Source organism: Enterobacter cloacae complex sp. FDA-CDC-AR_0164, from assembly GCF_003071645.1.
GTDB classification, from domain to species: Bacteria; Pseudomonadota; Gammaproteobacteria; order Enterobacterales; family Enterobacteriaceae; genus Enterobacter; species Enterobacter ludwigii.
In genome coordinates this window covers 2,016,970-2,128,855 of sequence record NZ_CP028950.1, presented here as the reverse complement: position 1 = coordinate 2,128,855, position 111,886 = coordinate 2,016,970, and the positions used below count along the sequence as shown (strand labels likewise).

The window sequence follows — 111,886 nt, the reverse complement described above, 5'->3', positions numbered from 1 at the left end:
TAAGGATTTCCGTCCTGATTTCCTTCGGTCTGCCACTTTCCAGCGCCTCCAGCTTCTCTTCCAGTCCCCTGGCGGACTCGCTGGCAATCTCCATCATTGCCTTGCGGGACTTGTTACCCGCAACCTGTGCGGCGGAGTTGATCGCCAGCTCCAGACTGTCACGCCGCCAGTCAGCGGTCAGCCAGCCCCAGACAAACGCCAGCGCAACCACTACCAGCCACTGGCCGTTTGTCATCAGCGCACCCCGTTATGCTCCAGACTGAAGTGATTACCGTCCGGACGGGATTTAAAGCGGCCGCCCCACGTTCCGCCCAGCGATTCCCAGTATTCACCCAGCGGCAGATAATCAGCCGTGTCCGTTTTGTACTGGCCATTCACGAACAGGTTAAAATCCACGGCCAGACGCTGTGTGTGCAGACTGTTGGTGATACCGCTGCCTTTTTTAGCGTTCAGCGCCGCCTGTTCCGGCGTGCGGTACGCCTCGCCAAAAGTCAGGCGATAGCCATGCTCTTCAGCCCAGTTGATCAGACTGGCCACCATCACGGTAAACAGCTGCTGTTTTTCACTTAATGTCATAATTTACCCGCCCCTGCGTTAATCCCTTTACGTTTGAGCCAAAGCTCAACCCCCTGAAGTCCGGCCAGCCCCAGCGCTGAACCAATCCCCAGCAGCGCCAGAGGGTGCAACTCCGGAACCAGATACAGCGCCGAACCCGCAGCCACAGAAAGCGCACTCCCGACAATCACGCGCCCGATGGCCAGCCGCGCCGTAACAGGCTCATTGCTGGACAGTAACTTACCCAGCGCGATAAGCGCCCCCATAACCGCCAGCGTCAGTGCGCCTTTTTCGTACTCCTGCATCCCTGCCCCTTAACCGATCAGGTTTTCCGTGGCTTCCGCTTCCAGATACGGAACGCCGTTGATGTTTACGAACTTCGGACTGGTCACGAAATATTTGATTTTGTGCGTGGCCACGCTGCCGCCCTTCGGATCGATATCCAGCAGGTTACTCAGCTGAAGCTTGCAGCCGAATGTCTCCACCTTGACTTCCTCATTCCCCGCTTTCGCATAGAAGAGGAAATCCACAGGCTCAATACCGCGCCATGAACCCGCAGAGCGGGCTTTTGCTGTCAGTACACCCAGCACTTTGGAACTGACTTCAATTTCTCCCTCTGCGGCAACATCACCATCAACGTGGCCATCCGGCACACCACGGGTTTGCGCGGCGGCGCTGTTATCCGTGATATCGAGAGAAATTTTTTCAATGTGGATCAGATCGCCGTCAACATAAGCATCAAACGACATCCCCGAAATACGTTTGGTCATGCGGTGGCCTCCAGGCTGGCATCCAGTAACAGACTAATGGTGATTTGCAGCGGCACTTCCCAGGTGCGCACCACAATGTAAATCTCCACCGCCTTTTTGTTTTTCCAGACAATGGTGACATCACCATCCTGCGGCGGCTTCACCTCGCCGGGGAATGAAACCCCGTTGATGTTTGCTGCCGTGGACATTTCGCGCAGCGGCTTTGCAAACAGCGTCTGGTGTGCGGCAATGCTGCCCGGCGTGCTGTTCAGTGAACGGTCTGCAATTTTGCCGATGGCCAGCAGACGCACCCGGCGTGCGGCTTTATCGGCCACGCGCAGTGTTTCAATGGACTGATAATCGCCCCCTTCAACGTCCAGCGTGCGGCCGTCTGACCAGTAGAACCCGTCATAGTCCGGATACCACATCGGCACGCTGAAGCGCTGCGCCTCAAGCGCCTGAAGCGTGGCAAGCTCCAGCACCGCACCTGTGCCATCCAGCGGCAGTTCATCACTGCCCAGGCTGACAAGCGCTCCTGTTTTTACTCGCGCCGGGCTGTCAGCCACGGTAACGGCGCGGCTGCACAGACGGCCAGCCAGCACACCCGGCTCATTCCCCCAGAGGCGGGGAACCAGCTGCACCGCTTTTTCCGCAATGCCGTCCTGAAGGATGGACATACGCGCAAGGTAATCCGCCTGTCCCTCTTCATCCTGCATTCCCTGCGTGGCCAGAATGAACCACACCCAGCGGCCGTATTTGGCGATCAGATCCGCACGCAGCGTAATGGCCTGGTTAACTTCCGCCTTTGTGGAAATGTCATTGCACAGCACCACGCCTTCAACAGAACACGAGACCTGCGCGGCCAGCACCGCTTTAACCCATGCGTCCGGCTCGCTGTCAGCGGCCAGCACATGGACGAACCCCCACCAGTTCTGGCCAGCATTCGACATTGCCGTCAGCACATCCCGTTTTAACTGGCTGTCAGCCTCACCCAGAAGCGCGTCAAAATCGCTCTGGGTGTTTACTGCCAGCGTCTTGCCTGTGTTTTTGGTTCCCGTACCGATAAACAGCACCGTGCGTTCCACCTCATTGGTTTCACCCAGTAGCTGGTTTACCTGGTTAACGGTCACATTTGGCCAGGTCATGTTCTCCCCCTGATATCCTGCGCATTTACATCCCAGCCAAAGCCAATGGCCTGAAGCTGGCGTGCCAGCGCCTTGTTAAAGTCTTCATCACCCATTCCCAGAAATACGCGGGAAGGGAGATCGATAGTCCAGCTCGTTTTTACTGCCTTGCCGCTTAACTTCCGGATAAGCAACCCCGCCTGTGCGTATGGCATTTCGCTGGTTATTTCCCGGATAGTGGGCTTCTTCCAGCGCTTACCCCGGCGCACCCGGTAGCCCAGCGTACGCAGTTTTTTTCCCTGCGCAGCGGTGGCCATCTTGCCTGGCTGTGCCTTCCCTGGCTGGCTGGCGCGACTTACCCGGACGCGCATGCCGTTTTGCTGTGAATAGCCCACTGTGCCAGCGGGTACAGGTGTTTCCCCGTTCCGGTAGCCGCCACCTTGCAGATAGATCCGCACGGCCTGAATTTCAGGCATTTCCCGGATATGCAGCAGTTTCGGCATGTTGCGCAGCATCTTCCCTTTGCGCTTTGTTTTGCGTCCTGCCCAGGCTTCCCCTTCCGGCGTTTCCTGGTTCCGCACGTTGCGTTTAGCTGCGGCAATCACGCCGTATTTCGCCATTCGCCACAGCAGCCGCTGCCGTTTTTTGGGCGGCAGCTCCATGCTGGCCAGCGCCTTTTTCAGCTCCGCCAGCTGGCGCTTGTTAAGCTCCCCTCCGGCAATCACGACGCATCGCCCACAGGCGCGCCGGATTCATCCACGCCGTAAATCGTTGCGGTCAGCGCCGTCCAGATTTCCGGCTCAACCAGTGACCACCGCTTGCCCTGCCAGGGGATTAATCCCTTTTCGTCCTCACGGATCACCAGCTCTTCCGCCATGGGAACCGTCAGGACAATATCGGCGGTTTCTTCATCGGCCACCGACACATCCCACTGCGGATCCGCCTCAGTTACCCCGATTTCGTCCAGTAACTCCCGGTCTGCCTCATCGAGCCAGGCAGCCATCAGCGACATAAGCAGCTGCGGCGGACACAGGCGATACGGGAAACGCTCCCAGCTCAGTACCGCGTCATAACGAATTACCGCCTGGCGGTACTGCCCCAGCCCCATATCCTTTGCAGCCGGTACGAACTCCATTTCATCCACCACGCTGTCAAACGACTGCATCGCACGGGCTGGCACGTTGTCGGTAAAGAATGCCGTCAGGTTTTCAAGCTGTGTCTGATTCATACCTTTTTCACCGTTGCCCGTTTCAGTCCCTTAATGCGTCGGATCACCACCGAGGCTTCAGTCAGCAACCCGGCGCGGGTTTCCGTGCTTTCCTGGCCGGGGTGAGTATCGCGCCGCCCAACCGTGGCGAATTCCCCCAACAAGTCCGCTTTTGCTCTGGCGAAAACCGCCTTTATGTATTGCGCACAAAGGGCATTTAATTCCCCCATCCGTGCCCCCGGCGCGTCCTCTGCGCTCAGAATCCCCCTTGCCTTCCAGCTGGCTTCTACTTTTTCCAGCTCCGCATTCACCTCCGCCACGGCCGCCAGCAGAGCCTGGGCAACAGTGTCCGCGTCAACATCAGCCGGGATAGCTCGCTGTGCCTGAAAGTCCTTCAGGTTCAGGTCTGGCCAGAATCCTTCGTTTTTTAGCGGCTCGTCCTGATAATCAAGCGGCTTTCCACTAAACATGGCTCCCCCGAAAAAATAGGCGGGCTGTCCGGTTTCCACGGCGCAGCTTCACATCGTGTTTCTGCCCTCCACCGCGCCCGCCTGGCTTGCGGTAGTCTTTAAGACTGAACGGGTGTCAGCTCGTTTTCATCAAACCAGGAATCCACTGCGCGGCCATCTGCGGCCAGATAATGGATCAGGTACTGATTGCTGCAATTGACGTATTCAGCACGGGCTTTTACATGCCCTTTTTCACCACTGATCGTGACTCTCACCAACTGCCCCAACTCATGTTTAAACTTGATTACTGTTGCCATCTTTAAGCTCCTTTTCGAGACGTCGAATACGTGCGGCAATGGTCTGCCGCTGTGTCTTGACGCTGATTTTCAAATAATATTTTTCAGCTGTGGCCAACAATTCATCGGCTTTTTTTAGCGTGTCGATATCATCAACACCCGCCGCTGTTTTCTGGCCATCCTCACCGCGCAGCAGCTGCAACCCGGCGAACTTGTACCATTTCGCCGTCACCTGCTCATGCAGCCGCCACCTGGTGGCCACGTTCTCAAACGTGCGTGAAAAATATGGCTCAATGCTTTCCCCGCGCCCCGCAGACTCCTCCGCCCAGGCCAGCATCGTATCGGCCACGAACGTTGGGAAATTGCTGCGCAACCGTTCCGGCGTGGCCTGTTGCTGGGTAATAGCGATATCCGCCCATTCCAGCGCCTTATCCAGATCCCCCACGTCAAACAGCCAGATCACGCACCAGGCCAGAACCGGATTTGCATACACCTGACCGCTGGCCAGATACGCTTCCACAGTCGGAACCCATTTCGGCAGCAGCACGTTGCGCTTGTGCTCAACGCGATCAGCAATCAGCGGCAGGCTTCGTACCTGTTCCACGTCTGTTTCCAGTGCCTTAATCAACAGGTGCATGCTTTCCGTGGTACCAACGGCCAGGCTTTGCTTTAGCTTTTGTTCCATCGCAATGCGCTGGTTATGACGCTGCGCGGGTGAAAGAGACATTGATTAACCCTCCACTGGCTCTGACGGCTTGCCGATTGTCACGGCATCTTCATCAATCGCCGCGTACAGCTCCGGCTCTTCAATCGCATAGCCTTCATTACGCAGATAGCTGTTTTCGAACTGTTTGCGATCATCTTCAAAGCGTGCTTTACGCTGGCGCGTATTGCGCTGGGTGTAGATGTGCAGGTTAGAAAGCGGCGTAACCACCATGCGTTTGCCAGGCATAAACGGCGGGATAATCGCCTTACGACCAGCAATCGTGTTGCCCAGCATCTGCGCAGCGATTTTCTCCGTTGGGCGGTCAGCAGCCTGGAATAGTCGGTACTGTTCAGCAGCCACCAGGTCAGCACCTACCAGCACCACCAGGCGCGGGTCATTGCGGAACTGTGCCGGGATTTTGGCGTTAATCAGATCGGAGGCCATTGCATCCAGCGATTTGTAATCCCCCGCCTGATCGAGCACCACCGGATCGGTCATGATTTGCTTGCCGTCCAGCATCGTTTTCATGATTTCATGCCAGCCAATGTTGACATCTTCGCCATTTGGGTTGGCTTTAGGGTCTGTGGTTTTGGCGCGGTGTGTACCGTTAAAGCCGATACGCAGCATGTCCATGGCAAATGCCTGGGTGCTGAAGGTCTGCACCAGGTTGTAAAACTCGTTTTCTTCCTTCCCGGCGTTCGCCCAGACGGAAAGCAGATCCCAGCGCAGCGCCGCGCAGCTGTCTGTCTCAACCAGTGAATAAGTATTGCCGTCAACCCCTACCTGGCGGACAAAACGGCCTGTTTCGCTGCGCCCGGTATGGAGAACAGACGCGCCCACGTTGACGACCTGGCCACTCAACTGGTCAACATCCAGCGTGGTGATCCAGTTCAGGAATTCAACAGACTCCAGCATGGCCAGACGCAGCGCTGTTTCCTGCGGGTCATTTAGCGAAAAATAACGGCCAGGGTTTTGCGTGCCAAAATGCTGCGCCATACCCGCCGTATAATTGTCCAGTAAATCCCGCGCACGGTTATTCAGTAACATAAGACTCCCTCGCAATTAAGCGATAATTAAAATGTTTTGCTTATTCGCGTTGCGGCTAATTACAGGTAACTAAATTTACCGGATTTGGCTGGCACCTGACGCTGTTTACGCTGACCGCCTTTATTACCCAAATCATTAAATCGGGTAACAATCTCTTTTGCATTGTCACGAATAACGGCAAACTCTTCCGTGTCTACGACTTCGGTAATAGTGTCAACATCGTCCTGCACGGAATTAAGCTGGGTTTCAATTGCACCCACACGCGCTTCCAGATCGTTCAGGGCACTCGCGAGCGCCTGCAATTTATCATCAGCAGGTGGATCGTCCTGCGAATTTTCATCTTCAAATTTCGGCTTAATACCAAACAATTTCTGCCAGTTTTTCATCTTCCCTTCCTGCGTAATTTTACCGTTACGGGAAATCACACAACTGTAATATCCCTGTTTGTTTAATTTGCGCCGACTAAAGCGCAGTCGTGTTGTACCGACACTGGCCGGATGGTCTGTGACTGCCAGCCCCATCAGATAGGTACGCTCCCCTCCGCGCCAGTTCAGCTCCGGCTCTACGGAGAAATACAGCAGCTGGCCTTCGTCGTTTGCGTAAATCAGGCGTTTATTCGGGCACAGACTGACATACAGCCGCGCCAGCCCGTCATCACCGTCCTGCCACATCGCCTCCAGCACTTCACCGAAGTTTCCACATGAATCATCATGCTCTGGCCATATCAACGCAGCGTAATGGTTTGGATCATAGGTTTCCGCCATGTCGATAATCCATTGCCGCTCCATCACTCGTCCATCAACCGTATCGCCTTCAGTCGCAACACACAGCCAGCCAGTTTTTAAATGCGACACATATTTCCCCCTCTGTCGATTAACTGTTTCCCTTGCTGTGGATTTGATTATTGCTAATTAAATACATCCCCGCATTACGCTTTATTCTGAACAGTTCGGTTATAAGCTTTTACCGAACAACCCCGAATTAACCCCGCCGTTTTTTCATCATTAGCACGGCATAATTAAATCTATGGCTAAATACTCAGAAGAATTAAAAGGCGTTGTCCGCGCTCTTTACCTGCGCCGCTATACGCCTAAAGAAATTGCATCAGAATTAAATCTGCCGAATGCGCGGATCGTTTACTACTGGGCGGAAAAATATAAATGGGCTGACCTGCTCAGTTTCGAAAGTACAGAGGAGGCAATTGAACGCCGTTACCAGTTGTTAGCCGGGCGCGACAATAAAACGGATCTGGATTTAAAAGAAATGGATTTGCTTATTGCTCACGCCACAAAGCTGCGTGCCCAGAGCAATAAACATAAAGAAAAGCTGGCCAGCAGCCAGGGAGAACGGCAAGCAGCTGCGCGAGGGGATAACGAGGATGAACCCCGCGGTAAACGCAAGTACAAGAAAAACGATATCTCGTCACTTACCCAGGAGGATTTTGACACCTGGGCTGAAGAGCATCTTTTTGAATATCAGAAACACCTGCGCCGCAACATTGGGCAGCTTGTCAGGAACATCCTGAAGAGCCGCCAGATCGGTGCAACCTGGTATTTTGCGTTTGAAGCATTCGAAAACGCGGTAATGACGGGTGATCCGCAAATCTTCCTGTCCGCGTCCAAAGCACAGGCTGAGGTGTTCCGGTCTTACATCGTGAACATTGCTGAACAGTATTTCGGTATCACACTGACCGGGAACCCGATCCGTTTAAGCAACGGCGCAGAGCTGCGTTTTCTGTCTACCAACAAAAACACCGCACAGTCATACAGTGGCCATCTTTACTGCGATGAATATTTTTGGGTGCCCAACTTCGCAAAACTCAATGAAGTGGCCAGCGCGATGGCCACCCATGACAAATGGCGAACCACCTACTTTTCCACACCATCGGCCAAAACGCACCAGGCGTACCCGTTCTGGACGGGTGAAGAGTGGAAACAGGGCAGTAGGAAACGTGCGGCCATCAAATTTCCGCTGTTCGATGAAATGCGGGACGGCGGCCGGCTCTGTCCGGATGGCCAGTGGCGCTATGTCATCACTATGGAAGATGCCATTGCGGGCGGCTTCAATCTGGCCAACATTGAGAAGCTGCGCAACCGCTACAACACCGCCACATTCGACATGCTTTACATGTGCGTGTTCGTGGACAGCAAGGATTCCGTTTTCAGCTTTTCCGACCTGGAAGCGTGCGGCGTTGAGGTTGATACCTGGCAGGATCACGACCCGGACGCAAAACGGCCGTTTGGTGACAGGCCAGTATGGGGCGGTTTTGACCCGGCACGCAGCGGCGATTTGTCGTGTTTCGTGATTGTCGCCCCGCCTATGTTCGCCGTAGAAAAATTCCGTGTGCTAAAAGTGATTTACTGGAAGGGCATGAACTTCCGCTACCAGGCAAAGCAGATAGAAAAGCTGTTCGACCAGTACAACTTCACTTATCTGGGCGTGGATGTAACCGGGATCGGCCAGGGTGTGTTTGAAAACATACAGCACTTTGCCATGAAGGTTGTTGTCCCGATCCGCTACGACATGAACACCAAAAACCAGTTGGTTGTAAAAGCCGCAGACGTGGTGGAAAGCCAGCGTATCGAATGGGACAAAAACCTGAAAGAAATCCCCGCCAGTTTTATGTCAGTCAGGCGTGCCAGCACTAAAAGCGGCAATGGAGTCACCTTTATTGCAGACCGCAGCCAGGACACTGGCCACGCAGAGGCATTCTGGGCAATCACCCACGCCCTGCATAACGAACCACTGAACTATGAAAACAAACCAAAATCCCACTGGGGTGTAAGGAAACAGGCAGCATGAGCAAAAAGAAACGTTTTGTGAAGCGCGAGCAGCGCGGTGATAAGTCCAAAAAAATGAGCATTATCAGCTTTGGCAAACCAGAACCGGTACTGACCACCGGAACCGATTACCGGGAAATCTGGTACGACAACGCCGCCGACCACTACACCCAGCCGATTGACCGTCTGGCGCTGGCGCAGCTTATCAACCTGAACGGCCAGCACGGCGGGATTATCCACGCCCGTAAAAACATGGTCACGGCGGACTATCAGGGCGGCGGGCTGACGTTCGACGAGCTGGAAGCCGCTGTGTTTGATTATCTGACTTTCGGGGATATCGCCGTGGCCAAAGTCCGTAATGGCTGGGGCGATGTGATCGGGCTTCAGCCACTGCCGGGACTTTACCTGCGCCGCCGTAAGGAGAAAGAAAACGCGGAGACTGTGCCAGGGGATTACGTGGTTTTACAGGAAGGCGAACCGCTGGCGTTCCCGCCTGACGATATCATTTTCATCAAGATGTATGACCCGCAGCAGCACATCTATGGTCTGCCGGACTACATCGGCGGCGTTCATTCTGCCCTGCTGAACAGTGAGGCGGTCATTTTCCGCCGTCGCTACTACCACAACGGCGCACACACTGGCGGCATTCTGTATACCCGTGACCCCAGCATGACGGACGAAATGGAGGAAGAGATTGAACAGCAGCTGCGGGACAGCAAGGGGATCGGCAACTTCTCCACCATCCTGGTGAATATCCCTGGCGGCGACGGGGACGCGATCAAGTTTATTGAGATGGGGGATATTTCAGCCAAAGATGAGTTTGCGAGCGTGAAGAACATCAGCGCCCAGGACATTCTGAACGCGCACCGCTTCCCGGCCGGGCTCGCGGGTATCGTTCCGCAGAACACTGCCGGACTGGGCGACCCGGAAAAGGTTGAACGCACCTACAAAAAAAATGAAGTCTTGCCCATTCAGCGCCGCCTGGCGATGGCCATCAACAGCGATCCGGAAATCCCGCGCCACCTGCATCTGAATTTTGCAACGGAAACAACGGAGAAGGGTGCAGCATGAGACAAAAAAGGCTAAAATCCAGGCATTATTTAACAGCTGGAGAGCGGAATATGAGAGTCCTGAAAATTGAATGCCCTGAATGTGGCTCAAAGGCTGTGATTCGCAAGACTAACCGGAAGCACCGCCAGATTGCGGATATCTACTGCGCATGCGCAGATGTGGAGTGTGGGCACACTTTTGTTATGAATTTGACGTTTTCCCACACTCTCAGCCCCAGCGCTAAAACGGGTGATTCTTTGGTGCAAACATTGCTCAAAAACCTGTCACCCGATCAGAAACAAATGGCTCTGGATTTATTGAAGGCTGCACCCGCTGCCTGAAACGCCCCCGCTACGGGGGTTTTTTATTTCCCCCCTGACCACGCAACGCATTTCCTCAGCAATTTCACCGATCCACGTTAAGGCAATAGTTTTTTCCTTCGAACTCATCTCACTTGCATGGGCTATTTTTGCCAGTAGTTCGATGCGCTCCAGCTTTACTGATGCCTCTAAGATATCCATGCAGCCTCCACAAATAACAAAATACTGTATAAGCATACAGCACACCTAAAAGCACAATATGTGAAATAATTATTGGTGCAACTAATAATTTAGCTATTAGATATCACACACTTACAAGCTATCACTGCCAGCCTGGCCATTGTTCATCTTCCGGATTGTTCCGCTTCTCCTGCAACCGTCCCTCCCTGTAAATCAGGGCAGAACGGCCAAATTTAAGACCGCCTCCCCGCTTCAGAATGTCGATTTCTTCATCCGTTCCGGCAAACCCTCGCTGGTTCAGTTCCAGTTTTAACCGTCTCCGGGTTCCCCCCTCCGTACAGTTATTGACAGAACTCCAAGGGGCGGCGCTGCCGCCAGAAAAACCCGCCTCCGCTGGCGCTTCGGCCAACTTCGCAACCTTCTGCCACTTGACCAGACGGGTGCAAACTTCGGAATCAGGAATTAAAGGCGAATAGATCCCCTGCACGCGCTGAACATCTTCAGCGTACTCGTTACCCTGCTCAGTAATTTCATAGGCCAGGCGAACAACCAGATCACGACGCGCAACCAGTGCGCCGCCCTGCAACTGGGTATAGGCAGCCCAGTCCCCAACATCTGCCGCTGCCAGCACCGCATCCATGCGGCTATCAGTTAAGCGCTGATCGCCCAGGCGGCGCAGCTCCCGCCAGACAGTCACTGGCGCACCACCAATTTGCTGAAACTGACGAATCCGCCAGCGGGATGCCCAGGCCGATACGGATTTGGCCATATCGCGCAGGTTTTCCCCGGTTTCTTCATCCTGCTCGCCATCGAGCGCAAAGCCGTCAATATTTTTTGAGATGTATTTAGCGATATAGCCCGTTGCCGACCCTTTCGCGGGATCGATAGGCTCAACGTGAAAACGCGCTTTAAGCGCGTTGGGTGTCTGAAGCTCTTCTGAATCGGCAATCCTGGCGTGATAGCAAAGGATATCGCGTACCGCCTCAACGTCATGCGGTTGCATAAACAGCAGCATATGCCAGTGTGGCGTCCCGTCGTGGTGTGGCTCCACCACGCGAAAACCAAAAACATGAATACCGGCACGGGAGATCGCCGCGCGTGCTTTTGCCCAGACGTTGCATAAATAACGCTGCGTGTCCCGTGGGCTTAATCCGTTCCACTGAGACACAAAGCCGCCCTTACTGTGTACAGCGTGATAACGTGAAGGCGCAGTGATTGTGTAAAACTCGCCAGCCAGCCCCTGTTCATTGGCGATATCTTCAAACCCGCGCATACGCACCATCAGTTCACAGCGACGTATTGCCGGGTTAGCAACGCTGCGGTGTACCATGCTGTCCAGCGCAATACGGTTGCCCTCTTCGTCCATCAGATCAAACTTTTTGAAGAACTCCAGATTGCGTTTCTTCTGGTCTATCCATTCGCCCAGGGTTTTACGTGATACGTAGGCGCTGGCAGATTTCTGCACCTGGCCAACGGCAATGGCCAGATGTTCACGTTGCAGGTCACGGGCACGCTTCAGGCGCTGATACCACCATTCCGGTGCCATGAGACGCAAAATGCCGGACTCCGCTTTTCGGGTTTCCAGGTGGCCATCATTGGCTTCGTGCTCTGCCCAGTACGGCGGCTGATTGTTCAGCATGAGGGAAAGCGAACAAAGGTTGCGGTAAGCCTCCAGCGTGCGCTGGCGCATTTCCCTTTCGTCTTTTGGTTTGTCCTTCAGCGTGTCGGTGAAGTCATAAAACATCTGAGCTATCCAGCCAGATATCTGGCCAGACAGCTTTTTGAGATCGGTACGGTCAAGCGACGGCAAGCGCTGCAATGACTTTCCGAATGAGAGATCGCTTACATCAGCGGCCAGCTGGTAACGCGCAGCCACTTTCCGCAGACGTGGCAATACATTCTCACCGATTGTTTTGCGCAGGAATGTATTGGCACGGCGGCGGCCGTCACGGCCAGCAAACAGCTTTTCGTAACGGTTGCCAAAATACCCGGCTAACCAGTCGGGTATCTCATGAAGGAACTGTGAACGCCATTCGTAATCCTGTGAGTTAACTGCCCACAAACGGCGCTCTGTGATCGTCGCGTTTGCTGGCGTTCCGGGCGCAAAGGTATCACGCCGCCAGATATCTACGGCGTGATGTTGGCCATTAGCAACGAGCGTCATGCGCGAGCCTTTACAACGGATGGCGATTTCAGGATCAGCTCTGCGGCAGATTTCTGGCTTGCAGCTGCGGCACCAACACTGCGGGGCGCGTTGACCTTCACTGCCTCAAATCCGGCGTAAAGGTAATGCACCATTTCCAGATCGCTGTTTGACGCGACAACACTCACGCCCTTTTCAGCAAGACGGCGTAATTTACGCGCCAACCTTCCCTGATCCATATGGTTAAAACCAGTTGAGTGGTAAGCGGTGAAGTTTGCTGACTCAGTGAGATAAGGAGGATCACAATAAATCACATCATAGCCATCTCTAACCATATCAAGCGTTGCTGAGTAACTGGCACAGACGAAGGTTGCACGTTTAGCTTTTTCAGCAAACGCTTTAATCTCAACCTCTGGGAAGTAAGGTTTTTTGTATTTGCCATAAGGGACATTAAAGCGCCCCTCTTTGTTATAGCGGCAAAGGCCGTTAAAACCGTGACGGTTCAAAAAAAGAAATAGCGCTGGCCGCCATTCCGGATCAGCGTCATGGTTGAAAGAATCACGGCTATCGTAATAGCCATGCTCTGTGTTGAAGGTGGCGAAAAGATGTTTAGCACGTTCGATAAGCGCTGAAGTATCAGCTGCCGCTGCGCGATAGAACCCGATAAGATCAGGGTTCACATCTGCAATCAAGTATTCGTCATAATCCGTATTCATCATGACGGCGCACGAACCAGCGAAAGGCTCCACCAGGCGTTTTCCTTCCGGCAAATGGCCACGCAGCTGCGGCATAAGGCGGACTTTGCTACCCACCCATTTGAGAGGGGTTTTTATTGCCATGCTGCGCCGCCTTTGCTGCAAATGGCCGCAGCCTCTTCACGGATCAGCTCTACAATTTCGGCTGCGCTCAAACCTTCATTGGCGGCAAAAGTGGCCAGCTTATCCAGACGTGTAGAACACAGATCGGCGGACGCTGCTTTACCTTCCTCGGTAGCTTTGGCCAGCATGGCCAGTAGGTCACGACCAGAGTGATTGACGGGTAAAACCATATTTGTTTTTTGCATTTTGGTTTCCTCAAGGCAAAAGAATCCCCGGCCACCACAGGGATGGCCAAAAATTCAGGCAGTGAATTAGTGGAAAGAGACGGTAACGGGCGCGGCTGAGTAGCTTGGCGCTGGCACTTTGTGCAGCTCGTAGGTATTGCGCCACCATTCCTGGATCAGCGCTTTGATTTCGCCAGCACCCAATGAACCCGCGACGTAATACATGGAACGAATACCGGCCAGCGCTTCAACCTGCTGAAATGGGCTTTCCGCTTCGCGATATACACAGCACCAGTACGCAACATTTACGGCCAGCCAGTGGCGCTTGTTTGTCATGTGCTCGGTGTCGTTAAAGAAAAACGGATGTAAGGCCACACGGCCATTTTTAACGGTGCTTTTCTCCAGAAAGAGAATGGCGTAATTATGCGGAACACCCCACGCAGCAAGCTCCTGCCCCAGTTCTTTGGCGTTTACAGAGATAATGGACATTAATGATTCTCCTGCTGTTGCATCTTATGAACGATATGTGGCGCGATAATCATCTGTACGCCATTACTGCTGTGGATCGGATGTGCCTTTTTCACCTGGCGGTTGGCGCTGCGCTTAGAAAAATCGCTGTCACTCAAACTCCCGAACCCTTCAAACGTCAGACGCGCCCTGGATATGCCCTGGCGCAGCTGAATCATTGCCCGATAGTCCAGGCGTTCGAATAACTCTGACCAGTAGCATTTGCTCAGATGGGCTTTGAAAACGTCCATCCCGGAAGCAACTGCAGCCGCATGCAAAACAACCCCGCGCCATTCTGGTGTTAATTTGTCCCACCATTCGGCGGCTTCGCTTTTCTCACTCCAGTATTTGCGGCGGATATTCCCAAGCCACTTAAGCCCGATTTCCTGTTGCTTAGAGCTAATCGCCATAACGCCCCCTGATAATCCCGAACAAACGAAACCACCACGGACGACGAGATGAATGGGTATTGAATTTGTACTGGTGGCCAGGGTTCCAGCGCTGGCCGCTTGGCAGTTCAAGCCAACCAGTTGACCCGCTGGCCAGCTGCATGGCCGGAGATTCTTTTTTCAGGTAGGTAACGAAAGCTTTCATGGTTATCCCTCACATCATGCTGCTGGCGCTGGTAGTCACAATATCGACGGCAGCAGCAAGAACCGGCGCAGACTGGAGGCGGCTTTCAACGGTGTAAGCCAGAACGGAAAGGGAACGGATTGCATCACGGGCACGATCAAGAATTTGTGTGCGGCGTGCGGCGGTCATGTGCTCAGTTGAAACGGCTTCCCCAGCGATCGCACCCACGTTTGCAGTGGCGCTTAATGCGCAAAACTGCATGTTCGCTTCAGTCGCGTTATTGACGGGTACGGACGGGAGGCAGTTAATCTGCCCCAGCATCCCATCCAGTAAACGCGCATCTTCGGTGTAATCGGTGATAGCCAAAAGCTCATCGCAGGTCAGGCGGTGCGGTTGAACTGGATTCAGCTTATTGCGGAGAATCTGCGGACGCATACCAACGGCAGCGGCTAAATCTTCCAGATTGTGCGCCAGCGCAAACGCTCGGCAAGCTGCATCAAAATGAGCATGTTTAGAAGTCTGATAATCAAACATTGTTAGCTCCTCCCTAATCCGTACGATGAATTACGCGTTAAGCGAAACATCACATTCGCTTAACGCCATTACGGTTAAGGCGGCCATGTTCACTTCAACCAGCCCTTTTTTCTGTGCACCTTTAGGCTTGATCGGCAGTTTTCCGTATGAAATCAGGTTCTCCGCTGTACTTCTAGACATGCCTGTACGGCGACAATACTCATCAAGCGGGATGTATGGATCAGGGATCACGATTGTAATGTTGGGACGCATAATGCAAACTTCTCCGGTTAGGGATACGCCAATATCCACTGTTATCAACCAATATTCGACTTAACCTACAACACGGAGACTCTACTTCGACTTAATCGATAAATCAATATCAATTTCGACTTAATCGAAAGAGTGAGCTAATGAGCAAATTTTCCTTTAAACAGATAGGCCACAGTAGTGATGTCTTGGATCGGGTTATGGATGTCTACGGATTTACTTCAAAACTACAATTAGCTGATCATTTTGATATGGCTTCCAGCAGCCTGTCTGCGAGGTTTAAGAGGGGGGTATTTCCGGCTGATATGGTTGTGAGATGCGTTGCTGAAACAGGGGCATCGCTGGAGTGGCTCGCTACTGGTCAAGGTAGAAAGTTTGACGATGAAGAGTTGGATATTCTGAAAATGCCCCGTCGCAAAATCGTTGACGGACTGATTTATGAAGCAGGGATGTACATGCTGGATAAGGTCTCTTTCTTACCTGGAGTCCCTTTGCCTTCCTCCCCCATTTGTGTACTGGAGGGTAACAACCAGTTTATCGTCGATACCACATTCACAGAGGTTTATGACGATCAGTGGCTTGTGGAGATTGAAGGTAAAACTAGTATTCGCACCCTTACGCGCATCCCGATCAAAAAAGTAAGAGTAAGCGGCGTCGGTATGGCCTTTGATTGTGGTATCGACGACATAACCGTAATTGGGCGCGTTGTTCTGACGATTCAGTGATATGACCGTAAGAAAACTAAGTAATGGCCAATGGGTTGCGGACTTCTACCCCGTCAACCGTAGCGATGGCAAGCAAGGGAAGAGAATCCGCAAAAAGTTCGCGACTAAAGGCGAGGCGTTAGCATTCGAAAACTACACCCTGCAAAAAGTTGAGGATACGCCCTGGCTTGGGCAAGGAAAAGATAAACGTCGCCTTTCAGACCTGATACATCTCTGGTTTGAGCGCCACGGGATAACCCTGCGAGATGGTGAAAAGCGTAAAAGCGCCATGCTATGGGCTGATGAATGTATGGGTTCTCCTATGGCTACTGAGTTCACCGCGCAGCTGTTCACCGCTTATAGGGCTAAAAGGCTTGATGGCCATTTTGCCAGGACTAAACGAGTCACTCAGGTTTCGCCGCGCACCATGAACCTGGAGCACGCGTATTTCCTGGCCGTTTTTAACGAATTAAAACGACTCGGGGAATGGGAAGCTCCAAACCCGTTAGAAAATGTTCGTCAGTTCAGAACAGAAGAAAGTGAGATGGCCTATCTTACTGGAGAGCAGATTGACAAGCTTTTAGAAGAAAGCCGCCACAGTTCTGCTAAAGATTTGGAGATGATTATAAGGATTTGCCTGTCTACTGGCGCCCGCTGGGGAGAGGCTGAGAAATTGAAGCGCAGCCAAATCGGCGCTGGGAAGGTCACATTTATAAAAACGAAAGGTAAGCGCAACCGCACAATACCATTAAATCCAGCAATCATAGCTGAACTGCCAAAAAAGAACGGTGCGCTTTTCAGTCCGTGCTATTACGCTTTTAGATCTGCTCTGGAAAGAGCAGGAATTGAATTACCGGCAGGGCAGCTGACGCACGTTCTCAGACATACGTTTGCATCCCATTTCATGATGAACGGCGGCAATATCTTAGTCCTTCAAAAAATCCTAGGACACACTGATATCAAAATGACTATGCGTTATGCTCATTTTGCCCCAAATCATTTAGAGGAAGCTCTATTACTTAACCCCTTGGTAAGAAGAAAATGAATATTGAGCTTAAAATAACTTTATGGGCGTTGGCTTGTGCGTATGCAATCGGTAATTCTTTTATTTACTCTTGGGCTTTTTGGTCAGCGTTCGAAATAAATATATTACAGTTCGCATCTTTCACTGAAATTCTACCATCTATATTATACACAATAGCAATACCTTGCATTGTAGTCAGCATTGGTATTGTCGCGGCAGACTATTGGGAGAAATTAAAAACCCAAGCATATTCTATGATTGAAAATGAGTTTGCTGCAAGAATCAAGTATTATCATGACATAAAATATATCTTCCTTATTTCTGTTAGCGCAATTGGAGCAATAGTGGGGATAATTGCGGCTGTAGCCCTGTACAAATCTGATAAGGAGGGAGCATCTATTGAAAATTATCCATGGGGTGACATTCTTCAAGTTGCCATACCTTTTGCTATTTCAGTCTTTGCCTTCTGGTTGATTACAAAGAAAACCACTTTCTTAAATGAGCTTAAATTAGCACGTAGGTTAGCCATAATAATAATATGCATCCTTCCGGTGGTTTCCTATCTTTGGGGTTACATTAACTCGACCAAAATAATAAATGGTAGAGACACATTTTTGATTCAATCGGATGGTCAATGTAAAACTCCTTCCAATACCAAATATCGGTATATTTCATCAATTTCTGATAAAGTTTTTGCATTATCCTTATCAGATGGCTCTGTTTGTGTTTTCAAATATAACTCACTTCAACTCACCCCGGAGCAAGCCGTAAACAACATGAAGGCCATACCCAGCACGAACATATAAAGTGTCGCAAAAGTGTCGCACCAACTTAAGATTATTGGCTTTTATTGGGGGATATTGGTTTTTTAAGTCCCTGATTTTTATCTAAGTTATTGTTTTTTCTTTGGCTGTTATGGTTCTCATAATCGCTTGGTCGCTGGTTCAAGTCCAGCAGGGGCCACCAAATTTAGCTGTAGAATCAAATCATTAAGCCACTCGATTGAGTGGCTTTTTTATTGATTTTTTTTGAGCCGGTGGCGCAGTCGCTAACCGTGGGTCTGCGAAGCCGTTCGGACACGCTCAGCGGCGCCTGGTGTCGCAATCAGACGCTCCACGGACTCCATCGTCACGAACGTACAGCCGCAGTCCACATTGGTGCACTGGTGATAGCGCTCTTTGGTATTTTCACTTAAATAGCGACTGGTACGCGCATGCGCGGAATGCTTGCACTTAGGACAATGAAACATGTACCCCTCCACATAATTCACAATTTGTGAATCAATAATACCCAAAAAGACATCAATAGCAAATAAATTACTCATTTGAGATAGAAAATTTTTCATCAGCGACGTTCAGCTCAAGCTTAAGTTGCGTGGTAAATCCACTCTCGCTGAGAGTATGAACCACCTCGTTGATAATCCACGCCTGCTCGTCAATGACCCGTTTAAAGCCGTTGACCAGCACCGGTGTTTCGGGATACAGATCGGCGCGTCCCAGCGCCAGCTGGATGGAAAAATTCACGGTACCCCGCTGAAGCGCGCGCCACTTCGCCTCCGCAGCCCTGAGCGCCTGCTCTTCAGAGGCATAAACCGTGGCGAGCTCAAAAACGTTTTCCGCCGACCCCACCAGCCTCTCTTGCGGCTTCTCTGCCTTGCCTCCTGCTCCCGCTACCGGTGCAGCGGCATCCGGGTGCTGTAGTCCTTCTGTCGGCTGCCCCCCGGGTTGACGATTAATACTCAATTGAGTATTTTGTTGTTTTGGGTCACGCGTTTGCAGCCATTTGGCCGTCACGCCGGAATAATTTTCACGGTCAGCGACGGAAAAAAGGTGCCGATCGCCATCCCCACGCTCAATCATCATTAAGGGAAGCGGTGTGCCACTGGCCGTCACGGCATGGCCCGCTTTCATAAAAATAACCTTCCCGGCTTTGATTGAAACAAATGCACCATTACGTTCGGCCAGGCGGGAGAGAAACGCCGCGTCAGTCTCCTGAGACTGATCGATATGAGAAATGGCGATGGATGCAAGTCCCGCTCCGACGCTGGCGGTAAACTGGTTACGCTGAGCAATGGTGTTGACTATCGCGCCGATCGTCGTGTCATGCCACGACTGTTCGCGCCGCACGTTGAGCTTCCCACGAAAATCTGCGCTGCATCCCCGGATGGTCAGCGTGTCCGGCGAGCCCCGGAATTCAATCGCATCTATCGTAAAGTCCCCTTTCGGCTGGAGCGGTGTTCCCTCCCATCCCAGCCATAAGGACAGTCTTGCCCCCCGGGCAGGCAGGTCTAACAACCCGTCGGAATCATCCAGTAGAATATCCAGCTGATCGGCTTCCAGCCCACGTTTGTCGGTCATGGTCAAACTGATAAGGCGATGGCTGAAATTTTGCGTGATATCGCGCTCGTCAAGCTTAAGCATAAAATCAGGGGCGATTTTCCCACCCGCCCGGATATTCATTTCGGTGATCATCCCACCAGCCCTCCAATGCTATTACGTGCGCTTTCCACCAGCTCTGAGGCCTGCGTTCTCAGGTCGCCAAACGTCGTCATCAGCGATTCATCCACGCGTTTCAGTACCAGGGTAAAATCAATTTTCCGGGCAGTGCCATCGCTGTAAAAATCCGAATGCGTATGCGTGACTTTCTCAATGATAAACATGCCGTGAATGATGCCGGTACCGTCTATCAACGGCCATGCCCGCCCTTCATTCGCCATCAGCTCAACTGCCTTGAGAGAAAGCCGCCCTCCCGTGAGCTCCGGGTAAAGTAATCCGGAAAGGTTAAAGGATGTCTCACCTTCGCCAAGGTACTGCCAGGCTTTGGGTTTCCCGATGCGTTCGTTGGATGCCCAGCGGTAGTCTTTTGTAAATACCATTGACTGATACGGTAAGGTTCGTCGTTCAAAGACAAACAGACCCAGCACCATTAACATTTTCTCTCTCCTTAACCATACATAAAGCTGGATTGCTGCCGTCTCGCTTTTACCTGCTCACTGCTCTCTATAGCCTCCCGGATTTGACGAGTCAGATCCGTTCCGGAGACTGCGCTTCCCTGCAGCGTGAAGTTGTATTCACTTTTACTCTGATCGATGTAAGAACGCCCTCCCGCTGCTGCCATCGGCTGGTATCCCATGAAGCCGCTGTAAACAGGTGACGCCGGGTCCCAGGCACTGCCGGCGTCAGCAGAGGAGGTGTCTTCTTTCGGTACAGCCGAGTCGATATTGCCCGACTCTTTTTTTATGACGCCGAGTTTCTCCAGCAGCCAGCTGGCCTTGCCGCGCAGGCTGTTAAAGAGATTTAGCGGCGCCATTAGCGCATCTCCCAGCGCCTGACCGAATGCCACGCCGACATTTTTGCAGCTGTCGAGCGTTTCCTGCGTCGCCTTAATCGGCGCAATCAGATCGATGAACCACTGCCAGATCCCGCCCAGTTTTTCTGAAATGAAACCAAAGGCCTGTAACAGCGGAGAGAACAGCTCGCCCAGCGGCGCGAAGGCCGCAGAAAGCCCCTCAATCACCCCACCAAAGAAGGCGCTAATGGGCTCCCAGTATTTAAGAATCAGTAAAGCGCCGGCGGCAATTGCCGCTCCGAGAGCAATAACGGGCCAGCTCAGGGCGCCCAGCACCGTCATGATGCTCCCCCCCACTACGCTGAATACCGTGCCCAGCATCCCGGCAGCGGTTATCACCAGATTCAGGCCTGACACAATGGGGGCGACCACCATACCTAGCGTGCCCAGGACACCGGCAAAGGCTTGTGCGCCCATAACCACGCTGACCAGGGCTTGCGTCAGTGCAGGGTTAGCGTTGACCCAGAGAGAGAGCGTACTAAGCCATCCGGTCGCGGTTGAGATCAGCGTGCGCAGGGCACCCTCGGCCTTATCGAAGACATCAATCTTCAGGCCGTTTAATGCAGCCTGGAACTTGCTGATATCACCCTCGAGGTTATCGCCCTGAACCGAGGCTGTCAGCGCGGTGCTCCCCCTCGCGCCCTGGAGTGTCTGGCGCTTGTTATCCAGTGTTCCATTCCCAGCCGCTGAAACCAGTACGCCTGCGCCTTGCATCGCATCCGCACCGAAAATGGCCTTCAGGTATTCCGTTTGTTGAGCCGCACCGATTTTGCTGTTTTCGAATGAGGCAGAGATCGCCTTGAGGATATTCTCTGTCGGCAGTGGATTACCCTCACCATCCCGGGTTTGCACCTTCAGTTCATTCAGCGCTGCAGAACGCTGCCCATCCGGCGTCTGCAGGCGGCTCAACATGGTGCTAACCTCTGCGCCGGCATCGGCCCCTTTCATCCCCTTTTCCATCAGAATACCAAGCAGCGCGGTGGTCTCCTCAAGGCTGGCGCCGGCTTCTCCGGCGGCAGGTGCGGCGGATGCAATGGCGGTACTCAGTTCGGTGAGACTGGTATTGGACGCAGTGAAACCGCGGGTAAGGACATCTGCAACGCGTTCAACATCCGTATTCGCCAGGTTAAACGAGGCCTGCGTGCTGCGGATGATGTCGACCGCTTTCGCGGCATCAATATTCCCTGCGAGGCTGAGGTTGACCGTCGGCACAGTGGCGGCCACCACCCCGTCGGCGTCATAGCCTGATCGGGCCAACTCGCCCTGCGCCCGGGTGACAACATCTGTAGAGGTTCCTGTACTGACGCTGACATCCCGTGCCTGCTGACGAATGGCCTCCAGCCTGGTATCCCCCTTCTGCAGACCCAGGCTTGCCTGTATGGCAGACATCTGCTTTTCAAAACGGATGCCTGGGGCAATAAAGCGGGACGTCTGATTAAAGCCCGCCTTTGCCATTCCTGCGCTCGCATTAGCAAACTGCTGCACACCCGCGGCAACACGTTTGCCAGACTCGTAGCGGTTCTGGACGGTATTAAGCCGCTCCTGTTGCTGATTGACCCTGGCAAGCGCCTCTTTATGTCGATTTAGTTGTAGCGTTTTTTCGCTGATACCCTGTCTTAAACGACGCTCATCTGACGACAGCGTGCGCGTATTAATCCCTGCCTGCGCCAGCTCACCGCGCTGGCGCTGCACTGACTGGCGTAAATTGTTGTACTCAAGCTTAAGCGCGGCGGCAGATTGGCGGGCTGCCGCCAGCGCATCCGCCTGGTCACGGGTTGGGTTCTGGGTGTTTTTGAGCTGGAGCGCCAGCTCCGCGGTCTGCTGTTTCGCCCGGGCAAGAGATTGCCCCGTCACGGCGAGCTGTTCGTTGGCTTTTCTGAAGCCGTTAATGCGGCCCGCCTGTTCATCAAGCGCGCGCAACGCCGCCTCTGAATCGCGGATACTGGCCGCGAGAGAGAGACTGGCGTTCTGAATAGCGTTAAGCGGTCGGCTTGCCCGGTCGACTGCCTTAAGCAACTCCTGAAGTCTGACATTATTACTCATGGTAGTTTCCGCTTCGCTGCAGCGCCTTTTCGCGCCATATAAGGAGTTCGGTCATGCTCAGCGAGTACAGCTCTGACGGCGGCCAGTGAAAGATCACCGCGATATCCGCCATCAGATCATCGACCGACAGGTTTTCGGGAAATGTTAGCGAGCCGAAGCCGGTGACAAAAAACCGATCACCTTGCCCGCAAAAGAGAGCAGATCGGAAGCATCCAGACGCGCAATCTCATGCTCGGTCAGGGCCGGCGAGGTCATTCGCGGCAGCACTTTAATCAGCGCATCGACGTCAGATTGTGCCAGCGACGCCAGCGATACCCCACGCAGGGTCCCCGCGTTGGGTTTTGCGACGGTCACCTTTTCGATTTTTTGCTCGCCGCGCAGAACGGGGGTGTCGAGCGTAATGGTGTTCGGGTTTTCGCTTTCGTTAATGACGGTCTCGTTGATATTTTCCATTTCGTTACTCTTCAGAAAGTTAACTTACCGGCCGGCAGTCCCGGCCGGTTAAAGGTTTACAGGCCAATCGCCTTACGGTGTTCCGCCAGACGATCGACGCCGTCGACTTTCAGCACCATGTTGATGATGTCAATTTCGATGATCTCTTTGCCATCGATGGTCAGCTGGTAGTAAGCGCACTCGGTGGACATCTTGGTGGTGCCGCTCTCGCCCTGCTTGTTTTCACCACCATCAAACTCTTTATGACGGCCTCGCATGACGATTTCGACGGCGGAGATTTCGCCCGTGTCGTCACGCTGGAAGGAGCCGGTAAAGCGCAGAGGCACGCTGTCCGCGCCCGGAGAGGCATACTGTGCCCACAGCGCGACGTCCGGCAGACCGCCAATGGTCCACTCAAGCGCCAGGGCATCATCGTCCAGGCCGAGGTCGACAGAGACCGAGCCCGGCATACCGCCGCCGCGATACTTCTCCAGTTTGCGGGTGAGCTTCGGTAAGGTGACAGACTCAACAACGCCCATATAACTCAGGCCATCGTTGAACATGTTCAGATATTTAAGTTTGCGTGGTAACGCCATGCTTCAGCTCCTTAGCTGTTAACCGAATCGGACAGGTCTGCCAGATAGGTATCGGTGATGCGCTGGCGCAGGGTCAGGTTCTCCAGCGGCGGGACAGGGGTGTAGTCGTAATCGATGTACAATTTCCCCGCTTTCAGGGTCGATGCATCATTTGATTCCGGGTCATACCAGCAAGCGCCATCAACGATATAGCCGTTGGTTTTCAGCTCACGGAATTTGGCATTGATACCGGAAACGATGTCGCGGATGAGCGTTGGCGTAATGGGTTTATCCATTGCCCATGCGTGTGCTTCGGCCATGGTATCGGCCAACACCTGCGCGGTACGGGTGTAGTTTTCAAAGACGAAGAGCGGATCGTCTGAACAGGTACGGTTGCCCCAGAATTTGAAGCCGTCGTTACGAATAAGCGTGGTGACGCCGGCCTGGTTAAGCAGGTTCGCATCGGTCGCTTGTTCCTGCAGATCCCAGGACACGGAGGCGCTTACACCTGTGACACCGTTAACGCCGATGTTGGACAGGGTTTTGTGCCAGCCAATCGTCTGGTCGATTTTGGCGCGCAGGCCGAGAGCACGTGCAGTGGCCCAGGCGTGGGTCGTCGTGTTGGTGGTGGTATCCCACGCCAGAAAATCAGGGTGAATCACCATCAACTCGCGCTGACTGAAGTTTTTGCGGTAATCGATAGCGGCTGAAATGGTTTTACAACCCCATGCACTGACATAGCCAAACGCGCGCAGGCTCTGGCACATGGCGGCCAGCGCGGTCGCCACTTCCTGCGAATCCAGCCCCGGAACACCGAGAATACGTGGCTTAACGCCAGTGACCGTTTTCGCGGTAAGGAGCGCTTTCAGACCGGTATATTTACCGTTTTCATCGGTTGTACCGATGATATTAGAGATAGTCTCTTTCTGTGCTTCCTCAGCGGTATCAGCGGTGCCTTCAGCGACACGCACGACAACAACAACCGGTTTACACTGATCGGCAATCGCCTGCAGGGAAGCGGACAACGTCCCCATTTTCCCGGCTTTCGCAATCGCAGTTTGCACGTTGGTAATGAGCACAGGCTCGTTTAAAGGAAATGTCTTGTCGTCCGCATCGCTGGCCGTACAGACCATGCCGATGATTGCCGTCGAGACGGTGGAAATGGTGCGGGTGCCATCGTTGATTTCGATGACTTCCACGCCGTGATGATAGTCGCCCATCCGTTTAACTCCGTGGTGTAGTGGAGTCATCATTTTGTGGTGAGTTCGAAATATTAGAAATGAAATGCCGTTGGTGAAGTTACAGCACAACGCATAATGGCAGGACGTAGGTTTGCCAGAAAAAAATATTGACGGTAGCGTTTAAAAAAAGGCGAAATGCTTACTCAAAGCAATCATGAAGGTTTTTTATCTTATCTCGCGAAAAATGTAGATATGACAATGCCGGTTGCTGTCGGGGAAGGATAGAGTGTAATGATGGGTTAGTGTTTAGAAGAAAGAAAAAATGAAGCCCGCGACATACGCGGGCTTTGTGTTAATTGTTAGACGGAGCGTCAGGCCAGATAATATCTGGTGCGTTGTTGGTATCAATACGATTAAGCAATACCCGGTATTTCTTCCACTGCTGTAAAGAGAGAATTTCCGCTTCAGTCGCCATAGATAAATCAACGGCATCCTGAAGAGGTGAGATAGCTTGTGTCGCCAGAGACAATAACCTCGACTTCATTGACTGGGCATTATAAATATACTCTTCATGTGATGGCGGGGCAATTTCAACCCATTCCATGCAACTTTTATTAACATTGTAATGAGGAGTCATCCTGTCAGGTGATACCATGAAAGATTCGTATTCCTGTTCTGAGATCTCCTTCAAATCTGGAGGAACAGCAATACCTTGAGCTTCGTAAACCTGAATAGTGTCTTCAAGATAAAAGCTGCTATCTGAGTTACTAAAATATTTTTTCATCTCAATAGCCTGCCACAATTAATGAAAATGTACCGTTACAGTTATGCGTTTCTATTTTGACCTGATTTTTCCCAACAGGTGTGCAAAGATAAAATGAATCGGAATTATTACCACCGCTTCCAAAATAACTGACGCCAGTACCTAAAATACCATTAGGGAATGACGTTGGCAGGGTGACAGTCACAGCAGTGTTATTGCCGACTGCAATACTTCTAACTGCCTGCATAAAAACAGTGCCATTGCCATGGGTGTAATAAGCGCTATTGTTACCCGTCGTGGTTCTTCCCGTTCCATAACGAGCATCCGATTCAGCTTTGGTATAAGCCTGGCCAGCAGGTGTGTAGCTGCCTTTCGCCTGAAAACGTCCATCACTTTCGGTTTTTGTAAACGCACTGGTTTTAGGCATATAACCGGCATCTGACTGCGCTTTCGTGTAATAGCGGGCGTCAAAATTGGCATAATCACCAGGCACAAATTGACCAATTGTTCTTAGTTGCTTGCTTGCCCCGGCATAAGAAATAACAAAATTACCGCCAGTTGAATCTTCATTAATACGAAACCCACTCCCATCAGCAACTATAAAATACTTTTTCCCAGTATCGGATTCAGAAAAAGTAATGATGGGCGCGTTATTATTAATCTCCAGATTCCCGCTAAGCCTCCCCCCAGCTAACTTGAGATATCGTTCATCGAAGTTGGCATAATCGCCTGGAATGATTCGCTCCTTCATCTCAAGGCGACCGTTGCGGGTATTGATGTACCCTGTAATACCCGCTTCTGGACCACCTGCTGAGGTTAAGGTGCAATAAAATCCAATCCCATACCACGATTTCAATAGCATATTGTTATCAGAAAAACTTGCTGCATCGCCCCCAGAAAAAATCCCGGTAGCACTTCGCACGTTCAGACCGCCATTAAAATTTACAGTTCTCTGAAATGCTCCGCCTTGTGATGCTGAAACAGCATCAACTTCACCAGCGGTTGGTTTATTTACAGCATCATACTGTTTAGTCCAGGCTGACCACGTTCCACTGTAGAGCGTGCGGATGTAAGCGCGAGAGTTGTTGTATATCCGATAAACCTGCGTAATACCCGCGTGTTTATAAACCTCAAGTGAACCGGCATTCGACTCTGGGTAATTCTTACCCGTTTGGGCCTGTGCATTCGCTGGCTGATAATATAGTCCCGGCATGGTGTAGGCATTCAAATCTTCAGCATTGCCAATCCCCACTGCCTGACCGTTAAAAATATCCTGTGCCGTAATATTGATATCGCTAGTCAATGCCCGCCCATTTACTTTACGCCCTGACGGCACGCGTCCATTAGCATTGTCATACGCAGCCTTCACCGCTTTCGGTGTCGCGGCCAGTGTCTCAGATACATTGTCAATGGCGCTGCTGAGCTGGACGATACCTTTTTGTGCCGTGCTGGCATCCTGAGCCGTATATTTCCCTTTGGCCAGGTCATAGGTGGCCTTTACCGCTTTAGGCGTTGCGGCCAGCACCTCAGACACGCTGTCGATCGCACTACTGAGCTGGACGATACCCTTTTGTGCCGTGCTGGCATCCTGAGCTGTATATTTCCCTTTAGCCAGGTCATACGCGACCTTCACCGCTTTTGGCGTCGCGGCAACGACTTCAGAGACACTGTCGATCGCACTATTGAGCTGAGTAAAACCTTTTGCCGTCAGAGAGGCATCAGGATGGCGTCGGGACTGCTCGTGCTCGGTAAGTTTGTCGTCGACGTAATCCTGCGTCGCCATCACCGTTGAGGTGTCAATCGTCAACTCGACGGAGGCGATATCACTCACCATGATGACCATACGCACAGTCTGCGCACGTCCAGATCCTTCAGCGAGTGCAGGTTTGTAACTTTCAGCCATATTGCCGACAGCAATCAGCGTCCCGGTATCATCATAGAGCCCCATTTCACGCATCCAGAACCCGCCGATCTCCGGAGGGATCAGCAGCTCCGCCACGACATAATTTTTATTCTTTTTGTCCTGGCTGATTTTGTTCAGCGCATGACGCCAGACCTCATTGATGAGTTTCGTCTGGCTGGCATTTGGCGTCGGGAGTTGCCCGCCGCCATCACCCACCGCCATCGCCGTAAAATTCACTTTCTTCCCGTTCGGGACGGTTGCGGCAGCCAGTTTTTCGGCGCCGGCTTTGGTGATAACCGTTTTATACTTCACTGTCATTGTGCTCTCACTTATCCGGGGTAAACCGTGATGATGTCGCCGTCATAGCTCAGGGCACCGGTATAGAGATAGCCCGGAACATCCTGAATGATATTGAGGCCGATAAGATGTCGGCTGGCAGGCTTTGCATCAGCAATAAGCCGCTCCATTTCGTAATACATTTCTTCTGAGATGCCGGTTTCCAGCACGCCAATGTCCAGGCGAAACGTGCCTGCCGGGTCGTTGGTTTGCCACCACTCCGTCACGTTGATCAGATAGCCAAGTGGCTCCACCACGCGGCGTACTGCGCCGATCGTTCCTTTGTGTGCATGGATAAACCATGCATTGCGGATAACATCGCGCTTGGTGGCCTCAGGCCAGTTTTCATCCCAGCGATCAACCGAAAACGCCCACGCCAGCCAGGGCAACAGATTTGCCGGACAGCTGTCGGCATTCCAGAGGTGACGAAGCGGGACGGGGGTATTCTCAATGTCGGCACAGGCGCGCGCCGCCGCGACCTCAAGCGGCGACGACCCCACCGGTAACAATCGGGCATTACTCATCGTTTCCCCCAACGGTTACGCTGTACTGGCTGCACCATGAGGCCTGGGTTTCATCAAGCACAATATCGGCCGCAGGCGCGGTCAGTTCGACGCGTTGTACACCCTCAACATGCAGTGCAGCGTAAATGGCGGACTTACGAATATCCCGCCCGAGCCGGTGCTGTGCCGTTATATAGGCCTGCAGCCGGGCCCTTGCCGCGTTGAGTACTGGCTCGCTTTCGGGACCTGGGAAGAGAAAAAGAGAAGCCGCAATGTTGTAGTCGACAATGCTGGCGGACTGGACGGTCACACGATCGGCAACGGGCCTGACGTCCTCATCGTTCAGCGCGTTGCGCACAATGGCCAGCAGCTCTTCAGACGCCACGCCGTTATTCTCCCGGGACAGCACGGAGACGGTAACGTTCGCAGGCTGAGGACTGATGACAGAGATGTCCGCTACCCGGCCATCCGCGCTGCGGCCATGGAACTGATAAGCCCCCGTCGATCCCGCCACGCTCAGCCCTTCCGGGGCTTGCTGGATACGCAAACGAAAGTCGGTGTCAGACTCCATCACAGCCGGCGTGGGCGGAAACGTCGTGTCGTCGGCAGGCGTTATCACCAGACGCGCAAGGTTAGCGTTAGCTCCAAGCTGGTCGAGATCGCTACCGGTGGCGTAGGCCAGCATGACCGCACGCGCGGCCTCGTTAACGCGCTGGCGCCAGATAACTTCCCGATACGCATTCTCCTGCAGCAGTTTCACAATCGGCTCTGACTCAAGCGTCAGCGTTCGTGCAATTGCCTCCTGCTCTTCTTCGGGATAGAGCGAGACAAAAGTGGCCTTTCGTTCTGCCAGCAGCGTTTCGTAATCCACCTCCTCCACGACATCCGGCGCGGCGAGCTGGCTCAGATCAACAATAGCCATAGCGTTTAACTCAATGAAATAGTGATTGAAAAGGAATGTCCGGAGGTCTGGCGGGTGCCGGTGAGATCGACATACAGCGTCCCGTCATTCTCCGAACGTTCGAAAGTGATGGCCGTCAGGCTGATCCGCGGCTCCCATTTCTGGATAGCGGAGTAACATGCGGCCATGATTTGCAGGCGCAGCGCCGGATTCTGCGACCTGTCGATCATTGCCGCCAGCAGTGAACCGTACTCGCGGCGCATCACCCGCGAGCCAATCGGCGTGACCAGAATGTCCCGCACGCTTTGTCTGATATGTTCAGCCTCTGAAATGCTGAGCCCGGTCTGACTGTTCATTCCCCTGTAGCGCACCGTCATTGCGTCCCCTTAGTCCAGCTTCCGCCGCTTTGCACACTGCCGTGAGCATGGTTGTCCACCTGCACCCCATTGGAGGTGAATTTACCGCCGGAATGCTCAATATTGCCGGCCATTACCCCGCCCTTCTGCACTTCAAGAGAGGCGGTAATTAGCTTGTTGGTACACACCACCTCAGGTGTATCCAGGGTGATGCGCGTCTCAGACTTCACCAGGACCACCGGTACGGTGGCGGTGAGTGATTCAGAGGCTGTGATGTCAGCCGTTTTAATGCCTGTGGCCGTGAGTGCTCCGCTCCCGGGCTCGTACTCGATAACCGCCCCATCAGGGAACGAGACGTGGAGTGCGTCAGGGGAACCTGACGGCGCCGGGTGGTCATCGGAAAAGATACCTGGCAGCACGAAGGCGGTATCAAGCTCACCGCCGATGGCCAGCAGCAGCACTTGTTCTCCCTCGGACGGCGCCCACCACACGCGCGAACGGCCGGCGCGACAGGTCAGCCAGTTCAGCCAGGTGGTTTTCATCCCTCCGGACTGGACGCGGCAGAGCCCTCTGTTGAGGTCAACATCGGTGACAACACCGATACGAATCAGGTTACGGATCGCGCGAGCGATACCGTGCATGGAAGTGAGTGTATTCATGAGAAGAGAATGCCCTTCAGGGGGATCGGCAGCAACGAGACGGGGTTTTATGCGGGATGAAACAACAATCGTTCACGCTGATGGCTGGACAGCCATCAGCGCGGTGAACTTACGCTTTCCACTGGCTGACCAGTTCACCGTTGATGTACAGCTCCAGCGGACGTGTGACGGGCTCTGGCAACGGCGGCTCCGGGGAATAGGTGGCATGCAACGTTCCCTGCTCCTGCGAAACAAGAATGCGCTCGGTGAGCTGCAGGCTAAAGCTGATATTCACCGTACCATCGTCGTTGAAAGTGACGCCAAAGAGAAACCCGTTTTTTCGCCCGTCATCGAGGGTAAAAATATCTGGCTGGTTTTCACGCAGCCAGGCCAGTACCGGGACGAAGACCCCCTCGCTGTCGCCGGCGAAGCTACTGATATTCGCTTTCAGTTCATACTTTTTTTCAAAGGAGAGCGAGGACGCGAGGCGGGCGTCAATATTTCCGCTCCCCACCGACATCTGCAGATGATCAGGGTGATCGTTCAGTTGGGGAACGGCGTCAATTAATGCCTGACGCAGGCTGTTGAGTTTGTGCATCGAGTTTATCCTGACAGTCTTTTATGGTTTCGACCTGCAGCGCGCAGGCGATAAGGGCATGCTCTAGCCGACGAATATCAGCACTGAGATCGCCGTTGGTGATGGGCTCACTTCCCGGCATCGGACAGGCGCTCACCTTCGGGCAGGCGTTGTAAACAATGTGCTGCGGAGGCGCAGGCGGCGCGGGTGTGCAACCTGCGCACAGCATCAGGCAGCTGAGCGTTATACCAGCGGCGTAACTCTTCATTTTCATTTACCCATTTCCCGATAGCCGCTTCGCGTCGTGCCATCTCCTCGCCGACGGCAGCAAGGTCCTCGCGGAGCCTGACCTGCGCATCCTCGTTCGACCTGGCAATCCGCTGTGCTTCGGATAACTGCTGAAGCAGCGTGTTGATAGTGTTTTTTTGATCGCGGGCGATCTGGTTGGCTTTAGCAAGAGAGCGGGACAGGTTCACGTTGTCATGACGAAACCACAGCGTGATGGCCAGCAGAACGGCCAGTACCAGCAGAAGAGGTTTCATGGCTTCCCCTTCAGGCACCAGGCCTTCTCACGAGCTCGACGGTTTTCCAGTCCGGCATTTTTGACCCCATTGACGTACACCCAGCGGGTAAGCTGATTGCACGCCTGCGGCCACTGTTTACGCTTAATGAATGACACCAGCGTGGAACGGCAGGCAGCCCCTGTTCCAACGTTAAAGGCAAAACTCACCAGCGCATCATAGACACGGGGCGGCATCTCCACCGGTGCGCATACCGCCAGCCGTCTTTCAACGTTCATCACGTCGGCAACAAGGTTCGCTGCCGCCTCACGCTCTGTAATTTCCCGTCCCGGCACGACACCTGACGTATGGCCAATGCCTGATGTCCATACGCCCGCACTGCAACGATAAGGCGACAGGCGACACCCTTCGAGATCAGCAATGAGCGCCAACCCCTCCGGTGAGGTGTTCAGTAACCGGAAGTCAGGCATCAGCACCGCCAGGGCAAGTACGCCCGCGGCGCTGCAACGCTTAATGATTGAGTTCACGAATACTCTTCTTATCGAGTCCAAGAGAGGTCAGATAGCGATAGGTTTTCCGCTTAAACCAGTAATTCGTCAGCGCGGTAAAAATGGCGCAGAGGCTTCCCACGTATAGCGCGACTTTTTCAGGAGACATCGCCCCGAACCAGGCCAGCGCTACGGCCAGCCAGTAGGCGATAAACGTGGTGATTTTCTCAAGACTCAGTCCCATAGGTTCACTGATTCTTTAGTCGGTGCGCTATCAACCTCTGGCATGTCTATCGGCGTGCCATGAGGTAAGATGACCCCCAACTCCGCGAGGCCAGAATTGGCGTTCAGAACGGTTTCGACCACCCCTGCCGTGCGTCCATAATAACGGGCACAGATGGCATCAAGCGTGTCCCCCTGCATTGCATAGATTTTCATCAGACGCTCCCAACATCCGGATTTCCAGGTACCGTTGAGTTTCCAGCGCTGGCGCCCTTTTTGCTATCGCTGCAGGATGGACAATCGCGGACACAACAGACTGCCCGCGAGATGGCAGAGGGCCTAGCGCCAGCTCTCGTCTTCCCAGACTTCCCGGAGGATATTGTCCAGCGCTTCGCGATCGGCCTCTCTTTCAATCCCCTGCAACTCCACGCCGGTCATGGATCCTTTTTTGACGGTAACCAGCGTTGACGGAAACACGGATCTTATCCTGCGGGTTAATTCATCCTGAAACGCCTCCACGACGGACGGACCAATAAGCTGATCCTTATCCAGGGTAATGTTCACCCGCACGCTGGCCTCTTTTTTGATTCTGTCCGGAACGGGTGATGCCGAGAAAACCACGGTAAACGCGTTGTTCCTGATTAAATTTCCTCTCGCAATCTCAGCGATCAAATTCAGGGCAATTTCACGATCTCTTTCCTGACACGTTCCTTCTGTCGTCAGCCGCGCAATCATCTCGACGCGTTCAATCATGACTTGCTCGTTCAACTCTCTGTCCACACAACCTCCACCACGAGATACTGTATAAACATACAGTAGCATGTATTCATAAAAAGAGTGAAGCAAAAAATCAGAACCATGCGAGGTATGTACATGATATCGATGAAGATTAGCGAATCCCTTTGCTTATCAGATGCGTTAAATACCTTATACGTTCAAGGATTTTCCGGGCCTTTTGCTGATAAGACGGTGCCGCAGGAAATAGCGATCCGTCTGCAGATCCCCGGCACCATTTGTCGTTAAAACGGCTAATGCCCCCCGCCATAAGATGCAGGGCTTCCCCCCGGCTGATCGTTATTCCGGTGGCGAGCCGTATCTCATCAATCACTCTCTCTGCCACTCCGTTCTGCGGATCCTTGTCATAGACAAAGGGAGTCTTTGCAACCGGTCTGGGGAGGGTTATGCGTGCGGCTAACGCGCGTCTCGCACGCCGGCTGAGGGGTTGAGAGACGTCGCTCACCGTACAGTTATTGACAGAACTCCAAGAACGCGCAGCGGTGCCGTTAAGGTCAACGGCCAAATCAACGGCACGCTTCGGCACAATTTTCCACTGCGTGAGCCGGGTCAAAATCGGCGAGCCCGGGCCGAGTGCGGTGTCGTAAACGCCGCGAATACAGACTCGTTCTTCGCCGTACTGATTGTATTCGGCACGGGGCTCATACAGCGTGCGCACCTGCAACGCATCCCGACGAACAAACGGTCCTCCCTGTGCATTGACGTATCCTGCCCAGTCTCCGGCGTCCGCGGCGTCATGCGCTGCCGCAAATTCTACGCTCAGACCGTGTGCGGCCTGCGTATCAGTCAAACGGCGCAGCTCACGGTAGACGGTCACCGGTGCACCGCCGATAAACTGAAACTGACGGATATGCCAGCGCGCCGCCCAGGCCGAAACAGCAGATGCAGTCACTTTAAGCAACTCGCCGCTTTCGTGATCTGTCTCGCCATCAAGGGCATAGCCGTCGATATTCTTGGAGATGTATTTAGCGATATAACCGGTGGCACTGCCCTTTTGCGGGTCTATAGCTTCAGCGTGAAAGCGAGCTTTTCTGGCGTTATCGCTTTGCAGTTCAAAAGCGTCTTCCTCCTGTGTGTATTCCTCCATAATGCGGCGAACGCGCTCAACGTTTTCGGGCAGCATGAACATCAGCATGTGCCAGTGAGGCGTACCGTCATGGTGGGGTTCAGCAACGCGGATGCCAAACAGACGAATCGCCTGCCGGTGGAGTTTTGCCCGGATCCGCGCCCACAGTTTTGTCAGGTAGTTTTGTGTATCCGCAGGGCTCGCCCCGTTCCATTTACCGTTACGATAGCCGGTGTTCAGGGTGGCGTGATATTTCGACGGCGCGGTTAAGGTATAAAACTCGCCCACATAGCCAAGCTCATGGCAGATATTTTCAAACCCGCGGATGCGGGTCATCAGTTCGCAGCGACGTATCGCGGGATTGGCCACCGAGCCATCGTGCCTGGCAATCAGGCTTATACGGTTGCCCTCTTCATCCTCCAGTTCCAGACCTTTAAGAAATTCACGCGTGCGCCGCTTCTGTTCACGCCAGTCAGTGATGCAGCGTTTACTCGCATAGGCAGACTTCTTTTTGCTGACGTTTCCAAGTGCAATCTGCACATGCTCACGCCAGGCGGCCGCCATGCGACGCAGTCGTCCACGCCACCAGTCTTCGGAAAACATGCGGATCACCGCTGGCGCAATGTCCTCTTTGTTAAAGAGTATCTTCGACACGCGCTCCCAGTGAGGAGGCAGTACATTGAACTGGCGGGTGATTAATCCAGCGCGCTGATACCAGACATGAAGGGTTTGAAATTCGCCGAGGTCAGCGTCATTGATATTCGCCAGCTCGGAACGAATAAAGCCAGCGATGTCAGCGGCCAGCAAATCAATATCGGCGCGGGACATATCCGGGAGACGGTTGAAGCGGGCAATCAGCGTAACCATCCGCGATGCGAGATATTGCGAAAGCGGCGTGTCGAAGTGTCCACCAAAAACGGCGGTGGAGACGTTACGGTCAACACCTGAACAGGCATACCGTGCCGAGACCTGCTGCAGACGCGGTAATACCCTGTTGCAGAACCGAATCAAAAAGGCATTGGCTCGCAGGCTGCCCTGATGGAGTTCAAGAGCATCAACCGTGCGCCAGACGTCAAAACGCACGCAGTCAGGCTGCAGAGCGAGCGCTTTTCTGGCTTGCTGCAGCGCCGCGAACAGACGGTCGCGACGCTGTAATTGGGGGTGAGTCAGGTAGGGGCTGGCAATAGCCGATCGGGGTTCATTCCACGGATAAGCAAATGACATCACCAACTTATCCTCCCCGGAAATGTTTGTTTTTCAGCTCCGTGATCTCCTGGCAAGTGACGCATAAGGCCACTCCAGGTAACGCCTTTCGCCGCGCCTCGGGGATGGGGATGTCGCACTCCTCGCAGGTAAAACGCGAGGGCGATGCGCATCGCTGGCGAGCGCTATTAATATGACGTTCGCGCTCTTCAAGCTCACGCTCCTGCGCCTGATCGATAAAATCGGCCATCAGTGCAGCTCCTGGGATTCGCGTTCGTAACGGGCAGCCTCGTGACACAGCAGTTCCGCTGCGTCTTCGCCACACATTCCGGTTTTATAGATGTGACTGGCTAATGCCTCCAGACGCAGGGAGACGGCGAGTGCGCGCGCCCTGCGCTCCTCCATCTTCGCCTGCACCAGCAGGCGCTGGAGTTCCTCGCGCCCGTTCAGAAAAGTGCGGTTTTCGCTATTTCGCATCACTCATTCTCCTTAATTCAGGCAATAAAATGCCCGGCGGGTTTACGCCATTACGTTTTGGGGTGGATTAAAGCGGCATGGTCAGCCGTTCAGGAAATAAACTCACGACTGCACGGAAATGATTCATGGCTCCGATAAGCGCTCTTTTCTCCTCAGTCGTCAGCTCATTGATACCGCATTCGTGACGGGCGGCGGGTAATTTAGCCAGGAAAAAGATGGCGGCCAGCGCCCTGTTATTCTCTTCAAAACAGGGATCGCGCTTATCGCGCATCTCGGCCAAAAACCACGCCAGCGCTTTCTCGTTATCGCCCCAGTACCTGGCACGCAGTTCGGCCACGTGATTAAGCCCGGAAAGACGTGCCCCCACCTTGAGTGGGACCGTTGCACGTGTCGCTTCTATTGCCATAACGTCCCTCGCGTTGATTCACACTGTGTGAATTACTCACCCGTAACGGGTTGAAAACGGGATTGGCCTACGCGTTACGCCGCTTTCCAGCGCAGCGAACTGCGCCAGCCTAACGACAGGGCTGGCACTTTGATGATTGCGATTTCAGAAGCCATGTTGCATGATTCCCATTTTGATAATGTCTGCAATCATTAGCCTCTGTTTGCCAACGTCTGCCGCTGATTGCCCGAATTCGCATTGATACTAATACTCAATTGAGCATTAGTAAATACCCAAAGGAATATATTTTGATTTTAGATTCTCAAGTGAATAATGAAGAGTTACTCGATAGAATCTGTCAGGTATATGGTTTTACCCAAAAAATCCAGCTGGCCCGGCACTTCAATATTGCCGCCAGTTCCCTTCAGAACCGCTACGCGCGCGGCACCATCTCCTACGACTTCGCGGTACAATGTGCACTGGACACAGGGGCCAGCCTGCGCTGGTTGATGACCGGACAAGGTGCTCAGTTTGAAGGTAACCCTGCACCTGGCGATCCCGTTGCTGTTGTTACATTCACTCTCAGTGATGGTCAGCTGGAAGAAAATTCCACTTTGAGTATCGATTCACATCTCTTTAGCAAACCGCTCACTCGCGGTATCGCAGTCCGGTCTGAGGCAAAGCTCCACTTTGTTGAAAAAGGGGCGTCATTAACCGACGGGCTATGGCTGGTTGAGATTGAAGGCACTATCAGTCTTCGTGATTTAACCCTGCTGCCGGGGAAAAAACTCCACGTCGCGGGCGGCAAAGTCCCCTTTGAATGCGGTATCGATGAGATAAAAACACTGGGCCGTGTGGTGGGCATCTACAGCGAGGTGAACTGATGGCGGGTCGTATGGTACGTATGGCATCATTCGATTTCGCTATGCAGGGCATTCAGCCTTAGGTATTCCTTCAGGACTGGCAGAACAAGAACCGGGGCCTAAGCTACCCCGCCAGCCTTTCGGCTTCCTGTTCGTGCCACTCTTCTTCACAAACCCTAAAAACTAAAGAAATCCCCCATCGCGCCGATCATCATCCGTGTGTATTATTTCCTGTAGCGTTTACAACAATTAACCTTAACTCAAATACTTAAGCGCCAAAGCGAAAGGCATCATGAGCACACCGATCAAACGGCTTGAAATCATAAAAAATGCGATTGAACTGGAAGACGACGACATCATCCAGAGCCAGCTGACACGGCTGAAAAATGAAGCGTTTGACGATGAGCTACAGGCAATCGTCGCGGCGCTTGAGCAGAAAAACTATACCGTTGCCATGGCGGCGATCGCTGCCTGGCTACAGGGCCAGCGCGCCATGACGCAATGGCGTGACCCGCAGGTGGCGGCCAGCAAGATGGAGCTAAAAGCGCTGGAAGAGCGCCTCAGGGATTTGATTGACCGTCGCAATGCCCGCGTGCAACAGCTCGATGAATTCAACGATCTCTATTTCTCCCGCCTCGGACCGCTGATGCAGCAGATCCTCGCCCTGCGTAAAACGCTGGCGGAGCTGAACCTGCGACGTCAACAGGCGGAGGCGCGTCGACGTGAGGAAGACTACCGTCGCTGCCAGCGCTATATGGCGCAGGCGGTGGAGGTGCTGGCGATGCTGACCCAGCGCTGGCGCGATCTGCCTGCGGATTCCGTACAGGCCGCCGAGGCGCGTAAGCAACTGCAGCAGCAAAGCAATCTGATTGCTAACCTGCTGGCCGAAGCGCTGGAGCTGGAGAGTGGCTTAACGCGCGAAGAAGAGCCTGCACGTCAGGCGCGCGACGAGGCCAATGAAGAGTACGAGAAATATCGCGAGCAGCATCACGATGCCGAAATGCGCCTTCGTAAAGGCAATAACCTCTCCGAGGAAGATCAGAACGAACTGAAGCGTCTCTGGCGTCAGGCGAGCAAGCTCTGCCATCCGGACCTGGTCGCTGACGATCTGAAAGAAGAGGCCAACGCGATGATGGTGCAACTCAACCAGGCCAAACAGCGTGGTGACGTTAAAGCCATTCGTTCGCTGGTGGCACGTCTGCAGCAGGGCTTTGAGCCGCTGATGGCAAGCGACAGGCTGAACGATCTGGAACGTATCCGCAAAAAAATGGCGCAGGTTCGCGAGCAGATTGACACGTTAGTGAACGAGCTGGCGGAGCTGGAGAAAGAGGAGTCCTGGCTGCTGGTCTCGTCGCTAAGCAATATGGAAGCCTACTTTGCCCAGCAAGAGAAGGCGCTGCACGACGTTCGCGCCTCGCTCGAACATCAGGTGAGCGAAGCGCAGCTGGAGTCCGCAGCCTGATTATTTAGCGTGCCAGTATGCACTGGCACGCACCAGTTGCTGGTCGATTGCGTCGGTTTCAAACTGACGGCTCAGGTTTTTCACCACCTTTCCTTCCCCGGTCAGCCAGATAAAATAATCTTCCGCAGGCACCGTCAACGCCGCCAGACGCTCGGCCACCGCCTGTTCGCTGTGGCCGACAACCCAGGTGATGTTGAACGCGCTCAGATGGGCCAGATAGTCCTGATACGACGCATCACCGACCGTCACCACCGCATGAATGTCCGGGCGAACCGGCAGTGTTGCGATGCTTTCCAGGCGACGGCGCAGCGCGGGCATGCCGGATTCATCGCACACATACAGTTGCCAGGCATAATCTTCCGGCACAACCAGCGAGCCGCGCGGGCCGCCAATCGTGAGCGTGTCACCCACTTTTGCCTCTGTCGCCCAGTGGCTGGCAACGCCGCCATCGTGTATGAAGAAATCGAGCACCAGCTCATGCCGTTCGGCATCGTACAGAGGTGTATAGTCTCGCGCCTGCGGACGCACACCGTCGCCCCAGTCGATACCTTCATCGGTAACAACCGGTGGTACAAAGGTCGCCCCTGGGGCCGGGAAAAACACTTTTGTGTGGTCGTCGAAACCGCGAGAGCTAAAGCCCTCCAGCGCCTCGCCGCCTAAAACAATGCGCTGGAAACCTGCGCTGACACGCTCAACGCGAAGCACGTCCAGCTTGCGAAAACGGAGATCATTACGAACACGTTGTGGGTAACGGGTGGATGTCATGGTGAGACCCTTCTCAGGTGAATACGATATATCTAAATCAATTTTAAATGATAATGATTGCTAATCAGCAAGAATGCAAGATCTTTTAGATTGCATCTGAATATATCTAAGATATAGTTTAGATATATCAATTTGAAGGGGTGAGTATGCGAAACGAACACGACGGCGGCGGACGCCGACCACGCTTTTTTGGTCACGGCGATCTGCGTCTGGTGATACTGGATATCCTGACCCACAACGCGAGCCATGGCTACGAGTTGATCAAGGCGATCGAGAACATGACGCAGGGAAACTACACTCCAAGCCCTGGCGTTATCTACCCGACCCTCGATTACCTTCAGGATCAGACCTATATCACCATCACCGAAGAAGAGAATGGCCGCAAGAGAATCGCGATTACCGTGGCCGGTCAGCAGTGGCTGGATGAAAATCAGGAGCAGCTGGCGCAAATTCAGGCGCGTATTAAAGCGCGCTCCGTCGGCTTCCAGCTGAGAAAAAACCCGCAAATGAAGCGGGCTCTGGATAACTTCAAAGCGGTGCTAGACCTGAAGGTGAACCAGGGCGAACTCAGCGATGCGCAGCTTAAGCAGATCATCGGCGTGATCGACCGCGCAGCGCTGGAGATCTCCCAGCTGGATTAAGCCAGTACGCGATCGCTCACGCGGAAGACGCGGACAAGGTCTTTCAGGTGCATCGCCTGTTCGTTCAGGGACGCTGCTGCCGCGACAGACTCCTCCACCAGGGCGGAGTTCTGCTGCGTTGTGGCATCAATCAGGCCGATCGCGCTGTTAATTTGCGAGATCCCTTCCGTCTGCTCATGGCTGGCCTGGCGGATCTCACGCAGAATGACGTCCATCTCTTCCACGTTGCCGACCATACCGTTAATCAACTCGCTCGCTTTCTCGACCAGGTTCATCCCGTCCTGCGTCTGGCTGGTAGAACTTTCGATCAGCTGACGAATTTCACTGGCGGATGACGCACTCTTCTGCGCAAGCTGACGCACTTCGCCTGCCACCACCGCAAAACCACGACCGTGCTCGCCCGCACGTGCTGCTTCCACCGCCGCGTTCAGCGCCAGAATGTTGGTCTGGAAAGCGATGGCGTCGATCAGGTCGATGATGTCAGACATCCGGTTAGAAGTCTCGTTAATCAGGCGCATTTTGCTGGTGACCTGCTTCATCATTTCGCCGTTGTTTTTGACCACCATGGCAGCGTCCGCCGAGAGGTGAGTTGCTTCTCCGGTGTGTGAGGCGGTGTTTTTTACCGTCGCCGTGATCTGCTCCATCGAGGCAGCGGTCTGTTCAACAGAGCTGGCCTGCTCTTCGGTGCGCGCGGCAAGATCCTGGTTCCCCGCGACAATCTGCGCGGCGGCACTCGAGATATTCTCCGAACCGGTCTGGACCTGCTGCACAATGTCCAGCAGACGCGTTTTCATCTCCATCAGCGCATGCAGCAGCAGGCCGGTTTCGTCTTTACCGTGCGGCGTGATGCTGCCGGTCAGATCGCCTTCAGCAATGGCTTTTGCAAAATCCACCGCCTCGCCCAGCGGACGCGTGATTGAGCGCACGATAAACCAGCCAATCAGGCTGCCGGTCGCGACGCTAAAGAGCGTGATCAGGATCAGCAGCAGGCGATTCGATTTGAAATCGCCCTCGACCTGCACTCCTGCGCTTTGCATTTCCTGGTTCTGAATCGCGATCAACGCCTGCACGTTGGCTTTATAGGCCTGCTGTAGCTTCAGGGTGTTGGTCATCATCTCCTGAATAGCGCCCGCCCGATCGTTATTCTGCACCGCCTGCAAAATGCGATAACGCGAGTCCAGATACTGCTGACGCACGCCGCGTATCTCAGCAAGAACCCGCTGTGATTCAGGATCCTGCAGCGCAGTATTCAGCTCGCCGAGGATCACCGTAATCTGTTCGCTGATCGCTTTAAGACGCTGCTGTGACTGCGCTGTATACGTTCCCTGTTCATCCAGTAACATCAGCTGCTGAGTGCCAATAAATTCCTGGAAGTTGTCGATTAACTGGTTCGCTTTTACCGTGGTCGGATAATCACGGGTAATGATGGATTGCATTCCGTTGTTCGCCCGGTTCAGGCTTAGCAAGGATAAACTCGCACTGACCACCATCAGGACAATAAAGAATCCAAACGCCAGAAATAATTTCGTGCCGATCTTTACGTCATGTAAGAACATATTTTCTCCATCGATGTGATTATTTCTCAGACGATCACCGTTATCGGTAACGAAACCACTAACTTTATGACTTTGATCGTTTTTTTATTTCATAACCACGACAATGGATAGGTGTAGGCTATTAATATCCGAAAATCGATCGTTACGTCACCCTCTGATGAGGCATTTTCAAAATAGCATCGGGGAAAACGGACTTAGGCTGGGGTAAATATCTGATGTGCTTTCTTTAGTTACTTAATATAAAGTTAACAATAAAAGACATTAATAATTACATTCAGAAAAAATAAAGCCGCTTATTCCTGATGAAATAAACGGCTTTCTGGAACCTTACTGGCTCAATGGAGCACGGTTACCGCATCCTTAAGACGCCCGGCGCGATGCTTCACCATTGCGGATATGTGGGCACTTTCCTCAACCAGATCGGCATTTTTCTGCGTGATGCTGTCCAGCTCGGCCACCGCACGGGTGAGCTCTGACAAGCCGGTAGCCTGTTCAGAGGTGGAGTGGCTGATCTGCGCGATAAGCTGCGTCACGTTTTTCACCTGCTCGACGATATCATCCATTGTACGACCGGCGGCATGAACCTGATCAGAGCCGGACTGCACCTTGCTGGCGCTGGCATCAATCAGCTTGCGAATATCGTTGGCTGCACTGGCGCTACGGCTGGCGAGATGGCGCACTTCGCCGGCGACAACCGCAAAGCCTTTCCCCTGCTCACCGGCTCTTGCCGCCTCCACCGCCGCATTCAGCGCCAGAATATTGGTCTGAAACGCGATGTCGTTAATAAGGGAGGTAATCGAGCCAATCCGCTGCGTGCTATCCGCGATGTCATCCATGGTTTTCACCACCGTCTGCATCGCGTTTCCGCCTTTGGTCGCCGCGCTGCTGGCGGCCACTGACAGCTTATCCACTTCGGCGGCGGTTTCTGAATTACTCTGCACTGAGGCGGCCATCTGGTTCATTGTCGCCACGGTCTGCTGCACATTGGCCACGGTCTGACGCGTCCGATCGTTCAGATCTTCATTCCCCTTTGCCAGCCTGTCGCTGCCATCACGCACGCTCACCACCTGGCTTGACACATCGTTAATCAACCAGCGGCACATCAGCCCCAGCTGCCCTACCGCACGCAGGGTCAACCCCAGCTCGTCGCTGCGGTTCAGGTGCTGCACGCTGTTGCGCTCGCCGGTGGCGACTTTCAGCGCCTGACGCGCCACGTTTTCGATCGGACGAACAATCTGCTGCTCAAACAGCAGCGTGCCCAGCAGCATAACTACCGCGGCGGCAGCCAGCGGGTACGCACCCGCTGAGGTGGCCACCAGCGTGGCAGCCAGCACCGCAAACAGCCCCGCCATCACGCTTCGCACGCGCCAGCGCAGCGGCATTTCTGGAAGTTTCCCCAGCCAGCCTTTCCTTACCACCAGTCCTTTATGAATACGTTTCTTGCAGCGCCCGTCATTCAGAGCCCGATAGAGCGGCTCCACGCCAGCAATCTCTTCTGCCGTGGCTTTGGTGCGAATCGACATATAGCCCGTCACCTGCCCGTGACGCACCATCGGCACCGCGTTGGCGCGCACCCAGTAGTGGTCGCCATTTTTACGTCGGTTTTTGACAATGCCGCTCCACGGCTCGCCCTTTTGCAGGGTGTACCACATATCGGCAAACGCCGCTTTTGGCATATCGGGGTGGCGCACCAGATTGTGCGGCTGGCCCATCAGCTCATCAAGCTGATAGCCACTCACCTGCACAAAGGTGTCGTTGGCGTGGGTCAGGTAACTGTGGATATCGGTGGTCGACATTAAGGTGGTGTCATCGTCCAGAGGATATTCATTCTGGGTGACAAAGGTTGGAGCGGACATCGTGAGCATCCCTTGCAGGTTATTTGAATGTTAATTTTGTGGATTAATGTTTTTTCGGCGGTAAAGAATTTATCTTTAGTTGTTAAAGTTGATAGAGATCGCAGATTTCACTTAAACCGCACTTTTTGTGAGATTTTATAATTCATTGATTTAAAATACTTTCGTAGAGAAATTACCTGCAGAGTATGACGCGTTAACGCCCACTTAAGTCGCAGCGTCTGCACCCTATAAGTGCAATGGCCTCTAAATCGCACCTTCCCAGGCCTTTTCCGCCGTACCGCTAAATCCCGTATCGGTTATATCGGCATGATTAAATTTTGCGCAACATAATGTTAACCTGGTGTTTATCCTGATTTTCGTTAAGGCATCTGAAGTGGCGTAATCCCTGCAATACTTAATCCAGTATCATGTGATACGCGATCCCCGGGAGCACATTTTGAACAGGTTACCTTCCAGCGCCTCGGCTCTTGCCTGTACCGCGCACGCACTGAATCTCATTGAGAAGCGAACGCTTGATCATGAGGAGATGAAACAACTTAACCGAGAGGTCATCGATTACTTTAAAGAGCATGTCAATCCAGGGTTTTTGGAGTATCGCAAATCTGTTACCGCCGGCGGGGATTACGGAGCCGTAGAGTGGCAAGCGGGAAGTCTTAATACGCTTGTCGACACCCAGGGACAGGAGTTTATAGATTGCCTGGGTGGTTTTGGAATTTTCAACGTGGGGCACCGTAATCCAGTTGTGGTTTCCGCCGTACAGAATCAACTTGCGAAACAACCTCTCCATAGCCAGGAACTGCTCGATCCGCTTCGCGCTATGCTCGCGAAAACGCTCGCGGCCTTAACGCCCGGCAAACTGAAGTACAGCTTCTTTAGCAACAGCGGCACGGAATCGGTCGAAGCGGCGATTAAACTCGCCAAAGCGTACCAGTCGCCGCGCGGCAAATTCACGTTTATCGCCACCAGCGGCGCGTTCCACGGAAAATCCCTGGGCGCACTGTCAGCTACCGCCAAATCCACCTTCCGCAAACCGTTCATGCCGCTGCTGCCGGGCTTCCGCCACGTGCCGTTTGGTGACATTAGCGCTATGCGCACCATGCTGAGCGAATGCCGTAAAACCGGCGACGACGTGGCAGCGGTGATCCTGGAGCCTATTCAGGGTGAGGGCGGCGTGATCCTGCCCCCGCAGGGCTATCTGCCTGCCGTGCGTCAGTTGTGCGATGAGTTTGGCGCACTGCTGATCCTCGACGAAGTCCAAACCGGGATGGGGCGTACGGGCAAGATGTTTGCCTGCGAGCATGAGAACGTCCAGCCGGACATTCTCTGTCTGGCAAAAGCGCTGGGCGGCGGCGTGATGCCGATTGGCGCGACGGTGGCGACCGAAGAGGTCTTCTCGGTGCTGTTCGACAACCCGTTCCTGCACACCACTACGTTTGGCGGTAACCCGCTGGCCTGCGCGGCCGCGCTGGCGACCATCAACGTGCTGCTGGATCAAAACCTGCCTGCACAGGCGGAACAGAAAGGCGATATGCTGCTGGACGGTTTCCGCCAGCTGGGCCGGGAATATCCGGATCTGGTGCAGGATGCGCGGGGTAAAGGGTTGCTGATGGCCATTGAGTTTGTCGACAACGAAATCGGCTACAGCTTCGCGAGCGAGATGTTCCGCCAGCGGGTCCTGGTTGCCGGAACGCTCAACAACTCGAAGACCATTCGCATTGAACCGCCGCTGACGCTGACGGTTGAACAATGTGAGCAGGTGCTGAAAGCGGCGCGTAAAGCGCTGGCAGCCCTGCGGGTAAGCGTGGAAGAAGCGTGATATCCCCTCCCCCTCCTGACGGAGGGGGCGTTTTTAGCGGTGAAACTCCGCCACCGTCATGGTAAACCGCAACACATTTTCGCCCTCATTCGCGTAGCCGTGTGCCGCTTCCGTTTTCGCCACCGCCGAAGCGCCTGCCGCCACCTGCGTCACCGTCTCTTCCACCGTCAGGGTCAATCCTCCCTCAGTAACATGCAGCAGCTCAAACGTTCCCGCCGGATGCCCCGGCGAGGTAAAACGCTCCCCCGGATGCATCACCCACTGCCAGAGTTCAATCATATCCGGGCCAGACGTGCCCGCGAGCAGCCGGGCATATCCGCCCTGTGGGCCCTGCCACAGAACCGGGATCGCCGCTTCTTCTATGACGTGCACCCGCGGCTCGCTGGAGACGTTAACGATATCCGCCACCGAAACGCCCAGCGCGGCAGCCAGCTTGCAGAGAATGGCAATGCTGGGATTCGCCGCCCCTTTTTCAATCTCCACCAGCATGCCTTTGCTGACGCTGGCGCGGCGTGAAAGCTCATCCAGCGACAGTTTTTTCTCTTTGCGCCAGTTGCGAATGCGGGTGGCGACGGCCAGGCTTACCTGGGCGATATCGGCACCCGAATCGGTCATTATATTGACTTTATCAGTCATTGGTCACTACCATAGTATAAAACAGTCAATACAGGATTATTTATGTCTCTCGTTACGCCGTCAATAGACCCGCGTCTTACCGGGATTGCCCCCGGCTTTCGGGCGCTGAGCATTCTGGTTGAAGCCGCCCCGATAACCCAGCCGGACGTGGCCTCTGCCGCGCTGGCACAGGCCTGCCAGCAGGTCCTCACTGATGATGTCGCCTGGGCGGAAGCGCACCTCAGCGCCTGGGATGACGTGTTCAGAGCGTTTGGTACGAAACCGAAACGCACGCCCTGCTCGGCATCGGCCCTGCGTAAGCGAGTGCTGAAAGAGGGCGCACTGCCCCCGCTCGATCCAGTGGTCGATATTTACAATGCCATCAGCATTCGTTACGCCATTCCCGTCGGGGGTGAGAACCTTGCCGCTTATGCAGGCGCACCGCGTCTGACGCTTGCCGAAGGTAATGAACCGTTTGATACCCTGAAAGAGGGCCAGCCGGTTATCGAATACCCGGATGCGGGCGAAGTTATCTGGCGCGATGATATTGGCGTCACCTGCCGTCGCTGGAACTGGCGCCAGGGCGTGCGTACACGTCTCGATAGCCAGGCGCAACACATGTGGTTTATTCTCGAAAGTCTGCCGTCGATGCCGTTATCGGCGTTGCAGGAGGCTGGCGATGAGTTAGTCAGCAACCTGCAGCGACTGATGCCGGGCTCCACTGCTCACCTTCAACTGATTGAACTCTAAAAGGATAAGCGGATGTTTCACGGGTTAAGCGCATTCCCTCTGACGCCATTGCGAGAGGGGAAATTTGATGAGCAGGCGTTTGTGCAGTTGCTGCGCCCGCTGGTGGATGCCGGTGTCGATTCACTGGGGATCCTCGGTTCGACGGGCAGTTACGCGTATCTGACGCCTGAAGAGCGCACGCATATCACCCGCTGTGCCGTGGCGCATGCCGACAACATTCCGGTGAGCGTAAGTATTGGCGCGCTTCGCCTCGACGATATTCTCCGTCTGGCGGATGAGGCGCAAAACGCTGGCGCCCGCGGGGTGTTACTGGCCCCCGTGTCGTACCAGCGCCTGACGGCAGAGGAAGTGTTTACCCTGTATGAGACGGTGACCCACCGGATCTCTGTTCCGCTGTGCATTTACGACAACCCGGCCACCACCGGGTTCGAGTTTAACGACGATTTGCTGTATGCCGTGGCGGCGCTACCGAACGTCAAATCCGTCAAGCTCGGGCGCACACCGGACAATATCGCCCACATGCGTGCCCGTCTTCCTGAAAACGTCACCCTGGGCATCAGTGGCGACTGGCGGGCGGCGTCAGCCCTGCAGGCCGGGTTCGATGTCTGGTATTCGGTTATCGCAGGGCTCTATCCGCAGACGGCACTGGCGATTGCACGATCCAAAGACACCGCAGCCTCTGACCGGCTGGCGCCGCTGTGGGCACTGTTCCGCCAGTACGGCAGTTTGCGGGTGATGGCCGCAGCAGCAGAAATGTCAGGGAAAGTGGCCGCGCCTGCACTGCCGTTCCCGCTTGCGTCACTGAGCGGGAAACCGCGCGAAACGCTGGCAGCGATCCTGGCGGAACTGGCCCTCGCCTGAGCATCGCCGGGCTAGCGTAAGCGCTACCCGGCGGTCTGTTACGCCGGCAACAACCCGACAAAACTGCGTTTTTTGCGCGGCTCTGACATCAGGTCCTCAAGCTTATCCACGCAGGCCAGATAGTGCGGGGTTTTCTTGTGCGCCAGCACCGCCTCTTCATCCTTGTAGGCTTCGTAGATAAAGAACCGGGTTTTCACGCGCGGATCCTGTAAAACATCAAAGCGCAGATTGCCCGGCTCCTGAATCGCCCCTTCGTGGTTAGCGCGAAACACCTCCAGAAACTCATCGACCCGCTCGGGTTTGATGTTGATTTCCACTAATGTCACGTTCATTTTGCTTCTCCCTGTTTCTCTTCCTGCCAGAACTGGAACGCGTCCCGCGCGCTCATGTTCTCATGTACCACTTTTTTCACCGCTTTCAGCATGGCCAGCGGGGCGCTGGACTGGAAGATATTGCGGCCCATGTCCACCCCGGACGCCCCCTGGTCAATCGCCCGCCAGCACATCTCCAGCGCGTCGTGCTCCGGCAGCTTTTTGCCTCCGGCAATCACGATCGGCACCGGGCAGCTGGCGGTTACTTTTTCAAACCCTTCGTCGACATAATAGGTTTTGACGAACTGCGCCCCCATCTCGGCCGCGATACGGCTGGCAAGCGAGAAATACCGCGCGTCGCGCGCCATCTCTTTGCCAACGCCCGTTACCGCCAGGGTCGGCATGCCATAGCGCGCACCGGCATCCACCAGTTTGATGATGTTGTTGATCGACTGATGTTCAAACTCACTGCCGATGTACACCTGCGCCGCCACCGCGCAGACGTTCAGGCGCAGCGCATCTTCCATCGCCACCGCCACGCACTCGTTGGAAAGTTCTCCTAAAATCGAATTGCCGCCAGAGGCGCGCAACACGACGGGTTTATTGGTGGCGACAGGCACCTGGCTGCGCAAAATACCGCGGGTGCACATCAGCACGTCGGTTTCCCCAAACAGCGGGGCGATAGAGAGATCGATACGCTCAAGGCCGGTCGTCGGTCCCTGGAAATAGCCGTGATCAAAGGCCAGCATCACCGTGCGGTTGCTTTTTGGGTTGAAGATGCGCGCCAGCCTGGACTGCATTCCCCAGTCCAGCGAGCCGCATCCCTTCAGGGTAAACGGCACGTTCTGCTGCGGTGTGCCGATGCCAAAATCTTTGCCGTCTTTGATGTCGTCTAAATCAGCCATTTGCTCCCCCGTCAGAAATCGTATTTGTTGATGTTCTCTTTGGTAAACACCACCCGCTCCGGCAGCAGCACAATGCCGTTGCCCTTCGCTTCATACTGGTAGCCCTGCACGCTGTTCGGCTCGACCTTCAGCGTACCGATATCTTTCACCTCCACGCTGTCGCCAACGTTAAGATCGCCTTTTTTCAACAACCGATCGGCGACATTGACCGCAATTTTGCCCTGTTGCACCACATCCCACAGGCCGAAGGCTTTCACCGTGCCGCGCTCTACGTACGGACGCATCACGTTAGGCGTGCTGAAGCCGACAATCGCCACCCCTTCTCGCTTCAGGTTTTCCGCCGCCTGCGCCGCCGCCGGCAGGGCGTTGGCATCCGGGGCGATGATCGCATCCAGATCCGGATACGCTTTTAAGATCCCCTCGCCGGTTTGTAGCGATTTGGTGGCATCGTTATAGCCAAACTGCGTGGTCACGACCTGCCACTGCGGATGATCTTTCTCGATTTTGGCCTTCGCCTCTTTCACCCACTGGTTCTGGTCGGTAACGGTCGGGCTGGAGTAAAAGAACGCCACTTTGGCATTCGGTTTGGTGACCTGTTTACCGGCCATGTCGACCAGCAGGCCGCCGAGCTGCGCCGGGGTGCCCTGGTTGATGTAGATGCTGCGGCATTCCGGTTTGGTGTCGGAGTCCCAGGTCAGTACTTTGACGCCACGCTGCATCGCGCGCTTCAGCGCCGGGCAGAGGCCATCCGGCGACACCGCCGAAACGATAATGGCGTTATAGCCCTGGTTAACGAAGTTATTGATAAGCTGCACCTGGCCTGAGACGCTGGGCTCGGTCGGGCCGTCGTAGGTGACGTCCACGCCGAGATCTTTACCCGCCTCTTTCGCGCCATTGCCGCCGCTGGTAAAGAAGCCAACGCCCACCAGCTTGGGGATAAAGGCGATGCGGTCCGCGGCCTGTGCCGACGCGAAGCTGAGTGCCATCGCCAGGACTATCAGTTTTGTTTTCATCTTACGCTCCGGGTATGTTTTGTGAGGAGAGAGCGCACCCATTCACGGTGCAAACTCAGTGAACGTCCCATCACCACCACAACCAACAGCGCCCCTGACAGCGCGCTCGACACCTGGTTGGGGATGCCGACCATCTGTAAACCCTGCTGCAGATACCCCACCAGCAACGCCGCCAGGGCCGTACCGATTACCGACCCCGAACCGCCATAGATATTGGCGCCGCCGAGGACCGCTGCGGTCAGTGCAGGCATCAGTAAATCGCGTCCCAAATCCGAACGCGCCGAACCGAAATAGGAGACCATCACCAGCGCAGCAATGGCCGAAGCGACGCCCACCAGGCCATACAGGGCGTAGGGCATCCCGTTGACCGAGAGCGCCGCATAGCGCGCCGCGCGCGGGTTCTGCCCAATCAAAAACAGATGGCGGCCAAAGCGTCCGCGATGGGTAATCAGCCAGAAGAAGACGGTAATCACGGCGAACAGCACCAGCGGGATTGGCAACCCCAGGAACGTGAGGTTAGCGAACGCGGTAAAGCTGTCCGGGAAGCCACCGATGCCTTCGTAACCGGTCGCCCCCGCCATGCCGGAGAGCAGCAGTGCGCCACCGCCGTAGAGATAGAGCGTGCCGAGGGTGATAACCAGTGGGCTGATGCCGGTGTAGTGGATCAGCGCAGCGTTGACCAGACCGCACAGCAGGCCGAGCAGCAGCGTCAACGGTATCGCCAGCGCCATCGGCCAACCCGCCTGCATCATCACCCCCAGCGCGATGGCACACAGGCCGATGGTCGAACCGAGGGAAATATCAATGCCGCCGCTGATGATCACCAGGGTGAGCGGCAGCGCCACAATGCCAATGCAGATAAAATCGCTGGTGCTGAACAGCAGCATGTTGATATCGAGCATGCGCGGATTGATGGCCCCAAAGAGCAGGATTTCCAGCACCAGTAATATCAGCAGCGCGCTTTCCCAGTTAAGCTTCATTTACGCCACCTCTTTTTTGTGTTTCGTAAACGGGGTGACATGCTTCCCCCCTTTGTTACCGGGCTGGAAGCGGCTGTACTTAAGTGCGCGCTGATGCCGGGCCAGCGCCTGGCGTAAACGCCCGTCGAGCACCAGCACACCGAGCAGCACCAGCCCGGCGATAAAGTCATTCCACCACGCGGGCAGCCTGAACAGCACCAGCACGGTGTCGATTTGAGTCAGGAAAAAAGCCCCCAGTAAGGCGCCAATAAGCGTCCCGGTACCGCCCAGCAGAGAGATCCCCCCGAGTACGCAGGCGGCAATGGCTTTCATCTCCAGCCCGCTGCCGGTCTGGTTTGGTACAAAGCCAATCTGCGAAGCGAAGACAATCCCCGCACACGCGGCCAGCATGCCGTTCAGCGTAAAAGCGATCATTCGCGTCCGGTTCACCGCCACGCCCAACTGGCGTGCGGCGGCAAGGTTGTCGCCCACGGCGTAGAAATCGCGTCCGAAGGCGGTGCGCGACAACGTCCATGCGCCGACCGCGGCTAAAAACACCACGCCCATTCCGAGCGGTGAAATACCCATAGCGGCAGGTTCAGAGAGCGATTTCAGGCTCGGCGGTAGCCCTTCAATCCACTTTCCTCCCGTCCACAGCAGCATCGCCCCGCGATAGAGGCCCAGCGTGCCGAGGGTGGCCACAATTGCCGGAATACGCAGCCCCACCACCAGAAAACCGTTAAATGCTCCCGCCAGTGCGCCAATCGACAGCGCAAAGAGGATCGATACCGGCAGGGTGTAGCCGCTGTTCAGAGCCACCCCCACGGCAATGGCAGACAGCCCGACGGTAGAGCCGACGGAAACATCAATATTGCGGGTCAACATCACCAGCGCGGCGCCGAGCGCCAGCAGGATCAGGATTTGCGAACTGGCGAAGATCATCCCCAGCGTTTGCAGGCTGAAATAGGCCGGATTGAGCCCCACCAGCACCGCGAACAACGCCAGAATGGCGATGAACGCGCTCAGTTCGCGATTTTTCAGTAAGGTCTTCATGACTGCCCTCCGAATGCCAGCGCCATCATTCTGTCGAGACTGACCGCGTGCCGGGACAACTCGCCGCTCAGCACGCCCTGGTGCATCACCAGCACGCGATCGGCAAGCCCGGGGAACTCATCCAGATCGCTTGAGATCATCAGCACCGCCACGTTCTGCGCCGCCACGCTTTTGATGAGCTGATAGATATCGGCCCGCGCCGACACATCCACTCCGCGTGTCGGTTCATCGACGATCAACAGCAGCGGGTTCGCCTCCAGACAGCGCGCCAGCAACACCTTCTGCTGGTTGCCGCCGGAAAGCGTGCGCACGGTTTGATCCGCATGGTTAAGCTTGATCCCCAGCGCCCGGTGATAGCGCTCCACCACCGCCGACTCCCGTTTGCGCTGCTGCCAGACCGAGGGCTCATTCAGCGCCACGGTGTTCCAGCGAATCGGCGCATCCAGGAACAAGCCGGAAACCTGTCGGTCCTCTGGCAGGTAGACCAGCCCTTTCTCCAGCCGTGCCGCCACGGGTTCGCCGGTTATTTCCTGATTTTCCAGCCAGACTCGTCCACCGCGCACCGGGCGCAGCCCATACAGCGTTTCCGCAAATTCGGTGCGCCCGGAGCCGACCAGCCCGGCGAGGCCAACTATTTCCCCGGCATAGATTTCCATGCTGAGATCGATAAATCCCTCACCGGTAAGCTCTTCCACCCGCAGCACCGGGAAATCCTGCGGCTGCGTGCGGCGATTGCCCGGCAGCGCCAGCCACAGTTTTTGTGCATCACTTAATCCTTTTTCGCGGCTCACCGGCGTCATGGCCGCAATCAGGGCGTTATCGTCAAACTGTGCAGTTTCACCGCTGAGCACGATCGCGCCGTCGCGCATTACCGAGACGTGGCTCGCCAGCTGGCGGATCTCCGGTAATTTGTGCGAGATAAAAACAATGCCGACGCCCAGCGCCTGCAACGCGCGGATCTGGCGGAACAGCCGTTCGGTTTCCCCCGGGGTGAGCGACGCCGTGGGTTCATCAAGGATCAGGATCTTCGCGTTACGCATCAGGCCGCGCAGGATCTCCACCATCTGTTGATCCGCCACTTCAAGGGTGCTGGCGGTGGCATCAAGATTGAGCTGACACTGCAGCTGCTGGAGTTTCTCCGCCAGCCGTTCCCCCATACCGGCCTCACGCGGCAGGCGGAAAAGGATGTTTTCCCGCACCGTCAGGTTGGGGAAAAGCAGGGGTTCCTGCGGCACCAGATAAATCCCCAGCCTGTGGGCCTGCGCGGGCGAAAGCCGCGCAAACGCGTGGCCGTCAACCGAAAGTTCACCGCTGTCCGGCGTTTCCACCCCGGCGATGATTTTCATCAGCGTTGATTTTCCCGCGCCGTTACCGCCCATCAGCGCATGCACCTGACCCGCAAGCAGCGTGAAATGAATACCTTTCAGGACCGGTACGCCGGAGAACTGCTTGCTGATATCACGTGCTTCGATAAGTGGCGTCATTATCGCTCCGCTATTGAACAAATGATTTTTAGATTTAATAATGTTCAAAAGCGTAGACGGTGAACTATATTTAGAACCGTGCAGGGATCACAAATTTATCGATTAAGATCCACACAGACACAAATCAATCTAAAAGATCTGTTTTGTCGCGTGGTTCACACTTTCTTTCTGCGCGATCACGAACATATGATCTAAATTTTTATAAGAGTTCAATTATGAGCGATAAACGCACTGCGGAAGAAGGTCGTTTTGCCGGGCTGGCACTGGCGGAAGAAGAGCTGGTTGCCCGCGTCGCCTGGTGCTACTACCACGACGGATTAACCCAGAATGACATCGGCGAGCGGCTCGGACTGCCGCGCCTGAAGATCTCGCGTCTGCTGGAGAAAGGACGCCAGTCCGGGGTGATCCGCGTGCAGATCAACTCCCGTTATGAGGGGTGTCTGGCGCTGGAAACCGAGCTGCAGCAACGCTTCGGGCTCAAGCTGGTTCGCGTGTTGCCGGCCCTGAATACCCCGCCCATGAATGTCCGGCTGGGCATTGGTGCGGCACAATCGCTGATGGGCGTGCTGGAGCCCGGCCAGCTGCTGGCGGTGGGATTTGGTGAAACCACCATGAGCAGCCTGCAGCACTTAAGCGGTTTTATCAGCTCGCAGCAGATCCGCCTGGTGACGCTCTCCGGCGGTGTTGGGCCGTATATGACGGGCATCGGTCAGCTTGATGCCGCCTGCAGCGTCAGCATGATCCCCGCCCCGCTTCGCGTTTCCTCCGCCGAAGTGGCCGGGATCCTAAAACGCGAATCCAGCGTGCGGGACGTGATCCTCGCCGCCGCCGCGGCCGATGTGGCGGTGGTAGGCATTGGTTCGGTGAACCAGCGCCGGGACGCCACCATATTGCGCTCCGGCTATATCAGCGAAGGTGAACAGCTGATGTACGCCCGTAAAGGGGCGGTGGGCGATATCCTCGGCTATTTCCTGAACGCCGAAGGGGAATGCGTGCACGAGCTGGAGATCCACCGGGAATTACTGGGCGTCACGCTCGATGAACTGGCGCAGTTGCCCACCATCGTTGGCGTGGCCGGAGGTGAAGAGAAAGCCGATGCGATTTATGCCGCACTCAAAGGCCGCCGTATTAATGGCCTGGTGACGGAGGAGACGACAGCCCGCGCGGTGCTGGCTCTGGCGAGCTAAGAGCCTGTCCTGCGCCTGACACGAGGCATGCTCATGAGTTACCTTTTAGCGTTAGATGCAGGGACAGGCAGCGTTCGCGCCGTAATTTTCGATTTGCAGGGCAACCAGGTTGCCGTCGGCCAGGCCGAGTGGAAACACCTGAGCGTGGAGAATGTGCCGGGCTCGATGGAGTTTGATCTCGACATTAACTGGCGGCTCGCCTGCCAGTGTATTCATCAGGCGCTGGAGCGCGCCCACCTGAGCGCAGCGGATATCCAGTCCGTGGCCTGCTGCTCAATGCGCGAGGGGATCGTGCTGTATGACCGCAACGGCGACGCCATCTGGGCGTGCGCCAACGTCGATGCCCGCGCCAGCCGCGAGGTAGCCGAACTCAAAGAGATCCACGACTACCGTTTTGAATCCGAAGTGTATGACGTCTCTGGCCAAACCCTGGCCCTGAGCGCCATGCCGCGCCTGCTGTGGCTGGCGCACCATCGTCCGGACATCTACCGCAAAGCCGCCACGATCACCATGATAAGCGACTGGCTGGCGGCAAAACTGTCCGGCGAGCTGGCCGTTGATCCGTCCAATGCCGGGACTACCGGTATGCTGGATCTCTTCTCCCGCGACTGGCGTCCGGCGCTGCTCGACATGGCCGGGCTGCGTGCCGATATCCTCTCTCCGGTGAAGGAGACCGGTACCGTGCTCGGTACGATCACCAAAGATGCCGCACAGCAGAGCGGCCTGCGCGAAGGCACGCCGGTGGTGATGGGCGGTGGCGACGTGCAGCTTGGCTGTCTTGGGTTAGGCGTCGTGCGGGCCGGGCAAACGGCCGTGCTGGGCGGTACCTTCTGGCAGCAGGTGGTCAACCTGCCGCAGGTACGCACCGACCCGGAGATGAACATCCGCGTGAATCCGCATGTGATCCCCGGCATGGCGCAGGCGGAGTCGATCAGCTTCTTTACCGGCCTGACCATGCGCTGGTTCCGTGACGCCTTCTGCGCGGAAGAGAAACTCATCGCGGAGCGGATGGGAATGGACACTTACTCCCTGCTTGAGGAGATGGCCAGCCGCGTGCCCGCCGGTTCACACGGTGTTATGCCGATCTTCTCAGATGCTATGCACTTCAAGCAGTGGTATCACGCCGCGCCGTCGTTTATTAACCTCTCCATCGACCCGGAAAAATGCAACAAAGCCACGCTGTTCCGTGCGCTGGAAGAGAACGCGGCGATTGTCTCGGCGTGTAACCTGACGCAGATTTCACGGTTCTCAGGGGTAACGTTCGACGGTCTGGTGTTTGCAGGCGGTGGCTCGAAAGGCGCGTTGTGGAGCCAGATTTTAAGCGACGTGACCGGTCTGCCGGTGCGCGTCCCGCAAGTGAAAGAGGCGACAGCGCTGGGCTGTGCGATTGCTGCCGGAACGGGAGCCGGGCTGTTTTCGGATATGACGGCGACAGGCGAACGGCTGGTGAAATGGAGCCGCGAGTTCACGCCGAACCCGGCGCACCGGGAGCTGTATGACGGTATGATGCAGAAGTGGCAGGCCGTTTATGCCGACCAGCTTGGGCTGGTGGACAGCGGACTGACGACATCGATGTGGCAGGCACCGGGTTTAGTGCGTGCCCCCTCTCCCTGAGAGCTATAACGCCCCCTCTCCCTCAGGGAGAGGGGGTCAGGCCACACCAATATTTGAATCCCATCACAATCGCCGCATTCCCCTTTTCCCTTTTACTCATCGCTGGCTAAATTAGTAACTCATCCGACCACATAACAATAATTTTACACTGGAAGAGACTATGAGCCACTACCCGTCGTTATTTGCCCCCCTCGATCTGGGGTTCACCACCCTTAAAAACCGCGTGCTGATGGGCTCAATGCATACCGGGCTTGAAGAACATCCGGACGGGGCCGAACGTCTGGCGGCCTTCTATGCCGAGCGTGCACGTCACGGGGTGGCGCTGATTGTTACCGGCGGGGTGGCCCCTGCGCCTTCTGGCGTGGGGATGGAAGGCGGTGCGGTGCTGAACGACGCCAGCCAGCTGCCGCATCATCGCGTGGTCACTGACGCCGTTCACCGGGAGGGCGGGAAAATTGCCCTGCAGATCCTGCACACCGGGCGTTACAGCTATCAACCGAATCTGGTCGCACCGTCGGCCATTCAGGCCCCGATTAACCGCTTTACGCCCCATGCCCTCAGCCACGATGAGATCCTGACGCTGATTGACGACTTCGCCCGCTGTGCAGCGCTGGCGCGTGAAGCGGGCTATGACGGTGTTGAGGTGATGGGCTCGGAAGGCTACCTGATCAACGAATTCCTCGCGGCCCGCACAAACCAGCGCGACGATGAGTGGGGTGGCGATTACGCGCGCCGCATGCGCTTTGCAGTGGAAGTGGTGCGCGCCGTGCGTGAACGTACCGGGGCGGATTTTATTATTATCTACCGCCTGTCGATGCTCGACCTGGTGGAGGGCGGCGGGACGTTCGACGAAACCGTACAGCTGGCGCAGGCGATTGAAGCCGCCGGCGCGACCATCATCAATACCGGCATCGGCTGGCACGAGGCGCGTATTCCGACCATCGCCACACCGGTACCACGCGCGGCGTTCAGCTGGGTCACGCGCAAGCTGAAAGGGAAAGTGTCTGTCCCGCTGGTGACCACTAACCGCATTAACGACCCGCAGGTGGCGGAAAATGTGATCGCCGCCGGTGATGCCGACATGGTCTCCATGGCGCGTCCGTTCCTTGCAGATGCCGAGCTGCTTTCCAAAGCGCAGAGCGGGCGTGCAGATGAGATTAACACCTGCATCGGCTGTAATCAGGCCTGTCTGGATCAGATTTTTGTTGGCAAGGTCACTTCGTGTCTGGTCAACCCCCGCGCCTGCCACGAAACCAAAATGCCGATTTTCCCGGCGGTGCATAAAAAAAGCCTGGCCGTGGTGGGTGCCGGCCCGGCGGGTCTGGCGTTTGCGGTGAATGCCGCCTCGCGCGGCCACAGCGTGACGTTGTTCGATGCCGCCGCTGAGATCGGCGGGCAGTTCAATATCGCCAAACAGATCCCGGGCAAAGAAGAATTCTACGAAACCCTGCGCTATTACCGCCGAATGATCGACCTGACGGGCGTGGATCTGCGCCTCAACCAGTTTGTAAATCCGGCGGATGTAATGGATTACGATGAGGTGATCCTGGCAAGCGGGATCGCACCACGCAGGCCTGCGATCGAGGGCATCGATCATCCGAAAGTCCTGAGCTATCTGGACGTTTTGCGTGACAAAGCGCCGGTGGGGGCAAAAGTGGCGATCATCGGCTGCGGCGGGATCGGGTTCGATACCGCGATGTACTTAAGTCAGCCCGGCGAACCCACCAGCCAGAACATTGCCGACTTCTGCGTGGAATGGGGTATCGACACCAGCCTTAACCAGTCCGGCGGCTTGCGACCGGAAGGACCCCAGCTGCCGAAAAGCCCGCGTCAGATCGTCATGCTGCAGCGTAAAGCCAGCAAACCCGGTGAAGGCCTGGGCAAAACCACGGGCTGGATCCATCGCGCAACCCTGCTCTCTCGCGGGGTGAAGATGATACCGTCGGTGAGCTATCAGAAGATCGATGACGCGGGGCTGCACGTGCTGATCGGCGGTGAGCCGCAGCTGCTGCAGGTGGATCATGTGATTTTGTGTGCGGGTCAGGAGCCGAAGCGCGATCTGGTGGATCCGCTGCGTGAGGCGGGAAAAACGGTACACATGATCGGCGGATGCGACGTGGCGATGGAGCTGGATGCGCGACGCGCCATTGCGCAGGGCACAACGCTGGCCTTGAGTCTCTGAGTGACGCAACGCTCACCGGGCCTGCACGCGAGGCAGGCCGGTGTAAACTCAGCGCCCCGCGTTAGCGGCGGCGACCCAGCTTGACGGATTTCAGCACCACGAACTTGTTGTTGGTGGCAACCGTGGTGCAGTTACCGAAGATCTTCTTCAGCTTGTGGAAGTAGTCCAGGTGACGGTTCGCCACGATATACAGCTCGCCGTTAATTTTCAGGCAGCGGCGTGCATGGTGGAACATCTCCCAGGCGACGTTATCCGTCAGGGCGTGTTTCTGGTGGAACGGGGGATTACAGAACACGGCATTAAAGCGGAACGGCTCAACGCCCGACAGCGCGTTGTTAATCATAAACTCGCAGCGATCCAGCGCGTCCGGCATGTTGGTTTCAACGTTCAGACGACTGGAGGCCACCGCCATCGGCGACTCATCACTAAATACAACGCTCGCGTCAGGGTTCTTCGCCAGCAGCGTCAGGCCAATCACACCGTTACCACAGCCCAGATCGACGATTTCGCCTTCCAGGTTATCCGGCAGATTTTCAATAAAGAAACGCGCCCCGATATCAAGGCCGGTGCGGGAGAAGACGTTCGCGTGGTTGTGGATTGTCCAGTCAGTGCCTTCCAGCGTCCAGCTCAGGGTTTCTGGCGCGTCGGACAGTTCCGGGGCACTGAAAGTACAGTTAATGAGACGCGCTTTTTTCCAGGCGAGCGTCGTGGTGGTTGGGCCGAGCACTTTCTCGAACAGTTCCAGCGTTGAGGTATGGATATCACGCGCCTTGGCCCCCGCGATAATACGCGTTTGAGGGGTAACGACGTTGCGCAGTGCGCGCAATTGTTGTTCCAGCAGCGCCATTGTTTTCGGCACTTTGATCAGCACCACGCCCGGCGCCTGCGGATAGTCCGCGGTGCTGTCGAGGAACTTAACGCTGGATTCGTCGATGTCGTTGTGGCGCAGGTTTTCCCGCGTCGCCAGCTCGCTCAAGTAGGAATCACCGATGCTGTAAGGCGTGTGTTCTGCCAGAGCACAGCCCAGCGCGCCAAACGCGTCATTCAGGATCAAAACCGGGCCGCTGATTTCAGTGTCATCCAACTGTTGCAGCAGATATTCATCCGCCGCTTCCCACGCCTGAAGCGGGTTAACGTCGTCCGTTTCCGGGAAACGTTTAAGGTTGAGTGAACGGAAACCGTTGTCTAAGTGGCTCATCGGCCCTCCTGAATGGTAAAATTTCGGCGTTATCCCTGAAAAGGGTGCGTGAGTATACCCGTTTTATTGTCAAATTGGGGCGTTGATGAACCAACTAACTTATCTCCAGGGCTACCCGGAGAACTTACTTTCTCAGGTTCGCAGCTTAATTGCCGAGCAAAAGCTGGGCGCGGTGCTGGAAAAACGCTATCCGGGTACGCATGACTTCGCGACCGATAAGGCGCTCTGGCAGTATACCCAGGATCTGAAAAACACCTATCTGAAGAGCGCGCCACCCATCAATAAGGTGATGTACGACAACAAGATCCATGTGCTAAAAAACGCGCTCGGCCTGCACACTGCCGTTTCCCGTGTTCAGGGCGGCAAGCTCAAAGCGAAAGCGGAGATCCGCGTTGCTACCGTGTTTCGTCACGCGCCGGAAGCGTTCTTGCGGATGATCGTGGTGCATGAGCTGGCACACCTGAAGGAAAAACAGCACGACAAGGCCTTCTACTCCCTGTGCTGCCATATGGAGCCGCAGTACCACCAGCTGGAGTTCGATACCCGTTTATGGCTTACGCATTTATCGTTAAAGAGTAATGCGCAGTAGCGCACTGGTTTTGCAATAATCACGTGCTACAGTGGCTAAAGGTTCCCTGCTACGGAGTACGTAAACGTTTATGATACGTTTCGCAGTTATTGGCACGAACTGGATCACCCGCCAGTTCGTCGACGCCGCCCATGAAACCGGCAAATTTAAGCTCACCGCAGTCTATTCCCGCAGCCTGGAGCAGGCGCAGAGTTTTGCGAACGACTATCTGGTTGAACATCTGTTCACGTCGCTCGATGAGATGGCGCAAAGTGACGCCATTGACGCGGTCTACATCGCCAGCCCAAACTCCCTGCACTTTCCGCAAACGTCGCTGTTTCTCAGCCATAAAAAACATGTGATTTGCGAGAAGCCGCTGGCCTCGAATATTCAGGAAGTGGAAGCCGCGATTCAGCTTGCCCGCGACAATCAGGTGGTGCTGTTCGAAGCGTTCAAAACCGCCAGCCTGCCAAACTTCCTGCTGTTACAGCAGTCTCTGCCGAAGATTGGCAAAGTGCGTAAAGCGTTTATTAATTACTGCCAGTACTCGTCGCGCTATCAGCGTTATCTGGACGGTGAAAACCCGAACACCTTTAACCCGGCCTTCTCTAACGGCTCGATTATGGACATCGGTTTTTACTGTCTGGCCTCTGCCGTGGCGCTGTGGGGCGAGCCGCACGGCGTCACCGCCACGGCCAGCCTGCTGGAAAGCGGTGTGGATGCGCACGGTATTGTGGTGCTGGATTACGGTGATTTCAGCGTTACGCTGCAGCACTCCAAGGTGAGCGATTCCGTTCTGCCCAGCGAAATTCAGGGCGAAGCGGGCTCACTGGTTATCGAGAAGATTTCCGAGTGTCAGAAGCTGAGCATTGTCCCACGTGGCGGCAAAGCGCAGGAGCTGACGCAGCCTCAGCATATTAACACTATGCTCTATGAGGCAGAGGTCTTCGCCCGTCTGGTGGAAGACAACGAAGTGAATCACCCTGGGCTGGCGGTCAGCCGCACCACGGCGAAACTGCAAACCGAGATCCGCCGTCAAACCGGCGTGGTCTTCCCTGCAGATGGCGTGGGCGCAGAAGCTATCGCGTAAAGCTGTGTAATGAAACGGTGCAGACCATTGACGAAATCACTGGTCTGACATATTTTGTTACCTGCAAAGGGGAGTAACTTCCTTGCCGGTGGATCGTCATTACGATGCGTGCAAAACCGCATCCGGTCGCCGGGCAATCAAAAAGCCCGTCTTTTTGGTTGTAAGTGAGACCTTGCCGGAAGGCGAGGTCTATGCATAAAAAGCTAACGGCTATCGTCTTCTGACCATGGCCGTTTTTGTTTTTTATGTGTAAGGAAAATAGTATGCATTCTGTCGGCACTCCCATGTTGTGGGGCGGATTCGCGGTTGTCGTGCTCATCATGCTGGCGATCGACCTCTTTTTGCAGGGGCGTCGCGGCGCACATGGCATGACCATGAAACAGGCTGCGGCCTGGTCACTGGTGTGGGTTACCCTCTCCCTGCTCTTCTGTGCTGCCTTCTGGTGGTACCTGGCCTCAACGGAAGGCCGTGCGGTTGCCGATCCTCAGGCGCTCGCGTTCCTCACCGGCTATCTGATTGAAAAAGCCCTGGCGGTCGATAACGTCTTCGTCTGGCTGATGCTGTTTAGCTACTTTGCCGTGCCTGCGGCCCTGCAGCGTCGCGTGCTGGTGTACGGCGTGCTGGGTGCGATTATCCTGCGTACGATTATGATCTTCGCCGGAAGCTGGCTGATTACGCAGTTCGAATGGCTGCTGTATGTCTTTGGCGCATTCCTGCTGTTCACCGGGATCAAAATGGCGCTGGCAAAAGAAGATGGCTCCGCCATTGGCGACCGTCCGCTGGTGAAGTGGATCCGTGGTCATCTGCGCATGACCGACAAGATCGAGAGCGAGCACTTCTTCGTGCGTAAGAACGGCCTGCTTTTTGCCACGCCGCTGCTGCTGGTGCTGATTCTGGTTGAGCTGAGCGATGTGATTTTCGCGGTAGACAGCATTCCGGCTATCTTCGCGGTCACCACTGACCCGTTCATTGTGCTGACATCTAACCTGTTCGCCATCCTCGGTCTGCGTGCCATGTACTTCCTGTTGGCAGGCGCGGCTGAGCGCTTCTCAATGCTGAAATATGGTCTGTCGGTGATCCTGGTGTTTATCGGTATCAAGATGCTGATTGTCGATTTCTACCACATCCCTATCGCTATCTCACTCGGTGTGGTGTTTGGCATTCTGATCGTGACGTTGCTTATCAATACCTGGGTTAATCGTCAGCACGATAAGAAGCAACAGGTGGGGTAATTACGGTCCTTCCTGCTGCCTTTACGCTGGCCCTCTTCCCCCCAGGGAGAGGGCCAGCACACTTTTGTAAATGAATAGTTAAAAACTATGACGCAACACGTAAAATGCAGCATTTTACGCTTCCCTCCGCATCCGGTTTCCCTATACTCAACCAGGCAAACATTTTCTTACATCCGGACATAAATGTGACTTAGAGCACATAAAGGATGGAACGCAATTTCACTTAGGAATTTTTATGAGCACACAATCAACTGGTCTCTTTGCGCGCCTGGCGCAAGGCAGTCTCGTTAAACAAATTCTGGTAGGGCTGGTACTGGGGATTCTGCTGGCAATGGTGTCAAAACCGGCTGCGGAAGCGACGGGGCTGCTTGGCACCCTTTTCGTTGGCGCACTGAAAGCCGTCGCACCGGTGCTGGTGCTGATGCTGGTCATGGCGTCAATTGCCAATCATCAACACGGACAAAAAACCAACATTCGCCCTATCTTGTTCCTGTATCTGCTGGGCACCTTCTCTGCAGCCTTAACAGCCGTGGTTTTCAGCTTCCTGTTCCCGTCCTCGCTGCACCTGACCAGCGCTGCGGGTGATATCACCCCGCCATCCGGTATTGTGGAAGTGCTGCGCGGCCTGCTGATGAGCATGGTCTCTAACCCGATTACGGCACTGATGAACGCTAACTACATCGGCATCCTGGTCTGGGCGATCGGTCTTGGTTTTGCCCTGCGTCACGGCAACGAAACAACGAAAAACCTGGTCAACGACGTGTCGAACGCCGTGACCTTTATGGTCAAAATCGTGATTCGCTTTGCGCCAATCGGCATCTTCGGTCTGGTCTCTTCCACGCTGGCGACCACCGGCTTTGGCGCACTGTTGGGCTATGCGCAGTTGCTGGTGGTACTGATTGGTTGCATGCTGCTGGTTGCGCTGGTGATTAACCCGCTGCTGGTGTTCTGGCAGATCCGCCGTAACCCGTATCCGCTGGTGTTAACCTGCCTGCGCGAGAGCGGTGTGTATGCATTCTTCACCCGCAGCTCTGCGGCAAACATTCCGGTTAACATGGCGCTGGCGGAGAAGCTGAATCTGGATCGCGACACCTATTCGGTTTCCATCCCGCTGGGTGCGACCGTGAATATGGCGGGTGCGGCAATTACCATTACCGTGCTGACGCTGGCGGCTGTGCATACGCTGGGCATTCCGGTCGATCTGCCCACGGCGCTGTTGCTGAGCGTGGTGGCGTCGCTGTGTGCGTGTGGTGCATCGGGTGTGGCGGGTGGTTCGCTGCTGCTGATCCCACTGGCGTGCAATATGTTCGGTATCCCGAATGAGATTGCCATGCAGGTAGTGGCCGTCGGCTTTATCATCGGTGTATTGCAGGACTCCTGCGAAACCGCGCTGAACTCCTCAACGGACGTGCTGTTCACCGCAGCGGCATGCCAGGCGGAAGACGCGCGTTTAGCGAAGAACGCGTTACGCGGGTAAACAAAAGCCCGGTGACAAAACGTAAAGCAAAACGGCAACCGAAGGTTGCCGTTTTAGTGTTTGACCCTCTCCACAGCGGTGAGGGCATCAACCGCACTACACTTACAGCGTCACGCCACTCTTGAAGATCGCCAGTTCGCGGAAGTCATTCTTCTCGTTACAGGTCTGTCTGCCGTTGGCAAACTCCACAATGGTATCCACGAATTCCGTCAGCAACTGCGGCATCCCTTTGCCGTGGATTAACTGGCCTGCATCAAAGTCGATCCAGTGTTTTTTCTTCGCTGCCAGCTCGCTGTTGGTCGCGATTTTGACCGTCGGCACAAAGCCACCGTACGGTGTCCCGCGCCCGGTGCTGAACAGCACCATGTGGCAGCCGGCGCCGGCCAGCGCGCTGGTCGCAACCGCATCGTTACCCGGTGCGCTGAGCAAATTCAGACCGTGCGTTTTCAGACGTTCACCGTAGCGCAGAACATCAACCACCGGGCTGGCGCCCGCTTTTTGCGTGCAGCCGAGAGACTTCTCTTCAAGCGTGGTGATCCCGCCCGCTTTGTTACCCGGAGACGGGTTTTCATAAATCGGCTGGTTGTGGGCGATAAAGTACTGTTTGAAGTCGTTCACCATGGTGACGGTCTTCTCAAACGTCTCTTCGTCGCGACAGTGGCTCATCAGAATACGTTCAGCACCGAACATTTCCGGCACTTCTGTCAGCACCGTCGTACCGCCGTTGGCGATCACATAGTCTGAAAAGCGGCCCAGCATCGGGTTCGCGGTGATCCCGGACAGGCCATCAGACCCGCCGCACTCCAGGCCGAACTTCAGCTCGCTCAGCTTGCCCGGCTCACGCCTGTCGTGACGCATCACCTCATACAGCTGGTGAAGGTGCTCAATGCCCGCTTCCACTTCATCATCCTGGTGCTGACATACCATAAAGTGCACGCGCTCGGGGTCAAACTCACCCAGCGTGTCGCGAAACGCATCCACCTGATTGTTCTCGCAGCCCAGGCCAATCACCAGCACCGCGCCCGCGTTCGGGTGGCGGACCATGTTTTGCAGCATGGTGCGGGTGTTGATGTGGTCGTCGCCAAGCTGAGAACAGCCGTAGGTGTGGCTGAACAGGTGCACACCGTCCGTACCTTCGGCGTCGTGGGTCTCTTTCAGGAAACGCGTCTGGATTTGACGCGCGATCCCATTCACGCAGCCGACGGTGGGAAGGATCCACAGCTCGTTGCGGATCCCCACCTCACCGTTCGCCCGGCGGTAGATCTGTACCTCGCGATCCGCCGCCTGCGCTTCTTCCGCCGCTAAATCAGGTTGATAGCTGTACTCGTCCAGATCGCTCAGATTGGTGCGGGTGTTGTGGGAATGAATATGCTCACCCGGCGCAATATCCGCCAGCGCATGACCAATCGGGAGACCGTATTTAACAACGTTGTCTCCTTGGGCGATCGGCTTCACGGCAAACTTATGCCCGCGAGTCACCGCCTGACGCAGGGTTACCGTCTGGTTATCAACGGTGACAACTTCACCTTCGGCCAGATCCGCCAGCGCGACGGCAACGTTATCCAGCGAATGGATTTTGATGTATTGCATATCAACCTCAAACGGCCTTAGTTCAGTTCAATGGCGAAGTAGTCGCGCGCATTGTTAAAGCAGATGTTTCTCACCATTTCGCCCAGCAGCTGAATATCGGCAGGGGCCTCACCCGCGGTTACCCAGCGGCCAATCATCTGGCACAGAATGCGGCGGAAATATTCGTGGCGCGTGTAAGAAAGGAAGCTACGGCTGTCGGTCAGCATGCCCACAAAGCGGCTTAACAGACCCAGCTGCGCCAGCTGCGTCATTTGACGCTCCATCCCGTCTTTCTGGTCATTGAACCACCAGCCGGAACCGAACTGCATCTTGCCTGGCATACCTTCACCCTGGAAGTTACCGATCATGGTACCCAGCACTTCGTTATCGCGCGGGTTCAGGCAGTAGAGGATGGTTTTTGGCAGCAGATTTTGCTCGTTCTGTTTGCTCAGCAGCTTAGAAAGTTCTTCCGCAAGCGGGCGATCGTTGATGGAGTCGAAGCCCACGTCCGCGCCCAGCAGTTTAAACTGACGCTGGTTGTTATTGCGCAGGGCACCAATGTGGTATTGCTGCACCCAACCGCGACGAGCATATTCCGCACCGAGGAAGACCAGCACCGCCGTTTTGAACTGTGCCACTTCGTGCTCGCTCAGGGATTCACCGGACAGGCGACGTGCCAGAATGCTATCAAGCTCAGCTTCATTTGATTCCGCAAACATCACCACATCCAGCGCGTGGTCAGAGACTTTACAGCCGTGTGCCGCGAAGTGGTCCAGACGTTTGGTCAGCGCGCTCTGCAGGTCTGCAAAACGACGAATGTCGGTGTCAGACACTTCCGCCAGCTTCGCCATGTAATCATTGAACGTCGCCTGTTCGATATTAAAGGCTTTATCCGGACGCCAGCTTGGCAGCACTTTAATATCAAACGAGGTATCGCGGGCGACCACAGCGTGATGTTCCAGGGAGTCAATCGGATCGTCAGTGGTCCCCACCATCTTCACGTTCATCTGCTTCATGATGCCGCGGGCGGAGAAGGTATCCTGCGCCAGTAATTCATTGCACCGATCCCAGATTTCATCGGCGGTAGCCGGGGAGAGCAGCTTTCCGGTGATGCCGAACGGACGGCGCAGCTCAAGGTGCGTCCAGTGATATAACGGGTTGCCGATGGTGTGCGGAACGGTCGCCGCCCAGGCGTCAAACTTCTCGCGGTCACTTGCATCACCGGTACACAGGCGCTCCGCCACGCCGTTGGTGCGCATCGCACGCCATTTGTAGTGGTCACCTTTCAGCCAGATGTCATACAGGTTTTTGAAACGGTAATTTTCGGCAACCTGCTGCGGCGGTAAATGGCAGTGGTAGTCGAAAATTGGCTGGTCTTTGGCGTAGTCATGGTACAGGCGGCGAGCAAATTCGGTATCTAACAGAAAATCTTCGGTCATAAACGGTGTCATTATCGTCTTCCTCGTAACGAGAGCGTCAGAAAGCTTATGCTCAGATGCTGCAAAGTTATCACACCAATTTCCAGAGACAGAACATTTTTTCGTGAGTTAGATCAATAAACGCAGACAAATTAATTACCTCAAATGAGGTAAACCCTTCGCCAGGCCGCGCCAGAACTGGCTTTATCCGTAACACATAATGTCCCTACAAATAATCATGCATTTGTGATGTCACTCACCTTTTAAAGTTGTATGACAAGTTATCTTTTCGCCGTCGCAAACACTAAGCCGACGGAATGCATTCCCGGTGTGAAAACATCGGTTTTAACGGTACGGATACCGACTTATGCACGCTTACTTATGGCAAGGTTCGGGCCGTTCCGGGACATCTCCCGGTTATGCCCCTCCCGTTACACAACCGCTCCCGGACACGGTCGAGAGGTTGCCGTGCAAGGCACGGAATTAACATAACGATGAGGTTTTAGATGCGTAAAATTAAAGGGTTACGTTGGTATATGATCGCACTGGTGACGTTAGGCACCGTGCTGGGCTACCTGACACGTAACACCGTGGCAGCCGCAGCCCCGACGTTGATGGAAGAGCTGCATATCTCCACTCAGCAATATTCCTACATCATTGCTGCTTATTCCGCGGCTTACACCATCATGCAGCCTGTTGCAGGCTATGTTCTGGATATTCTCGGGACCAAAATCGGCTACGCCTTCTTCGCCATCGCCTGGGCTATTTTCTGCGGCGCCACGGCGCTGGCGGGCAGCTGGGGTGGTCTGGCGCTGGCACGTGGTGCGGTAGGTGCAGCGGAAGCGGCAATGATCCCGGCCGGTCTGAAAGCCAGCTCTGAGTGGTTCCCGGCGAAAGAGCGTTCTATTGCCGTCGGCTATTTCAACGTCGGTTCTTCCATCGGTGCGATGATTGCACCACCGCTGGTGGTGTGGGCTATCGTGATGCACAGCTGGCAGATGGCGTTCATTATCTCTGGTGTACTGAGCTTTGCGTGGGCCATGGCGTGGCTGATTTTCTATAAACACCCGCGCGATCAGAAAAAACTGTCTGAAGACGAACGCGAATACATCATTGGGGGCCAGGAAGCTCAGCATCAGACCAACAACGGCAAAAAAATGACGGTCTGGCAGATTCTGGGTACCCGTCAATTCTGGGGTATCGCCCTGCCGCGCTTCCTCGCCGAACCCGCTTGGGGGACCTTCAACGCCTGGATCCCGCTGTTCATGTTTAAGGTCTACGGCTTTAACCTGAAAGAGATTGCGATGTTCGCGTGGATGCCAATGCTGTTTGCCGATCTGGGCTGTATCGTGGGCGGTTACCTGCCACCGCTGTTCCAGCGCTGGTTTGGCGTGAACCTGATCGTTTCCCGTAAAATGGTCGTGACGATGGGCGCAGTGCTGATGATTGGCCCGGGCATGATCGGCCTCTTCACCAGCCCGTATGTGGCAATCGCCCTGCTGTGCGTCGGTGGTTTTGCTCACCAGTCACTGTCCGGTGCGCTGATTACGCTCTCTTCTGACGTCTTCGGGCGTAACGAAGTGGCTACCGCTAACGGCCTGACCGGTATGGCTGCCTGGACGGCAAGCACCCTGTTTGCTCTGGTGGTCGGTGCGCTGGCGGACACCATCGGCTTCAGCCCGCTGTTTGCCGTACTGGCTATCTTCGACCTGATGGGTGCAGTGGTTATCTGGACGGTGCTGAAAAGTAAGTCGGCAGAAGAGGTGCTAAAAGAGTCCCTGGGAGGACCGGCAACGCAAAGCTAGCGCCCCTCCTGATGTCACAGAAGCCGCCTCCGGGCGGCTTTTTTCATGGCAAAATCTGGAGACTGGCACGCAAAAGTGGTATAACAAATAATCCGCCGTACCCTGCCTGGAGCGCATATGGAAATCACCGAACCACGTCGTTTATATCAACAACTTGCTGCCGAGCTGAAAGATCGCATCGAGCAAGGTGTCTACCTTGTCGGTGATAAACTCCCCGCTGAGCGCTTTATCGCTGATGAAAAAAGCGTAAGCCGCACCGTGGTGCGTGAAGCGATTATCATGCTGGAAGTGGAAGGCTACGTTGAAGTTCGCAAAGGCTCCGGCATTCACGTGATTTCTAATCAGCCGAAACACTCCCCGGTCGCCGACGAAAGTCTCGAATTCGCCAGCTACGGTCCGTTTGAACTGCTCCAGGCGCGCCAGCTTATCGAAAGCAATATTGCGGAATTTGCAGCGACCCAGGTGACCAAGCAGGACATCATGAAGCTGATGGAAATCCAGGAAAACGCGCGCAAGGAAAAATGTTTCCGTGATTCAGAGTGGGACCTGCAGTTCCACGTTCAGGTCGCGCTGGCAACGCAAAACACCGCGCTGGCGGCAATCGTGGAAAAAATGTGGACTCAGCGCGTTCACAACCCGTACTGGAAAAAACTGCACGATCACATCGATTCCCGCACCGTGGATAACTGGTGCGACGATCACGATCAGATCCTTAAAGCGCTGATTCGCAAAGATCCCCATGCGGCAAAACTGGCCATGTGGCAGCACCTGGAAAACACCAAGCAGATGCTGTTCAATGAAACCAGCGATGACTTCGAATTTAACGCTGACCGCTATCTTTTTGCCGATAATCCTGTCGTTCATCTCGATACGGCAGCCAGTGCGGCAAAATAGTTTACCTTTTCGCTGGCAGGCGCTTCGCTGCGCCTTCTGGCAGAGGTGGGTAAGCAAAACATATATAGTGTCAGCCTTTGTAAATCCCCTCGCTCCCCTCCATGGCTTACGCCAAAATCATCTCACCCCTGCAAATTCTGTGACGCAGAACCTTGGGCTTTGTTACAATTGGATTCAATTCGTTATTTTGTAAGTTAGTGCTTGCTAACCAGCCAATTAACAGGGAACAGTGTTGGCCACACCTCAATGTGTCCGCGAGCGACCATAATGAAATCACAACAATGTCGCCGTGCTGTTTGTCCCGGATAACAGGCGTGACGTTAACCGATTTCCAGGAACACTGAATGGAACTTTTGACCCAACTACTGCATGCCCTCTGGGCGCAGGATTTTGAAACGCTGGCCAACCCTTCCATGATTGGCATGCTCTACTTCGTCTTATTTATGATTCTGTTCCTTGAGAACGGTTTACTGCCTGCCGCCTTTTTACCTGGCGACAGCTTACTGGTGCTCGTCGGCGTGCTATGTGCCAAAGGGGCAATGGCCTTTCCGCAAACCATTTTATTACTGACCATCGCCGCCAGCCTTGGCTGCTGGGTGAGCTATATCCAGGGACGATGGCTGGGCAATACGCGTCTGGTGCAGAACTGGCTCTCCCACCTTCCTGCGCATTATCACCAGCGGGCGCACCATCTTTTCCATAAGCACGGGCTTTCCGCGCTCCTGATCGGCCGCTTTATCGCCTTTGTACGCACCCTGCTGCCTACCATTGCGGGTCTTTCCGGATTAAGCAGCACCCGCTTCCAGTTCTTCAACTGGATGAGCGGCCTGCTGTGGGTTCTGATCCTGACCACGCTGGGCTATGCGCTGGGCAAAACGCCGGTCTTCATGAAATATGAAGATCAGCTCATGTCCTGCCTGATGCTGTTACCGGTGGTTCTGCTGGTCTTTGGTCTGGTCGGTTCGCTGGTGGTGCTGTGGAAGAAGAAATACGGGGCCAGAGGTTAACGATGGTTATCTCACCGCTTGCCGTGCGCCGTTTTGCCGTGGCCATGATTGCCCTGGGCTTGCTCAGCCTCATGTTCCTGGCCTGGACGACGCTTTCGCATCAGGAATCGACGCTGGCCATTCGACCGGTGAGTCAGGGTGTCAGCGTGCCTGACGGTTTTTCGGTGTGGCATCATCTTGATGCCAACGGCATCCGCTTTAAGAGCATCACCCCGCAGGACGATGTTTTACTGATTAAGTTTGATTCCCGCGCGCAGAGTGCCGCCGCGAAAGTGGTGCTCGACCGTACGCTGCCGCACGGTTATATCATTGCCCAGCAGGAAGATGACAACCAGCCTGCAGCCTGGCTGTCACTGATTCGCGATTCGTCGCATAGATTTGGATAATTACCAGGATTCCGAATCTTTTCACTCACTTTGGTGAATCCCCCGTTTACTTACTATGCTTAAGTACGCGGAGCACCCCATGTATGTACTCCGCTTGACTCTGGATAGCGGCTCACGCCGCAACACAATGGAAGGTTTCGATAATGAAATTCCGCATTACTCTGGCTCTGGCCCTTTTTTCTTTAAGCACAGCGTCCTTCGCCAACTCTCTCTGTCAGGAGAAAGAACAGGATATTCAGCGTGAGATCAGTTATGCCGAAAAGCATAACAATCAGCATCGTGTTGAGGGTCTCAAAAAAGCGCTGAGCGAAGTGAAAGCGAACTGTTCTGACAGCAAGCTACGTGCCGATCACCAGAAAAAAATCGCTGAACAGAAGGACGAGATAGCCGAGCGCCGTCACGACCTGCAGGAAGCGAAAGAGAAAGGGGATGCGGAAAAAATTGCTAAGCGCGAGAAGAAGTTGAAAGAAGCGCAGGACGACCTGAAAGCGCTGGAAGCTCGCGATTATTGAGTTAACGGAAATCTCAACAGGAGAGAATCATGTCAAAAGATACGACGTCTGAAAATCTGCGCGCTGAACTGAAATCCCTGGCCGATACCCTGGAAGAGGTGCTGAACTCCTCTGCAGATAAGTCAAAAGAAGAGGTCAGCAAACTGCGCAGCAAAGCTGAGCAGGCGCTGAAAGAGAGCCGTTATCGCCTGGGTGAAACCGGTGATGCACTGGCGAAACAGACCCGCGAAGCGGCAGCTCGCGCGGACGAATATGTTCGCGATAATCCGTGGACGGGTGTAGGGATTGGTGCCGCGGTAGGTGTGGTACTGGGTGTCCTCCTGACGCGTCGTTAATATGGAAGATCCTCGTCACGCACAAGGGCCTGCTAATAACGTCCTCGGCATCGGCCAGCGTATTCTGACGACGCTGGTCGGGATTGCCGAAACGCGCGTCCGACTGGCAGTGGTTGAACTGGAAGAGGAGAAAGCGAACCTTTTCCAGATGCTGCTGATGCTCGGGCTTACCATGCTCTTCGCCGCGTTTGGTCTGATGAGCCTGATGGTGTTAATCATCTGGGCCATTGACCCGCAATATCGACTCAACGCGATGATTGCCACCACCGTTGTTCTGCTGGTTGCGGCATTGATTGGCGGCATATGGACGATGCGTAAAGCACGCAAATCCACTTTCCTGCGCCATACGCGCCAGGAACTGGCCAACGATCGCGCCCTGCTGGAGGATGACAAGCCGTGAGCGATAAAGCCGAACGTCAGAAGCGAAAAGCATTCCTGCTCAGTCAGATCCAGCAGCAACGGCTGGATTTGTCTGCCAGTCGTCGCGACTGGGTTGACGCGACGCGTCGTTTTGACCGGGGCTGGAATACCTTCCTGAGCCTGCGCTCATGGGCGCTGGTCGGAAGCAGCGTGATGGCTATCTGGACGGTTCGTCATCCAAATATGCTGATCCGCTGGGCCCGCCGCGGCTTTGGTGCCTGGAGCGCCTGGCGTCTGGTGAAAGCGACGATTCGTCAACAACAGCTGCGTTAGTTCTTATGCCGGGTAGCGTTTCGCTTACCCGGCACACTTTCCCCCTTCCCCGTTACTCAATATCTTTGAAGAAGATTGACAGTTTTCCTTGCTAACAATTCCCATCTGCCCCGTTTACACTCCTCTCCATCGACAGCAAAGACGCGGTATCTACCCGAATTTGCACACAAATAAAGTTCAGCCGCTGATGTGGTTTCCTGGAGAGTAAAATGAAAAAATTAGAAGATGTTGGTGTTCTGGTAGCGCGTATTCTGATGCCGGTTCTGTTTATCACCGCAGGCTGGGGCAAAATCACCGGTTATGCGGGCACGCAGCAATACATGGAAGCCATGGGTGTTCCCGGGTTCCTGCTGCCACTGACTATTCTCCTTGAGTTCGGCGGCGGCCTGGCGGTTCTGTTCGGCTTCCTGACCCGCACCACTGCACTGTTTACCGCAGGCTTCACCCTGCTGACGGCGTTCATCTTCCACAGTAACTTTGCGGAAGGCGTGAACTCTCTGATGTTCATGAAAAACCTGACCATCGCGGGTGGCTTCCTGCTGCTGGCCATCACTGGCCCAGGCGCATACAGCATCGACCGCGTTCTGAATAAGAAGTGGTAAGCACGCTATACTGAATGAACACAAAGCGAGGAGATATCTCCTCGCTTTTGCTTATTGACGGAGGAGAAAAAAATGGGACAACTCGTAGACGGCGTCTGGCAGGATGTCTGGTATGACACCAAATCCACCGGGGGACGCTTCAAGCGCTCTGTTTCGGCCTTCCGTAACTGGCTAACCGCCGATGGCGCACCGGGCCCAAGCGGCGAAGGCGGCTTTGCGGCTGAGAAAGACCGTTATCATCTCTATGTTTCTCTGGCCTGCCCGTGGGCGCACCGCACGCTGATTGTGCGCAAGCTGAAAGGACTCGAATCCTTAATTCCGGTTTCGGTGGTCAACCCCCTGATGCTGGAAAACGGCTGGACGTTTGACAGTGATTTCCCGGCCGCCACCGGTGATGACCTCTACCACCACGATTTTCTCTATCAGCTCTATCTGCGCGCCGATCCACACTACACCGGACGCGTGACCGTACCCGTGCTGTGGGACAAGAAAAACCAGACCATTGTCAGCAATGAGTCCGCAGAGATCATCCGCATGTTCAACACCGCGTTTGATGCCCACGGGGCCCGCGCCGGGGATTACTATCCGGTTGAGCTGCGCGATAAGATTGATGAGCTGAACAGCTGGATTTACGACAACGTGAATAACGGTGTCTACAAGGCCGGCTTTGCCACCAGCCAGGAAGCGTATGACGACGCGGTGGGAAAAGTGTTTGAATCGCTGGAGCGTCTTGAGCAGATCCTCGGCCAGCATCGCTACCTGACGGGCGACCGCCTGACGGAAGCAGACATTCGTCTGTGGACAACGCTGGTTCGCTTTGATCCTGTGTATGTCACCCACTTCAAGTGTGATAAACACCGCATCAGCGATTACCTGAACCTGTACGGTTTCCTGCGCGATATTTATCAGATGCCGGGCATTGCTGAAACGGTCGATTTCAACCATATCCGCACCCACTATTTCCGCAGCCATAAGACCATCAACCCGACGGGTATTATCTCTGTGGGTCCGTGGCAGGACCTGGATGAACCGCACGGTCGCGACGTGCGTTTCGGATAAATATCAAGGGCATCAATTGATGCCCTTTTTTAATTCACAATCTCCATCTATCCTTACCTCGATCGCTTAAAAAACAAGTGATTGACTGACTAATGAGGCAAGGAAAATGGACTGGTATTTAAAAGTACTGCGCAACTACATTGGATTTGGTGGCCGCGCTCGCCGTAAAGAGTACTGGATGTTCGTTCTGGTGAACTTCATCCTCATCATGGTGCTGGGTATTATCGATAAAATTCTCGGCTGGGAACGAGCCGGCGGTGAAGGTGTTCTCACCACGATTTACGGCCTGCTGGTCCTGCTTCCCTCATGGGCCGTACTGTTCCGACGGCTACACGATACCGATCGTTCAGCCTGGTGGTTACTGCTGCTGCTGATCCCGATTGTGGGCTGGCTGGTCATTCTGGTCTTCAACTGTCAGGCCGGCACACCGGGCGAAAACCGCTTCGGGCCCGATCCAAAACTCAACGCATAAAACAAAGCCCGGTGGCGTTTCGCGTACCGGGCTCGATTTTTTATTTGTTGTGATGGGCAAAGAGCTTGGGTATTTCGCGCAGGCACCACGATTTGGCCTCACCCATGCTGTCGCGCCGCCACGCCATAATGATGTCCACTTCGCTGGTATACTCCGGGCTGACCACGCGTAGCCGCCCTTCTGCAATATCTTTTTCGACAAACGGATACGGCATCGTTGCCACGCCCAGGCCTGCCAGCAACGCCTGACGTTTGTCTTCAAGCGACGTGACGGTCAGACGCGGTTGTTTATCCAGCAACTGCACCGTTAACACCGGACGCTCGCGGGCTGTGTCTGCGACCGCGACCCCGCGGTATTTCACCCGCGTCACTTCCGAGAGCGGCTCCGGCTCCTGGTGAATCGGATGATCCGGTGCGGCGACATAGACGTTCATCACGCTGTAGAGCTTGCGGGAGTTGATTTCAGATGAGGAACGGAAGTGCATATCCGGGGCAATGACGATATCCGCCCTGCCCGTCTCCAGTCGCTCCCAGGCCCCGGCCAGCACCTCGGTGATGATCGATAACTGGGTGTTTGCTTTGTCGGCCAGCCGGTTCACCAGCGGGAACAGCGCCTCGGTGGGCACCAGCGCTTCCGTCACCAGCGTCAGATGGGTTTCCCAGCCGCGCGCCAGCGCTTCGGCGTCCGTCGTCAGCTTGTCCGCCGCTTCCAGCAGGACGCGACCACGCTCCAGCAGCATCCGTCCGACGTTAGTGAATTTTGTTCGATGACCGGAGCGGTCAAAGAGCACCACGTCCAGCTCTTCCTCCAGCTTCTGCATGGTATAGCTGAGCGCAGACGGAACGCGCCCCAGTTCATCTGCCGCCGCGGCAAAACTGCCACGCCGATCAATTGCGTCCATGACGCGAAGCGCCTCAAGCGTCAATGCTCTCTCTTTAGCCATCTCGTTCTCATTCAGGAAATTTGAACATACCGGGCAGAATATCTGGCTAACAATGAAGCGTCCATACCTTTACCATTGTTTAGTGTAAAGAGAGGTCAAGTTTATGATTACGACAAGAACAGCTAAACAGTGCGGACAAGCCGATTTCGGTTGGCTGCAGGCCCGCTACACCTTTTCCTTTGGACACTACTTTGACCCTAAACTGCTCGGTTACGCTTCATTGCGCGTATTGAATCAGGAAGTGCTCGCCCCAGGCGCGTCCTTCCAGCCGCGTACGTACCCGAAAGTCGATATCCTGAACCTGATCCTGGAAGGCGAAGCAGAATACCGCGACAGCGAGGGCAATCATGTCCAGGCGAAGGCCGGCGAAGCATTATTAATCTCCACGCAGCCGGGCATCAGTTACAGCGAGCATAACCTCAGCAAAGATAAAACGCTGACCCGTATGCAGCTGTGGCTGGATGCCTGCCCTGAGCGGGAAAACCCGCTGGTACAGAAGTTAGATTTGACGGGCGACAGGCAGCAGCTGATAGCCTCCCCGGACGGCAGTCAAGGCAGCCTGCAGTTGCGCCAGCAGGTGTGGTTGCACCATATCGAACTGAAGAAAGGGGAACAGGCGAGCTTCCAGCTTCATGGTCCGCGCGCCTATCTGCAATCGATTCACGGTACGGTGCATGCGGTGACGCATACGGAAGAGAAAGAAGCGCTCACCTGCGGTGACGGGGCGTTTATTCGCGACGAAGCGAATATCACGCTGGTTGCTGATTCGCCGCTGCGCGCGCTGTTAATTGATTTACCGGTTTAACACCCGATAATCCTCTCTCCCCGGCGGGGAGAGAGGAAACCGTTACACTTTACGTGCCATAATCTCAATAATCTGCCGGTCCGTCGCCTGCATGGCGCGGCACGCCAGCGAACACAGGTTCGCGATCGACTGCTCCACATCGTGCGCCACAATCCCTTCATTGCCCGTTACCGCCGAATCATCCAGCGCCATCATCACCGCTTTCCAGGCACTGCCGACGCTGGTTGAGACCTTCATGGCACAACTGTTGGACGCGCCATCGCAGATCATCCCGCTGACATCGCCAATCATGCTGCTGATTGCCATTGAGATCGTCTGATAGCTTCCACCCATCAGCCAGGCCATGCCCGCCGCCGCCCCCATCGCCGCTGTGGTAGCCGCACACAGCGCCGACAGGCGCGGAAGCTGGGCGTGGATATAAATAGCCGAAAGGTGTGAAAGCATCAGCGCCCGGGCAAGGCGTTCATCATCCGCCTGGACATGTTCCGCCACCACCACAACCGGCATGGTGGCCGTGATCCCCTGGTTGCCCGATCCGGAATTGCTCATCGCCGGCAGCGTCGCCCCGCCCATTCGGGCGTCCGAGGCCGCGCTGGTGCGAATGACAATATCCGAGCCCAGGTCCTGCGCTATCCATCCGCGAGCGCGCTGCTTATTGAGCGTCGCGCCAATGTGCAGCCCCCATTTTCCGCTTAAACCTTCACGGGAGAGCGCATCATTTAATTGTCCGGCAGCCAGGATAAAGCGGATCGCGTCAAACGGCACCTGCTCCACAAACTCAAGGATCTGCGATAGCGTGGCGTTTGAAAGTACCGCCAGTGGATCGTCATTCCTCTCGTCGGGTTGAGAATCAAGCGTAAAGCGGGTTTCGCCCTGACAGACAATCTCCACCACCCGCGTATGCCCACCGGCGATGGTCACCATCGCCGAGGCCTGTCCGGCGTGAACGCAGGCGCGGGAGTAGAGGATGTCATCGCACGGCTCCTGCAGCTTGACCTGCACCTGGTCAGCGTCCAGCAGCGCTTTGGCACGCACCAGCGCATCGGCAGTGGCATCTTTCAGTACCTCCAGCCCGGCGTGCGCGTTGCCGCCAATGGCCCCCAGTGCCGCCGCAATCGGCAACCCGACCATCCCGGTGCCAGGTACCGTCACACCAAGGCCATTTTTCATCAGATTCGGTGAAACCCACGCCTCAATCTGTGTGACGTCACCCGGCAGAAGCTCCGCAGCCATCGCACAAGCCAGCGCCAGAGAGATCGGCTCGGTACACCCCAGTGCAGGTTTAACTTCCTCCTGCACCGCCCGAATAAATTGATTCCATAAAGATTGAGTTTGCTCTGACATCGTTACGACCTTGTTTGCCCTTAAGAAAACGCGAGGAAAGGAGAAACACACAGCAGCAGACCGGTGATGATAATGATCACCAGCGACACGCCTTTATATTTGTGCAACGCCGGCACTTTGTAGACCAGCCACGCCGGAATCAAACACCCCACCATGCCGAAGATGGGGCTGCAAATAGAGGTGAAGCTCAGTACCGGCGCGTTTAACACAATCGCGCTCCATGCCAGTAGAATGGCAAACAGCATGATGCCGCGCTGTACGGTGTTTTCGTTGATTTTCTCTGCCGGCATTTTGCGGCGCAGAATATTCATCACAATGCCCTGCGTCGCTTCACGAAAGCCCAGGTACACGCCGAAGAACGCGGTCATGACGGCAAAAATATTCAGGATAACGCTGACAATTTTGACCCAGCCGGCACCGTCGCCACTGATAAACTGCGCGGCAATTGCCAGTGCGGAAATATTCTGTTCGTAGGCTTTGACCGCCTCATCATGCCCCATTGCCAGGGTGAACGAGACCGCGTAGAAAAAGACCGTCACGAAGAGGATCGCGAAGGCGATGTTCATCGCCCGCAGCGCTTTATGGCGCGCCACTTCAACCGATTTTTCGCGTGAACGATAGGAGATCACCATCGGGCTTAATGTCTGAATAAACAGAATCGACGTTAAGGTAAACGGCAACGTGATAATCGCGTTTTTAATGAGTAGCCCCACGGGTGGCAGCATGCCCACGTTGGCTAAATGCCAGAGGCCAATCATCGACAACCCGAGCGCCGCCACCACAAATAACTTGGTCAGCACCATCAGGCTGGAGACTTTAAACAGCAGTTTCTCGCCACGGGAGGAGATCGCCACCAGGATGCAGATCAGGAACAGACCGTAGAACGGATTTTCAGAGAGCAGCCCCTCCGTCACGCCGAAGGTGTGTAAATAGGAAGCGCTGTCGTTGGTGATGGCGGTGGAATAGACGAACATCCAGATAACCAGCATCACGAAATAGAGCGCCCCCAATAAGATGCCCCAGTTCTTACCGAGGTAGCCGCTGATGACGCTCGGATAATCTTTGCACTCCGGCGATTCTGCCAGCGTGTTAATAAACAGCCGCTGAAACAGGTACATGGCCGGATAGCCAATCACTGACGAAAGCAGAAACACCCACAGTCCCATCAGCCCCACCTGTACCGGGAGAAAAACAATCCCCGCGCCGATGGCCATTCCGATACTCATGATGACCCAGCCCGTATCGGTGCTGTCGAATTTAATGGCCTCCTGCCACTCGCTTTCACTCATCCCTGCCCGCTTTGCCGCGGGTGAATCGTTCACAATCACACTGCTGTTTGTTGCCGTATCCATAAGGCACTCGCTTATTTTGTAGGGTAACCAGTTGTTTTTATGGGATTCTGACCACCAGCGATAATGAGCCAGACTGCTGCAGGTGTGTGTTATTGGAATGGACAAATCATACGTGGAGAGCGGGAGAAAAAAGTCACAATATTTATAAGGCTTTTCGCAAGCGAGAGAAATAAATACTCTGATATGATGAATAATCGATGTGTTTTTCTAAAAGTGATGCCGATCAAGAAATAAAAAACCCGCGACATGCGCGGGTGTGTCATCAGTTAGCCAGCGCGTTCGCCATATCGGTTTTCACCTGTTTACGCTGCTCCGCTGTCAGAACCTGGCTGACATCAAAGTAGTATTTGACGCGGTAATAGCGTGTCTGCTCTTCAATTTTACTGAACGCGGCAAGCTGGTTTTTCACCGTGCTTTCATCCCATTTCCCTGTCTGGAACATCTCGATCAGCGCACCATCTTTCACGCCGGTCATCGGGATCTTGCTGACATTTTGTTCCAGCGTCTGATGCAGCGCGTCGATCTTCTTAATCTGATCGTTGCTCAGCTTGAGGTGTTGCACCAGCGGATCCTGCGCCGGAGAGGGGGCAGCTTCAACGTCAGCGGCCTGTGCGGCAAAACTGCACGCCACCAGCGAGGCAGCAACCAGGGTGATACGGGTCATTTTCATCATCTTACTGTCCTTACATACTGTTTCAGGGGAAAAGCAGGCGCATTGTTTTTCAGAAGCGGATGAAGATGTGTGAGTAATTATATAAACATTTTTGTATGTTCCGCGGACAAAAAAGCCCCCTTAACCAAAGGGGGCCTGTTTCAGACGACGATCACAGTGCCTGGGTAAACGTCCTTGAGATCACGTCCTGCTGCTGCTCGCGCGTCAGCGCATTAAAGCGCACCGCATACCCTGAGACACGAATGGTCAGGTTGGGATAGTTCTCCGGGTGCTCAATCGCCTCCATCAGCATCTCCCGGTTTATGACGTTAACGTTGAGGTGCTGTCCCCCCTCGATGGCCGCTTCGTGGTGGAAATACCCGTCCAGCAGCCCGACAAGGTTGGTTTTGCGCACTCTCTCATCCTTGCCCAGCGCCTGAGGCACGATGGAGAAGGTGTAAGAGATCCCGTCTTTCGCATAGGTAAAGGGCAGCTTAGCGACGGAGGTTAACGAGGCCACCGCCCCTTTCCTGTCTCGTCCGTGCATCGGGTTCGCGCCCGGTGCGAATGGCGTACCGCCGCGGCGTCCGTCCGGCGTATTGCCGGTCTTCTGGCCGTAGACCACATTCGACGTAATGGTCAGGATCGACTGGGTCGGCACCGCGTTGCGGTAGGTCGGCAGCGCCTGAATTTTCTTCATAAAGCGTTCCACCAGGTAACAGGCAATGCTGTCCACGCGGTCATCATTGTTACCGTACTGCGGGTAGTCCCCTTCAATCACAAAATCGACCGCCAGGCCGGTATGGTCGCGTACGGGTTTTACCGTGGCGTATTTGATGGCGGACAGCGAGTCCGCCGCCACCGACAGCCCGGCGATACCGCAGGCCATGGTGCGGTAAACATCCCGGTCGTGCAGCGCCATCAGTGAGGCTTCATAGCTGTACTTATCGTGCATGTAATGAATGAGATTCAGCGCGCTAATGTACTGCACCGCCAGCCAGTCCATAAAGTGATCCAGACTCGCCATCACGGTGTCGTAATCCAGCACCTCATCCAGCAGCGGCGCGGTTTTCGGCCCGACCTGGATCTTCAGCTTCTCATCCACCCCGCCGTTGATCGCGTACAGCAGCGTTTTCGCCAGGTTAGCGCGGGCGCCAAAGAACTGCATTTGCTTGCCGATCACCATCGGGCTGACGCAGCAGGCAATGGCGTAGTCGTCGCTGTTGAAATCCACGCGCATCAGGTCGTCGTTCTCATACTGCAGCGACGAGGTGTCGATCGACATCTGTGCAGCGTACTTCTTGAATGCGACGGGCAGTTGTTCGGACCACAGGATCGTCAGGTTTGGCTCCGGTGCAGGTCCCATCGTGTGCAGGGTATGCAGGTAACGGAAGCTGTTTTTGGTGACCAGCGTGCGGCCATCCAGCCCCATTCCGCCAATCACTTCAGTGGCCCAGACAGGATCGCCGGAGAAGAGCGTGTCGAACTCCGGAGTACGCAGGAAGCGCACCATGCGGATCTTCATGATGAAATGATCGACCAGTTCCTGCGCCTGGATTTCACTCAGGCGACCCGCCTGCATATCGCGTTCGAGATAAATATCCAGGAACGAGGCCGTGCGTCCCAGCGACATCGCCCCGCCGTTCTGGGATTTCACCGCGGCCAGATAGGCAAAGTAAACCCACTGTACCGCTTCCTGCGCATTCATCGCCGGGCGAGAAATATCGAAGCCATAGTTCGCTGCCATCTGCTGGATCTGCAGCAGTGCGCGTTTGTGTTCCGCCAGCTCTTCACGCAGGCGGATCGTCGCCTCCAGATCTTCACCCCGTTCGAGTTTGCCCTGCAGATCCGCGAACTGGCGCTCACGCTCGTGCACCAGATAGCGGATGCCGTACAGCGCCACGCGGCGGTAATCGCCGATGATGCGCCCGCGTCCGTAGCCGTCCGGTAGCCCGGTCAGCACGCCTGATTTACGACAGCGCATCATCTCGGGGGAGTAAACGTCAAAGACACCCTGATTATGGGTTTTGCGCAGTTCGGTAAAGAGATATTCGAACTGCGGATCCATCTCACGGCCATAGGCTTCGAATGAACTGCGGATCATATTGATCCCGCCGTACGGATGCAGCGCGCGTTTGAGCGGCTTATCGGTTTGCAGGCCGACGATCGTCTCCAGCTGCTGGTCAATATAGCCCGGTCCGTGGGCCGTGATGGTGGTGGCAATGTTGGTGTCAAAATCCACCGGCGCATGGGTGGCATTTTCCTGACGAATACCCACCATTACCTTCTCCCAGAGCGCCGTCGTTGCTGGCGTCGCCTGCGCGAGGAAAGTTTCGTCGCCTTCATAAGGGGTATAGTTATGCTGAATAAAATCGCGCACGTTGACGGTGTCTTTCCATTCTTCACCGCGAAACCCGGCCCATGCGTCGCTGTAAGGGGCAACGCGCGTATCGATTGCTACTTTCATGAATTTCTCGCTCTGTCAGGCATAAGCCGCAGCCGGAGTGACCTTCCCAAGACGGAGGGCATCCAGCGCGATCATTTTTTCTTCGTTGGTTGGGATCACCGCGCAGACCACGCGGGACGAATCGGTGGTGATCACGCGCTCACCTGCGCTACCCGGCAGGGCGTTTTTGGCTTCATCGAGGGTGATGCCAAAGACGGCCAGATGTTCCGCCACCAGGGTGCGGATCAGTCTGGAGTTCTCACCAATCCCGCCGGTGAACACCACACCGTCCAGGCGGTGTAACGACGCCGCGTGCCCGGCAATATGCCGTGCGATACGGTGAACAAAGGTCTGGATCGCCAGCTGTGCCCGCTGATGTCCCTCATGCCAGGCTTTTTCGAGGGCTCGCAGATCGGAGGATATTCCCGAGATCCCCAGCAGGCCGGACTCTTTATTGACGACGCGTTCCAGATCCTCAAATGACTGTCCGGTCTGTTGGGCTATCCAGGCCATGGCGCCGAAATCAACGTCGCCACAGCGGGTCCCCATGATCAGCCCTTCCAGCGGCGTCATGCCCATGGAGGTATCTACGCTCTCACCATTGCGTACCGCGCAGATGGATGCCCCGTTGCCGAGATGGGCAATCACCAGCCCGCTGTCCTCAGGCGAAATCCCGAGCAAGGCATGCGCCTGCCCGGCAACGTAGCGGTGGGACGTCCCGTGGAAGCCATAGCGCCGTACGCCAAGCTCTTCAAAATAGCGGTACGGCAGCCCGTACAGATAGGCCTGCGGGGCCAGCGTCTGGTGGAAGCTGGTGTCAAACACCGCCACCTGCTGTATGCCTGGAAACAGGCGTTCGGCTGCCTCGACGCCGCTTAAGTTGGCGTAGTTATGCAGCGGTGCCAACGAGGAAACCTGACGGATCTGCTCAATAACCTGTTCCGTGATAAGGGTCGACTCGCTGAAGAGGTCGCCGCCGTGCGCAATACGATGGCCAATCAGGGCCACGCTGCTCATCAGGTCACGCTTCTCCAGCTCCAGGGCGATGGCAGCCAGCGCCCCTTCGTAGTCATGGTGAGCCAGTCTGGCTGGCTCACCCCCGTTCACGGAAATAAAGGCTTTTTCAGTGTTAATCCCGTCTGCAATGCCCGTCATCAGGGCATCACAGCTGCTGGCATCGAGTACTGAAAACTTAACAGAGGACGATCCGCAGTTAATAACCAATACAACCGGAAACTCAATCATGGTGTTACTCCGCTCTTCCTGAGCCAGGGTTTAGAACAGTTTGTAGACGATGTTCAGGATGGTCAGCAGGCCCACAACCGTGACGAAGATGTTCTCGGGTCTGCCCTTATATTTCGCCATTGCCGGCGCTTTACGAATGGCATACATCGGCAACAGGCACAGCAGAGAGGCGATGATTGGCGCCCCCATGGCTTCGATAAGGTCAAGAATGTTCGGGTTGGCATAGGCAACGACCCAGGTCGACCCCATGATGAATACCATGCTGATGGTGTTCAGTTTGCCCACGGAGACTTTCTTCTTATCGCCTTTATAACCGAACTTCAGGATCAGGCCGTTCAGCCCTTCCAGCGTGCCCAGATAGTGGCCGAAGAAGGATTTGAAGATAGCGACCAGCGCAATGATGGAGGCACCGTATTCCAGCACCGTGGCAAACGTTGATTTAGTGCCTGACATGGTCGCAAAGTGGTTCGCCAGGTAAGAGAGCACGGGAATATTCTGCGCTTTGGCATCGGCCATGTTCTGCGGCGAGAGCGTGAACAGGCAGCTAAAGGCGAAGAACATCACCACCGCAACCATCAGCAAGCTGGCGCGACCGATGATTTTAGAACATTTCTGCTCGGTAAACGCTTTACCGAACTCGGGTTCGTACTCTTCACGTTTCGAGACCACAAACGAGGAGACGATGGGCGAGAAGTTGAAGGAGAAGACCATGATGGAGATCCCCAGCCAGACCGTCACCAGAATGCCGTCATGCCCGGTAAATGCGATATCGCTCAGATTGACCTGGTCAATCACCGACGAGTTCCAGTAAGGGATCAGCGACAGGGAAATCAGCACCAGGCTGGCGATAAACGGGAACACCAGGAAGCTCATCACCTTCACCATCAGGTCTTTACCAAACCAGATAACAAAGGCCATCAGCAGCAGCAGGAACAGCGCCACCACGCCGCGGTTAAGCGCGGGCAGCTGGAGCTGGTTTTCCCAGAAGGTCATAAAGGTGTTCGTAATGGTGACGCCGTAAATCCACAGCAGCGGGCAAATGGCGAAGAAGTAGAGGAACGTGATTACCACCCCACCGGTCTTACCAAAATGCTCTTCCACCGTTTCGGTGATGTTGCCAGACACGTTACTGCCGGACAGACACAGGCGTGCCAGCGCCCGGTGGCAATAAAACGCAATCGGGAAAGCGAGAACCAGCATCAGCAGGATAGGAATCAAGCCGCCGAAGCCTGCGCGAATCGGGAAGAACAGCACACCTGCGCCAATGGCGGTTCCAAACAGGCCAAGCGTCCAGGTGGTATCAGACTTACGCCAGGAGGACGTTTTTGTCTGGCCAACGATAATGCTTTCTGTGTTGCTCATAGGTCATCCTTTATGCGTCAACGAAGCCGGTAATTTGGGATACGCGGGAGAGATCGATATTGCCGCCGGAAATAATGCAGACGGTTTTACGACCCTGAATATAGTGATCAAGCTTGCCGCTTAATAACGCCGCACAGGCCAGTGCGCCAGCACCTTCTGTAACCACTTTATTTCGCTGAATGAGGGCAATCATGCTGTTACGAATATCGTCTTCGCTGACCAGCACAATGTCATCGACTAATTCGCGAACAATCTCGAAGGTTAATTTACCCGGGCGAGACACATCACATCCGTCGGCTAATGTCCCGGTAACGCGGTGGTTAATGATTTCTCCTGCCTGATACGATGCGGCCATTCCATGTACGTTTTCAGACTGCACGCCGATAATATTAATGGTCGGGTTGATGGATTTAATGGCCGTTGCAATTCCGGCAATTAAACCGCCACCGCCGATGGGTACAATCACGTTATCCACATCATACAAATCTTCGAGAATTTCCAGACCAATGGTGCCCTGGCCGGCAATCACTTTCGGATCGTCATACGGTGGGATAAAAATGCGCCCTTCCAGCTCCACGATTTCGCTGACTTTGGCGATGGTGTCGTTGAAGTTTTCGCCGTGCAGCACCACTTCAGCCGAGTAGTCACGGGTGGCGGCGACTTTAGATTTCGGCGCACCCATCGGCATGACCACTTTGCCGTCGATACCGAGCATTGCACAAGAGAGCGACACGCCCTGCGCGTGGTTGCCTGCAGAACAGGCAACGACACCTTTACGTTTTTCAGCCTCGGTCAGCGAACTTAATTTATTAAACGCACCGCGGATCTTGAAGGAGCCAGTACGCTGCATATTTTCAAACTTCAGGAATATCTCACCTTTACAGCGTTCGCTGAGATAATTTGAGCGCGGCATGCCGGTTTTATATATTTTGCCTGCCAGTCGTTTTCTGGCGTCCTGAATATCTTCAATGGTCACCGGGAGATCGTAGGTAATATGCATAATATCCTCGTTATAATAATTCATTTTCTTCAGGCAAAGTCAGGGTATCAGAGCACGGATAAAATAAGCTCTGGGTGTTTTTAAAAATGTTAACGCGTTATCAGAGGGTTATTTAATCATCGTCGTCTTTCACTGGTCAGTGACGCGTATTGTTTTGCCAGTTCGACTAATACTGACGCCGATTTCTTAATTCTGTAATTTTTTGACCACACGGCGGCATAACGCGCTATGGGTAATTCATCTTCCACCGGCAGTACAATAAACTGGTCGGAACCGAATGGCGCAATCATATCGCGGGGAATAACCGTCAGGTAATCGGCATTCAGGACAAGGTTATAAATGGTCACGACGGAATCGGTCTGGACGATGTTTTCAATGCTGATGTGATTGTCTTGCAGGGTGGTCAGAAGTTCTTTGTAGTAGCCCATATCGGTTTGCGGCATCACCCACTGTTCATCCGTGAGTGATGCCAGTGTAGTCGAGCCGGTGCACGTTCGTGATTTGTTGGCCACCAGGACAAACTCAGACTCAAACAGCGGCTCGACATGAAGATCCTGCAGCAGCATTTCATCACTTAATGTGCCGATGGCAAAATCCAGCCGGCCGTCGCGAATGGCCGGCAGGAAAGAGGACAGCTGAGCTTCGTACATCGAGACGCGCGCTTTCGGGAACACTTCCTTGAATTTTTTGATCATTTCGGACAGGAAGGTGAAGCCAATGAGCGACGGGTAACCAAAGGAGACATCCATGACGGTACTGAAACTGAGGCTGTTAATCTCGCTCACCATGTTTTTCATCTCACGGGTGATCGACTCAGAGTACGAGAGTAATACCTGGCCTGCCGCAGTCAGTTTAACGCCGGTGTTTTTGCGCACCATGACTTCAACGCCAAAGTAAGATTCGATATCGCTGATAATTTTGCTGACGGCAGGTTGCGTCAGGCCCAGTTGTCTTGCAGCAGAACCAATGGAGCCACTTTTAATGACTTCCTGAAATACCACGAGGTGCTGTGTTTTCGGTAGAATAATAGTGTTCATAATATTCTGCGCTTATTTCCCTATGACGGGGTGGATTCTACTCAATATGGCTGACGGGGGTATGTGCTGTTACTCACAATTTGCTTTTTCACACCCTTAATCAGCATAACGACAACCCTTTAAAACACCTTATTATCAATGAGTTACATTAAAATAAATACGCCATAACGCTGATATTGATCAACAAAAAGAGCAGTAATAAATTTATTTTATGGCGATAACACAGGTAAATTTTTCGGCGTTAAAAAAATCGATAAAGACTATCTTTCAGGCAATTAAAGATTAATAAATAACCGTAATTCGTTTAAAACATTCTTTCAATTTATCAAATTTGTCAGGGGTGATTTTGCTGACTTTCGGGAAACAGTGGAATGCATCACACATTCATGAGCTAAATGTTTTTGAATTCAATATACATATATCAAATAAGAAAACATTCACGATCATAAAAGCAACATTCATAACAAATTAACAATACTGCAGAATCAGGATTATTTAGCGAGAAATTTTGTGATTACGATCGCCAGCAGATGCGAAAAAGACACTGAAGGGATGAAAGCAGTGAAATGTGCTTAATGTCGCAAATGTGATAATTGATGTCGTGTGAGCGATGCATCGGGTGGCACTTGCTTGCAATTTCTAAGGCCGATAAAAGAAAAACCCCGCCGAAGCGGGGTTTTATAAAAAGTTGAAGCTGGCCGATAAGCCGCGTTCTTTCATAGAAAGCGGAGTGGACAGTCATTCATCTCGTTTAGCGCAAACAGCAAAAACCCCGCCGTAGCGGGGTTTTGTAAGAAGGTGAAGCTGACCGATAAGCCGGGTTCTGTCGTGGACAGTCATTCATCTAGGCCAGCAATCGCTCACTGGCTCAAGCAGCCTACCCGGGTTCAGTACGGGCCGTACCATGTGAACCCCTATTTGGCCTTGCTCCGGGTGGAGTTTACCGTGCCACGGACTGTTGCCAGCCGCGCGGTGCGCTCTTACCGCACCCTTTCACCCTTACCTGATCCCGCTTGCGCGGGCCATCGGCGGTTTGCTCTCTGTTGCACTGGTCGTGGGTTTCCCCCCCAGGCGTTACCTGGCACCCTGCCCTATGGAGCCCGGACTTTCCTCCCCTCCGCCCGTCTCCCCCCGAAAGGGGACGACGACGAAGCGGCGACTGTCTGGTCAGCTTCGGCGCGCAGTATAGAGGGTTTGTGCCCCGCTGTCACCCTTGGGCGTGCATCCCTATCTGCAAAGTGGTGGCGATATTGCGCGAGGCGCGGTAAATATTGTCAAACGCCCCACGGTAAGCCTCTTCCAGCGACTCGACGCGGCTCAGCACGCTGAATACCGCGTCGATGCCATACTGATGCACGACCCCCACATCCCGGGTCAGACTGCCGGCAATGCCGATCACCGGCTTATGGTATTTTTTGGCGATACGGGCGATACCGACGGGCACTTTGCCCTGAATGCTCTGGCTGTCAATGCGCCCTTCGCCCGTCAGTACCAGCGTGCAGTCGTGAATATGTTCTTCGAGGTTAAGTGCCTGGCTGACAATCTCAATACCGCTCTTCAGTTCCGCGCCGAGGAAGGCCATCAGGGCCGCCCCCATGCCCCCCGCGGCACCCGCACCGGGAACCTGTTTCACGTCAATTCGCAGAGATTTTTTTATCACATCGGCATAGTGGCTGAGGTTAGCGTCGAGAGTGAGGATCATCTCCTCTGTCGCCCCTTTTTGCGGGCCAAAGATACGGGAAGCGCCTCTCTCGCCAACCAGCGGATTCGTGACGTCGCACGCGACGTGGATTGTGCAATCTTTTAGCCTGGCGTCGAGGCCGGAGAGATCGACGCTGTTGAGCGCCATCAGGCTGCCGCCGCCATAACCCATTTCAGTACCGTTGGCGTCGCAGAGCGTGGCCCCCAGCGCCTGCATCATTCCGGCGCCGCCGTCGTTGGTGGCACTGCCGCCAATGCCGATAATGATATGTCGGGCACCTTTATCCAGCGCGCTGAGAATAAGCTCCCCGGTACCGCGGGACGTGGTGACGAGCGGGTTACGTTGGGTGGCCGGGACCAGTGCCAGACCGCTGGCGGCGGCCATCTCAATAAATGCCGTGCTGCCATCGCCGGACATGCCCCAGCGGGCGTTTACCTGTTCACCCAACGGGCCCGTGACCCTAGCATGCTGTTCTGTGCCCTGGGTGGCGGCGATCAACGCGTCAACCGTACCTTCCCCGCCGTCGGCAACCGGCACCGAAACATAAAGTGCGTCGGGGAAAATTTCCCGAAATCCTTTTTCAATCGCCTGAGCAACCCCGGAGGCAGAAAGGCTTTCTTTCCAGGAATCTGGCGCGATTACGATTTTCATAGTTGTCGCCTGTTACCGCACTCGGCAAAAATAGCGGACGCGTTCCCGCGTCCGTTTTTATTAGCGAGAGACTTCCACCTTCGCCAGTTTTTCGTAGTAGCACGCAATCGCGCTGTGGTCGGCAGTGCCCAGACCATCCGCTCGCAGGGCCTGCATCATCTCCATGACGGCGGCGGTCAGCGGCAGCTGCGCGCCCACGCCGTGGGAGGTATCCAGGGCATTCGCCAGATCTTTAATGTGCAGGTCGATTCTGAAACCGGGCTTGAAGTTACGATCCATCACCATGGGCGCTTTGGCATCCAGCACGGTGCTGCCCGCCAGGCCGCCACGGATCGCCTGATACACCAGATCAGGGTTAACGCCCGCTTTGGTGGCCAGCGTCAGCGCTTCCGACATTGCGGCAATGTTCAGCGCCACAATCACCTGGTTTGCCAGCTTGGTGACGTTACCCGCCCCGATATCGCCGGTATGCACCACGGATCCCGCCATGGCTTTCATCAGGTCGTAGTATTTGTCGAAAACAGCTTTGTCGCCGCCAACCATCACCGACAGGGTGCCGTCGATGGCTTTGGGCTCTCCGCCGCTGACCGGGGCATCCAGCATATCGACGCCCTTCGCATTTAGCGCCTCACTGATTTCACGGCTTGCCAGCGGCGCGATAGAACTCATGTCAATCACCACCAGGCCAGGTTTGGCACCGTCAATGATGCCGTTCTCCCCCAGGGCCACCTCTTTCACATGCGGGGAGTTTGGCAGCATGGTGATAATGACATCGCACTGCTCAGCAATCGCTTTGGCGTTTGCTGCGGTTTCTGCGCCTGCGGCAATCACCTCGGCCACGGCTTGCGGATTATGGTCTGCAACCACCAGGGAGTAACCTGCTTTGATGAGGTTTTTACTCATGGGTTTACCCATGATCCCAAGGCCAATAAAACCCACTTTCAGCGTCATAATTCGTTTCCTCAATGATGGTTATTTTTTAAAGGCGTCCGCTAACTTCTGCGTGGCCGAGCGGAATACGCCGAGGTCGCTACCGACGGCAACGAAGGTCGCGCCCCACTCCAGATAGCGGCGGGCATCCGCCTCAACCGGCGCCAGAATGCCGCACGGTTTGCCGTGCGCGTTGGCACGGGCAAAGATGTGCTGAATAGCGCGCTGCACCTCAGAATGACCCGCATTGCCCAGATGGCCGAATGCCGCAGCAAGATCGCTTGGACCAACGAAGATGCCATCCACACCGTCGGTGGCAGCGATAGCGTCGACGTTATCGACCCCCTGCTGGCTCTCAATCTGTACCAGGATGGTGATGTTGCTGTTGGACTGTGTGAAGTAGTCCGGGACGGTGCCAAACATGTTGGCGCGATGGGAAACGGAGACCCCGCGGATCCCTTCCGGCGGATAACGTGTTGACGCCACGGCCTGCACCGCCTCCTCTTCCGTTTCCACAAACGGGATCAGGAAGTTGTAGAACCCAATATCCAGCAGACGTTTGATGATTACCGGCTCGTTGGTCGGGACGCGAACCACTGGCGCGCTATGGCTCCCTTTGAGCGCCATTAACTGCGGAATAAAGGTGCTGATATCGTTCGGCGCATGTTCGCCGTCCAGCACCAGCCAGTCGAAACCGGCCAGGCCCAGGACTTCGGTGCTGATGGGGCTTGCCAGCGCGGACCAGCAGCCAATCTGGATCTGGTGCGCCGCGAGGGCCGCTTTAAACTTATTCGGGAAGATATCATTATTCATCACGTTTACCTTTTTAATTCCGCAGTCTTATTCAGGTTCATATTTATATTTTCAGACGCAGCGTCAGCGTTATATTTATTTCCTGACTTAATTTAGGCGTTATAAAATCGTCATTCAGTATAATCCTCACGTCATGACAGCACATTGTTTTAATGCTCAAGCATTGCGGCGTGTTTTGATAATATTTTGAGCATATGCACAACGTGATGGGCGCTGATGCACAGAATCAGGCATTGCTGGCCGGGTGGCATCTGCGCCGGTTTTAAGGAGCGATCGGGATCACATTTTGATATCTCGTCTCCTGACATTCTTTATTGACTCAAGCCGCGTCTTTATTTCTGCGATAAGAAAATAAACATCCCCTGGCTGCATTTACTATCAGACATTTTGCTGGAGAATATTGAACAATGGCCGACATTGAAATTCGACAAGCGTCGCCGACGGCGTTCTATATCAAAGTTCACGACACGGATAATGTGGCGATAATTGTTAACGACAACGGTCTAAAAGCGGGCACCCGTTTCCCGGATGGGCTGGAGCTGACTGAACATATTCCGCAGGGGCATAAAGTCGCTCTGGTGGATATCCCGGCCCACGGTGAAATCGTGCGGTATGGCGAAGTTATCGGGTATGCGGTTCGCGCTATTCCTCAGGGGAGCTGGATTGAGGAGTCGCTGGTTGAGCTACCCGAAGCGCCGCCGCTGAACACGCTCCCCCTGGCCACCCGGGTTCCTGAGCCACTGCCCCCGCTGGAAGGGTACACATTCGAAGGGTACAGGAATGCGGATGGCAGCGTAGGCACCAAGAATCTGCTCGGTATCACCACCAGCGTGCACTGTGTGGCAGGCGTGGTGGATTACGTGGTGAAAATCATTGAGCGCGACCTGCTGCCGAAATACCCGAATGTCGACGGCGTGGTAGGTCTGAACCATTTGTACGGCTGCGGCGTGGCCATCAATGCTCCGGCGGCCGTGGTACCGATTCGTACCATCCATAACATCGCCCTGAACCCGAATTTCGGTGGTGAAGTGATGGTCATTGGTCTCGGTTGCGAAAAGCTGCAGCCAGAGCGTCTGTTGCAGGGCACCGAAGATGTGAATGCCATTCCGGTCGACGAGGCCAGCATTGTTCGTTTACAGGATGCGCATCACGTCGGATTCCGTTCAATGGTTGACGATATCCTTCAGGTGGCGGAGCGCCATCTGGAAAAACTGAACCAGCGCCAGCGCGAGACCTGCCCGGCGTCAGAGCTGGTGATAGGCACTCAGTGCGGCGGCAGCGATGCGTTTTCAGGCGTCACGGCGAACCCGGCGGTGGGCTATGCCTCGGATCTGTTTGTCCGTTGTGGCGCCACGGTGATGTTCTCCGAAGTGACCGAAGTGCGTGATGCCATCCATCTGCTCACCCCACGCGCCATCAATGAAGAGGTGGGCAAACGCCTGCTTGAGGAGATGGCCTGGTACGATAACTATCTCGACATGGGACAAACCGATCGCAGCGCCAACCCCTCTCCGGGCAATAAAAAAGGCGGTCTGGCGAACGTGGTGGAAAAAGCCCTCGGCTCGATTGCCAAATCCGGCCAGAGCGCCATAGTTGAAGTGCTCTCCCCGGGCCAGCGCCCCACCAGACGCGGCCTGATTTACGCCGCGACCCCTGCCAGCGACTTCGTCTGTGGCACACAGCAGGTGGCGTCCGGCATTACGGTACAGGTCTTTACCACCGGGCGCGGCACGCCGTACGGGCTGATGGCGGTACCGGTGATTAAAATGGCCACCCGTACCGAGCTGGCAAACCGCTGGTATGACCTAATGGACATCAACGCGGGCACCATTGCCACTGGCGAAGAGAGTATCGAGGATGTCGGCTGGAAGCTGTTCCACTTCATTCTGGACGTGGCAAGCGGCCGTAAGAAGACGTTCTCCGATCAATGGGGATTACATAACCAGCTGGCGGTGTTTAACCCGGCACCGGTGACGTGACCGTTCTCCCCCTCTCCCGAAGAGAGGGGGGCAACTTATCCCTTCACCAACACCACATCTATCCCGCTCTTACGCAACCCTTCCAGGCTCTCAGGCGGAATCCCTTCATCGACGATAATCATATCGATTCTCTGGGTATCGATGATTTTATGCAGGCTCGAACGGTTAAATTTGCTGGAGTCAGTGACTACGATAATACGCTCTGCCACCTCGCACATCCGCCGGTTCAGTCGGGCTTCATCTTCATTGTGGGTACTGACGCCGCGATCAAGGTCGATGGCGTCGACCCCCAGAAAAAGCAGATCAAAGTGGTAATTCTGTAAGGACTGCTCAGCCTGATCGCCGTAAAAGGATTGCGACTGGCGGCGCAAGTGCCCACCGGTCATCAGCAGCTCCACCCCTTCCGCTTCCAGTAATGCATTCGCCACGTTCATTCCGTTGGTCATGGCAATCACATCCGTGTGCTGACGCAGCATACGGGCGATTTCAAACGTCGTGGTCCCGGAATCCAGAATAATGCGATGACCCGGCTTCACCAGCGCGGCGGCCGCCTGCGCGATACTGCGCTTAACTGCAGTATTGAGCGAACTTTTGTCCTCCACGGAGGGTTCAGTGCCAGGCGCATTGCCTTCACAAATCAGCGCTCCGCCATAAGCACGAACGGCAATGCCCTGCTTCTCAAGAAACGCCAGGTCGTTACGGATCGTCACCGTGGAAACGCCATATAAATGAGAAAGATCGTTAACCTGCACGCTTCCCTGTGCCCGCAACCGCTGAATGATCTGCTCTCGCCTTTCACTGGTGCCGGTGACGCGCTTCTCCGCGGATGAATCGGTGCTGCTCATGCGAGCTCCTTAATAAATGGTCTTTCGTTTCATTTCGTTTTGTCTATTAACGCCTTTCTTTTATGGGAATGCAAGCCCTGCCTGCTTCCAGTCAGCGCACTCCCTCGTCGCTGAAACCTTTCATTATGTTTCTTTTGTGAAACAGATCGGAAAACTATTATCTTTCGTTTTATTTTTATACCACCATGATGCAGGATTAAATGAAATAAAACGAAAGATGAAAACCATCACCATCCGAAATGGAGAGGAAAGTGAAACATCTGACAGAAATGGTGGAACAACATAAACGGGGGAATGCGAACGGGATTTATGCCGTTTGTTCCGCACATCCACTGGTACTTGAAGCCGCAATTCGTTACGCCCAACTGCATCACACGCCGCTGCTGATTGAAGCCACCTCTAATCAGGTGGATCAATTTGGCGGTTACACCGGTATGACGCCCGCCGATTTTCACGGGTTCGTCTGTAAGCTGGCGGAATCCCTTGGTTTCCCGACATCGCAACTGATCCTCGGTGGCGATCATTTAGGGCCAAACCGCTGGCAAAACCTGCCTGCCCGGCAGGCGATGGCGAATGCCGAAGATCTGATCAGAAGCTATGTCGCCGCCGGGTTTAAAAAGATCCACCTCGACTGCAGCATGTCCTGCGAAGACGATCCAGTACCGTTAACCGACGCCATCGTTGCCGAGCGCGCGGCGCGCCTGGCGAAAATTGCGGAGAAAACCAGCCTGGCGCACGCTGATGTCGCTGACATGGTCTATGTCATCGGTACGGAAGTGCCGGTTCCGGGCGGCGCGCATGAAACGCTCACCGAGCTTGCCGTCACGACCCCAGAAGCCGCGCGTGCCACCCTTGAAGCTCACCGCCACGCGTTCGAGAAAGAAGGGTTAAGCGACATCTGGCCACGCATTATTGGCCTGGTGGTTCAGCCTGGCGTTGAGTTTGACCACGCACATGTGTGTGACTATCAACCGCAAAACGCCGTCGCCCTGAGTCATATGGTTGAAGCTTACGACACGCTGATATTTGAAGCGCACTCTACCGACTACCAGACACCGCAGGCGCTGCGCCAGCTGGTGAAAGATCACTTCGCCATCCTCAAAGTTGGCCCGGCACTGACCTTTGCCCTGCGTGAAGCGTTGTTCTCGCTGGCCGCCATTGAAGAAGAGTTGCTGCCTGCAAAAGCCTGTTCGGGCCTGCGTCATGTCCTGGAAAACGTGATGCTCGATCGCCCCGAATACTGGCAAAGCCATTATCACGGTGATGGCAATGCGCGACGCCTGGCACGCGGGTATAGCTACTCCGATCGGGTGCGCTATTACTGGCCGGACAGCCAGATCGACGAAGCCTTTGCGCGACTGGTACGCAACCTGGCAGACGAACCGATCCCGCTGCCGCTGATCAGCCAGTACCTGCCGTTGCAGTACAGCAAAGTTCGCGAGGGTGCTCTCAAGTCGACACCACGGGACCTCATCCTCGACCACATTCAGGACATACTCCAGCAGTACCATGCCGCCTGCGAAGGCGTAACGACTCAAAACGCATAATTAAAAAGAGGAAAGCGCTATGCCAAACATTGTCTTATGCCGCATCGATGAACGCCTGATCCACGGTCAGGTAGGTGTGCAATGGGTTGGGTTTGCGGGGGCCAACCTGGTGCTGGTCGCTAATGATGACGTCGCTGAGGATCCGGTTCAACAAAACCTGATGGAGATGGTGCTCGCAGAAGGGATCGCCGTGCGTTTCTGGTCGCTGCAAAAAGTGATCGACAACATTCATCGCGCTGCCGAGCGCCAGAAAATTCTGCTGGTCTGCAAATCACCCGCGGATTTTCTGACGCTGGTCAAAGGCGGCGTGCCCATCACCCGTATCAACGTAGGAAACCTGCATTACGCCAGTGGCAAAAAACAAATTGCCAAAACGGTCTCTGTCGATGCGAACGATATCGCCGCATTTAACGGCCTGAAAGCCGCCGGAGTGGGATGCTTCGTTCAGGGTGTTCCGACTGAGACTGCTTTGGATCTCTTTAAACTGCTCTGAGGGATTCACAATGGAAATTAGTCTCTTGCAGGCATTCGCGCTGGGCATTCTCGCCTTTATCGCGGGCCTGGATATGTTTAACGGGTTAACACACATGCACCGCCCGGTGGTGCTCGGGCCGCTGGTTGGCCTCATTCTGGGCGATCTGCACACCGGTATTTTAACGGGCGGTACGCTGGAGCTGGTTTGGATGGGGCTGGCTCCGCTGGCCGGCGCGCAACCGCCAAACGTCATTATCGGCACGATTGTCGGCACCACGTTTGCGATCAGCACCGGTGTGAAGCCGGATGTCGCCGTTGGGGTCGCCGTCCCGTTTGCGGTTGCGGTACAGATGGGGATCACTTTCCTGTTCTCCGTCATGTCCGGAGTGATGTCCCGCTGTGACCGCATGGCAGCCAATGCGGACACGAACGGCATCGAAAGGGTCAACTATCTGGCACTGCTGGCGCTCGGTATCTTCTATTTTCTGTGTGCCTTCCTGCCGATCTACTTTGGCGCTGAACACGCAAAAACCGCCATTGATGTGCTGCCGGAACGTCTGATTGATGGCCTCGGCGTCGCCGGCGGCATCATGCCCGCGATTGGCTTCGCCGTATTGCTGAAAATCATGATGAAAAACGTCTATATCCCTTACTTTATCATCGGCTTTGTTGCCGCAGCCTGGTTGAAACTGCCGGTGCTGGCGATTGCCGCGGCTGCGCTGGCAATGGCGCTGATTGACCTGATGCGTAAATCGCCTGAACCGGCGACACCTGCAGCCCAGAAAGAGGAATTCGAAGATGGCATCTAATCAAACTACGCTGCCTGGCGTTTCTGACCACGAAGAGACGCTGCTCACGGGCATGAATGAAAACGTCTATGAAGATCAACATATTGGTGCCGAGCTGACGAAAAAGGATATTAACCGTGTCGCCTGGCGTTCGATGCTGCTGCAGGCCTCGTTTAACTATGAACGTATGCAGGCTTCCGGCTGGCTGTATGGCCTGCTGCCCGCGCTGAAAAAGATCCATACCAACAAGCGGGATCTGGCCCGCGCCATGAAAGGCCATATGGGCTTCTTCAATACGCATCCGTTTCTGGTGACATTTGTCATTGGCATCATCCTGGCGATGGAGCGCTCCAAGCAGGATGTCAACAGTATCCAGAGCACCAAGATCGCTGTGGGGGCACCGCTTGGCGGCATTGGCGATGCCATGTTCTGGCTTACGCTATTGCCAATTTGCGGCGGGATCGGCGCAAGCCTTGCCCTGCAAGGCTCCATACTGGGTGCGGTGGTCTTTATTGTGCTGTTTAACGTAGTGCATCTTGGCCTGCGTTTTGGCCTGGCACATTACGCCTACCGGATGGGTGTGGCAGCCATCCCGCTGATTAAAGCCAATACCAAAAAGGTCGGCCACGCGGCTTCCATCGTGGGGATGACGGTCATTGGCGCGCTGGTGGCAACCTACGTACGTCTCAACACCACGCTTGAAATCAAGGCCGGGGATGCGGTGGTCAAGCTGCAAGCCGACGTTATCGACAAACTGATGCCCGCTTTCCTGCCGCTGGTCTATACCCTGACCATGTTCTGGCTGGTTCGTCGCGGCTGGACCCCACTGCGCCTGATCGGTATCACCGTTGTGCTGGGGGTTGTCGGTAAGTTCTGTCACTTCCTGTAAAGCAAAGAGGTCGCAATGTTAGGCATTATTTTGACGGGTCACGGCGGGTTTGCCAGCGGGCTTGAACAGGCGATGAAACAAATCCTCGGCGAGCAGCCGCAGTTTATCGCCATCGATTTTCCTGAAAGCTCCACCACCGCGCGGCTGACCGCGCAGCTTGAACAGGCAGTCAGTGAACTGGACGGGCAGCACGATATTGTGTTTCTCACCGATCTGCTCGGGGGGACGCCGTTCCGGGTGGCATCAACACTCGCCATGAAAAGACCCGGCAGCGAAGTGATTACCGGTACAAACCTGCAGCTGTTACTTGAGATGGTACTGGAGCGCGACGGGTTAAGCAGTGAAGCCTTTCGTCTGCAGGCCCTGGAATGCGGGCATCGCGGCCTGACCAGCCTGGTGGATGAGCTGGGGCGCTGTCGTGAGGAAGCCCCCGCTGAGGAAGGGATATGAGTCAGGTGCTGCGCGCGCGTCGTCTGCTGACCGAGCAGGGCTGGCTGGAGGATCACCAGCTACGCATGGAGAGCGGAATTATCACCGCCATCGAGCCGATCCCAGCTGGCGTGCATGCCCGGGATGCCGACCAGCTTTGCCCGGCGTATATCGATACCCACGTTCACGGTGGCGCGGGTGTGGACGTGATGGATGATGCCCCAGAGGTGCTGGGCACGCTGGCGATGCATAAAGCGCGTGAAGGCACAGGGGCTTTTTTACCGACGACCGTCACCGCACCGCTGGAGACTGTCCACCGGGCGCTCGCACGCATCGCCCGGCGCTGCATGTCCGGTGGTCCTGGCGCGCAGATACTGGGCAGCTATCTTGAAGGACCCTACTTTACGCCACAGAACAAAGGGGCACATCCGCCGGCGCTGTTTCGTGAGCTGGATGTCAGCGAACTGGACTCGCTGATTGAAGTATCGCAACACACCCTCAGGGTTGTCGCTCTGGCACCGGAGAAACCCGGTGCGTTGCAGGCCATTCGCCACCTTAAGCAGCGTGGGATACGGGTCATGCTGGGTCACAGCGCCGCGACGTACGATCAAACGCTTGACGCTTTTGAGGCGGGCGCTGATGGGTTAGTGCACTGTTATAACGGCATGACCGGGCTCCATCATCGTGAACCCGGTATAGTCGGTGCAGGCTTGACGGACCCGCGGGCATGGCTGGAACTGATTGCCGACGGGCATCACGTTCACCCGGGTGCTTTGCGGCTGTGCGCCTGCTGTGCCAAAGAGCGGATCGTTCTGATTACCGATGCCATGCAGGCCGCAGGGATGCCCGACGGACGTTACAGGCTATGTGGCGACGAGGTCAACATGCACGGTGGGGTGGTACGCACCGCTTCCGGTGGGCTTGCAGGCAGTACGCTGTCTCTCGATGCCGCCGTGCGCAATATGGTGGCGCAGGCGGGAATAACGCCAGCGGATGCGATCTATATGGCCTCGCTGCACCCTGCCCGCTTGCTGGGTATTGATCACCAGCTCGGTTCATTAAAACCGGGCAAGCGTGCCAATATGATTGCGCTGGATGAAGGCTTATACCTTCAGCAGATCTGGATCCAGGGTTTGGCTCTCCCCCTTTAGACCTTTCATTGTCCCGTTTTTGGGCCTTGCGGCAAGCGATCGCAAGGTCTTTCTTTTCCTTTCCTTAATCATTGCCTTTTCTTTGCCGATCACACTTTCCGTTTTATTTCTTTTCTTCCATTGAACTTTCGATTTCTTTTCTATAGATTTTATTTAACTGCTTAAGTGAACAAGTGAAACGAAACGAAAGATAGCGACACGTTTGCCAGCGTCTGATGTGGAATTCACACGACTAAGGACTGAGTTATGTCAGAAACCAACACTACCGCCACCACCGGCACATGGACCGAAGAAGAGATCCGCCAGCAACCCGCCAGCTGGATCCGCTCACTCAACAATATCGATAACCTGCGCGCGTCGATCGATAACTTCCTGACGCCGCTGCTGCGCAAGCGCGAGCTGCGGATCGTGTTGACGGGGGCAGGCACCTCGGCCTTTATCGGCGACATCATTTCGCCCTGGCTCGCCAGCCACACCGGGAAAAACATTACCGCCGTACCGACGACCGATCTGGTCACGAATCCGATGGACTACCTGAGCGCCGCACACCCGCTGCTGCTGGTGTCGTTTGCCCGTTCCGGCAATAGTCCGGAAAGCGTAGCCGCCGTTGAACTGGCAAACCAGTGTGTGCCGGAGTGCTACCACCTGTCGATCACCTGTAATGAGGCGGGAAGCCTTTATCAGACCGCGGTAAACAGCGATAACGCGTATGCGCTGCTGATGCCTGCCGAAACACACGATCGCGGGTTCGCGATGACCAGCAGCATAACCACCATGATGGCAAGCTGCCTGGCAGTCTTCGCCCCGGAGACGATCAACAGCCATACCTTCCGCGATGTGGCCGATCGCTGCCAGACGATCCTCACGTCACTGGGCGATTTCAGCCAGAGCGTCTTTGGCAACGATCCGTGGAAAAGGATCGTCTATCTGGGAAGCGGGGGGCTGCAGGGAGCCGCTCGTGAATCGGCGCTGAAGGTGCTGGAGCTGACGGCAGGCAAGCTGGCGGCGTTCTACGATTCCCCAACCGGTTTCCGTCATGGCCCTAAATCGCTGGTGGATCGCGAAACGCTGGTGGTGGTGTTTGTCTCCAGCCACCCCTATACGCGGCAGTACGATCTGGATCTGCTTGCTGAGCTGCGCCGCGATCGTCAGGCCATGCGCGTGGTGGCCATTGCCGCCGAAACCGATCCGGTCGTTGAGGCTGGCCCGCATATCCTGCTGCCCCCTGCCCGCACGTTTATCGATATGGAGCAGGCCTTCTGCTTCCTGATGTACGCCCAGGTCTTTGCCCTGTCCCAGTCACTTCGTGTGGGCAATACCCCGGATACACCGTCCGCCAGCGGCACGGTTAACCGTGTCGTGCAGGGCGTCGTTATTCATCCGTGGCAGGCTTGAGAGGATCCGATCATGAGTATTATTTCGACAAAATATCTTCTGCTGGACGCCCAGGCGAAAGGCTACGCCGTACCGGCGTTCAATATCCATAACGCGGAGACGATCCAGGCGATCCTCGAAGTGTGTAGTGAAATGCGATCGCCGGTGATCCTCGCGGGCACGCCGGGCACCTTTAAGCACATTGCCCTGGAAGAGATCTACGCCCTGTGCAGCGCGTACTCCACCACTTACGACATGCCGCTGGCGCTGCACCTCGATCATCACGAATCGCTCGACGACATTCGTCGCAAAGTTAACGCGGGTGTGCGCAGCGCGATGATCGACGGCAGCCACTATCCGTTTGAGCAAAACGTAAAGCTGGTGAAATCAGTGGTCGACTTCTGCCACCTCAACGATTGCAGCGTTGAAGCCGAACTGGGCCGCCTGGGCGGCGTGGAAGATGACATGAGCGTGGACGCTGAAAGCGCGTTCCTGACCGACCCGCAGGAAGCAAAACGCTTCGTTGCGCTGACCGGCGTCGACAGCCTGGCTGTGGCCATCGGAACCGCTCACGGTCTTTATACCAAACGGCCAAAAATCGACTTTCGACGGCTGGCTGAAATCCGCGACGTGGTGAGCGTACCGCTGGTGCTGCACGGGGCGAGTGATGTGCCGGATGACGATGTTCGCCGCACCATAGAGCTGGGCGTCTGCAAAGTGAACGTGGCAACCGAGCTAAAAATTGCGTTCTCTGGCGCCGTTAAGGCCTGGTTTGCTGAGAACCCGCAGGGCAACGATCCACGTTTCTACATGCGGGTTGGCATGGATGCCATGAAAGACGTGGTCAGAAGCAAAATCACCGTGTGCGGCTCGGCGAACCGATTGCTGCTCCCGGCGGAAGCCTGATCTCATCGCATAGAACATCAATAACTCAAAAATAACTATAAGCCTCGCAAATATGAAGGCGCGTCCTTAAGCCAGACAGCGCCTTCCATTACGATAAATAATTCCGAGGAGTCCCTACATGACACAGGAAAAGTCGTTTAAATCGAAAGCGTGGGAGTTTTTTCAGAGCCTGGGAAAGACCTTTATGTTCCCGGTCTCCCTTCTGGCCTTTATGGGGTTATTGCTGGGTATCGGTAGTTCTGTTACCAGCCCCTCCACCCTCAAAAGTTTCCCCTTTCTGGGCGGCGAATTAACTCAGCTCACCTTTGGCTTTATTGCCATGGTCGGCGGCTTCGCCTTTACCTATCTTCCCCTCATGTTTGCCATGGCGATCCCAATGGGGCTGGCCAGACGCAACAAAGCAGTGGGCGCTTTTTCCGGGTTTGTTGGCTATATGCTGATGAACATGAGCATCAATTATTACCTGATTGCGACCCACCAGCTTGCCGATGCCGCCTCCATGAGACAAGTCGGGCAATCGATGGTGCTGGGCATTCAAACCCTGGAGATGGGTGTGCTGGGCGGTATCGTGGTTGGGGTCATTACCTTTTTCCTGCACGAACGTTTTCAGGATACCGTTTTACACGACGCGTTCGCCTTCTTTAGCGGCATTCGTTTTGTGCCGATTATCACCGCCCTCACCCTCTCACTGGTGGGGCTGTTTATTCCCCTGCTGTGGGAGTACGTTGCGCTGGGCATTACCGGGATTGGCCATATTATCCAGAGCACCAACGTGTTCGGCCCGTTCCTCTACGGCGTGGGGGTACTACTGCTCAAACCCTTTGGCCTGCACCATATTTTGCTGGCGATGGTGCGCTTCACGCCCGCGGGCGGTATTGAAATGGTCAATGGTCATGAAGTCGCCGGGGCGCTGAACATTTTCTACGCCGAACTGAAAGCGGGTCTGCCGTTCAGCCCGCACGTTACCGCGTTCCTGTCGCAGGGCTTTATGCCGACCTTTATCTTCGGCTTACCGGCGGTGGCATACGCCATCTATCGCACGGCCCGCCCGGAAAACCGCCCGGTGATTAAAGGCCTGCTGCTCTCCGGCGTGCTGGTCTCCGTCGTCACCGGGATCTCCGAGCCAATTGAATTCCTGTTCCTGTTTATCGCTCCTGCCCTTTACGCCTTCCATATTGTGATGTCGGGCCTGGCCCTGATGGTCATGGCTCTGCTGGGGGTGACCATCGGCAACACCGACGGCGGCATTCTGGACCTGCTTATCTTCGGGGTCATGCAAGGGATGTCGACCAAATGGTATCTGGTATTCCCGGTAGGCATTGCCTGGTTTGCCCTCTACTTCTTCGTCTTCCGCTGGTACATCCTCAAACACGATATTAAAACGCCGGGCCGTGAAGTGGACACCCAGGGTGCACAGCAGGCCGTCGAGGCCAATACCCGGGCACGCGGAAAATCGAAATACGATCATGGGCTTATCCTGCGTGCGCTCGGCGGTAAAGAGAACATCGAGTCGCTTGATAATTGCATTACCCGGCTGCGTCTGGTGGTGAAAGACATGAGTCTGATCGACCAGCAGGCGTTAAAAGAGGCCGGTGCATTGTCCGTCGTGGTGCTGGATGCGCACAGCGTCCAGGTGATCATCGGCCCGCAGGTGCAAAGCGTAAAAACCGGCATTGAAGCCTTAATTTAACAGGGGGTTGTGGTGTTTAATTTTGACGAAATCATTGAGCGTAAAAGCGACCGGTGTCGAAAATGGGATCACGCCTTTGTCCGCTCGCGCTTTGGTGATGTGCCTGAAGGCTTTATCCCGCTGTGGATTGCCGATATGGATTTCACCTCCCCACCTGCCGTGACAGAAGGTTTCCAGCGCATCGTGGAGCATGGCACCTTCGGCTACACCTGGTGCTTTGACGAATTTTACGATGCGGTTATCGCCTTCCAGCGCGAACGTCATCAGGTTGACGTCGATAAATCGTGGATCACGCTGACGTACGGTACCGTCTCCACGCTGCATTATACGGTTCAGGCGTTTTGTAAACCTGGCGACACGGTGATGATGAACACACCGGTGTACGATCCGTTTGCCATGGCCGCCCAGCGTCAGGGGGTAGCGATACTGGCAAACCCACTGAGCGTGAGGGAAAATCGCTACCAGCTTGATTTTAATCTGGTGGAAGAACAGCTCAGAACATACCGTCCAAAACTGTGGTTCTTCTGCTCGCCGCATAACCCTTCCGGCAGGATCTGGCACGCCGATGAGATACGCCAGGTTTCAGACCTCTGTCAACGCTACGGCACCCTTCTGGTGGTTGATGAGGTCCACGCCGAACATATTCTGGACGGTCATTTCGTCAGCTGTCTGGCATCCGGCTGCGCGGCGCAGGACAATCTGATCCTGCTGACCTCCCCGAATAAAGCGTTCAACCTTGGCGGGCTGAAAACCTCCTACGCCATCATTCCGGATGCCACCCTGCGCCAGCGCTTTCGCCACCAGCTTGAGAAGAATGCCATCACCTCACCCAATATATTCGGGATATGGGGAATTATTCTTGCCTACCAGCATGGTTTGCCGTGGCTCGACGCGCTGAACGGCTATCTGCGCCGTAACGCTGGCTATCTGGCAGAGGCCATCCAGACCCACTTCCCGGCCTGGAAAATGATGAACCCGGAATCATCGTATCTGGCCTGGGTTGACGTCAGCGCAGATGAACGTAGCGCCACTGAATTGACCCGACATTTCGCCCATCAGGCTGGCGTCGTCCTCGAAGATGGCAGCCACTATGTCCAAAACGGCGAACACTACCTGCGCATTAATTTCGGCACCCAGCGCTACTGGCTGGAGCAGTCCATCACCCGAATGCTGAAGCATTACTAATAAGGATCTTACCCTGATGAAAAAAGTGCTCACACTCTCGATGCTTGCCTTGTGTGTTTCTCATGGCGCGGCGGCAGCACAATACGCGCTCGATAACGACTCCATTGCCCTCTCGTTTGATGACGCCAGTTCAACGGTGGTAGTGAAAGACAAAACGGCTAATCATCCGCTTACGCCGCAGGAGCTGTTCTTTCTGACCCTGCCGGATGAGACCAAAATTCATACTGCAGACTTTACAATTAAGCATGTAGAAAAACAGGACAACACGATTGTCATTGATTTCACCCGTCCGGATTTTAACGTGACGGTGAAGCTGAATCTGGTGAAGGGAAAATACGCCAGTATTGATTACACCATTGCGGCCGTCGGCCAGCCGCGAGAGGTGGCGAAAATCACCTTCTTCCCGACGAAAAAACAGTCTCAGGCGCCGTACGTTGATGGTGCCATCAATAGCTCGCCCATTATTGCTGATTCGTTCTTTATCCTGCCGGATAAGCCAATCGTTAATACGTATGCCTATGAAGCGACGACCAATCTGAACGTGGAGCTGAAAACGCCGGTTCAGCCTGACGCGCCGGTCAGCTTTACCACCTACTTTGGCACGTTCCCGGAAACCAGCCAGCTGCGCCGTAGCGTAAACCAGTTTATCGACGCCGTGCGCCCACGGGCGTACAAACCCTATCTGCACTATAACAGCTGGATGGATATCGGCTTCTTTAACCCCTACACCGAACAGGATGTGCTGGGGCGGATGGATGAGTGGAATAAAGAATTTATCACCGGACGCGGCGTGGCGCTGGATGCGTTCCTGCTGGACGATGGCTGGGACGATCGTACCGGACGCTGGCTGTTTGGCCCGGCCTTCAGCCACGGCTTTGGTAAGGTCAGGGAAAAAGCGGACAGTCTGCACAGCTCCGTCGGGCTGTGGCTCTCACCGTGGGGAGGTTATAATAAGCCGCGCGATATTCGCGTCTCCCACGCCAAAGAGTACGGCTTCGAAACGGTAGACGGGAAGCTGGCTCTCTCGGGCCCGCGCTACTTCAAAAACTTCAATGAGCAGATCATCAAGCTGATTAAAAACGAACATATCACCTCGTTTAAGCTCGACGGGATGGGCAACGCCAACTCGCATATTACTGGTAGCCAGTTCGCGTCCGATTTTGATGCGTCTATCGCCCTGCTGCATAACATGCGCAGCGCAAACCCCAATCTGTTTATCAACCTGACAACCGGTACCGACGCCAGCCCGTCCTGGCTGTTCTATGCCGACTCCATCTGGCGTCAGGGGGATGACATCAACCTTTACGGCCCCGGCACGCCGGTACAGCAGTGGATGACCTACCGCGATGCTGAAACATATCGCTCTATTGTGCGTAAAGGCCCACTGTTCCCGCTGAACTCGCTGATGTACCACGGGATAGTCAGCGCGGAAAATGCCTATTACGGACTGGAGAAGGTGCAAACGGACAGCGATTTTGCCGATCAGGTCTGGAGCTACTTCGCCACAGGGACGCAACTGCAGGAGTTATATATCACGCCATCAATGCTGAATAAGACGAAATGGGACACCCTGGCGCAGGCAGCAAAATGGGCGCGAAATAACGCCAGCGTGCTGGTGGATACGCATTGGATCGGTGGCGACCCGACGGCGCTTGAGGTTTACGGGTGGGCCTCCTGGAGCAAAGACAAAGCCATTCTGGGCTTGCGAAACCCGTCGGATAAACCGCAAAGCTATTATCTGGATTTGGCAAAAGACTTTGAAATCCCGACAGGGGACATGGCGCAGTTCAGTCTGAACGCCGTGTACGGCAATAACACAAGCGTACCAGGAGAGTATCAAAAGGCCGTGGTGATTACGCTGCAGCCGCTGGAAACGCTGGTGTACGAGGCCATTCCCGCGAAGTAAAATAAACTGGCCCGGCGTGATTGCCGGGCCGATATATTACCCCTGCTGCTCCAGCGCATACTTATACAGTGCGTTTTTCTTCACGCCGTGGATCTCTGCCGCCAGCGCAGCCGCTTTCTTGAGCGGCAGTTCAGCCTGCAACAGCGCAAGTGTACGAAGCGCATCGGCAGGCAATGCGTCCTCCTGCGCCTTATGTCCTTCGACAATCAGCACCATCTCGCCCTTGCGGCGGTTTTCGTCTTCCTTCACCCACGCCAGCAGTTCTCCTACCGGTGCGCCGTGAATGGTTTCCCAGGTTTTGGTCAGCTCGCGTGCCAGCACCACGTAGCGGGCTTCCCCCCAGACGGTCACCATATCTTCCAGGCTTTCCAGCAGGCGATGCGTAGATTCGTAGAAAATCAGGGTGCGTGGTTCAGCTTCCAGCGCTTTTAACACGTCGCGGCGGCCTTTGGATTTGGCAGGCAGGAAACCTTCATAGCAGAAGCGGTCGGAAGGCAGACCCGCAGCGCTCAGCGCCGCGATAGCCGCACATGGGCCAGGCAGCGGCACCACGCGGATCCCGGCTTCACGGCAGGTACGCACCAGATGGTAGCCGGGGTCGTTAATCAGCGGCGTACCCGCATCGGAGACCAGGGCAATGTTCTGCCCCTCTTTCAGCTTCGCCACCAGCGTTTCGGCTTTTTGTTGCTCATTGTGATCGTGTAACGCGAACAAACGCGCGCTAATAGCGAAGTGCTGGAGCAGTAAGCCTGTGTGTCGGGTATCTTCAGCGGCAATTAAATCAACAGCCTGCAATACGGTAAGCGCACGTTGGGTAATATCAGATAAATTCCCGATAGGAGTAGGTACAATATAGAGCTGGCCTTGAGAATTATCTGCCGTTTCGTGTTGTTTCATTGTTTCGTCCGTATTGCCGATTTAATATTGAGCATTGCGTAAAAAAAATCACTGGATACAGTATGGTACCGTTAACGTTTCTTCGAAAAAAAGCCACGCGCAGCGTGCCGCTCCTGCTGGCAGCCCTGATCTTTGCAGGCTGTGGCACCCAGGCACCCGACCAGAGCACCGCCCATTTGCAGGGTTCTGCTCAGTCTGACTCTGGCTTTTATCTGCAACAAATGTCGCAGAGCTCAAATGATACCAAGACCAACTGGCAATTACTCGCCATTCGTGCACTGCTGAAAGAGGGTAAAACCCAGCAGGCTGCCGAATTGTTCAACCAGTTGCCAAAAGATCTGAATGATGTTCAGCGTCGTGAGCAGAGCCTGCTCTCTGCCGAGCTGAAAGTCGCGCTGAAAGATTACGATGCCGCGAAAAAGATCCTCGGGGATATCGATGTAAGCGCGCTGGATAAAAATCAGCAGGCTCGCTTCTGGCAGGCGGGCATTATCGCTGAACAGGGCCGCCCTTCCCTGACGCTGCTCCGTGCGCTGATCGCCCAGGAGCCTCTGCTCGGCGGGGCTGATAAGCAGAAAAATATCGATGCCACGTGGCAGGCGCTGGCCTCTATGACGCTGGAGCAGGCGCGTGCACTGGTGATCAATGCAGATGAAAACGTCCTGCAGGGCTGGCTGGATCTGCAGCAGATGTGGTTTAACAACCGCAACGATCCGAAGATGCTGAAAGCTGGTATCACTGACTGGCAGACCCGCTACCCGCAGAATCCGGGCGCGAAAATGCTGCCGACGCAGCTGGTAAACGTGCAGAACTTTAAGCCGGCCTCGACCAGCAAGATTGCACTCCTTCTGCCCTTAAACGGTCAGGCGGCGGTATTCGGTCGCACTATTCAACAGGGTTTTGAAGCCGCGAAAAACGGCACGACGCCAGTGACGGGCAGCGCAGTACCGACCCAGGCAGCACAGGCGGCAAACGTGAACGATGTGGTCAGCCCTTCCGCCGCTGAAACCAGTGACCTGACCACCGCGCAGACGCCGGCACAGGGGACGATGCAGAACCCGGTAACGGCCCCTACGACGGCAACGCCAGCGCCGGCTGAAACTCAAGCAGCTCCGGCGGCTGACACCGCGTCTGAACAACCTCAACCGCAGAACGTTCAGCCTGCACAGCCCGCCACGCCGGCGCCGGCTGAAACTCAAGCAGCCCCGGCGACTGACACCGCGTCTGAACAACCTCAACCGCAGAACGTTCAGCCTGCACAGCCCGCAGAACAAACGGCACAACCTGCCGCGCAAACACCGCCGGTGGCCACCACCAGCGCAAACCCGGGTGCTGAGCTGAAAATCTACGACACCAGTTCGAAGCCGCTTGACCAGGTACTGGCGCAGGTTCAACAGGATGGTGCGAGCATCGTTGTCGGCCCGCTGCTGAAAAACAATGTCGAAGAGTTGATGAAGAGCAATACCACGCTGAACGTGCTGGCACTCAACCAGCCAGAGCAGGTTCAGAACCGTGCCAATATTTGCTACTTCGCGCTGTCGCCGGAAGATGAAGCCCGCGATGCGGCGCGTCATATTCACGAGCAGGGTAAACAGGCTCCGCTGTTGCTCATCCCACGCAGTACGCTGGGGGATCGCGTTGCTAATGCTTTTGCCGATGAGTGGCAGAAGTTAGGCGGCGGTATTGTGCTGCAGCAGAAATTCGGCTCCGCGTCTGAACTGCGCGCGGGCGTCAATGGTGGAGCGGGCATTGCCCTCAACGGCAGCCCGGTCAGCGCAAGCCTGCCGCAGCAGCAGAGTGTGACCATTGGCGGTCTGTCGATCCCTGCGCCACCTACCGACGCGCAGATCAGCGGTGGCGGTAAAGTGGATGCAGCGTATATCGTTGCCACCCCGCAGGAAATCGCCTTCATCAAACCGATGATTGCAATGCGTAACGGCAGCCAGAGCGGCGCAACGCTGTACGCCAGTTCACGCAGCGCGCAAGGTACCGCCGGCCCGGATTTCCGTCTGGAGATGGACGGCCTGCAGTACAGCGAAATTCCCATGCTCGCAGGCAGCAACCCGGCACTGATGCAGCAGGCGCTGAGCACCGTCCGCAACGACTACTCTCTGGCACGTCTGTATGCCATGGGTGTCGATGCCTGGGCGCTGGCGAACCACTTTACCCAGATGCGTCAGGTGCCGGGCTTTGAGCTTAACGGCAATACCGGCGATCTGACGGCCACTCAGGATTGTGTGATTAACAGGAAGTTATCATGGCTCAAATACCAGCAGGGGCAAATCGTCCCGGCCAGTTAAGCCGTAAAGAGACCGGTGACGCGTGGGAATTAAAAGCGCGTCGCTGGCTTGAAGGCAAAGGACTGCACTTTATCGCCGCTAACGTTCGCGGACGTGGCGGCGAAATCGACCTCATCATGAAAGACGGTGAGGTCATCGTGTTTGTAGAAGTTCGCTACCGACAGTCTTCCCGTTTTGGCGGCGCTGCCGCCAGCGTGACGCTCGCCAAACAACATAAATTATTACAGACTGCCCACTTGTGGCTTGCCCGCCATAATGGGAGTTTTGATACTGTGGATTGCCGGTTCGATGTGGTAGCCTTCACCGGCAATGCGATCGAATGGCTGAAAAACGCTTTTGGCGAAGACGCATAATTAAGATTTAAAAGGGATAACGTGCTCGAAAGAATTAAAGTGTGCTTCACTGAAAGCATCCAGACTCAGATTGCAGCGGCGGAAGCCCTTCCGGACGCTATCTCTCGTGCCGCCATGACGCTGGTGCAATCCCTGCTCAACGGCAACAAAATCCTCTGTTGTGGCAATGGCACTTCAGCCGCCAACGCACAGCATTTTGCTGCCAGCATGATCAATCGTTTTGAAACAGAACGACCGAGTTTACCCGCCATTGCACTTAATACCGATAATGTGGTCTTAACAGCGATTGCTAACGATCGTCTGCATGATGAGATTTACGCAAAGCAGGTGCGAGCCCTGGGTCATGCCGGAGATGTTCTGCTGGCAATCTCCACGCGCGGCAACAGCCGGGACATTGTCAAAGCCGTTGAAGCCGCCGTCACCCGCGACATGACTATCGTTGCCTTAACAGGCTATGACGGTGGTGAGCTGGCGGGTTTGCTTGGGCCGCAGGATGTGGAAATCCGCATTCCCTCTCACCGTAGCGCGCGCATTCAGGAGATGCATATGCTCACGGTGAACTGCTTATGCGATTTGATCGATAACACGCTTTTCCCTCACCAGGATGATTAAGGAGTTCTTATGAAGGCTTTATCGACCCTCGCAGTCCTTATGTCTGCATTACTGCTTCAGGGATGTATCGCTGCGGCTGTCGTGGGTACCGCCGCGGTTGGTACTAAAGCGGCAACCGACCCGCGTTCCGTAGGGACACAGGTCGATGACGGTACGCTGGAGCTGCGCGTCAACAGTGCGCTGTCGAAAGACGAACAAATCAAGAAAGAAGCGCGTATCAACGTCACGGCCTATCAGGGCAAAGTGTTGCTGACGGGCCAGTCGCCGAATACCGAACTCTCCAGCCGCGCAAAACAGATCGCAATGGGCGTTGAGGGCACCACGGAAGTCTTCAATGAAATCCGTCAGGGGCAGCCAATCAGCCTGGGTACCGCGTCGTCTGATACCTGGATAACCACCAAAGTTCGCTCCCAGCTGCTGGGCTCGGACCAGGTGAAATCCTCAAACGTGAAAGTGACAACGGAAAACGGCGAAGTGTTCCTGCTGGGTCTGGTCACCGACCGTGAAGGGAAAGCGGCGGCCGATATCGCCAGCCGGGTGAGCGGCGTGAAACACGTCACCACCGCCTTCACCTACATCAAGTAACCAGAACGTCTGACAGAAAGCCCGATAAGCGGTAACGCTACCGGGCTTTTTTTATACCAGTGCAATACTTCCTACCATCACCCCGCTCAGCGCCACCAGCCCCGCGGTCAGCCACAGCGCTTTCGCCGGGAATGACTTACGCAACATGACAAGCGACGGCAGGCTGATTGCAGGCAGGGTAATGAGCAGCGCCAGTGCAGGCGCGGTGCCCATCCCGGCCAGCATCATGGTCTGAACAATGGGAATTTCAGCGGCCGTTGGGATCACGAACAGGCAACCGGCAACCGCCATTGCAACGACCCACAGCAGCGTGTTGTCGATAGCCCCGTCCGCATGCGGGAACAGCCAGACGCGCGCCGCGCCCAGCACCAGAACCGCCAGGATATAGACCGGGATGGTGCTCCAGAAAAGTTGCCACAGCGCCCTGCCCCAGCGCGCGAAGAAGCCGCCCTGCGGTTCACTGATATCCACGTCAACTGACGCAGGCGCTACGGTTTTGTCTTTCACCAGATGTTGCACCAGTGTCGCCACGACCAGCACCGTCAGCAGCCCGGCCACCAGACGAATAAAGGCGAAATGCCAGCCCAGCACAAAGCCCATAAACACCAGCGTCGCCGGGTTTAACAACGGGTTCCCCATCCAGAAAGCAAGCGCACCGCCCATCGAAACGCGCTGACGACGCATCCCGGCGGCCACAGGCGCTGCACAGCACGAGCACATCATGCCCGGCAGGGAGAAAATCGTCCCCAGCAGCGTACCCTGAAAGCGGGGCTGACCGAGGGTTTTCACCAGCCAGTGACGCGGGATAAGCACCTGAATCAGCGAGCCCAGCAGGACGCCCAGTACCGCGGCTTTCCAGACGGCAAGGAAATAGACCATGGCGTAATCCCACGCCGCCTGAAGCGGGCTGGAATCTGCCTGAGCGAGAATAGATTTTCCGATACTGTGCGTTTCGGCGGCCGTAAAGGCTTTACCGTAGTACGGCTGCCATTTCACATACCAGAGGCCGATGATGACCACGAGAAAGAAGAGCGCGGGCTTCCACCATTGAACAGGTGAAGCCGCCTGAGATGAAGACTGACCAGTCATAGCATTCCCCGGAGAGTAGTAGGTTATTAGCCGGGGGAGTTTACGCCTCGCCCTGTGCGATTTCACGCAGTTTTGCCGACGGGATGATATTCACGCCCTCCTGCGATGGCGAGAGCCCTTCTTTTAGCATCGCACGCGCCACGTCCGCTGCCTCAATGGATTTCCAGTTACCCGGCAGGATGCGGAACAGAGGCGCGAAAAACGATTCGTTAAAACGGCGTTCATCCCGATGCCCGAGCAGCATGGAGGGGCGAACAATGGTCAGTTGCTCCCACTTCTGGGCAATCAGCGCCTCTTCCATTTTGCCCTTCACCTTGTTGTAGAAAAAAGGTGACCCGGCATTGGCACCGAGCGAACTGATCACCACAAAATGTGTTGCCCCCAGCTTTTTAGCCGTCAGCGCCGTATCGACCACCAGCGTGTAGTCCGCATGCACAAAGGCC

General features: G+C 55.2%; 122 protein-coding genes and 1 other RNA gene (2 of these 123 running past the window's edge). 47 read left to right on the top strand and 76 right to left on the bottom strand.

The genetic code is table 11. The features are described from left to right. The 12 genes from AM410_RS10525 to AM410_RS10470 form a co-directional block, all read right to left on the bottom strand. Window positions 1-235, bottom strand: the 5' portion of a protein-coding gene (locus AM410_RS10525) for a hypothetical protein (RefSeq protein ID WP_044859344.1). 134 nt of this gene lie to the left of the window's left edge; 235 of the gene's 369 nt are visible here — the first part of the coding sequence; it begins with the start codon at window positions 233-235; the stop codon falls past the left edge of the window. Then, complete coding sequence (locus AM410_RS10520) at window positions 235-576, bottom strand: M15 family metallopeptidase (RefSeq protein ID WP_078774167.1); 342 nt, start codon at window positions 574-576, stop codon at window positions 235-237. Before AM410_RS10520 ends, AM410_RS10525 begins: the two co-directional genes overlap by 1 nt. Beyond that, complete coding sequence (locus AM410_RS10515) at window positions 573-860, bottom strand: phage holin family protein (RefSeq protein ID WP_032657752.1); 288 nt, start codon at window positions 858-860, stop codon at window positions 573-575. Before AM410_RS10515 ends, AM410_RS10520 begins: the two co-directional genes overlap by 4 nt. A 9-nt stretch (window positions 861-869) precedes the next feature. Further along, on the bottom strand, window positions 870-1,325 hold the full coding sequence (locus AM410_RS10510; RefSeq protein WP_044865384.1) for a phage protein: 456 nt from the start codon (window positions 1,323-1,325) through the stop codon (window positions 870-872). After that, a complete protein-coding gene (locus AM410_RS10505) occupies window positions 1,322-2,449 on the bottom strand; it encodes a DUF2586 domain-containing protein (protein WP_108647794.1) in 1,128 nt (375 codons plus the stop codon). Before AM410_RS10505 ends, AM410_RS10510 begins: the two co-directional genes overlap by 4 nt. After that, window positions 2,446-3,153 carry a hypothetical protein gene (locus AM410_RS10500; RefSeq protein WP_078774165.1) on the bottom strand — a complete coding sequence of 236 codons (708 nt, stop codon included), beginning with the start codon at window positions 3,151-3,153 and terminating at the stop codon, window positions 2,446-2,448. The genes AM410_RS10505 and AM410_RS10500 overlap by 4 nt, the downstream gene beginning before the upstream one ends. After that, on the bottom strand, window positions 3,150-3,656 hold the full coding sequence (locus AM410_RS10495; RefSeq protein ID WP_078774164.1) for a phage tail protein: 507 nt from the start codon (window positions 3,654-3,656) through the stop codon (window positions 3,150-3,152). Before AM410_RS10495 ends, AM410_RS10500 begins: the two co-directional genes overlap by 4 nt. Continuing rightward, window positions 3,653-4,105 carry a head completion/stabilization protein gene (locus AM410_RS10490; protein WP_108648578.1) on the bottom strand — a complete coding sequence of 151 codons (453 nt, stop codon included), beginning with the start codon at window positions 4,103-4,105 and terminating at the stop codon, window positions 3,653-3,655. Before AM410_RS10490 ends, AM410_RS10495 begins: the two co-directional genes overlap by 4 nt. Window positions 4,106-4,203: 98 nt before the next feature. Beyond that, complete coding sequence (locus AM410_RS10485; RefSeq protein ID WP_044857463.1) at window positions 4,204-4,401, bottom strand: hypothetical protein; 198 nt, start codon at window positions 4,399-4,401, stop codon at window positions 4,204-4,206. Further along, a complete protein-coding gene (gpM, locus tag AM410_RS10480) occupies window positions 4,379-5,107 on the bottom strand; it encodes a phage terminase small subunit (RefSeq protein WP_078774162.1) in 729 nt (242 codons plus the stop codon). Before gpM ends, AM410_RS10485 begins: the two co-directional genes overlap by 23 nt. 3 nt (window positions 5,108-5,110) lie before the next feature. Then, on the bottom strand, window positions 5,111-6,133 hold the full coding sequence (locus tag AM410_RS10475; protein WP_078774161.1) for a phage major capsid protein, P2 family: 1,023 nt from the start codon (window positions 6,131-6,133) through the stop codon (window positions 5,111-5,113). A gap of 59 nt (window positions 6,134-6,192) precedes the next feature. Next, window positions 6,193-6,987 (bottom strand): GPO family capsid scaffolding protein, encoded by a 795-nt coding sequence (locus tag AM410_RS10470; protein WP_044857461.1) that lies wholly within the window; start codon window positions 6,985-6,987, stop codon window positions 6,193-6,195. 172 nt (window positions 6,988-7,159) lie between these two features. On the opposite strand from AM410_RS10470, the gene AM410_RS10465 reads away from it, so the two are divergent. From AM410_RS10465 to AM410_RS10455, 3 genes are read left to right on the top strand one after another with little or no spacing between them, the layout of a single operon-like run. After that, window positions 7,160-8,935, top strand: a complete 1,776-nt coding sequence (locus AM410_RS10465; RefSeq protein WP_078774160.1) for a terminase large subunit domain-containing protein — start codon at window positions 7,160-7,162, stop codon at window positions 8,933-8,935. After that, window positions 8,932-9,984: a phage portal protein gene (locus AM410_RS10460; protein ID WP_078774159.1), complete on the top strand. Its 1,053-nt coding sequence runs from the start codon at window positions 8,932-8,934 to the stop codon at window positions 9,982-9,984. Before AM410_RS10465 ends, AM410_RS10460 begins: the two co-directional genes overlap by 4 nt. Further along, window positions 9,981-10,304, top strand: coding sequence for an ogr/Delta-like zinc finger family protein (locus AM410_RS10455; protein ID WP_078774158.1), 324 nt, complete (start codon window positions 9,981-9,983; stop codon window positions 10,302-10,304). The genes AM410_RS10460 and AM410_RS10455 overlap by 4 nt, the downstream gene beginning before the upstream one ends. Here the strand turns inward: AM410_RS10455 and AM410_RS10450 are convergent. From AM410_RS10450 to AM410_RS10410, 9 genes are all read right to left on the bottom strand, one after another. Then, entirely contained in the window at window positions 10,278-10,484 is a 207-nt protein-coding gene (locus AM410_RS10450; RefSeq protein WP_078774157.1) for a hypothetical protein, read from the bottom strand. The two genes, AM410_RS10455 and AM410_RS10450, sit on opposite strands and share 27 nt — an antisense overlap. A gap of 121 nt (window positions 10,485-10,605) precedes the next feature. Further along, window positions 10,606-12,627, bottom strand: a complete 2,022-nt coding sequence (locus AM410_RS10445) for a replication endonuclease (protein ID WP_108647792.1) — start codon at window positions 12,625-12,627, stop codon at window positions 10,606-10,608. After that, entirely contained in the window at window positions 12,624-13,445 is an 822-nt protein-coding gene (locus AM410_RS10440) for a DNA adenine methylase (RefSeq protein ID WP_078774155.1), read from the bottom strand. The genes AM410_RS10445 and AM410_RS10440 overlap by 4 nt, the downstream gene beginning before the upstream one ends. Further along, window positions 13,436-13,669: a DUF2732 family protein gene (locus tag AM410_RS10435; protein WP_078774154.1), complete on the bottom strand. Its 234-nt coding sequence runs from the start codon at window positions 13,667-13,669 to the stop codon at window positions 13,436-13,438. The genes AM410_RS10440 and AM410_RS10435 overlap by 10 nt, the downstream gene beginning before the upstream one ends. A gap of 66 nt (window positions 13,670-13,735) precedes the next feature. Beyond that, entirely contained in the window at window positions 13,736-14,137 is a 402-nt protein-coding gene (locus tag AM410_RS10430) for a hypothetical protein (protein WP_063413659.1), read from the bottom strand. After that, window positions 14,137-14,565: a hypothetical protein gene (locus tag AM410_RS10425; RefSeq protein WP_063929726.1), complete on the bottom strand. Its 429-nt coding sequence runs from the start codon at window positions 14,563-14,565 to the stop codon at window positions 14,137-14,139. Before AM410_RS10425 ends, AM410_RS10430 begins: the two co-directional genes overlap by 1 nt. Continuing rightward, a complete protein-coding gene (locus tag AM410_RS10420; protein ID WP_078774152.1) occupies window positions 14,555-14,749 on the bottom strand; it encodes a phage filamentation protein Fil family protein in 195 nt (64 codons plus the stop codon). Before AM410_RS10420 ends, AM410_RS10425 begins: the two co-directional genes overlap by 11 nt. Window positions 14,750-14,758: 9 nt before the next feature. Continuing rightward, window positions 14,759-15,262 carry a phage regulatory CII family protein gene (locus AM410_RS10415; protein ID WP_078774151.1) on the bottom strand — a complete coding sequence of 168 codons (504 nt, stop codon included), beginning with the start codon at window positions 15,260-15,262 and terminating at the stop codon, window positions 14,759-14,761. Window positions 15,263-15,292: 30 nt separating this feature from the next. After that, window positions 15,293-15,514 carry a helix-turn-helix transcriptional regulator gene (locus AM410_RS10410; RefSeq protein WP_015460844.1) on the bottom strand — a complete coding sequence of 74 codons (222 nt, stop codon included), beginning with the start codon at window positions 15,512-15,514 and terminating at the stop codon, window positions 15,293-15,295. Window positions 15,515-15,654: 140 nt separating this feature from the next. Here AM410_RS10410 and AM410_RS10405 point away from each other — a divergent pair, with 140 nt between their 5' ends. Genes AM410_RS10405 through AM410_RS10395 form a run of 3 tightly spaced genes read left to right on the top strand, consistent with a single transcriptional unit; the run spans window position 15,655 to window position 18,045 of the window. Beyond that, window positions 15,655-16,236 (top strand): phage repressor protein CI, encoded by a 582-nt coding sequence (locus AM410_RS10405; RefSeq protein ID WP_063150225.1) that lies wholly within the window; start codon window positions 15,655-15,657, stop codon window positions 16,234-16,236. A 1-nt stretch (window position 16,237) separates the two neighbouring features. Then, the gene (locus tag AM410_RS10400) at window positions 16,238-17,260 is read left to right on the top strand and encodes a phage integrase (RefSeq protein ID WP_078774150.1); all 1,023 of its coding nucleotides are present in this window, start codon (window positions 16,238-16,240) and stop codon (window positions 17,258-17,260) included. Beyond that, on the top strand, window positions 17,257-18,045 hold the full coding sequence (locus AM410_RS10395; protein ID WP_063150227.1) for a hypothetical protein: 789 nt from the start codon (window positions 17,257-17,259) through the stop codon (window positions 18,043-18,045). The genes AM410_RS10400 and AM410_RS10395 overlap by 4 nt, the downstream gene beginning before the upstream one ends. A gap of 242 nt (window positions 18,046-18,287) precedes the next feature. Here AM410_RS10395 and AM410_RS10390 read toward each other — a convergent pair whose 3' ends face one another. From AM410_RS10390 to AM410_RS10270, 25 genes are all read right to left on the bottom strand, one after another. Next, window positions 18,288-18,488 carry an ogr/Delta-like zinc finger family protein gene (locus tag AM410_RS10390; protein WP_108648576.1) on the bottom strand — a complete coding sequence of 67 codons (201 nt, stop codon included), beginning with the start codon at window positions 18,486-18,488 and terminating at the stop codon, window positions 18,288-18,290. A 67-nt stretch (window positions 18,489-18,555) separates the two neighbouring features. Continuing rightward, window positions 18,556-19,710 carry a phage late control D family protein gene (locus tag AM410_RS10385; RefSeq protein ID WP_108647790.1) on the bottom strand — a complete coding sequence of 385 codons (1,155 nt, stop codon included), beginning with the start codon at window positions 19,708-19,710 and terminating at the stop codon, window positions 18,556-18,558. Then, window positions 19,707-20,171 carry a phage tail protein gene (locus tag AM410_RS10380; protein ID WP_014171677.1) on the bottom strand — a complete coding sequence of 155 codons (465 nt, stop codon included), beginning with the start codon at window positions 20,169-20,171 and terminating at the stop codon, window positions 19,707-19,709. The genes AM410_RS10385 and AM410_RS10380 overlap by 4 nt, the downstream gene beginning before the upstream one ends. Before the next feature lie 11 nt (window positions 20,172-20,182). Continuing rightward, window positions 20,183-22,630: a phage tail tape measure protein gene (locus AM410_RS10375; RefSeq protein ID WP_108647788.1), complete on the bottom strand. Its 2,448-nt coding sequence runs from the start codon at window positions 22,628-22,630 to the stop codon at window positions 20,183-20,185. Beyond that, window positions 22,623-22,742: a GpE family phage tail protein gene (locus AM410_RS10370; protein WP_014171679.1), complete on the bottom strand. Its 120-nt coding sequence runs from the start codon at window positions 22,740-22,742 to the stop codon at window positions 22,623-22,625. The genes AM410_RS10375 and AM410_RS10370 overlap by 8 nt, the downstream gene beginning before the upstream one ends. A 32-nt stretch (window positions 22,743-22,774) precedes the next feature. Then, complete coding sequence (locus AM410_RS10365) at window positions 22,775-23,083, bottom strand: phage tail assembly protein (RefSeq protein ID WP_014171680.1); 309 nt, start codon at window positions 23,081-23,083, stop codon at window positions 22,775-22,777. Between the two features lie 56 nt (window positions 23,084-23,139). Beyond that, on the bottom strand, window positions 23,140-23,658 hold the full coding sequence (locus AM410_RS10360) for a phage major tail tube protein (protein WP_014171681.1): 519 nt from the start codon (window positions 23,656-23,658) through the stop codon (window positions 23,140-23,142). Window positions 23,659-23,669: 11 nt separating this feature from the next. Next, a complete protein-coding gene (locus AM410_RS10355; RefSeq protein ID WP_020883610.1) occupies window positions 23,670-24,857 on the bottom strand; it encodes a phage tail sheath protein in 1,188 nt (395 codons plus the stop codon). 313 nt (window positions 24,858-25,170) lie between these two features. Then, complete coding sequence (locus AM410_RS10350; RefSeq protein ID WP_049023877.1) at window positions 25,171-25,602, bottom strand: tail fiber assembly protein; 432 nt, start codon at window positions 25,600-25,602, stop codon at window positions 25,171-25,173. A gap of 1 nt (window position 25,603) precedes the next feature. Further along, window positions 25,604-27,802 carry a phage tail-collar fiber domain-containing protein gene (locus AM410_RS10345; RefSeq protein ID WP_108647786.1) on the bottom strand — a complete coding sequence of 733 codons (2,199 nt, stop codon included), beginning with the start codon at window positions 27,800-27,802 and terminating at the stop codon, window positions 25,604-25,606. 11 nt (window positions 27,803-27,813) lie between these two features. Further along, window positions 27,814-28,344, bottom strand: coding sequence for a phage tail protein I (locus AM410_RS10340; protein WP_108647784.1), 531 nt, complete (start codon window positions 28,342-28,344; stop codon window positions 27,814-27,816). Next, window positions 28,337-29,245 (bottom strand): baseplate assembly protein, encoded by a 909-nt coding sequence (locus tag AM410_RS10335; protein WP_025202974.1) that lies wholly within the window; start codon window positions 29,243-29,245, stop codon window positions 28,337-28,339. The genes AM410_RS10340 and AM410_RS10335 overlap by 8 nt, the downstream gene beginning before the upstream one ends. Window positions 29,246-29,250: 5 nt before the next feature. Further along, a complete protein-coding gene (locus tag AM410_RS10330) occupies window positions 29,251-29,601 on the bottom strand; it encodes a GPW/gp25 family protein (RefSeq protein ID WP_108647782.1) in 351 nt (116 codons plus the stop codon). Continuing rightward, window positions 29,598-30,239, bottom strand: coding sequence for a phage baseplate assembly protein V (locus AM410_RS10325; RefSeq protein WP_020883605.1), 642 nt, complete (start codon window positions 30,237-30,239; stop codon window positions 29,598-29,600). Before AM410_RS10325 ends, AM410_RS10330 begins: the two co-directional genes overlap by 4 nt. Window positions 30,240-30,348: 109 nt before the next feature. Further along, on the bottom strand, window positions 30,349-30,816 hold the full coding sequence (locus AM410_RS10320) for a phage tail protein (RefSeq protein ID WP_063156869.1): 468 nt from the start codon (window positions 30,814-30,816) through the stop codon (window positions 30,349-30,351). Beyond that, a complete protein-coding gene (gene lysC, locus AM410_RS24035) occupies window positions 30,779-31,024 on the bottom strand; it encodes an Rz1-like lysis system protein LysC (protein ID WP_072126476.1) in 246 nt (81 codons plus the stop codon). The genes AM410_RS10320 and lysC overlap by 38 nt, the downstream gene beginning before the upstream one ends. Beyond that, window positions 30,924-31,337: an Rz-like lysis system protein LysB gene (lysB, locus tag AM410_RS24100; protein ID WP_032670153.1), complete on the bottom strand. Its 414-nt coding sequence runs from the start codon at window positions 31,335-31,337 to the stop codon at window positions 30,924-30,926. Before lysB ends, lysC begins: the two co-directional genes overlap by 101 nt. Further along, entirely contained in the window at window positions 31,334-31,843 is a 510-nt protein-coding gene (locus AM410_RS10305) for a lysozyme (RefSeq protein ID WP_014171692.1), read from the bottom strand. Before AM410_RS10305 ends, lysB begins: the two co-directional genes overlap by 4 nt. After that, the gene (locus AM410_RS10300; protein WP_014171693.1) at window positions 31,827-32,048 is read right to left on the bottom strand and encodes an HP1 family phage holin; all 222 of its coding nucleotides are present in this window, start codon (window positions 32,046-32,048) and stop codon (window positions 31,827-31,829) included. Before AM410_RS10300 ends, AM410_RS10305 begins: the two co-directional genes overlap by 17 nt. Further along, window positions 32,039-32,242: a tail protein X gene (locus AM410_RS10295; protein WP_020883600.1), complete on the bottom strand. Its 204-nt coding sequence runs from the start codon at window positions 32,240-32,242 to the stop codon at window positions 32,039-32,041. Before AM410_RS10295 ends, AM410_RS10300 begins: the two co-directional genes overlap by 10 nt. Window positions 32,243-32,365: 123 nt before the next feature. Further along, the gene (locus AM410_RS10290) at window positions 32,366-32,806 is read right to left on the bottom strand and encodes a DinI-like family protein (RefSeq protein WP_020883599.1); all 441 of its coding nucleotides are present in this window, start codon (window positions 32,804-32,806) and stop codon (window positions 32,366-32,368) included. A 109-nt stretch (window positions 32,807-32,915) separates the two neighbouring features. Continuing rightward, window positions 32,916-35,111 (bottom strand): replication endonuclease, encoded by a 2,196-nt coding sequence (locus tag AM410_RS10285; RefSeq protein WP_108647780.1) that lies wholly within the window; start codon window positions 35,109-35,111, stop codon window positions 32,916-32,918. A 7-nt stretch (window positions 35,112-35,118) separates the two neighbouring features. Beyond that, complete coding sequence (locus AM410_RS10280) at window positions 35,119-35,340, bottom strand: TraR/DksA family transcriptional regulator (RefSeq protein WP_108647778.1); 222 nt, start codon at window positions 35,338-35,340, stop codon at window positions 35,119-35,121. After that, on the bottom strand, window positions 35,340-35,567 hold the full coding sequence (locus AM410_RS10275) for a DUF2732 family protein (protein ID WP_020883596.1): 228 nt from the start codon (window positions 35,565-35,567) through the stop codon (window positions 35,340-35,342). Before AM410_RS10275 ends, AM410_RS10280 begins: the two co-directional genes overlap by 1 nt. Before the next feature lie 67 nt (window positions 35,568-35,634). Further along, on the bottom strand, window positions 35,635-35,973 hold the full coding sequence (locus AM410_RS10270) for a DUF5347 domain-containing protein (RefSeq protein WP_044866162.1): 339 nt from the start codon (window positions 35,971-35,973) through the stop codon (window positions 35,635-35,637). A 287-nt stretch (window positions 35,974-36,260) separates the two neighbouring features. On the opposite strand from AM410_RS10270, the gene AM410_RS10265 reads away from it, so the two are divergent. Both AM410_RS10265 and AM410_RS10260 read left to right on the top strand, forming a co-directional pair. Beyond that, window positions 36,261-36,836, top strand: a complete 576-nt coding sequence (locus AM410_RS10265) for a phage repressor protein CI (RefSeq protein WP_025202968.1) — start codon at window positions 36,261-36,263, stop codon at window positions 36,834-36,836. Window positions 36,837-37,107: 271 nt separating this feature from the next. After that, window positions 37,108-38,277 (top strand): DNA repair protein, encoded by a 1,170-nt coding sequence (locus tag AM410_RS10260; RefSeq protein WP_063156873.1) that lies wholly within the window; start codon window positions 37,108-37,110, stop codon window positions 38,275-38,277. Here the strand turns inward: AM410_RS10260 and AM410_RS10255 are convergent, their stop codons facing one another. Continuing rightward, entirely contained in the window at window positions 38,278-39,042 is a 765-nt protein-coding gene (locus AM410_RS10255) for a siderophore-interacting protein (RefSeq protein WP_032680231.1), read from the bottom strand. Between the two features lie 146 nt (window positions 39,043-39,188). Here AM410_RS10255 and AM410_RS10250 point away from each other — a divergent pair, with 146 nt between their 5' ends. Further along, a complete protein-coding gene (locus AM410_RS10250; protein WP_032679005.1) occupies window positions 39,189-39,683 on the top strand; it encodes a PadR family transcriptional regulator in 495 nt (164 codons plus the stop codon). Here AM410_RS10250 and AM410_RS10245 read toward each other — a convergent pair. Both AM410_RS10245 and AM410_RS10240 read right to left on the bottom strand, forming a co-directional pair. Continuing rightward, a complete protein-coding gene (locus AM410_RS10245; protein WP_014171702.1) occupies window positions 39,680-41,239 on the bottom strand; it encodes a methyl-accepting chemotaxis protein in 1,560 nt (519 codons plus the stop codon). The two genes, AM410_RS10250 and AM410_RS10245, sit on opposite strands and share 4 nt — an antisense overlap. Before the next feature lie 335 nt (window positions 41,240-41,574). Then, window positions 41,575-43,095 (bottom strand): methyl-accepting chemotaxis protein, encoded by a 1,521-nt coding sequence (locus tag AM410_RS10240; RefSeq protein WP_047743708.1) that lies wholly within the window; start codon window positions 43,093-43,095, stop codon window positions 41,575-41,577. A 436-nt stretch (window positions 43,096-43,531) separates the two neighbouring features. Here AM410_RS10240 and ygjG point away from each other — a divergent pair, with 436 nt between their 5' ends. Next, on the top strand, window positions 43,532-44,911 hold the full coding sequence (gene ygjG, locus AM410_RS10235) for a putrescine aminotransferase (RefSeq protein ID WP_020883590.1): 1,380 nt from the start codon (window positions 43,532-43,534) through the stop codon (window positions 44,909-44,911). 33 nt (window positions 44,912-44,944) lie between these two features. On the opposite strand, the gene AM410_RS10230 is transcribed toward ygjG, so the two are convergent. Beyond that, window positions 44,945-45,547 (bottom strand): helix-turn-helix domain-containing protein, encoded by a 603-nt coding sequence (locus AM410_RS10230; protein WP_020883589.1) that lies wholly within the window; start codon window positions 45,545-45,547, stop codon window positions 44,945-44,947. 42 nt (window positions 45,548-45,589) lie between these two features. On the opposite strand from AM410_RS10230, the gene AM410_RS10225 reads away from it, so the two are divergent. Both AM410_RS10225 and AM410_RS10220 read left to right on the top strand, forming a co-directional pair. Beyond that, window positions 45,590-46,276: a B3/B4 domain-containing protein gene (locus tag AM410_RS10225; RefSeq protein WP_049023887.1), complete on the top strand. Its 687-nt coding sequence runs from the start codon at window positions 45,590-45,592 to the stop codon at window positions 46,274-46,276. A gap of 12 nt (window positions 46,277-46,288) precedes the next feature. Further along, complete coding sequence (locus AM410_RS10220; protein ID WP_049023888.1) at window positions 46,289-47,137, top strand: dihydrodipicolinate synthase family protein; 849 nt, start codon at window positions 46,289-46,291, stop codon at window positions 47,135-47,137. A gap of 38 nt (window positions 47,138-47,175) precedes the next feature. Here AM410_RS10220 and lsrG read toward each other — a convergent pair whose 3' ends face one another. Genes lsrG through lsrA form a run of 6 tightly spaced genes read right to left on the bottom strand, consistent with a single transcriptional unit; the run spans window position 47,176 to window position 52,862 of the window. After that, entirely contained in the window at window positions 47,176-47,469 is a 294-nt protein-coding gene (lsrG, locus tag AM410_RS10215; RefSeq protein WP_020883586.1) for a (4S)-4-hydroxy-5-phosphonooxypentane-2,3-dione isomerase, read from the bottom strand. Then, the gene (lsrF, locus tag AM410_RS10210; RefSeq protein WP_014171710.1) at window positions 47,466-48,353 is read right to left on the bottom strand and encodes a 3-hydroxy-5-phosphonooxypentane-2,4-dione thiolase; all 888 of its coding nucleotides are present in this window, start codon (window positions 48,351-48,353) and stop codon (window positions 47,466-47,468) included. Before lsrF ends, lsrG begins: the two co-directional genes overlap by 4 nt. Before the next feature lie 11 nt (window positions 48,354-48,364). After that, the gene (gene lsrB / locus AM410_RS10205) at window positions 48,365-49,366 is read right to left on the bottom strand and encodes an autoinducer 2 ABC transporter substrate-binding protein LsrB (RefSeq protein ID WP_049023889.1); all 1,002 of its coding nucleotides are present in this window, start codon (window positions 49,364-49,366) and stop codon (window positions 48,365-48,367) included. After that, on the bottom strand, window positions 49,363-50,346 hold the full coding sequence (gene lsrD / locus AM410_RS10200) for an autoinducer 2 ABC transporter permease LsrD (RefSeq protein ID WP_014171712.1): 984 nt from the start codon (window positions 50,344-50,346) through the stop codon (window positions 49,363-49,365). Before lsrD ends, lsrB begins: the two co-directional genes overlap by 4 nt. Continuing rightward, on the bottom strand, window positions 50,347-51,378 hold the full coding sequence (gene lsrC, locus AM410_RS10195) for an autoinducer 2 ABC transporter permease LsrC (protein ID WP_020883583.1): 1,032 nt from the start codon (window positions 51,376-51,378) through the stop codon (window positions 50,347-50,349). Then, window positions 51,375-52,862 (bottom strand): autoinducer 2 ABC transporter ATP-binding protein LsrA, encoded by a 1,488-nt coding sequence (lsrA, locus tag AM410_RS10190; protein ID WP_020883582.1) that lies wholly within the window; start codon window positions 52,860-52,862, stop codon window positions 51,375-51,377. The genes lsrC and lsrA overlap by 4 nt, the downstream gene beginning before the upstream one ends. Window positions 52,863-53,077: 215 nt before the next feature. Between lsrA and lsrR the strand changes: the two genes are divergently transcribed. The 3 genes from lsrR (at window position 53,078) to AM410_RS10175 (ending at window position 57,845) form a co-directional block, all read left to right on the top strand. Further along, entirely contained in the window at window positions 53,078-54,049 is a 972-nt protein-coding gene (gene lsrR / locus AM410_RS10185) for a transcriptional regulator LsrR (RefSeq protein WP_020883581.1), read from the top strand. 33 nt (window positions 54,050-54,082) lie between these two features. Next, window positions 54,083-55,663 (top strand): autoinducer-2 kinase, encoded by a 1,581-nt coding sequence (gene lsrK / locus AM410_RS10180; RefSeq protein WP_108647776.1) that lies wholly within the window; start codon window positions 54,083-54,085, stop codon window positions 55,661-55,663. A gap of 160 nt (window positions 55,664-55,823) precedes the next feature. Continuing rightward, window positions 55,824-57,845: an NADPH-dependent 2,4-dienoyl-CoA reductase gene (locus AM410_RS10175; RefSeq protein ID WP_108647774.1), complete on the top strand. Its 2,022-nt coding sequence runs from the start codon at window positions 55,824-55,826 to the stop codon at window positions 57,843-57,845. A gap of 61 nt (window positions 57,846-57,906) precedes the next feature. Here AM410_RS10175 and rlmG read toward each other — a convergent pair whose 3' ends face one another. Further along, complete coding sequence (gene rlmG, locus AM410_RS10170; RefSeq protein WP_108647772.1) at window positions 57,907-59,043, bottom strand: 23S rRNA (guanine(1835)-N(2))-methyltransferase RlmG; 1,137 nt, start codon at window positions 59,041-59,043, stop codon at window positions 57,907-57,909. Window positions 59,044-59,128: 85 nt separating this feature from the next. Between rlmG and AM410_RS10165 the strand changes: the two genes are divergently transcribed. The 4 genes from AM410_RS10165 to sstT all read left to right on the top strand — a co-directional run bounded on the left by AM410_RS10165 (window position 59,129) and on the right by sstT (window position 63,410). Next, complete coding sequence (locus AM410_RS10165) at window positions 59,129-59,632, top strand: M48 metallopeptidase family protein (protein WP_108647770.1); 504 nt, start codon at window positions 59,129-59,131, stop codon at window positions 59,630-59,632. 70 nt (window positions 59,633-59,702) lie between these two features. Continuing rightward, window positions 59,703-60,701 (top strand): Gfo/Idh/MocA family protein, encoded by a 999-nt coding sequence (locus AM410_RS10160; protein ID WP_014171720.1) that lies wholly within the window; start codon window positions 59,703-59,705, stop codon window positions 60,699-60,701. Window positions 60,702-60,964: 263 nt separating this feature from the next. After that, the gene (locus tag AM410_RS10155; RefSeq protein WP_079231657.1) at window positions 60,965-61,933 is read left to right on the top strand and encodes a TerC family protein; all 969 of its coding nucleotides are present in this window, start codon (window positions 60,965-60,967) and stop codon (window positions 61,931-61,933) included. 235 nt (window positions 61,934-62,168) lie between these two features. Further along, window positions 62,169-63,410, top strand: coding sequence for a serine/threonine transporter SstT (gene sstT, locus AM410_RS10150; protein WP_047355842.1), 1,242 nt, complete (start codon window positions 62,169-62,171; stop codon window positions 63,408-63,410). Between the two features lie 102 nt (window positions 63,411-63,512). Here the strand turns inward: sstT and AM410_RS10145 are convergent, their stop codons facing one another. Then, a complete protein-coding gene (locus AM410_RS10145) occupies window positions 63,513-65,000 on the bottom strand; it encodes a UxaA family hydrolase (protein WP_014171723.1) in 1,488 nt (495 codons plus the stop codon). A 17-nt stretch (window positions 65,001-65,017) separates the two neighbouring features. Continuing rightward, window positions 65,018-66,430, bottom strand: a complete 1,413-nt coding sequence (gene uxaC / locus AM410_RS10140) for a glucuronate isomerase (RefSeq protein ID WP_040018780.1) — start codon at window positions 66,428-66,430, stop codon at window positions 65,018-65,020. Between the two features lie 473 nt (window positions 66,431-66,903). Here uxaC and AM410_RS10135 point away from each other — a divergent pair, with 473 nt between their 5' ends. The 11 genes from AM410_RS10135 to AM410_RS10085 all read left to right on the top strand — a co-directional run bounded on the left by AM410_RS10135 (window position 66,904) and on the right by AM410_RS10085 (window position 74,162). Continuing rightward, window positions 66,904-68,202 carry an MFS transporter gene (locus AM410_RS10135; protein WP_014171725.1) on the top strand — a complete coding sequence of 433 codons (1,299 nt, stop codon included), beginning with the start codon at window positions 66,904-66,906 and terminating at the stop codon, window positions 68,200-68,202. Window positions 68,203-68,319: 117 nt separating this feature from the next. Continuing rightward, window positions 68,320-69,096, top strand: coding sequence for a transcriptional regulator ExuR (gene exuR, locus AM410_RS10130; RefSeq protein ID WP_014171726.1), 777 nt, complete (start codon window positions 68,320-68,322; stop codon window positions 69,094-69,096). A gap of 344 nt (window positions 69,097-69,440) precedes the next feature. Further along, the gene (gene yqjA, locus AM410_RS10125) at window positions 69,441-70,103 is read left to right on the top strand and encodes a DedA family general envelope maintenance protein YqjA (protein WP_014171727.1); all 663 of its coding nucleotides are present in this window, start codon (window positions 69,441-69,443) and stop codon (window positions 70,101-70,103) included. Window positions 70,104-70,105: 2 nt separating this feature from the next. Then, window positions 70,106-70,489, top strand: coding sequence for an EnvZ/OmpR regulon moderator MzrA (mzrA, locus tag AM410_RS10120; protein ID WP_020883575.1), 384 nt, complete (start codon window positions 70,106-70,108; stop codon window positions 70,487-70,489). Window positions 70,490-70,632: 143 nt separating this feature from the next. Further along, window positions 70,633-71,001, top strand: a complete 369-nt coding sequence (locus AM410_RS10115; protein ID WP_014171729.1) for a DUF1090 domain-containing protein — start codon at window positions 70,633-70,635, stop codon at window positions 70,999-71,001. 29 nt (window positions 71,002-71,030) lie between these two features. Beyond that, entirely contained in the window at window positions 71,031-71,336 is a 306-nt protein-coding gene (locus AM410_RS10110) for a DUF883 family protein (RefSeq protein ID WP_003862645.1), read from the top strand. Between the two features lies 1 nt (window position 71,337). Further along, window positions 71,338-71,736, top strand: coding sequence for a phage holin family protein (locus AM410_RS10105; protein WP_013098867.1), 399 nt, complete (start codon window positions 71,338-71,340; stop codon window positions 71,734-71,736). Next, window positions 71,733-72,029 carry a YqjK-like family protein gene (locus AM410_RS10100; protein WP_020883574.1) on the top strand — a complete coding sequence of 99 codons (297 nt, stop codon included), beginning with the start codon at window positions 71,733-71,735 and terminating at the stop codon, window positions 72,027-72,029. The genes AM410_RS10105 and AM410_RS10100 overlap by 4 nt, the downstream gene beginning before the upstream one ends. Before the next feature lie 209 nt (window positions 72,030-72,238). Beyond that, window positions 72,239-72,631 carry a DoxX family protein gene (locus AM410_RS10095; RefSeq protein WP_006178691.1) on the top strand — a complete coding sequence of 131 codons (393 nt, stop codon included), beginning with the start codon at window positions 72,239-72,241 and terminating at the stop codon, window positions 72,629-72,631. A gap of 72 nt (window positions 72,632-72,703) precedes the next feature. Continuing rightward, window positions 72,704-73,690, top strand: coding sequence for a glutathione S-transferase family protein (locus AM410_RS10090; RefSeq protein WP_020883573.1), 987 nt, complete (start codon window positions 72,704-72,706; stop codon window positions 73,688-73,690). Between the two features lie 106 nt (window positions 73,691-73,796). Further along, window positions 73,797-74,162 carry a DUF805 domain-containing protein gene (locus tag AM410_RS10085; RefSeq protein ID WP_014171733.1) on the top strand — a complete coding sequence of 122 codons (366 nt, stop codon included), beginning with the start codon at window positions 73,797-73,799 and terminating at the stop codon, window positions 74,160-74,162. 40 nt (window positions 74,163-74,202) lie between these two features. On the opposite strand, the gene AM410_RS10080 is transcribed toward AM410_RS10085, so the two are convergent. Continuing rightward, complete coding sequence (locus AM410_RS10080; RefSeq protein WP_014171734.1) at window positions 74,203-75,105, bottom strand: LysR family transcriptional regulator; 903 nt, start codon at window positions 75,103-75,105, stop codon at window positions 74,203-74,205. Between the two features lie 103 nt (window positions 75,106-75,208). On the opposite strand from AM410_RS10080, the gene AM410_RS10075 reads away from it, so the two are divergent. Further along, a complete protein-coding gene (locus AM410_RS10075) occupies window positions 75,209-75,910 on the top strand; it encodes a pirin family protein (protein ID WP_014171735.1) in 702 nt (233 codons plus the stop codon). Between the two features lie 42 nt (window positions 75,911-75,952). Here the strand turns inward: AM410_RS10075 and AM410_RS10070 are convergent, their stop codons facing one another. The 12 genes from AM410_RS10070 to garL all read right to left on the bottom strand — a co-directional run bounded on the left by AM410_RS10070 (window position 75,953) and on the right by garL (window position 90,444). Continuing rightward, a complete protein-coding gene (locus AM410_RS10070) occupies window positions 75,953-77,254 on the bottom strand; it encodes an L-cysteine desulfidase family protein (RefSeq protein WP_108647768.1) in 1,302 nt (433 codons plus the stop codon). Between the two features lie 20 nt (window positions 77,255-77,274). Then, the gene (locus AM410_RS10065; protein ID WP_025202948.1) at window positions 77,275-78,606 is read right to left on the bottom strand and encodes an amino acid permease; all 1,332 of its coding nucleotides are present in this window, start codon (window positions 78,604-78,606) and stop codon (window positions 77,275-77,277) included. Between the two features lie 262 nt (window positions 78,607-78,868). After that, window positions 78,869-79,279: a Spy/CpxP family protein refolding chaperone gene (locus AM410_RS10060; protein ID WP_014171738.1), complete on the bottom strand. Its 411-nt coding sequence runs from the start codon at window positions 79,277-79,279 to the stop codon at window positions 78,869-78,871. Window positions 79,280-79,430: 151 nt separating this feature from the next. After that, window positions 79,431-81,725, bottom strand: a complete 2,295-nt coding sequence (gene pflB, locus AM410_RS10055) for a formate C-acetyltransferase (RefSeq protein WP_108647766.1) — start codon at window positions 81,723-81,725, stop codon at window positions 79,431-79,433. Between the two features lie 15 nt (window positions 81,726-81,740). After that, window positions 81,741-82,949, bottom strand: coding sequence for a propionate kinase (tdcD, locus tag AM410_RS10050; RefSeq protein WP_014171740.1), 1,209 nt, complete (start codon window positions 82,947-82,949; stop codon window positions 81,741-81,743). A gap of 30 nt (window positions 82,950-82,979) precedes the next feature. Then, window positions 82,980-84,311 (bottom strand): threonine/serine transporter TdcC, encoded by a 1,332-nt coding sequence (tdcC, locus tag AM410_RS10045; protein WP_014171741.1) that lies wholly within the window; start codon window positions 84,309-84,311, stop codon window positions 82,980-82,982. Window positions 84,312-84,321: 10 nt separating this feature from the next. Continuing rightward, entirely contained in the window at window positions 84,322-85,311 is a 990-nt protein-coding gene (tdcB, locus tag AM410_RS10040) for a bifunctional threonine ammonia-lyase/L-serine ammonia-lyase TdcB (protein WP_032679736.1), read from the bottom strand. 116 nt (window positions 85,312-85,427) lie between these two features. After that, entirely contained in the window at window positions 85,428-86,348 is a 921-nt protein-coding gene (tdcA, locus tag AM410_RS10035) for a transcriptional regulator TdcA (RefSeq protein WP_014171743.1), read from the bottom strand. A 796-nt stretch (window positions 86,349-87,144) separates the two neighbouring features. After that, window positions 87,145-87,523: RNase P RNA component class A (gene rnpB, locus AM410_RS10030), an RNA gene on the bottom strand. A gap of 32 nt (window positions 87,524-87,555) precedes the next feature. Further along, a complete protein-coding gene (gene garK / locus AM410_RS10025) occupies window positions 87,556-88,701 on the bottom strand; it encodes a glycerate 2-kinase (RefSeq protein ID WP_073396331.1) in 1,146 nt (381 codons plus the stop codon). A gap of 60 nt (window positions 88,702-88,761) precedes the next feature. After that, entirely contained in the window at window positions 88,762-89,652 is an 891-nt protein-coding gene (gene garR, locus AM410_RS10020; protein WP_020883565.1) for a 2-hydroxy-3-oxopropionate reductase, read from the bottom strand. 21 nt (window positions 89,653-89,673) lie between these two features. Next, the gene (gene garL, locus AM410_RS10015; protein ID WP_047956146.1) at window positions 89,674-90,444 is read right to left on the bottom strand and encodes a 2-dehydro-3-deoxyglucarate aldolase; all 771 of its coding nucleotides are present in this window, start codon (window positions 90,442-90,444) and stop codon (window positions 89,674-89,676) included. A gap of 407 nt (window positions 90,445-90,851) precedes the next feature. Here garL and garD point away from each other — a divergent pair, with 407 nt between their 5' ends. Continuing rightward, the gene (gene garD / locus AM410_RS10010) at window positions 90,852-92,423 is read left to right on the top strand and encodes a galactarate dehydratase (RefSeq protein WP_014171748.1); all 1,572 of its coding nucleotides are present in this window, start codon (window positions 90,852-90,854) and stop codon (window positions 92,421-92,423) included. 35 nt (window positions 92,424-92,458) lie between these two features. On the opposite strand, the gene AM410_RS10005 is transcribed toward garD, so the two are convergent. Next, complete coding sequence (locus AM410_RS10005) at window positions 92,459-93,268, bottom strand: DeoR family transcriptional regulator (protein WP_020883561.1); 810 nt, start codon at window positions 93,266-93,268, stop codon at window positions 92,459-92,461. A gap of 251 nt (window positions 93,269-93,519) precedes the next feature. On the opposite strand from AM410_RS10005, the gene kbaZ reads away from it, so the two are divergent. The 11 genes from kbaZ (at window position 93,520) to AM410_RS09945 (ending at window position 105,607) form a co-directional block, all read left to right on the top strand. Beyond that, the gene (kbaZ, locus tag AM410_RS09995) at window positions 93,520-94,815 is read left to right on the top strand and encodes a tagatose-bisphosphate aldolase subunit KbaZ (protein ID WP_236900115.1); all 1,296 of its coding nucleotides are present in this window, start codon (window positions 93,520-93,522) and stop codon (window positions 94,813-94,815) included. A 19-nt stretch (window positions 94,816-94,834) separates the two neighbouring features. Further along, the gene (gene agaV, locus AM410_RS09990) at window positions 94,835-95,308 is read left to right on the top strand and encodes a PTS N-acetylgalactosamine transporter subunit IIB (RefSeq protein ID WP_073396327.1); all 474 of its coding nucleotides are present in this window, start codon (window positions 94,835-94,837) and stop codon (window positions 95,306-95,308) included. A gap of 10 nt (window positions 95,309-95,318) precedes the next feature. Continuing rightward, window positions 95,319-96,098, top strand: coding sequence for a PTS N-acetylgalactosamine transporter subunit IIC (gene agaW / locus AM410_RS09985; RefSeq protein WP_020883559.1), 780 nt, complete (start codon window positions 95,319-95,321; stop codon window positions 96,096-96,098). Next, complete coding sequence (agaE, locus tag AM410_RS09980) at window positions 96,088-96,966, top strand: PTS N-acetylgalactosamine transporter subunit IID (protein ID WP_059306050.1); 879 nt, start codon at window positions 96,088-96,090, stop codon at window positions 96,964-96,966. Before agaW ends, agaE begins: the two co-directional genes overlap by 11 nt. Before the next feature lie 15 nt (window positions 96,967-96,981). Next, window positions 96,982-97,416, top strand: a complete 435-nt coding sequence (gene agaF, locus AM410_RS09975) for a PTS galactosamine/N-acetylgalactosamine transporter subunit IIA (protein ID WP_020883557.1) — start codon at window positions 96,982-96,984, stop codon at window positions 97,414-97,416. Then, window positions 97,413-98,546: an N-acetylglucosamine-6-phosphate deacetylase gene (nagA, locus tag AM410_RS09970; RefSeq protein ID WP_108647764.1), complete on the top strand. Its 1,134-nt coding sequence runs from the start codon at window positions 97,413-97,415 to the stop codon at window positions 98,544-98,546. Before agaF ends, nagA begins: the two co-directional genes overlap by 4 nt. A 246-nt stretch (window positions 98,547-98,792) precedes the next feature. After that, complete coding sequence (locus AM410_RS09965) at window positions 98,793-99,941, top strand: SIS domain-containing protein (protein ID WP_063156886.1); 1,149 nt, start codon at window positions 98,793-98,795, stop codon at window positions 99,939-99,941. Window positions 99,942-99,953: 12 nt separating this feature from the next. Next, window positions 99,954-100,826 (top strand): tagatose-bisphosphate aldolase subunit KbaY, encoded by an 873-nt coding sequence (kbaY, locus tag AM410_RS09960; protein ID WP_014171757.1) that lies wholly within the window; start codon window positions 99,954-99,956, stop codon window positions 100,824-100,826. Window positions 100,827-100,944: 118 nt separating this feature from the next. Then, window positions 100,945-102,516 carry a maltose/glucose-specific PTS transporter subunit IIBC gene (gene malX, locus AM410_RS09955; protein ID WP_073396323.1) on the top strand — a complete coding sequence of 524 codons (1,572 nt, stop codon included), beginning with the start codon at window positions 100,945-100,947 and terminating at the stop codon, window positions 102,514-102,516. Between the two features lie 12 nt (window positions 102,517-102,528). After that, window positions 102,529-103,701 carry a MalY/PatB family protein gene (locus AM410_RS09950; protein ID WP_073396321.1) on the top strand — a complete coding sequence of 391 codons (1,173 nt, stop codon included), beginning with the start codon at window positions 102,529-102,531 and terminating at the stop codon, window positions 103,699-103,701. A gap of 16 nt (window positions 103,702-103,717) precedes the next feature. After that, on the top strand, window positions 103,718-105,607 hold the full coding sequence (locus AM410_RS09945) for an enterotoxin (RefSeq protein WP_073396319.1): 1,890 nt from the start codon (window positions 103,718-103,720) through the stop codon (window positions 105,605-105,607). Window positions 105,608-105,643: 36 nt separating this feature from the next. Here AM410_RS09945 and rsmI read toward each other — a convergent pair whose 3' ends face one another. After that, a complete protein-coding gene (gene rsmI, locus AM410_RS09940) occupies window positions 105,644-106,504 on the bottom strand; it encodes a 16S rRNA (cytidine(1402)-2'-O)-methyltransferase (protein WP_014171761.1) in 861 nt (286 codons plus the stop codon). 62 nt (window positions 106,505-106,566) lie between these two features. Here rsmI and AM410_RS09935 point away from each other — a divergent pair, with 62 nt between their 5' ends. Genes AM410_RS09935 through dolP form a run of 4 tightly spaced genes read left to right on the top strand, consistent with a single transcriptional unit; the run spans window position 106,567 to window position 110,354 of the window. Continuing rightward, entirely contained in the window at window positions 106,567-108,804 is a 2,238-nt protein-coding gene (locus AM410_RS09935; RefSeq protein WP_108647763.1) for a penicillin-binding protein activator, read from the top strand. After that, window positions 108,762-109,157: a YraN family protein gene (locus AM410_RS09930; RefSeq protein WP_040018755.1), complete on the top strand. Its 396-nt coding sequence runs from the start codon at window positions 108,762-108,764 to the stop codon at window positions 109,155-109,157. The genes AM410_RS09935 and AM410_RS09930 overlap by 43 nt, the downstream gene beginning before the upstream one ends. Before the next feature lie 21 nt (window positions 109,158-109,178). Further along, window positions 109,179-109,769, top strand: a complete 591-nt coding sequence (gene diaA / locus AM410_RS09925) for a DnaA initiator-associating protein DiaA (RefSeq protein ID WP_003861754.1) — start codon at window positions 109,179-109,181, stop codon at window positions 109,767-109,769. A gap of 9 nt (window positions 109,770-109,778) precedes the next feature. Next, window positions 109,779-110,354: a division/outer membrane stress-associated lipid-binding lipoprotein gene (dolP, locus tag AM410_RS09920; RefSeq protein ID WP_014171764.1), complete on the top strand. Its 576-nt coding sequence runs from the start codon at window positions 109,779-109,781 to the stop codon at window positions 110,352-110,354. A 51-nt stretch (window positions 110,355-110,405) separates the two neighbouring features. Here dolP and AM410_RS09915 read toward each other — a convergent pair whose 3' ends face one another. Together AM410_RS09915 and AM410_RS09910 are read right to left on the bottom strand one after the other, a co-directional pair. After that, on the bottom strand, window positions 110,406-111,443 hold the full coding sequence (locus AM410_RS09915) for a permease (RefSeq protein ID WP_032680201.1): 1,038 nt from the start codon (window positions 111,441-111,443) through the stop codon (window positions 110,406-110,408). A gap of 40 nt (window positions 111,444-111,483) precedes the next feature. Then, window positions 111,484-111,886: the 3' portion of an NAD(P)H-binding protein gene (locus tag AM410_RS09910; RefSeq protein WP_020883547.1), read on the bottom strand. It continues 242 nt past the right edge of the window; 403 of the gene's 645 nt are visible here — the last part of the coding sequence; its start codon lies off the right edge, out of view; its stop codon occupies window positions 111,484-111,486.

Excerpts from the sequence above, each read along its gene's own strand:
- tdcB (WP_032679736.1), bottom strand. The coding sequence starts at position 85,311 with ATGCATATTACCTACGATCTCCCGGTGACCATTGAAGATATTCAGGAC.
- AM410_RS10320 (WP_063156869.1), bottom strand. The coding sequence starts at position 30,816 with ATGCACAAACTCAACAGCCTGCGTCAGGCATTAATTGACGCCGTTCCC.
- AM410_RS10005 (WP_020883561.1), bottom strand. The coding sequence starts at position 93,268 with ATGAGCAGCACCGATTCATCCGCGGAGAAGCGCGTCACCGGCACCAGT.
- malX (WP_073396323.1), top strand. The coding sequence starts at position 100,945 with ATGACACAGGAAAAGTCGTTTAAATCGAAAGCGTGGGAGTTTTTTCAG.
- AM410_RS10455 (WP_078774158.1), top strand. The coding sequence starts at position 9,981 with ATGAGACAAAAAAGGCTAAAATCCAGGCATTATTTAACAGCTGGAGAG.
- AM410_RS10495 (WP_078774164.1), bottom strand. The coding sequence starts at position 3,656 with ATGAATCAGACACAGCTTGAAAACCTGACGGCATTCTTTACCGACAAC.
- AM410_RS10380 (WP_014171677.1), bottom strand. The coding sequence starts at position 20,171 with ATGTTAATGGTGCTGGGTCTGTTTGTCTTTGAACGACGAACCTTACCG.
- AM410_RS10450 (WP_078774157.1), bottom strand. The coding sequence starts at position 10,484 with ATGGATATCTTAGAGGCATCAGTAAAGCTGGAGCGCATCGAACTACTG.
- AM410_RS10445 (WP_108647792.1), bottom strand. The coding sequence starts at position 12,627 with ATGACGCTCGTTGCTAATGGCCAACATCACGCCGTAGATATCTGGCGG.
- AM410_RS10090 (WP_020883573.1), top strand. The coding sequence starts at position 72,704 with ATGGGACAACTCGTAGACGGCGTCTGGCAGGATGTCTGGTATGACACC.
- AM410_RS10490 (WP_108648578.1), bottom strand. The coding sequence starts at position 4,105 with ATGTTTAGTGGAAAGCCGCTTGATTATCAGGACGAGCCGCTAAAAAAC.
- AM410_RS10065 (WP_025202948.1), bottom strand. The coding sequence starts at position 78,606 with ATGGATACGGCAACAAACAGCAGTGTGATTGTGAACGATTCACCCGCG.
- mzrA (WP_020883575.1), top strand. The coding sequence starts at position 70,106 with ATGGTTATCTCACCGCTTGCCGTGCGCCGTTTTGCCGTGGCCATGATT.
- exuR (WP_014171726.1), top strand. The coding sequence starts at position 68,320 with ATGGAAATCACCGAACCACGTCGTTTATATCAACAACTTGCTGCCGAG.
- AM410_RS10160 (WP_014171720.1), top strand. The coding sequence starts at position 59,703 with ATGATACGTTTCGCAGTTATTGGCACGAACTGGATCACCCGCCAGTTC.
- AM410_RS10105 (WP_013098867.1), top strand. The coding sequence starts at position 71,338 with ATGGAAGATCCTCGTCACGCACAAGGGCCTGCTAATAACGTCCTCGGC.
- AM410_RS09915 (WP_032680201.1), bottom strand. The coding sequence starts at position 111,443 with ATGACTGGTCAGTCTTCATCTCAGGCGGCTTCACCTGTTCAATGGTGG.
- lsrC (WP_020883583.1), bottom strand. The coding sequence starts at position 51,378 with ATGAAGACCTTACTGAAAAATCGCGAACTGAGCGCGTTCATCGCCATT.
- agaW (WP_020883559.1), top strand. The coding sequence starts at position 95,319 with ATGGAAATTAGTCTCTTGCAGGCATTCGCGCTGGGCATTCTCGCCTTT.
- lsrG (WP_020883586.1), bottom strand. The coding sequence starts at position 47,469 with ATGAACGTGACATTAGTGGAAATCAACATCAAACCCGAGCGGGTCGAT.
- AM410_RS10175 (WP_108647774.1), top strand. The coding sequence starts at position 55,824 with ATGAGCCACTACCCGTCGTTATTTGCCCCCCTCGATCTGGGGTTCACC.
- AM410_RS10505 (WP_108647794.1), bottom strand. The coding sequence starts at position 2,449 with ATGACCTGGCCAAATGTGACCGTTAACCAGGTAAACCAGCTACTGGGT.
- lsrD (WP_014171712.1), bottom strand. The coding sequence starts at position 50,346 with ATGAAGCTTAACTGGGAAAGCGCGCTGCTGATATTACTGGTGCTGGAA.
- AM410_RS10275 (WP_020883596.1), bottom strand. The coding sequence starts at position 35,567 with ATGCGAAATAGCGAAAACCGCACTTTTCTGAACGGGCGCGAGGAACTC.
- pflB (WP_108647766.1), bottom strand. The coding sequence starts at position 81,725 with ATGAAAGTAGCAATCGATACGCGCGTTGCCCCTTACAGCGACGCATGG.
- AM410_RS10395 (WP_063150227.1), top strand. The coding sequence starts at position 17,257 with ATGAATATTGAGCTTAAAATAACTTTATGGGCGTTGGCTTGTGCGTAT.
- AM410_RS10400 (WP_078774150.1), top strand. The coding sequence starts at position 16,238 with ATGACCGTAAGAAAACTAAGTAATGGCCAATGGGTTGCGGACTTCTAC.
- AM410_RS10255 (WP_032680231.1), bottom strand. The coding sequence starts at position 39,042 with ATGACATCCACCCGTTACCCACAACGTGTTCGTAATGATCTCCGTTTT.
- AM410_RS10115 (WP_014171729.1), top strand. The coding sequence starts at position 70,633 with ATGAAATTCCGCATTACTCTGGCTCTGGCCCTTTTTTCTTTAAGCACA.
- AM410_RS10350 (WP_049023877.1), bottom strand. The coding sequence starts at position 25,602 with ATGAAAAAATATTTTAGTAACTCAGATAGCAGCTTTTATCTTGAAGAC.
- rsmI (WP_014171761.1), bottom strand. The coding sequence starts at position 106,504 with ATGAAACAACACGAAACGGCAGATAATTCTCAAGGCCAGCTCTATATT.
- AM410_RS10405 (WP_063150225.1), top strand. The coding sequence starts at position 15,655 with ATGAGCAAATTTTCCTTTAAACAGATAGGCCACAGTAGTGATGTCTTG.
- lsrF (WP_014171710.1), bottom strand. The coding sequence starts at position 48,353 with ATGGCTGATTTAGACGACATCAAAGACGGCAAAGATTTTGGCATCGGC.
- AM410_RS10335 (WP_025202974.1), bottom strand. The coding sequence starts at position 29,245 with ATGGCTATTGTTGATCTGAGCCAGCTCGCCGCGCCGGATGTCGTGGAG.
- AM410_RS10345 (WP_108647786.1), bottom strand. The coding sequence starts at position 27,802 with ATGACAGTGAAGTATAAAACGGTTATCACCAAAGCCGGCGCCGAAAAA.
- AM410_RS09965 (WP_063156886.1), top strand. The coding sequence starts at position 98,793 with ATGTCAGAAACCAACACTACCGCCACCACCGGCACATGGACCGAAGAA.
- AM410_RS10515 (WP_032657752.1), bottom strand. The coding sequence starts at position 860 with ATGCAGGAGTACGAAAAAGGCGCACTGACGCTGGCGGTTATGGGGGCG.
- AM410_RS10145 (WP_014171723.1), bottom strand. The coding sequence starts at position 65,000 with ATGCAATACATCAAAATCCATTCGCTGGATAACGTTGCCGTCGCGCTG.
- tdcD (WP_014171740.1), bottom strand. The coding sequence starts at position 82,949 with ATGATTGAGTTTCCGGTTGTATTGGTTATTAACTGCGGATCGTCCTCT.
- AM410_RS09935 (WP_108647763.1), top strand. The coding sequence starts at position 106,567 with ATGGTACCGTTAACGTTTCTTCGAAAAAAAGCCACGCGCAGCGTGCCG.
- AM410_RS10425 (WP_063929726.1), bottom strand. The coding sequence starts at position 14,565 with ATGGCGATTAGCTCTAAGCAACAGGAAATCGGGCTTAAGTGGCTTGGG.
- agaF (WP_020883557.1), top strand. The coding sequence starts at position 96,982 with ATGTTAGGCATTATTTTGACGGGTCACGGCGGGTTTGCCAGCGGGCTT.
- garK (WP_073396331.1), bottom strand. The coding sequence starts at position 88,701 with ATGAAAATCGTAATCGCGCCAGATTCCTGGAAAGAAAGCCTTTCTGCC.
- rlmG (WP_108647772.1), bottom strand. The coding sequence starts at position 59,043 with ATGAGCCACTTAGACAACGGTTTCCGTTCACTCAACCTTAAACGTTTC.
- AM410_RS10510 (WP_044865384.1), bottom strand. The coding sequence starts at position 1,325 with ATGACCAAACGTATTTCGGGGATGTCGTTTGATGCTTATGTTGACGGC.
- AM410_RS10340 (WP_108647784.1), bottom strand. The coding sequence starts at position 28,344 with ATGAGTAATGCCCGATTGTTACCGGTGGGGTCGTCGCCGCTTGAGGTC.
- AM410_RS10440 (WP_078774155.1), bottom strand. The coding sequence starts at position 13,445 with ATGGCAATAAAAACCCCTCTCAAATGGGTGGGTAGCAAAGTCCGCCTT.
- garL (WP_047956146.1), bottom strand. The coding sequence starts at position 90,444 with ATGAATAATGATATCTTCCCGAATAAGTTTAAAGCGGCCCTCGCGGCG.
- AM410_RS10465 (WP_078774160.1), top strand. The coding sequence starts at position 7,160 with ATGGCTAAATACTCAGAAGAATTAAAAGGCGTTGTCCGCGCTCTTTAC.
- AM410_RS10260 (WP_063156873.1), top strand. The coding sequence starts at position 37,108 with ATGAGCACACCGATCAAACGGCTTGAAATCATAAAAAATGCGATTGAA.
- AM410_RS10420 (WP_078774152.1), bottom strand. The coding sequence starts at position 14,749 with ATGAAAGCTTTCGTTACCTACCTGAAAAAAGAATCTCCGGCCATGCAG.
- AM410_RS10165 (WP_108647770.1), top strand. The coding sequence starts at position 59,129 with ATGAACCAACTAACTTATCTCCAGGGCTACCCGGAGAACTTACTTTCT.
- tdcA (WP_014171743.1), bottom strand. The coding sequence starts at position 86,348 with ATGAACACTATTATTCTACCGAAAACACAGCACCTCGTGGTATTTCAG.
- AM410_RS10085 (WP_014171733.1), top strand. The coding sequence starts at position 73,797 with ATGGACTGGTATTTAAAAGTACTGCGCAACTACATTGGATTTGGTGGC.
- AM410_RS10330 (WP_108647782.1), bottom strand. The coding sequence starts at position 29,601 with ATGACGGTGCGCTACAGGGGAATGAACAGTCAGACCGGGCTCAGCATT.
- AM410_RS10415 (WP_078774151.1), bottom strand. The coding sequence starts at position 15,262 with ATGTTTGATTATCAGACTTCTAAACATGCTCATTTTGATGCAGCTTGC.
- AM410_RS10155 (WP_079231657.1), top strand. The coding sequence starts at position 60,965 with ATGCATTCTGTCGGCACTCCCATGTTGTGGGGCGGATTCGCGGTTGTC.
- AM410_RS10075 (WP_014171735.1), top strand. The coding sequence starts at position 75,209 with ATGATTACGACAAGAACAGCTAAACAGTGCGGACAAGCCGATTTCGGT.
- AM410_RS10225 (WP_049023887.1), top strand. The coding sequence starts at position 45,590 with ATGTCTCTCGTTACGCCGTCAATAGACCCGCGTCTTACCGGGATTGCC.
- AM410_RS10300 (WP_014171693.1), bottom strand. The coding sequence starts at position 32,048 with ATGGGACTGAGTCTTGAGAAAATCACCACGTTTATCGCCTACTGGCTG.
- AM410_RS10280 (WP_108647778.1), bottom strand. The coding sequence starts at position 35,340 with ATGGCCGATTTTATCGATCAGGCGCAGGAGCGTGAGCTTGAAGAGCGC.
- AM410_RS10325 (WP_020883605.1), bottom strand. The coding sequence starts at position 30,239 with ATGAATACACTCACTTCCATGCACGGTATCGCTCGCGCGATCCGTAAC.
- AM410_RS10520 (WP_078774167.1), bottom strand. The coding sequence starts at position 576 with ATGACATTAAGTGAAAAACAGCAGCTGTTTACCGTGATGGTGGCCAGT.
- uxaC (WP_040018780.1), bottom strand. The coding sequence starts at position 66,430 with ATGACACCGTTTATGACCGAAGATTTTCTGTTAGATACCGAATTTGCT.
- agaV (WP_073396327.1), top strand. The coding sequence starts at position 94,835 with ATGCCAAACATTGTCTTATGCCGCATCGATGAACGCCTGATCCACGGT.
- AM410_RS10370 (WP_014171679.1), bottom strand. The coding sequence starts at position 22,742 with ATGGCGGATATCGCGGTGATCTTTCACTGGCCGCCGTCAGAGCTGTAC.
- AM410_RS10355 (WP_020883610.1), bottom strand. The coding sequence starts at position 24,857 with ATGGGCGACTATCATCACGGCGTGGAAGTCATCGAAATCAACGATGGC.
- AM410_RS09945 (WP_073396319.1), top strand. The coding sequence starts at position 103,718 with ATGAAAAAAGTGCTCACACTCTCGATGCTTGCCTTGTGTGTTTCTCAT.
- dolP (WP_014171764.1), top strand. The coding sequence starts at position 109,779 with ATGAAGGCTTTATCGACCCTCGCAGTCCTTATGTCTGCATTACTGCTT.
- garR (WP_020883565.1), bottom strand. The coding sequence starts at position 89,652 with ATGACGCTGAAAGTGGGTTTTATTGGCCTTGGGATCATGGGTAAACCC.
- AM410_RS10110 (WP_003862645.1), top strand. The coding sequence starts at position 71,031 with ATGTCAAAAGATACGACGTCTGAAAATCTGCGCGCTGAACTGAAATCC.
- lsrR (WP_020883581.1), top strand. The coding sequence starts at position 53,078 with ATGAGCGATAAACGCACTGCGGAAGAAGGTCGTTTTGCCGGGCTGGCA.
- AM410_RS10435 (WP_078774154.1), bottom strand. The coding sequence starts at position 13,669 with ATGCAAAAAACAAATATGGTTTTACCCGTCAATCACTCTGGTCGTGAC.
- nagA (WP_108647764.1), top strand. The coding sequence starts at position 97,413 with ATGAGTCAGGTGCTGCGCGCGCGTCGTCTGCTGACCGAGCAGGGCTGG.
- AM410_RS10365 (WP_014171680.1), bottom strand. The coding sequence starts at position 23,083 with ATGGAAAATATCAACGAGACCGTCATTAACGAAAGCGAAAACCCGAAC.
- gpM (WP_078774162.1), bottom strand. The coding sequence starts at position 5,107 with ATGTCTCTTTCACCCGCGCAGCGTCATAACCAGCGCATTGCGATGGAA.
- AM410_RS10070 (WP_108647768.1), bottom strand. The coding sequence starts at position 77,254 with ATGTCAGAGCAAACTCAATCTTTATGGAATCAATTTATTCGGGCGGTG.
- garD (WP_014171748.1), top strand. The coding sequence starts at position 90,852 with ATGGCCGACATTGAAATTCGACAAGCGTCGCCGACGGCGTTCTATATC.
- AM410_RS10250 (WP_032679005.1), top strand. The coding sequence starts at position 39,189 with ATGCGAAACGAACACGACGGCGGCGGACGCCGACCACGCTTTTTTGGT.
- AM410_RS10285 (WP_108647780.1), bottom strand. The coding sequence starts at position 35,111 with ATGTCATTTGCTTATCCGTGGAATGAACCCCGATCGGCTATTGCCAGC.
- AM410_RS10080 (WP_014171734.1), bottom strand. The coding sequence starts at position 75,105 with ATGGCTAAAGAGAGAGCATTGACGCTTGAGGCGCTTCGCGTCATGGAC.
- AM410_RS10245 (WP_014171702.1), bottom strand. The coding sequence starts at position 41,239 with ATGTTCTTACATGACGTAAAGATCGGCACGAAATTATTTCTGGCGTTT.
- lsrB (WP_049023889.1), bottom strand. The coding sequence starts at position 49,366 with ATGAAAACAAAACTGATAGTCCTGGCGATGGCACTCAGCTTCGCGTCG.
- AM410_RS10220 (WP_049023888.1), top strand. The coding sequence starts at position 46,289 with ATGTTTCACGGGTTAAGCGCATTCCCTCTGACGCCATTGCGAGAGGGG.
- lysB (WP_032670153.1), bottom strand. The coding sequence starts at position 31,337 with ATGAAACCTCTTCTGCTGGTACTGGCCGTTCTGCTGGCCATCACGCTG.
- AM410_RS10360 (WP_014171681.1), bottom strand. The coding sequence starts at position 23,658 with ATGGCGTTACCACGCAAACTTAAATATCTGAACATGTTCAACGATGGC.
- AM410_RS10390 (WP_108648576.1), bottom strand. The coding sequence starts at position 18,488 with ATGTTTCATTGTCCTAAGTGCAAGCATTCCGCGCATGCGCGTACCAGT.
- AM410_RS10460 (WP_078774159.1), top strand. The coding sequence starts at position 8,932 with ATGAGCAAAAAGAAACGTTTTGTGAAGCGCGAGCAGCGCGGTGATAAG.
- AM410_RS10270 (WP_044866162.1), bottom strand. The coding sequence starts at position 35,973 with ATGGCAATAGAAGCGACACGTGCAACGGTCCCACTCAAGGTGGGGGCA.
- AM410_RS10060 (WP_014171738.1), bottom strand. The coding sequence starts at position 79,279 with ATGATGAAAATGACCCGTATCACCCTGGTTGCTGCCTCGCTGGTGGCG.
- AM410_RS10240 (WP_047743708.1), bottom strand. The coding sequence starts at position 43,095 with ATGTCCGCTCCAACCTTTGTCACCCAGAATGAATATCCTCTGGACGAT.
- AM410_RS10375 (WP_108647788.1), bottom strand. The coding sequence starts at position 22,630 with ATGAGTAATAATGTCAGACTTCAGGAGTTGCTTAAGGCAGTCGACCGG.
- AM410_RS10230 (WP_020883589.1), bottom strand. The coding sequence starts at position 45,547 with ATGACTGATAAAGTCAATATAATGACCGATTCGGGTGCCGATATCGCC.
- AM410_RS10410 (WP_015460844.1), bottom strand. The coding sequence starts at position 15,514 with ATGCGTCCCAACATTACAATCGTGATCCCTGATCCATACATCCCGCTT.
- lsrA (WP_020883582.1), bottom strand. The coding sequence starts at position 52,862 with ATGACGCCACTTATCGAAGCACGTGATATCAGCAAGCAGTTCTCCGGC.
- lsrK (WP_108647776.1), top strand. The coding sequence starts at position 54,083 with ATGAGTTACCTTTTAGCGTTAGATGCAGGGACAGGCAGCGTTCGCGCC.
- AM410_RS10475 (WP_078774161.1), bottom strand. The coding sequence starts at position 6,133 with ATGTTACTGAATAACCGTGCGCGGGATTTACTGGACAATTATACGGCG.
- yqjA (WP_014171727.1), top strand. The coding sequence starts at position 69,441 with ATGGAACTTTTGACCCAACTACTGCATGCCCTCTGGGCGCAGGATTTT.
- AM410_RS10385 (WP_108647790.1), bottom strand. The coding sequence starts at position 19,710 with ATGATCACCGAAATGAATATCCGGGCGGGTGGGAAAATCGCCCCTGAT.
- lysC (WP_072126476.1), bottom strand. The coding sequence starts at position 31,024 with ATGCTGTGCGCAGGTTGCACACCCGCGCCGCCTGCGCCTCCGCAGCAC.
- AM410_RS10095 (WP_006178691.1), top strand. The coding sequence starts at position 72,239 with ATGAAAAAATTAGAAGATGTTGGTGTTCTGGTAGCGCGTATTCTGATG.
- AM410_RS10485 (WP_044857463.1), bottom strand. The coding sequence starts at position 4,401 with ATGGCAACAGTAATCAAGTTTAAACATGAGTTGGGGCAGTTGGTGAGA.
- sstT (WP_047355842.1), top strand. The coding sequence starts at position 62,169 with ATGAGCACACAATCAACTGGTCTCTTTGCGCGCCTGGCGCAAGGCAGT.
- AM410_RS10135 (WP_014171725.1), top strand. The coding sequence starts at position 66,904 with ATGCGTAAAATTAAAGGGTTACGTTGGTATATGATCGCACTGGTGACG.
- agaE (WP_059306050.1), top strand. The coding sequence starts at position 96,088 with ATGGCATCTAATCAAACTACGCTGCCTGGCGTTTCTGACCACGAAGAG.
- AM410_RS10430 (WP_063413659.1), bottom strand. The coding sequence starts at position 14,137 with ATGTCCATTATCTCTGTAAACGCCAAAGAACTGGGGCAGGAGCTTGCT.
- tdcC (WP_014171741.1), bottom strand. The coding sequence starts at position 84,311 with ATGAGCAACACAGAAAGCATTATCGTTGGCCAGACAAAAACGTCCTCC.
- AM410_RS10295 (WP_020883600.1), bottom strand. The coding sequence starts at position 32,242 with ATGAAAATCTATGCAATGCAGGGGGACACGCTTGATGCCATCTGTGCC.
- AM410_RS09930 (WP_040018755.1), top strand. The coding sequence starts at position 108,762 with ATGGCTCAAATACCAGCAGGGGCAAATCGTCCCGGCCAGTTAAGCCGT.
- kbaY (WP_014171757.1), top strand. The coding sequence starts at position 99,954 with ATGAGTATTATTTCGACAAAATATCTTCTGCTGGACGCCCAGGCGAAA.